The sequence below is a fragment of the Acuticoccus mangrovi genome, assembly GCF_016411865.1.
GTDB lineage: Bacteria > Pseudomonadota > Alphaproteobacteria > Rhizobiales > Amorphaceae > Acuticoccus > Acuticoccus mangrovi.
In genome coordinates this window covers 1-113,278 of the sequence record NZ_JAEKJA010000001.1, presented here as the reverse complement: position 1 = coordinate 113,278, position 113,278 = coordinate 1, and the positions used below count along the sequence as shown (strand labels likewise).

The 113,278-nt window shown below is 69.9% G+C and carries 100 protein-coding genes and 1 pseudogene; 53 read left to right on the top strand and 48 right to left on the bottom strand.

Going from position 1 to position 113,278, the window contains the following annotated elements; genetic code table 11:
* The first annotated feature begins 11 nt into the window (after window positions 1-11).
* The 7 genes from JCR33_RS00505 (at window position 12) to JCR33_RS00475 (ending at window position 8,883) form a co-directional block, all read left to right on the top strand.
* Complete coding sequence (locus JCR33_RS00505; protein ID WP_198880050.1) at window positions 12-494, top strand: TRAP transporter small permease; 483 nt, start codon at window positions 12-14, stop codon at window positions 492-494.
* Window positions 495-498: 4 nt separating this feature from the next.
* Window positions 499-1,758 (top strand): TRAP transporter large permease, encoded by a 1,260-nt coding sequence (locus JCR33_RS00500; RefSeq protein ID WP_198880049.1) that lies wholly within the window; start codon window positions 499-501, stop codon window positions 1,756-1,758.
* Window positions 1,759-1,784: 26 nt separating this feature from the next.
* Window positions 1,785-3,194 (top strand): aminotransferase-like domain-containing protein, encoded by a 1,410-nt coding sequence (locus JCR33_RS00495; RefSeq protein ID WP_198880048.1) that lies wholly within the window; start codon window positions 1,785-1,787, stop codon window positions 3,192-3,194.
* Window positions 3,195-3,305: 111 nt separating this feature from the next.
* Window positions 3,306-4,424 carry a pyridoxal phosphate-dependent aminotransferase gene (locus tag JCR33_RS00490; RefSeq protein ID WP_198880047.1) on the top strand — a complete coding sequence of 373 codons (1,119 nt, stop codon included), beginning with the start codon at window positions 3,306-3,308 and terminating at the stop codon, window positions 4,422-4,424.
* Between the two features lie 15 nt (window positions 4,425-4,439).
* Entirely contained in the window at window positions 4,440-6,551 is a 2,112-nt protein-coding gene (locus JCR33_RS00485) for a hydantoinase/oxoprolinase family protein (protein WP_198880046.1), read from the top strand.
* Window positions 6,548-8,203 carry a hydantoinase B/oxoprolinase family protein gene (locus JCR33_RS00480; RefSeq protein ID WP_198880045.1) on the top strand — a complete coding sequence of 552 codons (1,656 nt, stop codon included), beginning with the start codon at window positions 6,548-6,550 and terminating at the stop codon, window positions 8,201-8,203. The genes JCR33_RS00485 and JCR33_RS00480 overlap by 4 nt, the downstream gene beginning before the upstream one ends.
* Complete coding sequence (locus tag JCR33_RS00475; protein WP_198880044.1) at window positions 8,200-8,883, top strand: maleate cis-trans isomerase family protein; 684 nt, start codon at window positions 8,200-8,202, stop codon at window positions 8,881-8,883. The genes JCR33_RS00480 and JCR33_RS00475 overlap by 4 nt, the downstream gene beginning before the upstream one ends.
* A gap of 13 nt (window positions 8,884-8,896) precedes the next feature.
* Here the strand turns inward: JCR33_RS00475 and JCR33_RS00470 are convergent, their stop codons facing one another.
* Window positions 8,897-9,868: a helix-turn-helix domain-containing GNAT family N-acetyltransferase gene (locus tag JCR33_RS00470; RefSeq protein WP_198880043.1), complete on the bottom strand. Its 972-nt coding sequence runs from the start codon at window positions 9,866-9,868 to the stop codon at window positions 8,897-8,899.
* Between the two features lie 63 nt (window positions 9,869-9,931).
* Here JCR33_RS00470 and JCR33_RS00465 point away from each other — a divergent pair, with 63 nt between their 5' ends.
* The 7 genes from JCR33_RS00465 (at window position 9,932) to JCR33_RS00435 (ending at window position 17,614) form a co-directional block, all read left to right on the top strand.
* Window positions 9,932-10,693: an SDR family NAD(P)-dependent oxidoreductase gene (locus JCR33_RS00465; protein WP_332461085.1), complete on the top strand. Its 762-nt coding sequence runs from the start codon at window positions 9,932-9,934 to the stop codon at window positions 10,691-10,693.
* A 180-nt stretch (window positions 10,694-10,873) separates the two neighbouring features.
* Window positions 10,874-12,820 carry a methyl-accepting chemotaxis protein gene (locus tag JCR33_RS00460; protein ID WP_198880041.1) on the top strand — a complete coding sequence of 649 codons (1,947 nt, stop codon included), beginning with the start codon at window positions 10,874-10,876 and terminating at the stop codon, window positions 12,818-12,820.
* Between the two features lie 156 nt (window positions 12,821-12,976).
* Complete coding sequence (locus JCR33_RS00455) at window positions 12,977-13,519, top strand: flavin reductase family protein (protein ID WP_198880040.1); 543 nt, start codon at window positions 12,977-12,979, stop codon at window positions 13,517-13,519.
* A 284-nt stretch (window positions 13,520-13,803) separates the two neighbouring features.
* Window positions 13,804-14,775, top strand: coding sequence for a tripartite tricarboxylate transporter substrate binding protein (locus JCR33_RS00450; protein WP_198880039.1), 972 nt, complete (start codon window positions 13,804-13,806; stop codon window positions 14,773-14,775).
* A gap of 45 nt (window positions 14,776-14,820) precedes the next feature.
* Window positions 14,821-15,303, top strand: coding sequence for a tripartite tricarboxylate transporter TctB family protein (locus JCR33_RS00445; RefSeq protein ID WP_198880038.1), 483 nt, complete (start codon window positions 14,821-14,823; stop codon window positions 15,301-15,303).
* Between the two features lie 27 nt (window positions 15,304-15,330).
* Window positions 15,331-16,848, top strand: a complete 1,518-nt coding sequence (locus JCR33_RS00440; protein WP_198880037.1) for a tripartite tricarboxylate transporter permease — start codon at window positions 15,331-15,333, stop codon at window positions 16,846-16,848.
* Between the two features lie 4 nt (window positions 16,849-16,852).
* Window positions 16,853-17,614 carry an HpcH/HpaI aldolase family protein gene (locus JCR33_RS00435; protein WP_198880036.1) on the top strand — a complete coding sequence of 254 codons (762 nt, stop codon included), beginning with the start codon at window positions 16,853-16,855 and terminating at the stop codon, window positions 17,612-17,614.
* A gap of 53 nt (window positions 17,615-17,667) precedes the next feature.
* On the opposite strand, the gene JCR33_RS00430 is transcribed toward JCR33_RS00435, so the two are convergent.
* Both JCR33_RS00430 and JCR33_RS00425 read right to left on the bottom strand, forming a co-directional pair.
* Entirely contained in the window at window positions 17,668-19,164 is a 1,497-nt protein-coding gene (locus JCR33_RS00430) for a CoA-acylating methylmalonate-semialdehyde dehydrogenase (RefSeq protein ID WP_198880035.1), read from the bottom strand.
* A gap of 82 nt (window positions 19,165-19,246) precedes the next feature.
* Complete coding sequence (locus JCR33_RS00425; RefSeq protein ID WP_198880034.1) at window positions 19,247-19,936, bottom strand: isochorismatase family protein; 690 nt, start codon at window positions 19,934-19,936, stop codon at window positions 19,247-19,249.
* A 179-nt stretch (window positions 19,937-20,115) separates the two neighbouring features.
* Here JCR33_RS00425 and JCR33_RS00420 point away from each other — a divergent pair, with 179 nt between their 5' ends.
* On the top strand, window positions 20,116-21,360 hold the full coding sequence (locus tag JCR33_RS00420; RefSeq protein ID WP_198880033.1) for a Zn-dependent hydrolase: 1,245 nt from the start codon (window positions 20,116-20,118) through the stop codon (window positions 21,358-21,360).
* A gap of 132 nt (window positions 21,361-21,492) precedes the next feature.
* Complete coding sequence (locus JCR33_RS00415) at window positions 21,493-22,863, top strand: amidase (protein WP_198880032.1); 1,371 nt, start codon at window positions 21,493-21,495, stop codon at window positions 22,861-22,863.
* 16 nt (window positions 22,864-22,879) lie between these two features.
* Here JCR33_RS00415 and JCR33_RS00410 read toward each other — a convergent pair whose 3' ends face one another.
* Both JCR33_RS00410 and JCR33_RS00405 read right to left on the bottom strand, forming a co-directional pair.
* Window positions 22,880-23,413 (bottom strand): AAA family ATPase, encoded by a 534-nt coding sequence (locus JCR33_RS00410; RefSeq protein WP_211109980.1) that lies wholly within the window; start codon window positions 23,411-23,413, stop codon window positions 22,880-22,882.
* Window positions 23,414-23,522: 109 nt separating this feature from the next.
* Complete coding sequence (locus tag JCR33_RS00405) at window positions 23,523-24,494, bottom strand: OmpA family protein (RefSeq protein WP_198880031.1); 972 nt, start codon at window positions 24,492-24,494, stop codon at window positions 23,523-23,525.
* Here JCR33_RS00405 and JCR33_RS00400 point away from each other — a divergent pair.
* Complete coding sequence (locus JCR33_RS00400; protein WP_198880030.1) at window positions 24,474-25,889, top strand: hypothetical protein; 1,416 nt, start codon at window positions 24,474-24,476, stop codon at window positions 25,887-25,889. The two genes, JCR33_RS00405 and JCR33_RS00400, sit on opposite strands and share 21 nt — an antisense overlap.
* Before the next feature lie 77 nt (window positions 25,890-25,966).
* Here the strand turns inward: JCR33_RS00400 and lpdA are convergent, their stop codons facing one another.
* The 4 genes from lpdA to JCR33_RS00380 all read right to left on the bottom strand — a co-directional run bounded on the left by lpdA (window position 25,967) and on the right by JCR33_RS00380 (window position 30,709).
* Window positions 25,967-27,385 (bottom strand): dihydrolipoyl dehydrogenase, encoded by a 1,419-nt coding sequence (gene lpdA / locus JCR33_RS00395; protein WP_198880029.1) that lies wholly within the window; start codon window positions 27,383-27,385, stop codon window positions 25,967-25,969.
* Between the two features lie 29 nt (window positions 27,386-27,414).
* Window positions 27,415-29,526, bottom strand: a complete 2,112-nt coding sequence (gene glyS / locus JCR33_RS00390; protein ID WP_198880028.1) for a glycine--tRNA ligase subunit beta — start codon at window positions 29,524-29,526, stop codon at window positions 27,415-27,417.
* A gap of 98 nt (window positions 29,527-29,624) precedes the next feature.
* Window positions 29,625-30,287 (bottom strand): trypsin-like serine peptidase, encoded by a 663-nt coding sequence (locus tag JCR33_RS00385; protein ID WP_198880027.1) that lies wholly within the window; start codon window positions 30,285-30,287, stop codon window positions 29,625-29,627.
* Window positions 30,288-30,373: 86 nt separating this feature from the next.
* A complete protein-coding gene (locus JCR33_RS00380; protein WP_198880026.1) occupies window positions 30,374-30,709 on the bottom strand; it encodes a hypothetical protein in 336 nt (111 codons plus the stop codon).
* Between the two features lie 183 nt (window positions 30,710-30,892).
* Here JCR33_RS00380 and JCR33_RS00375 point away from each other — a divergent pair, with 183 nt between their 5' ends.
* Window positions 30,893-31,996 (top strand): glycosyltransferase family 4 protein, encoded by a 1,104-nt coding sequence (locus JCR33_RS00375; protein ID WP_198880025.1) that lies wholly within the window; start codon window positions 30,893-30,895, stop codon window positions 31,994-31,996.
* A 77-nt stretch (window positions 31,997-32,073) separates the two neighbouring features.
* On the opposite strand, the gene JCR33_RS00370 is transcribed toward JCR33_RS00375, so the two are convergent.
* Window positions 32,074-33,444, bottom strand: coding sequence for a pyruvate dehydrogenase complex dihydrolipoamide acetyltransferase (locus JCR33_RS00370; protein WP_198880024.1), 1,371 nt, complete (start codon window positions 33,442-33,444; stop codon window positions 32,074-32,076).
* 185 nt (window positions 33,445-33,629) lie between these two features.
* Here JCR33_RS00370 and JCR33_RS00365 point away from each other — a divergent pair, with 185 nt between their 5' ends.
* The 4 genes from JCR33_RS00365 to JCR33_RS00350 all read left to right on the top strand — a co-directional run bounded on the left by JCR33_RS00365 (window position 33,630) and on the right by JCR33_RS00350 (window position 36,663).
* On the top strand, window positions 33,630-34,838 hold the full coding sequence (locus tag JCR33_RS00365; RefSeq protein WP_198880023.1) for a glycosyltransferase: 1,209 nt from the start codon (window positions 33,630-33,632) through the stop codon (window positions 34,836-34,838).
* 227 nt (window positions 34,839-35,065) lie between these two features.
* Window positions 35,066-35,377, top strand: a complete 312-nt coding sequence (locus tag JCR33_RS00360) for a hypothetical protein (RefSeq protein ID WP_198880022.1) — start codon at window positions 35,066-35,068, stop codon at window positions 35,375-35,377.
* 103 nt (window positions 35,378-35,480) lie between these two features.
* Window positions 35,481-36,230 carry an SDR family oxidoreductase gene (locus tag JCR33_RS00355; RefSeq protein WP_198880021.1) on the top strand — a complete coding sequence of 250 codons (750 nt, stop codon included), beginning with the start codon at window positions 35,481-35,483 and terminating at the stop codon, window positions 36,228-36,230.
* A 73-nt stretch (window positions 36,231-36,303) separates the two neighbouring features.
* A complete protein-coding gene (locus JCR33_RS00350; protein WP_198880020.1) occupies window positions 36,304-36,663 on the top strand; it encodes a lysozyme inhibitor LprI family protein in 360 nt (119 codons plus the stop codon).
* A 45-nt stretch (window positions 36,664-36,708) separates the two neighbouring features.
* On the opposite strand, the gene JCR33_RS00345 is transcribed toward JCR33_RS00350, so the two are convergent.
* The 3 genes from JCR33_RS00345 to JCR33_RS00335 are packed head-to-tail and all read right to left on the bottom strand — an operon-like array spanning window position 36,709 to window position 39,151.
* The gene (locus JCR33_RS00345; protein ID WP_198880019.1) at window positions 36,709-37,101 is read right to left on the bottom strand and encodes a hypothetical protein; all 393 of its coding nucleotides are present in this window, start codon (window positions 37,099-37,101) and stop codon (window positions 36,709-36,711) included.
* On the bottom strand, window positions 37,091-38,659 hold the full coding sequence (locus JCR33_RS00340; RefSeq protein WP_198880018.1) for an FAD-dependent oxidoreductase: 1,569 nt from the start codon (window positions 38,657-38,659) through the stop codon (window positions 37,091-37,093). The genes JCR33_RS00345 and JCR33_RS00340 overlap by 11 nt, the downstream gene beginning before the upstream one ends.
* Window positions 38,660-38,719: 60 nt before the next feature.
* Window positions 38,720-39,151, bottom strand: coding sequence for a c-type cytochrome (locus JCR33_RS00335; protein ID WP_198880017.1), 432 nt, complete (start codon window positions 39,149-39,151; stop codon window positions 38,720-38,722).
* Between the two features lie 203 nt (window positions 39,152-39,354).
* Between JCR33_RS00335 and JCR33_RS00330 the strand changes: the two genes are divergently transcribed.
* Window positions 39,355-40,698, top strand: coding sequence for an O-antigen ligase family protein (locus JCR33_RS00330; RefSeq protein WP_198880016.1), 1,344 nt, complete (start codon window positions 39,355-39,357; stop codon window positions 40,696-40,698).
* 108 nt (window positions 40,699-40,806) lie between these two features.
* Here the strand turns inward: JCR33_RS00330 and JCR33_RS00325 are convergent, their stop codons facing one another.
* The 3 genes from JCR33_RS00325 to JCR33_RS00315 are packed head-to-tail and all read right to left on the bottom strand — an operon-like array spanning window position 40,807 to window position 42,765.
* Complete coding sequence (locus tag JCR33_RS00325) at window positions 40,807-41,133, bottom strand: hypothetical protein (protein ID WP_198880015.1); 327 nt, start codon at window positions 41,131-41,133, stop codon at window positions 40,807-40,809.
* A gap of 40 nt (window positions 41,134-41,173) precedes the next feature.
* Window positions 41,174-41,818: a L,D-transpeptidase gene (locus JCR33_RS00320; RefSeq protein ID WP_198880535.1), complete on the bottom strand. Its 645-nt coding sequence runs from the start codon at window positions 41,816-41,818 to the stop codon at window positions 41,174-41,176.
* Between the two features lie 5 nt (window positions 41,819-41,823).
* A complete protein-coding gene (locus tag JCR33_RS00315; protein ID WP_198880014.1) occupies window positions 41,824-42,765 on the bottom strand; it encodes an ABC transporter substrate-binding protein in 942 nt (313 codons plus the stop codon).
* Between the two features lie 208 nt (window positions 42,766-42,973).
* Here JCR33_RS00315 and JCR33_RS00310 point away from each other — a divergent pair, with 208 nt between their 5' ends.
* The 3 genes from JCR33_RS00310 to JCR33_RS00300 all read left to right on the top strand — a co-directional run bounded on the left by JCR33_RS00310 (window position 42,974) and on the right by JCR33_RS00300 (window position 47,293).
* Complete coding sequence (locus tag JCR33_RS00310; RefSeq protein WP_198880013.1) at window positions 42,974-44,233, top strand: putative DNA modification/repair radical SAM protein; 1,260 nt, start codon at window positions 42,974-42,976, stop codon at window positions 44,231-44,233.
* The gene (locus JCR33_RS00305; protein ID WP_198880012.1) at window positions 44,230-45,714 is read left to right on the top strand and encodes a UdgX family uracil-DNA binding protein; all 1,485 of its coding nucleotides are present in this window, start codon (window positions 44,230-44,232) and stop codon (window positions 45,712-45,714) included. Before JCR33_RS00310 ends, JCR33_RS00305 begins: the two co-directional genes overlap by 4 nt.
* Before the next feature lie 364 nt (window positions 45,715-46,078).
* Window positions 46,079-47,293: a DUF2865 domain-containing protein gene (locus JCR33_RS00300; protein WP_198880011.1), complete on the top strand. Its 1,215-nt coding sequence runs from the start codon at window positions 46,079-46,081 to the stop codon at window positions 47,291-47,293.
* A 46-nt stretch (window positions 47,294-47,339) separates the two neighbouring features.
* Here the strand turns inward: JCR33_RS00300 and JCR33_RS00295 are convergent, their stop codons facing one another.
* From JCR33_RS00295 to JCR33_RS00270, 6 genes are all read right to left on the bottom strand, one after another.
* Complete coding sequence (locus JCR33_RS00295) at window positions 47,340-48,707, bottom strand: glutamate--tRNA ligase (protein WP_198880010.1); 1,368 nt, start codon at window positions 48,705-48,707, stop codon at window positions 47,340-47,342.
* Entirely contained in the window at window positions 48,700-50,349 is a 1,650-nt protein-coding gene (locus JCR33_RS00290; protein WP_198880009.1) for an NAD+ synthase, read from the bottom strand. Before JCR33_RS00290 ends, JCR33_RS00295 begins: the two co-directional genes overlap by 8 nt.
* Window positions 50,350-50,490: 141 nt before the next feature.
* Complete coding sequence (locus tag JCR33_RS00285) at window positions 50,491-51,858, bottom strand: class II 3-deoxy-7-phosphoheptulonate synthase (RefSeq protein WP_198880008.1); 1,368 nt, start codon at window positions 51,856-51,858, stop codon at window positions 50,491-50,493.
* Window positions 51,859-51,873: 15 nt separating this feature from the next.
* Window positions 51,874-52,446 (bottom strand): gamma-glutamylcyclotransferase family protein, encoded by a 573-nt coding sequence (locus JCR33_RS00280; protein ID WP_198880007.1) that lies wholly within the window; start codon window positions 52,444-52,446, stop codon window positions 51,874-51,876.
* Complete coding sequence (gor, locus tag JCR33_RS00275) at window positions 52,443-53,828, bottom strand: glutathione-disulfide reductase (protein WP_332461084.1); 1,386 nt, start codon at window positions 53,826-53,828, stop codon at window positions 52,443-52,445. Before gor ends, JCR33_RS00280 begins: the two co-directional genes overlap by 4 nt.
* Before the next feature lie 194 nt (window positions 53,829-54,022).
* Window positions 54,023-54,553 carry a DUF2059 domain-containing protein gene (locus JCR33_RS00270; protein WP_198880005.1) on the bottom strand — a complete coding sequence of 177 codons (531 nt, stop codon included), beginning with the start codon at window positions 54,551-54,553 and terminating at the stop codon, window positions 54,023-54,025.
* A 159-nt stretch (window positions 54,554-54,712) separates the two neighbouring features.
* On the opposite strand from JCR33_RS00270, the gene JCR33_RS00265 reads away from it, so the two are divergent.
* Complete coding sequence (locus tag JCR33_RS00265) at window positions 54,713-55,393, top strand: HAD-IA family hydrolase (protein WP_198880004.1); 681 nt, start codon at window positions 54,713-54,715, stop codon at window positions 55,391-55,393.
* 25 nt (window positions 55,394-55,418) lie between these two features.
* On the opposite strand, the gene JCR33_RS00260 is transcribed toward JCR33_RS00265, so the two are convergent.
* Genes JCR33_RS00260 through JCR33_RS00245 form a run of 4 tightly spaced genes read right to left on the bottom strand, consistent with a single transcriptional unit; the run spans window position 55,419 to window position 60,047 of the window.
* Window positions 55,419-58,058 (bottom strand): ATP-binding protein, encoded by a 2,640-nt coding sequence (locus tag JCR33_RS00260; RefSeq protein WP_198880003.1) that lies wholly within the window; start codon window positions 58,056-58,058, stop codon window positions 55,419-55,421.
* The gene (locus JCR33_RS00255; protein ID WP_198880002.1) at window positions 58,055-58,291 is read right to left on the bottom strand and encodes a hypothetical protein; all 237 of its coding nucleotides are present in this window, start codon (window positions 58,289-58,291) and stop codon (window positions 58,055-58,057) included. The genes JCR33_RS00260 and JCR33_RS00255 overlap by 4 nt, the downstream gene beginning before the upstream one ends.
* Window positions 58,288-58,644 carry a response regulator transcription factor gene (locus tag JCR33_RS00250; RefSeq protein ID WP_198880001.1) on the bottom strand — a complete coding sequence of 119 codons (357 nt, stop codon included), beginning with the start codon at window positions 58,642-58,644 and terminating at the stop codon, window positions 58,288-58,290. The genes JCR33_RS00255 and JCR33_RS00250 overlap by 4 nt, the downstream gene beginning before the upstream one ends.
* Window positions 58,645-58,646: 2 nt before the next feature.
* Window positions 58,647-60,047, bottom strand: coding sequence for an XRE family transcriptional regulator (locus JCR33_RS00245; RefSeq protein WP_198880000.1), 1,401 nt, complete (start codon window positions 60,045-60,047; stop codon window positions 58,647-58,649).
* Window positions 60,048-60,471: 424 nt separating this feature from the next.
* Between JCR33_RS00245 and JCR33_RS00240 the strand changes: the two genes are divergently transcribed.
* The 6 genes from JCR33_RS00240 to JCR33_RS00215 all read left to right on the top strand — a co-directional run bounded on the left by JCR33_RS00240 (window position 60,472) and on the right by JCR33_RS00215 (window position 67,095).
* Entirely contained in the window at window positions 60,472-61,827 is a 1,356-nt protein-coding gene (locus tag JCR33_RS00240; protein WP_198879999.1) for an ABC transporter substrate-binding protein, read from the top strand.
* 311 nt (window positions 61,828-62,138) lie between these two features.
* A complete protein-coding gene (locus tag JCR33_RS00235) occupies window positions 62,139-63,155 on the top strand; it encodes a branched-chain amino acid ABC transporter permease (RefSeq protein WP_198879998.1) in 1,017 nt (338 codons plus the stop codon).
* Between the two features lie 139 nt (window positions 63,156-63,294).
* Window positions 63,295-64,422, top strand: coding sequence for a branched-chain amino acid ABC transporter permease (locus tag JCR33_RS00230; RefSeq protein ID WP_198880534.1), 1,128 nt, complete (start codon window positions 63,295-63,297; stop codon window positions 64,420-64,422).
* Entirely contained in the window at window positions 64,419-65,180 is a 762-nt protein-coding gene (locus JCR33_RS00225; RefSeq protein ID WP_211109978.1) for an ABC transporter ATP-binding protein, read from the top strand. Before JCR33_RS00230 ends, JCR33_RS00225 begins: the two co-directional genes overlap by 4 nt.
* Window positions 65,180-65,944 carry an ABC transporter ATP-binding protein gene (locus JCR33_RS00220; protein WP_198879997.1) on the top strand — a complete coding sequence of 255 codons (765 nt, stop codon included), beginning with the start codon at window positions 65,180-65,182 and terminating at the stop codon, window positions 65,942-65,944. The genes JCR33_RS00225 and JCR33_RS00220 overlap by 1 nt, the downstream gene beginning before the upstream one ends.
* 95 nt (window positions 65,945-66,039) lie before the next feature.
* A complete protein-coding gene (locus JCR33_RS00215) occupies window positions 66,040-67,095 on the top strand; it encodes a dipeptidase (RefSeq protein WP_198879996.1) in 1,056 nt (351 codons plus the stop codon).
* Between the two features lie 45 nt (window positions 67,096-67,140).
* Here the strand turns inward: JCR33_RS00215 and JCR33_RS00210 are convergent, their stop codons facing one another.
* From JCR33_RS00210 to JCR33_RS00195, 4 genes are read right to left on the bottom strand one after another with little or no spacing between them, the layout of a single operon-like run.
* A complete protein-coding gene (locus tag JCR33_RS00210; RefSeq protein WP_211109977.1) occupies window positions 67,141-67,728 on the bottom strand; it encodes an ABC-type transport auxiliary lipoprotein family protein in 588 nt (195 codons plus the stop codon).
* Window positions 67,725-72,587, bottom strand: coding sequence for an MlaD family protein (locus JCR33_RS00205; RefSeq protein ID WP_198879994.1), 4,863 nt, complete (start codon window positions 72,585-72,587; stop codon window positions 67,725-67,727). The genes JCR33_RS00210 and JCR33_RS00205 overlap by 4 nt, the downstream gene beginning before the upstream one ends.
* Before the next feature lie 3 nt (window positions 72,588-72,590).
* Window positions 72,591-73,472 (bottom strand): ABC transporter ATP-binding protein, encoded by an 882-nt coding sequence (locus JCR33_RS00200; protein ID WP_198879993.1) that lies wholly within the window; start codon window positions 73,470-73,472, stop codon window positions 72,591-72,593.
* Entirely contained in the window at window positions 73,469-74,578 is a 1,110-nt protein-coding gene (locus JCR33_RS00195) for an ABC transporter permease (protein ID WP_332461083.1), read from the bottom strand. Before JCR33_RS00195 ends, JCR33_RS00200 begins: the two co-directional genes overlap by 4 nt.
* Window positions 74,579-74,740: 162 nt before the next feature.
* Here JCR33_RS00195 and dgcN point away from each other — a divergent pair, with 162 nt between their 5' ends.
* Together dgcN and dgcA are read left to right on the top strand one after the other, a co-directional pair.
* On the top strand, window positions 74,741-75,751 hold the full coding sequence (gene dgcN, locus JCR33_RS00190; RefSeq protein WP_198879991.1) for an N-acetyltransferase DgcN: 1,011 nt from the start codon (window positions 74,741-74,743) through the stop codon (window positions 75,749-75,751).
* Window positions 75,748-76,725 (top strand): N-acetyl-D-Glu racemase DgcA, encoded by a 978-nt coding sequence (dgcA, locus tag JCR33_RS00185; protein WP_198879990.1) that lies wholly within the window; start codon window positions 75,748-75,750, stop codon window positions 76,723-76,725. Before dgcN ends, dgcA begins: the two co-directional genes overlap by 4 nt.
* A 146-nt stretch (window positions 76,726-76,871) precedes the next feature.
* Here the strand turns inward: dgcA and JCR33_RS00180 are convergent, their stop codons facing one another.
* Complete coding sequence (locus tag JCR33_RS00180; RefSeq protein WP_198879989.1) at window positions 76,872-77,693, bottom strand: SAM-dependent methyltransferase; 822 nt, start codon at window positions 77,691-77,693, stop codon at window positions 76,872-76,874.
* Between the two features lie 78 nt (window positions 77,694-77,771).
* Between JCR33_RS00180 and JCR33_RS00175 the strand changes: the two genes are divergently transcribed.
* The 4 genes from JCR33_RS00175 (at window position 77,772) to JCR33_RS00160 (ending at window position 80,376) form a co-directional block, all read left to right on the top strand.
* Window positions 77,772-78,596: a ComF family protein gene (locus JCR33_RS00175; RefSeq protein ID WP_198879988.1), complete on the top strand. Its 825-nt coding sequence runs from the start codon at window positions 77,772-77,774 to the stop codon at window positions 78,594-78,596.
* Between the two features lie 192 nt (window positions 78,597-78,788).
* A complete protein-coding gene (grxC, locus tag JCR33_RS00170) occupies window positions 78,789-79,049 on the top strand; it encodes a glutaredoxin 3 (protein WP_198879987.1) in 261 nt (86 codons plus the stop codon).
* Between the two features lie 2 nt (window positions 79,050-79,051).
* Complete coding sequence (locus JCR33_RS00165; RefSeq protein ID WP_198880532.1) at window positions 79,052-79,894, top strand: carbon-nitrogen hydrolase family protein; 843 nt, start codon at window positions 79,052-79,054, stop codon at window positions 79,892-79,894.
* A complete protein-coding gene (locus tag JCR33_RS00160) occupies window positions 79,891-80,376 on the top strand; it encodes a DUF1178 family protein (RefSeq protein WP_198879986.1) in 486 nt (161 codons plus the stop codon). The genes JCR33_RS00165 and JCR33_RS00160 overlap by 4 nt, the downstream gene beginning before the upstream one ends.
* Before the next feature lie 63 nt (window positions 80,377-80,439).
* On the opposite strand, the gene JCR33_RS00155 is transcribed toward JCR33_RS00160, so the two are convergent.
* Entirely contained in the window at window positions 80,440-81,312 is an 873-nt protein-coding gene (locus tag JCR33_RS00155) for an EipB family protein (protein WP_198879985.1), read from the bottom strand.
* 193 nt (window positions 81,313-81,505) lie between these two features.
* Here JCR33_RS00155 and JCR33_RS00150 point away from each other — a divergent pair, with 193 nt between their 5' ends.
* The 5 genes from JCR33_RS00150 (at window position 81,506) to JCR33_RS00130 (ending at window position 85,219) form a co-directional block, all read left to right on the top strand.
* Window positions 81,506-81,976: a RidA family protein gene (locus JCR33_RS00150; RefSeq protein WP_198879984.1), complete on the top strand. Its 471-nt coding sequence runs from the start codon at window positions 81,506-81,508 to the stop codon at window positions 81,974-81,976.
* A gap of 20 nt (window positions 81,977-81,996) precedes the next feature.
* Window positions 81,997-82,704 carry a glycerophosphodiester phosphodiesterase family protein gene (locus tag JCR33_RS00145; RefSeq protein WP_198879983.1) on the top strand — a complete coding sequence of 236 codons (708 nt, stop codon included), beginning with the start codon at window positions 81,997-81,999 and terminating at the stop codon, window positions 82,702-82,704.
* A 142-nt stretch (window positions 82,705-82,846) separates the two neighbouring features.
* Window positions 82,847-84,037: a GNAT family N-acetyltransferase gene (locus tag JCR33_RS00140; RefSeq protein ID WP_198879982.1), complete on the top strand. Its 1,191-nt coding sequence runs from the start codon at window positions 82,847-82,849 to the stop codon at window positions 84,035-84,037.
* 15 nt (window positions 84,038-84,052) lie between these two features.
* On the top strand, window positions 84,053-84,772 hold the full coding sequence (locus tag JCR33_RS00135; RefSeq protein ID WP_198879981.1) for a hypothetical protein: 720 nt from the start codon (window positions 84,053-84,055) through the stop codon (window positions 84,770-84,772).
* Window positions 84,773-84,790: 18 nt separating this feature from the next.
* Window positions 84,791-85,219 carry an HIT family protein gene (locus tag JCR33_RS00130; protein ID WP_198879980.1) on the top strand — a complete coding sequence of 143 codons (429 nt, stop codon included), beginning with the start codon at window positions 84,791-84,793 and terminating at the stop codon, window positions 85,217-85,219.
* Here the strand turns inward: JCR33_RS00130 and JCR33_RS00125 are convergent.
* From JCR33_RS00125 to JCR33_RS00065, 13 genes are all read right to left on the bottom strand, one after another.
* Window positions 85,206-85,565: an AzlD domain-containing protein gene (locus tag JCR33_RS00125; protein WP_232372051.1), complete on the bottom strand. Its 360-nt coding sequence runs from the start codon at window positions 85,563-85,565 to the stop codon at window positions 85,206-85,208. The two genes, JCR33_RS00130 and JCR33_RS00125, sit on opposite strands and share 14 nt — an antisense overlap.
* Window positions 85,562-86,296 (bottom strand): AzlC family ABC transporter permease, encoded by a 735-nt coding sequence (locus JCR33_RS00120; protein WP_198879979.1) that lies wholly within the window; start codon window positions 86,294-86,296, stop codon window positions 85,562-85,564. Before JCR33_RS00120 ends, JCR33_RS00125 begins: the two co-directional genes overlap by 4 nt.
* A 105-nt stretch (window positions 86,297-86,401) precedes the next feature.
* Entirely contained in the window at window positions 86,402-87,841 is a 1,440-nt protein-coding gene (locus JCR33_RS00115) for a calcium-binding protein (protein WP_198879978.1), read from the bottom strand.
* A 116-nt stretch (window positions 87,842-87,957) separates the two neighbouring features.
* Entirely contained in the window at window positions 87,958-88,674 is a 717-nt protein-coding gene (locus tag JCR33_RS00110) for an amino acid ABC transporter ATP-binding protein (RefSeq protein ID WP_198880530.1), read from the bottom strand.
* Between the two features lie 32 nt (window positions 88,675-88,706).
* Window positions 88,707-89,537, bottom strand: coding sequence for an ABC transporter permease (locus JCR33_RS00105; protein WP_198879977.1), 831 nt, complete (start codon window positions 89,535-89,537; stop codon window positions 88,707-88,709).
* Window positions 89,534-90,232 (bottom strand): ABC transporter permease, encoded by a 699-nt coding sequence (locus JCR33_RS00100; protein WP_198879976.1) that lies wholly within the window; start codon window positions 90,230-90,232, stop codon window positions 89,534-89,536. The genes JCR33_RS00105 and JCR33_RS00100 overlap by 4 nt, the downstream gene beginning before the upstream one ends.
* A gap of 122 nt (window positions 90,233-90,354) precedes the next feature.
* Window positions 90,355-91,185 (bottom strand): transporter substrate-binding domain-containing protein, encoded by an 831-nt coding sequence (locus JCR33_RS00095; protein ID WP_198879975.1) that lies wholly within the window; start codon window positions 91,183-91,185, stop codon window positions 90,355-90,357.
* Window positions 91,186-91,228: 43 nt separating this feature from the next.
* Window positions 91,229-92,542, bottom strand: coding sequence for an NtaA/DmoA family FMN-dependent monooxygenase (locus JCR33_RS00090; protein WP_198879974.1), 1,314 nt, complete (start codon window positions 92,540-92,542; stop codon window positions 91,229-91,231).
* Between the two features lie 374 nt (window positions 92,543-92,916).
* Entirely contained in the window at window positions 92,917-93,429 is a 513-nt protein-coding gene (locus JCR33_RS00085; protein WP_198879973.1) for a flavin reductase family protein, read from the bottom strand.
* Complete coding sequence (locus JCR33_RS00080) at window positions 93,426-94,472, bottom strand: MsnO8 family LLM class oxidoreductase (protein ID WP_198879972.1); 1,047 nt, start codon at window positions 94,470-94,472, stop codon at window positions 93,426-93,428. The genes JCR33_RS00085 and JCR33_RS00080 overlap by 4 nt, the downstream gene beginning before the upstream one ends.
* Window positions 94,473-94,500: 28 nt before the next feature.
* The gene (locus tag JCR33_RS00075; protein ID WP_198879971.1) at window positions 94,501-95,043 is read right to left on the bottom strand and encodes a flavin reductase; all 543 of its coding nucleotides are present in this window, start codon (window positions 95,041-95,043) and stop codon (window positions 94,501-94,503) included.
* 52 nt (window positions 95,044-95,095) lie between these two features.
* Window positions 95,096-96,400 carry an NtaA/DmoA family FMN-dependent monooxygenase gene (locus JCR33_RS00070; protein WP_198879970.1) on the bottom strand — a complete coding sequence of 435 codons (1,305 nt, stop codon included), beginning with the start codon at window positions 96,398-96,400 and terminating at the stop codon, window positions 95,096-95,098.
* 85 nt (window positions 96,401-96,485) lie between these two features.
* Entirely contained in the window at window positions 96,486-97,796 is a 1,311-nt protein-coding gene (locus JCR33_RS00065) for an NtaA/DmoA family FMN-dependent monooxygenase (RefSeq protein WP_211109976.1), read from the bottom strand.
* A gap of 295 nt (window positions 97,797-98,091) precedes the next feature.
* On the opposite strand from JCR33_RS00065, the gene JCR33_RS00060 reads away from it, so the two are divergent.
* Entirely contained in the window at window positions 98,092-99,120 is a 1,029-nt protein-coding gene (locus tag JCR33_RS00060) for a LysR family transcriptional regulator (RefSeq protein WP_198879969.1), read from the top strand.
* A 13-nt stretch (window positions 99,121-99,133) separates the two neighbouring features.
* Here JCR33_RS00060 and JCR33_RS00055 read toward each other — a convergent pair whose 3' ends face one another.
* The gene (locus JCR33_RS00055) at window positions 99,134-102,505 is read right to left on the bottom strand and encodes a molybdopterin-dependent oxidoreductase (RefSeq protein ID WP_198879968.1); all 3,372 of its coding nucleotides are present in this window, start codon (window positions 102,503-102,505) and stop codon (window positions 99,134-99,136) included.
* A 151-nt stretch (window positions 102,506-102,656) separates the two neighbouring features.
* Between JCR33_RS00055 and JCR33_RS00050 the strand changes: the two genes are divergently transcribed.
* From JCR33_RS00050 to JCR33_RS00040, 3 genes are read left to right on the top strand one after another with little or no spacing between them, the layout of a single operon-like run.
* The gene (locus JCR33_RS00050; protein WP_198879967.1) at window positions 102,657-103,739 is read left to right on the top strand and encodes an Ldh family oxidoreductase; all 1,083 of its coding nucleotides are present in this window, start codon (window positions 102,657-102,659) and stop codon (window positions 103,737-103,739) included.
* Complete coding sequence (locus tag JCR33_RS00045; protein WP_198879966.1) at window positions 103,736-104,407, top strand: pyridoxamine 5'-phosphate oxidase family protein; 672 nt, start codon at window positions 103,736-103,738, stop codon at window positions 104,405-104,407. Before JCR33_RS00050 ends, JCR33_RS00045 begins: the two co-directional genes overlap by 4 nt.
* Complete coding sequence (locus JCR33_RS00040; protein WP_198879965.1) at window positions 104,404-105,066, top strand: helix-turn-helix domain-containing protein; 663 nt, start codon at window positions 104,404-104,406, stop codon at window positions 105,064-105,066. Before JCR33_RS00045 ends, JCR33_RS00040 begins: the two co-directional genes overlap by 4 nt.
* Window positions 105,067-105,073: 7 nt before the next feature.
* Here JCR33_RS00040 and JCR33_RS00035 read toward each other — a convergent pair whose 3' ends face one another.
* Both JCR33_RS00035 and JCR33_RS00030 read right to left on the bottom strand, forming a co-directional pair.
* Window positions 105,074-106,372, bottom strand: coding sequence for an NAD(P)/FAD-dependent oxidoreductase (locus tag JCR33_RS00035; RefSeq protein ID WP_198879964.1), 1,299 nt, complete (start codon window positions 106,370-106,372; stop codon window positions 105,074-105,076).
* Window positions 106,373-106,491: 119 nt separating this feature from the next.
* Window positions 106,492-109,389, bottom strand: a complete 2,898-nt coding sequence (locus JCR33_RS00030; RefSeq protein WP_198879963.1) for a hybrid sensor histidine kinase/response regulator — start codon at window positions 109,387-109,389, stop codon at window positions 106,492-106,494.
* Window positions 109,390-109,623: 234 nt separating this feature from the next.
* Here JCR33_RS00030 and JCR33_RS00025 point away from each other — a divergent pair, with 234 nt between their 5' ends.
* From JCR33_RS00025 to JCR33_RS00005, 5 genes and pseudogenes are all read left to right on the top strand, one after another.
* Window positions 109,624-110,160, top strand: coding sequence for a c-type cytochrome (locus JCR33_RS00025; protein WP_198879962.1), 537 nt, complete (start codon window positions 109,624-109,626; stop codon window positions 110,158-110,160).
* A gap of 42 nt (window positions 110,161-110,202) precedes the next feature.
* On the top strand, window positions 110,203-111,114 hold the full coding sequence (locus tag JCR33_RS00020) for a c-type cytochrome (RefSeq protein ID WP_211109975.1): 912 nt from the start codon (window positions 110,203-110,205) through the stop codon (window positions 111,112-111,114).
* Window positions 111,115-111,498: 384 nt separating this feature from the next.
* A complete protein-coding gene (locus JCR33_RS00015) occupies window positions 111,499-112,188 on the top strand; it encodes a L,D-transpeptidase (protein WP_232372080.1) in 690 nt (229 codons plus the stop codon).
* Between the two features lie 343 nt (window positions 112,189-112,531).
* Window positions 112,532-113,026, top strand: a complete 495-nt coding sequence (locus JCR33_RS00010) for an invasion associated locus B family protein (protein ID WP_198879961.1) — start codon at window positions 112,532-112,534, stop codon at window positions 113,024-113,026.
* A gap of 3 nt (window positions 113,027-113,029) precedes the next feature.
* Window positions 113,030-113,278: pseudogene (locus JCR33_RS00005) on the top strand (23S rRNA (adenine(2503)-C(2))-methyltransferase RlmN); the annotation flags it as partial.

The following is a 113,278-nucleotide window of genomic DNA, read 5'->3' as shown; positions in this document are numbered from 1 at the left end:
TCTGGGATGCCTTGGAGGAACAGGCCGGCGGCCTGTTCCTCTTCGTTGCCGTCGCGCTGGTGTTCGCCCAGATCGTCCTGCGCGTGGTGTTCAATATCGGGATCAGCGGCGTCTACGAGCTCGCCACCTTCTCGGCGACGTTCAGCGTGCTGCTGACGGCGAGCCTCGGGGTGAAGCGCAACACCCATGTGCGCGTCGACATCCTGCGTAATCTCCTGAGCCGGCGCGGCGCCCTCGTCCTCGAAACCGTGGTGCAGGTGCTGATGCTCACCGTGTCGCTCGCGCTTCTTTATTCCGGCTGGCTGCTCGTCGACGAAAGCCTCCTCTTCGGCGACCACACCACCGGAACGATCGAGATTCCCATGTGGGCCCCGCAACTCATCATGCCGATCGCCGGCGCCCTCCTCACTCTGCGCACACTCCAGCGGATCCTCTCGCTGATCCGCACGCCGGACGCCGTGCTGCAATCGCCGACGCCGGGCGCGGTGGACTGAGCCGATGTGGTTGAGCCTCGGCCTCTTCGCCGGCGGCGCCCTGCTCGGCGCGCCGATCGCCTTCGCCCTCGTCCTCGCCGGCTTCGGCTACATGCTCGTCGCGGGCGACTATCCGAGCAGCGTCTCCGCCTACCTCTTCGCCACGCTCAATTCGAGCACGCTGCTGTCGATCCCCTTCTTCATCCTGGCGGCGGAGATCCTGAACCAGAGCGGGGCCACGCGCAGCCTGGTCAAGATGATCGACGCCTGGATCGGCCACAACAGCGGCGGCCTGCCGGTGGTCGCGGTGGTGGCGGTCGCCTTCTTCTCGGCGATCTGCGGGTCCTCGGCCGCGACGGCCGCCGCGATCGGCTCCATCATGATCCCGGAGATGATCGAGCGCGGCTACGGCCGGCGCTTCTCGATCGGTCTTATCGCCGCCGCGGGCGGGATCGGCATCCTCATCCCGCCGTCGATCCCGCTCATCGTCTACGGCATGGTCGCGGAGACCTCGATCGCCGCCCTCTTCAGCGCCGCCACGCTGCCGGGCATCGCCCTCGCCGCCATTTTGTGCGCCATCGCCTACGTCGTGGGCCGGCGCACCGAAACCGCCCGCTCGCCCCGGCGCTCGTGGGCGGAGCGGGTCACAGCGACGCGCCGGTCGCTCGGCATCCTCTTCCTGCCCGTCATCATTCTGGGCGGCATCTACAGCGGCATCTTCACCCCGACGGAGAGCGCGGCGATCGCCTGCATCTACGCCCTCCTCCTCGCCGTCACCGTGCACCGGGTGTCGCTGACGGCGTTGCCGCGGATGCTGACGACGGCGGCGGCCACCGCCTCGATGGTCATGCTGATCCTCGCCGCCGCCAACCTCTTCAGCTACGGCCTCACCGCCGAGCGCGTGCCCCACGCCGTGTTCGAGTGGCTGATGGCGCTGGAGCTGGATCGCTGGCAGCTCCTCCTCGGGCTGATGCTCTTCTTCGTCCTCGCCGGCATGTTCCTGGAGGTGATCTCGATCATCCTCATCACCATGCCGATCCTGCTGCCGGTGCTCGCCGCGTCGGGGATCGACCCGATCTACTTCGCCGTGCTCCTGGTGGTGAACATGGAGCTCGCCGTCATCACCCCGCCGATCGGGCTCAACCTCTTCGTCATCAGCGCGGTGAGCGGGGTGCCGGTGACGGAGGTGATCCGCGGCGCGGTTCCCTTCGTGGCGGTAATCGTGGTGTTCCTGCTGGCGCTCATGTACCTGCCGGGCGTGGAAAGACTGGTATTGAGCTGGTGAACGCGCGCACGCACCGGAGGGAGCTCTTGGCGACGACGCAGACCGACGCGAACGGGACGGACATGGCGTGGCTCGACAGCGTGGCGACGCGGCCGGGCGCGAAATATGTCGCCATCGTCGACTCGCTGGCCGAGGCGATCCTCGCCGGGCGCCTGCCGATGGGCGAGCGGCTGCCGGCCCACCGCGAGCTCGCCCAGAAGCTCGGCGTGACCGTCGCCACCGTGACCAAGGCCTTCGCCGAGCTCGCACGTCAGGGCTACGTCGTCACCCGGCGCGGCTCCGGCACCTATGTGACGCGTCCCGCGGTGGTCGCCGCGGGCGCGCAGGCGACGGCGAGCGGACCCGTCGACCTCGCGGTGAACCGCCCCCCTTCCACCATCGCCGCCCCTTTCCTGAAGGAGGCGCTGCAGGAGGTGGCCGAGGGCGACATGGTGGACGTCTTCGGCTACGAGGCCGTGGGCGGCGCCGCCGCGGCGCGGGCGACGGGCTGCGCCTGGCTCGCCGAGCGCGGCATCGAGGCGGCGCCCGACAGCGTGTTCCTCACCGCCGGCGGCAATCAGGGACTGATGGCGGCGCTGAGCGCGCTGTGCCGGCCGGGCGAGCGCGTCGTCACCGAGGCGGTGAACTACACGGGCATCCGCCGCATGGCCCATCTCCTCGGCATCGAGCTCATGCCGGTGGTGACCGATGGCAAGGGCATGGTGCCCGAAGCCCTCGAGGCGGCCGCAGCGGCGTCCGGCGCCCGCGTCGTGCTCGCTACCCCGGTCACCCACAATCCGACCGGCGTCTCGATGGACGGAGCGCGCCGATCCGCCATCGCCGAGGTCGTGACGCGCGCCGATCTCCTGATGGTCGAGGACGACATCTACGGCCACCTCGCCGCGGCGGACGCGGACACCTTCTACGCGCGGCTGCCGAGCCGGACGCTGCACGTCACGAGCCTATCGAAGAGCATCAGCTCGGGCCTGCGCGTCGGCTGGCTCGCGGTGCCGGACGCGCTCGCGAGCGCGGTGCGCGACGCCCTCTACGGTACCGAGTGGACCGCGCCGGCGCTGCCCGCGGCCGTCGCCGGGCGGCTGATCGCCGCCGGCGCCCACCGCGAGATCATCGCTCGCCATCGCGAGGAGGCCGAGTGGCGCAGGACACTTGCGCTCAATCTCTTCGGCGACCTGATCGACCCGATGGACTCGCCCTCCTACCACGTGTGGCTGCGGCTCGATCCGACCGAGCGGGCGGATGCGATCCACACCGAGCTGCTGCGCGAGGGCATCGCGGTGTCGCCGGCCCATCACTTCGTGATCGGCGAGGCCGTGCCGCCGAACGCGCTGCGCCTGTCGCTCGGCGCGGTAAAGGAGCGGGCCGAGCTCCGCACCGCGCTGGAGCGCGTCGCCCGGCGCCTCGCCGGCGCGCGAACCGCCATCGGCGCCATTGCGTAGGACAATCAAACAAAATTGACCTAGTATTATTTACATAATTGTACGATCACATTATCCCATTGCTCGCGTCCGGAATTGGTGGACGGCGACCCTCGTAGCGGAGACGGATCCATGGCAAGCGTCAGCAACCCCATCCTGGTGACGGGCGAACCCTATACGCCCGGACTGACGCGCGAGGCGGTCTGCGAAACCTACGGCGTGCTGGTCGACGAGATCGCCAAGCTCGGCTCGGCGGAAAACCCGCTCGGCCCGTCGCCCAAGGCGCTGATCGCGATCGCCGCCGCGATGGGCCTCACCGAGCAGTATCCGAGCTGGACGGCCGAGCCGCTGCGCAAGGCGATCGCCGCCCGCTACGACGTCGCGCCCGACGAGGTCGTCTGCGGCACGGGCGAGACCGAGGTGATCTCGTTCATCATCCGCGCCTACGCGGGGGTGGGCGACAAGATCCTGATGTACCGCCCCTGCTTCCCGATCTACCACCTCTTCGCCGAGAACGAGGGGCGCGTGCCGGTCTATGTCGACATGGGCCGGGAGATGGACTTCCGCGTCGACGCCTACGTCGAGGCGCTGAAGAGCGAGCCCATCCGCATCGCCTTCCTCACCAACCCGCACAGCCCCTCCGGCAAGCTGATGGCGGAGGCCGATATCCGCCGCATCTGCGAGGCCGCCGGCGACGCCCTCGTCGTGATGGACGAGGCCTATATCCACTTCACCGAGACCGAGGGCAGCCTCCACCTCGTGAAGGAGTTCCCCAACCTCATCGTGCTGCGCACCTTCTCCAAGGCGTTCGGCCTCGCCGGGCTGCGGGCGGGCTTCGGCATCGCGGCGCCGGAGATCATCCGGCCGCTCTGGAACATCAAGCCCACCTGGAACATGGGCCACATGCAGATGGCCGGCGCCGCCGCCGCCCTCACCGATCACGAGCACATCCGCCGCACCGTCGACCTCATCGTGGAGATGCGCGGCTACATCGCCCAGCGCATGTCCGGTCTCACGGCGTTCCGCATGGTGCCCGGCTCGCGCTCCAACTTCTTCCTCATCGAGGTGATGGACGACCGGCTCGACTCCACCATCGTCTTCGAGAAACTGCTGGAGCGGGGCGTGATCATCAAGGACGGCTCGGTGTCCTTCCGCGGCCTCGACAAGCGCTTCCTGCGCTCCGACGTCGGCAGCAAAGTCAACATGGACCGCCTCGCCGACGCGCTCGCCGCCATCGAGCAAAGCCTCTAGGCGGGCAAGGTGCCCATGGCCGACCGCCCCAACGGATCGAGAGCGCTGCCGTCCATCGCCGTCGGGATCGACGTGGGCGGCACCTTCACCGACGCGATCGTCGCCGACCTTGCGACGGGCGCCTGCCTCGACGCCTTCAAGCTGCCCTCGACACCGCAGGATCCGGCGATCGCGGTGCTGCACGCCGTCGACCGCATCAAGGAGAGCCACCCGCTCGACGGCGTCATCATCTGCCACGGCACGACGGTCGGCACCAACGCGCTCATCGAGCGGCGCGGGGTGCGCACCGCCCTCGTCGCGACGGAAGGCTTCACCGACGTCATCGAGCTGCGCCGCCAGGCGCGGCCGGAGCTCTACACCTTCGACGTGCGGATCTCCGAGCCGCTGGTCGCCCCGGGCGACCGCTTCGGCCTCGCCGCCCGCACCGACGCCGAGGGGCGCGAGATCGCCCCGCTCCCCGACCTCGGCCCGCTCGTCGAGAAGCTGCGTGCGGCGGGCTTCGAAGCCGTCGCCGTCTGCCTCCTCCACGCCTACGCCGCGCCCGAGCACGAGCACGCCGTCGGGGCCGCCCTCGATGCCGCGCTGCCCGAGGCGTTCGTCTCCCTCTCCAGCGACGTCGCGCCGGAGATCGGCGAGTTCGAGCGCACCTCCACCACCGTGGTGAACGCCTATATCGGCCCGCGCGTGCGCGGCTATCTGGAGCGCCTCCACAAGGGTCTCGCGGAGCGCGGTGCCGGCGGGCTCGCGATCGTGAAGTCGAGCGGCGGGCTGACGACGCCGCAGAACGCCGCCCGCTATCCGGCCCACCTCGTGGAGTCGGGCCCCGCCGCCGGCCTCACCGCCAGCGCCCGCTTCGGCGCCACCATCGGCGAGCCCAACGTCCTCGCCTTCGACATGGGCGGCACCACCGCCAAGGCCGGAGTGGTGGTGGACGGCGAGCCGCGCATCATCACCGAATTCTACGCCGACAGCCTCGTCGAAGGCCGCCGCACAGGGGGATACCCCATCCTGTCGCCCGTCATCGACGTGGTGGAGATCGGCGCCGGCGGCGGCTCCATCGCCTATCTCGACGAGGCCGGCGTCCTCAAGGTCGGCCCGGAGAGCGCCGGCGCCTCGCCCGGCCCTGCATGCTACGGTAAGGGCGGCACGCGCCCCACCGTCACGGACGCGCACGCCGTCATCGGCACGCTGCGGCCGGGCCCGCTCGCGCAGGCCGGCATCACGCTGCGGCCCGACCTCGCGCGCATCGCCATCGACACCCACCTCGCCCGCCCCCTCGGCTGGGACGTCGCCCAGGCGGCCCACGCGATCCTCGAGATCGCCACCGCCAACATGGCGGAGATGGTGCGCCTCGCCACCGTGCGCCGCGGGCTCGACGTGCGCGACTTCACCATGGTGCCTTCCGGCGGCGCCGGCCCCCTCCATGCGAGCGCGATCGCCCGCGAGGTGGGGATCGAGCGGATCGCGGTGCCGCCGCTGCCGGGCATGTTCAGCGCCCTCGGCGCCACCCTCGCCCCGGTCCGCCACGACGTGAGCCGCTCCCTCGTCACCACCCTCGCCACGCTGACGGCCGACGCCCTCGCCGCCGCCTTCGTGCCGCTCATCGAGAAGATGGACGCCCTCTTCGCCGCCGAGACGATCCCGCTGCGGCCAGCCACCACGGCCCGCCTCGCCGACATCCGCTTCCGCGGCCAGCTCTTCGAGCTGTCGATCCCGCTCGGGGCGGGCGGCGAGCCCGTCCCGGAGCCGGCGGCGATCGATCGGGCCTTCCGCGACGCCTATGTCGCCGAGTACGGCTTCGATCTGCCGGGGTCCGAGGTCGAGCTCGTCAGTCTGCGTCTCGTCGCCACCGCCGAGCGCGAGGGTGGAGCGACCACCGCGACCCTCGCCCCCGACGCGGCGAGCCTCGTCGAGGACGGCGCCGTCCTCGGACGGGACGGAGCGGCGATCCCCACCCGCTTTCTCGACGCCGCCGCGCTCGGCGCCGGCCACACCCTCGCCGGACCCGCCGTCGTCGCCGTCGGCGGCGCCACGGTGTGGATCGACGGTCCGGCCGAGATCACCCGCGGGGCGGACGGCGGGGTGCGCATCGCCCTCACCCCCCGCGCCGATCAGGAGGCCGCATGAGCGAGGACATCCTGCCGCCCGACGCTCTGATGCGCCGCGATCCCGTCACGTTCGAGATCGTCCGCAACAGCCTCTACGCGATCTGCGAGGAGATGCGCGACGTCCTGATGCGCACCTCCTTCTCGCCGCTCCTCAGCCTCTCGGCGGACCTTTCCTGCGCGATCCTCGACGCGTGCGGCGAGGTGGCCGCGCAGGGCAACGACATCCCCGTCCATCTCGGCGCGATGCCCTTCACCGGCCGCGCCGTGCTCGAGGCCTTCCCCCGCGAGACCTGGCGCGAGGGCGACGGGGTGCTCCTCAACGACCCCTATCTCGGCGGCACTCACCTGCCCGACATGTCGCTCTTGTTGCCGGTCTTCGTCGACGGCGCGCTGATCGGCTTCACGGCGACGCGGGTGCACTGGCCGGACGTCGGCGGCATTGCCGCCGGCTCCTCCTCGATCGCCGACGAGATCATCAAGGAGGGGCTGCGCATCCCGCCGCTGAAGCTCATCGAGGGCGGCACGGTGCGGCAGGACGTGTTGAACCTGATCCTCGCCAACGTGCGAGTGCCGGGCGACCGGCTCGGCGACTTCCGCGCCCAACATGCGGCGAACCTGCGCGGCGTGCAGCGCCTCGCCGGGCTCGGCCGACGCTACGGGCGGGCGGTCACCGAGGCGGTGCTGTCGGAATCGCAGGCCCACTCCCACCTCAAGGTCCGCCATCGCCTCGCCGCCCTCCCCGACGCCACCGTCGAGGCGGCCGAAACGCTCGACGGCGACGGCTTCGGCACCACCGACACCACCGTGCGGGTGCGCATCGAAAAGCGCGGCGCCGACTTCCGCGTGGACTTTTCCGCCACGTCGCCGGCGGTGCGCGGTCCGATCAACGCGCCCCTCCCCGTCACCGCCTCGTCCGTCTACTACGTGCTGATGGGGCTCGCCGGCGGCGACATCCTGCCCAACTCGGGCGCCTACGCCGCGGCCGAGGTGACGGCGCCGGAAGGCAGCCTCGTGAACGCCGCCTATCCGCGGCCGGTGGTGGCGGCGAACACGGAGACGTCGAACCGCATCGTCGACACGCTGCTCGCCGCGCTCGCCAAGGCCTACCCCGACCGGGTGCCCGCCGGCAGCTATGGCTCGGCCTGCGTCTACACCCTCGGCGGAGACGATCCCCGCAGCGGCCGCCGCTTCGTGCACTACGAGACGATCGGCGGCGGCATGGGGGCGCGCCGCGGGGCGGCCGGGGTCGCCGGCATGCGCGTCCACATGGGCAACACCATGAACCTGCCGATCGAGGCGATGGAAGCTCAGCTTCCCTTGCGCTTCCACGCCTACGAGGTGGTGCGCGAGGCGGGCGGCGCGGGCCGCTGGCGCGGCGGCGGCGGGGTGCGCAAGGTGGTGGAGATGCTCGCCGACGGGGTCGCCGCCTCGGTGCTCGGCGAGCGCACCGCGAGCGCGGCCGCAGGCGTTGCCGGCGGCCGCCCCGGTGGTCTCGCCCGTTTCGTCGTCCATCGGCGGGGCGTCGCCTCCGAAACGCTCGGCGCCAAGAGCGGCCCCCATTCGCTGTCGCGCGGCGATCGCCTCGAAATGGTGACCGCCGGCGGTGGCGGCTGGGGCGAGCCGACGTCCGAAACCGCCGCCGCCCCCACCCACCAAGGAGACGCGCCATGAGCGCACCGACCCGCCCGCACCGCATCGGCCTCATCGTTCCCTCGTCGAACACGGTGATGGAGAACGACCTCCACCGCTCGCTGCCGAAGGAGCGCTTCACCGTCCATACGAGCCGCATGTATCTCGTCACCACCACGCGCGAGGCGGAGATCGAGATGATCGAGGCCTACGCCCCCAAGGCGGCGGAGGACGTGGGCACCGCCGATCTCGACCTCTTGGTGTTCGGCTGCACCTCCGCCGGCTCGCTGTTCGGCCTCGACTACGACCGCAAGGTCTGCGCCGGGCTCGGCGAGCGGGCGAAGGCGCCGGTGCTCGGCACGATCTCGGCCGTCAGCGAGGCGCTCGACCGCCGGGCCTTCGCGCGGATCGCGGTCATCACCCCCTATATCGACGACCTCACCCAGGCGGTGGCGGACGCCGCGACGGCGCCGGGGCGCGAGGTGGTCGCCGCCCACGGCATGGGCATTCACGTGAACGTCGCCCTCGCCGACCCGACCCCGGAGGACATCCTCGCCTTCGCCAAGGACCGCCTCGCCGGCGAGATGTTCGACGGCATCTTCGTCTCCTGCACCAACTTCCGCTCTCTCGAGGCGGTCCCGGCGCTCGAAGCGGCCTTCGGCGTGCCGGTGGTGACCAGCAACCGCGCCGTGCTCGAGGCGATCGAAGCCCGCTTCGCCTGAGGCTTAGCCGCTTCTATCGGCCACTTGGGCGCGGGGGCGTCGGTCGGCGGAACTCCTGTTCCATCACCTCCGCCCCCCACTGCCGGCCGGGCCGCTCCTCCACCAGCTCGAACCCGGCGCGCTCGTAGAGGCGCCGGGCGACGTCGAGGCTGCGGAAGGTCCATAGCCGCGTCAGCGGCATGCCCTCGCCGTCGACGAAGCGCAACGCGGCGTCGATGAGGGCCTTGCCGATCCCCCGCCCCCGCCCCCGCAACCGCTCCGCCATGATGAACCAGCGCAGATGGGCGGCGCCCCCGCCGAGGTCTTCGCCGTCGATCGCGATGGTGCCGACCGCCCGCCCGTCGATCGAGGCGACCCAGAAGCCGTTCGGCCCACCCTCGAGCCGTGAGAAGAACTCCGCCATCTCCGCCGCGAGTTTCGTCTCGAACGGCAGGCCGAAGCCGACCGTGCGCGCATAATATTCGGCGTGGAGCTCTACCGTCGTGCCGATGATCCCGGGTCGGTAGCCTTGCGTGACCGTCGCCGTCGGCGCGCCGGCGGCCGCGTCCGCCGGACGGCCGAGCGCCGCCGCGTAGGTTTCGAGGCCGCCCGCGATCGTCGCCACCTCCTTCGCCGACAGCGGTGCGATCGCCGCGGCGACCTGGTCGACGGCGTAGTCGGTGATGCCGGCGAGGCAGCCATGGCCGCGATCGGTCAGCGCGAGACGCTTGACGCGCGTGTCGCCCGCGTCGCGCCGTTCGGTGAGATAGCCGTCGGCCACCAGCGTTCTGAGAAGACGGCTGATGGTCGACTTTTCGAGGCGCAGCGCCTCGGCGAGCGCCCGCGCGTTCGCCGCCCGCCCGGACCCGATCTCGATCACCGCGTGGACGGCCGACGGCGACAGGTCGGCCCCGGCGAGCGTCGCCTCCATGAAGCCCAGCTCGCGGACCAGCCGACGCGAGGCGTCGCGGATTCGTTCGATCGTCGACAGGTCCGTTGCGGGCATCGTAGGCCGAGCATATAGTTGCTTTATACAACTATATGCCCGATGCGAGAGGTCGATACAAGCGTGGTGGCTCCACAGGAATTTTCCGGCAAGATCGCCCTCGTCACCGGTGGGGCGACGGGGATCGGCAGGGCCGCCTCGCTCGCCCTCGCGGCGCGCGGCGCGACGGTGACGATCGCCGGGCGGCGCACCGAGGCGGGCAAGGCCGTCGTCGAGGAGATCCGCGCGCTCGGCGGCACGGCCGAGTTCCGCCGCACCGACGTCACCGACCTCGGCGCCCTGGAGGCGCTGCACCGCGGCATCGTCGCCGACCACGGCCGGCTCGACATCGCGTTCGACAACGCCGGCTACCAGGAGCCCCGCGCCCCGCTGCCGCAGCAGAGCGACGCCGTCTTCGATCGCGTCTTCGACACCAACTTGCGGGCGGTGTTCCACTGTCTCCGGCTGCAGATCCCGCTGATGGCCGCGGCGGGCGGCGGCGCCATCGTCGTCAACGCCTCGGTGAGCGGGCTCAGGAACCCCAATCCGGGGCTCTCGCTCTATTCCGCGTCCAAGGCGGCGGTGATCTCGCTCGCGAAATCTGCGGCGATGGAGGCGGCGGAAACGGGCGTGCGCATCAACATCGTCGCGCCGGGCCGCGTTGCCACCGAGATGATGCTGGGCTCGAAGATCATGGACATGGAGGCCGTCGCGGCCGGGCTGCCGATCCGCCGCCTCGGCCGGCCCGAGGAGGTGGCGGAGGCCGTCGCCTGGCTCGCCTCCGACGCGGCGTCCTTCGTCGTCGGCCATGTCCTGTGCACCGACGGTGGCTTCATGACGCTGTGACGGGCGGCTGACCCCACCCGCCGCTACCGCGCACTCTCCTCCGGTTTCCGAATCCCCGCACGACCGATCTTGCGGCGCACTGACCCCGGTCCCAACCCTGTTCCGGGGAGCCGAGCGGTTCAGCCCCATCACAGCCGCTCGTGCCATCAGGTCTGTGTTTGGAGAGTGGAGACATCCGGAATGCTTGCGCAACTGCGGATCGGTACGAAGGTCATGCTCATCGCGCTGGTGGCCTTCGTGGGCTTCGCCATCATGCTCGCCGTGATGGTATTCACCGACGCGATGCAGGATCGCGTGCGGGCGAAGCGAGAGGCGGCCATCGAGGATCGTGCGCTCGCCCAGGCGATCAGCGACGACTTCCTCCACGCCCGCCGCGACGAGAAGGACTTCCTGCTTCTCAAGAACATCGACTATGTCGAGAAGCACGCCGCCCTCGCCGAGCGCATCAACCAGAGGATCGACGCCCTCGCCGCTCGTGCGGGCACCGACACCGCTCGCCTCGGCGAGCTCAGCCGGGCGTTCGACCTCTACAAGGCGCGCTTCGCCGACGTCGTGAGCGACACCGTGGCGATGGGGCTCGATCCCGAGGACGGCCTTCTCGGCCGCCTGCGCCAGGCCGTCCACACCGTGGAACAGGCGCTGAAAGCCCACGACCTGCCGCGCCTTTCGGTGTCGATGCTGATGATGCGCCGGCACGAGAAGGACTTCCTCGCCCGCAAGGACCCGAAATACGTCAAGCGCCTCAACGACGAGCGCGACGCGTTCGAAACGCTTCTGCGCGCCTCGCCGATCGCGGCGGAGGACGCCGACCGCCTCGCCGCCCTCTCGCGCAGCTATGCCGCCGCCTTCAACGAGCTCGCGACGCTTCAGCAGGGGCTCAGCGCCAAGCTCGAGACGCTGAACGAGGCCTACGCCGCCACCGAGCCGATCCTTGCCGACATCGTGCGTGCCAGCGAAGCGCGCGAGGCCGAAGCGCGCGCGGAGCTGACGACGATCGACGGGCAGAGCAGCAAGATCCTCTTCGCGAGCGTCCTCCTCATCGCGGTGGGGACGACAGGGATCGCGTTTCTGGTCGGGCGGAAGATCGCCCGCCCCATAACCCACCTCGCCGAGGCGATGACGCGCCTTTCCACCGGGGACCGCACCGCGACCGTCACCGTCGTCGGCCGCGACGAGGTCGCCGACATGGGTCGGGCCTTCCAGATCTTCCGCGCCAATCTCGCGGAGGCGGAGGCCCACGCGCTGGAAGAGCGCGAGGCGGAGCGCCAGCGCAGCGCGCGCGCCGAAGCGATCGCCTCGATGACGCGCGTCTTCGGCGACAACGCCGCCGTCATCGTCGGCGCGGTGTCGAACGCGGCCTCCGGCATGCAGCACACCGCCCAGTCCATGGCCGACGCGGCGGAAGACGCCACGGAGCAGACGTCCGCGGTGTCGACCGCATCCTCGATCACCTCCGCCAACGTCCAGACCGTGGCGAGCGCGACGGAGGAGCTGTCCGCCTCGATCGAGGAAATCACCCGCCAGATCACCGAGACGAGCCGGATCTCCCAGGAGGCCGTGGAGCGGGCCCGCCATTCGGGGCGCCTCGTCACCACCCTCTCGGAGTCGGCCGAGAAGATCGGCGCCGTGGTCAGCCTCATCAGCGACATCGCGAGCCGGACGAACCTTCTCGCCCTCAACGCGACCATCGAGGCCGCGCGCGCCGGGGACGCCGGCAAGGGCTTCGCCGTGGTGGCCGCGGAGGTGAAGCAGCTCGCCGACAAGACCGCCAAGGCGACCGAAGAGATCTCCGTCCAGATCGCCGACATCCAAGGCGCCACCGGCGAGACCGTCGGCACCATCGACGAGGTGAGCGGGGTGATCGACCGCATCGCCAAGGTGGTGGCGACCATCTCCGCCGCGGTGGACCAGCAAGGCTCCGCCACGCGCGAGATCGCCCGCAGCATTCAGGACGTCGCCGTGCGCACCGAAGAGGCGGTGTCGGGCATCACCTCGGTGAGCCAGATTTCCGCGAACACGGGAATGGCCGCCGGGCAGCTCCTCGAGGCCGCCAACGACCTCGCCCGGCAGGCGACGACGATGCACGACGAAGTCGACGGCTTCCTCACACGCCTGAACGCCGCCTGACGGCCGCGAGGACGAGCCGCCGGGCCACCGCGCGCCCGGCCTCCGAGGCGCCGCCACCCGGCGGCCCACCGTATGTGGGTCGTGGCCCAAAGGTCTGCACAAGCCCCGCCCCGTTGGCTTATGGTCGGCCTCATCCAACGACGGACGGAGGCGCGCATGGAACCCCTCGATCTCGGCAGAGCCTTCACCTTGATCGAGCCCGGACCCGTCGTCCTCGTCACGACCCACAACGGCCGCAGGGACAACGTGATGACGATCACGTGGACGATGGCGATGAGCTTCTCCGCCGATTTCGCCATCACTACGGGCCTCTGGAATTACTCCTATGCCGCGCTGCGCGACACGCGGGAGTGCGTTCTTTCCATTCCGACGGTGGACATGATCGACACCGCCGTGGGCATCGGAACCTGCTCCGGCGAGGACGTCGACAAGTTCGAGAAGTTCGCCCTCACCCGAGTGGCGGGCAAGCATGTCCGCGCCCCGCTGATCGGTGAATGCCTCGCCAACATCGAGTGCCGCGTGGCGGATATCATCGAGCGGCACAGCATCGTGGTGCTCGAAGGCCTCGCCGCCTATCACGACCCCGCCCGCGCGGAAAAGCGCCTGCTCCACGCCGTCGGCGACGGCACCTTCATCGTCGACGGGGACACGATCGACCGGCGCGAGATGATGCGCTCCAAGCTCCCGAGCGGAATCTGAGCGGCTCCGCCGAAGGCGCCTGCGACCTAAGGCGTGCCGACCCGCTCGTTGGCGATATCGGCGCCGCATAAGAACGGACAAGTAAACGCTCACGCGACTCGCGCACACCGGCGACGAGCCGGGCTTTCGCCGCACATAGTCCGCCGATTGTCCCGTATCGTCCGCCATCGATACCGCACTGCAGCAAATAGTGCGGCGATCGTCGGCCAACCAATCGGTGAATTGCCTCGCTCGAAGGCGTCCGCTATCCCTTCCTGAAACAATAATAGATGGGAGGAACTATCATGCGGTCACTCGTCAGCTTGGTTGCGGCGGCCGTCGCTCTCGCGGCGACCCCGGCGCTCGCCCAGGATTGCGACTGGACCCCCGAACGCGCCGTGACCTACGTGGTGCCCTGGGGCGCCGGCGGCGGCACCGACGCCAACTCGCGCATGCTCGCCAGCCTGCTCGAAAAGAAGTTCGGCGTGCCCTTCAACGTGGTGAACCGCACCGGCGGCAACGGCGTGACCGGCCACTCCGCCATCGCCCACGCCGCGCCCGACGGCTACACCGTCGGCGCCGTGACGGTGGAGATCAACACCATGCACCATGTCGGCCTCACCGACATGACGCGGGAGGATATCACGCCCATCGCGCTGGTGGACATCGTGCCCGCCTCCGTGCTCGTGAAGGCCGATTCCGAATACGAGACGCTGGAGGACCTGTTGGCCGCGGCGAAGGCCAATCCCGGCTCGCTGACCGCCTCGGGCACCTCGCAGGGCGGCATCTGGCACCTTGCCCTCGCCGGCCTCCTCAACGCGGAGGGGATGGACCCCGCGGCGATCCGCTGGATCCCCTCGAAGGGCGCCGCGCCGGCGATGCAGGAGTTGATGGCGGGCGGCGTCGACGTCGCCACGCCCGCCCTTTCGGAAGGTAAGGCGCTGGTGGAGCAGGGCGAACTGAAGGCGCTCGCCTACATGCACACCGACCGCATGAAGGCGCTGCCCGATGTGCCGACCACCGCCGAGGTCCTCGATTCGGGCTGGACGCTGGCGGCGTGGATCACGATCTCCGGCCCCGGCGGCCTGCCGGACGACATCACCTGCTCCTACGAGAAGGCGGTGCTCGAGATCGTCGACACGCCCGAGTGGGCCGAGTTCAAGGCGAGCCGCGGCGCGGACGTCGTGAAGATGGGCTCCGACGAGCTCGCCGCCTACATGGAAAAGAGCGACGCGGCCCTCGGCTCGACGATCCAGGCGATCGGCCTCGCGAAGTAGGACGGCGGCGGGAGGCGCTCCGCCTCCCGCCTCCCCTTCGATACGATGCAGATAGACGATCGCCTCCTCGGCCTTCTCCTCGTCGCCTTCGGCGTGGCGGTATTCCTCGTCGCGCAGACCTTCCCGATGATGGCGGGCCTCGCCTACGGGCCGGACTTCTTCCCCTCCATCGCCGCGGTGGGGATGATCGTGTGCGGCGCGCTCATCGCCGTTTCGGGCGTAGTGCGGGCGAGGGCCGTGACCCCGCCCGCCGCCGCGGCCCCGCCGCCGGCCGCCCGCTTCGGCGCGGGGCTCGCGCGGCCGGCGATCCTGTGCCTCGTCGTGATCGCCTTCGCCGTCCTCCTCGGGCCACTCGGCTTTCACATCGCCGCGCTCCTCGCGGTCGGGGCGGCCGCCCTCACCTTCGGCGCCCATCCCCTGACCGCCGCGACCCTTGCGGTGGTCGCCTCCATCGCCGTCCACGCCGTGTTCTACTCGCTTCTGAGAGTGCCGCTGCCGTGGGGCGTCCTGACGCCCTACGCCTGGTAGCCCTCCGCGCCCGGGATCCCTGCGACCATGCCCACCGACGCTCTCGCGGCCGTCTTCACCGCCGACAATCTCACCGTCATCGTCATCGCCACGCTCTACGGCACCTTCGTCGGGGCGATGCCCGGGCTGACGGCGACGATGGCCGTGGCGCTGCTGGTGCCCTTCACCTACTTCATGGACCCGGTGCCGGCGATCTCGGCGATCACCGCGACCACCACCACGGCGATCTTCGCCGGCGACATCGCGGGCGCGCTGCTCCGAATGCCCGGCACGCCGGCTTCCGCGGCCTATGTGGACGATTCCTTTCGCCTCTCGCAGGAGGGGTCGGCGCGCAAGATCCTCTTTGTCTCGCTGCTGACGGCGGCGATCGGCGGGATCGTCGGCGTCGCAATCCTGGCGCTCGCCGCCCCGCAGCTCGCCCGCTTCGCCATCGGCTTCTCGAGCTTCGAGAATTTCTGGCTGGCGACGCTCGGCATCACCTGCGCCATCCTCGCCGGCTCCGGCACCGTGGCGAAGAACTTCGCCTCCCTCTTCCTCGGCCTGTTCGTCGCCTCCATCGGCATCGACGTCGCCGTCGGCCATCCCCGCTTCACCTTCGGCAACGTCGAGCTCTACGACGGCGTCTCGTTCATTCCGGCGATGATCGGCCTCTTCGCGATGTCGGAGGTGCTGCGCAACGCGCGGGCCGGCGCCAACGTGGAGCGGCTCACGCTGTCGCTCGAAAGCGTCGCCGCGGCGCTGTCGGGCGCCGTCGGTGCGATCGGCCGGCTGAAGCGGGTGATCGCCCAGTCGAGCATCCTAGGCACGCTCATCGGGGCGCTGCCGGGGGCGGGCGCCGACATTGCCGCCTGGATCGCCTACGCCCTCGCCAAGCGCGGTTCCAAGACGCCCGAGCGCTTCGGCAAAGGCTCCATCGAGGGGATCGCCGCCGGCGGCTCGGCCAACAATGCCGGCGTCGCCGGGGCGTGGACGCCGGCGCTGGTGTTCGGCATCCCCGGCGATTCGGTGACGGCGATCGCCATCGGCGTCCTCTTCATGAAGGGGCTGACGCCGGGGCCGCAGATCTTCACCAACGATCCGACGCTCGTCGGTGCCCTCTTCGGCTCCTTCTTCGTCGCCAACATCGTGATGGTGTTCACCGGCGGCCTCGCGATCCTCGCGGCGACGATGATCCTCAAGGTCCCACGCACCGTGCTGATGCCGATGGTGCTCCTCTCCTCGCTGGTGGGCGCCTACGCCATCACCGGCTCCACCCTCGCCATCTGGATCGTGCTCGTCCTCGGCATCGCCGGCTTCTTCATGGAGGAGAACGGCATTCCGATGGCGCCGGCGATCCTCGGCATCGTCCTCGGGCGCGTGCTCGAGGACAACTTCATGGTGTCCATGATGAAATCCCAAGGCGATCTCGTCGCCTTCTTCGAGCGGCCGGTGGCGGCCGTGCTCGGCGCCCTCACCCTCTTCCTGTGGGCCTTGCTCTTGATTCGGGCGGGTCTACAGCTCACACGCGGCCGTACGTCCGCCCATCTCACCCCTGAGGAAACCTGACACTATGGCGCCCAATCCCATCAAAGCCGCCCTGAAGCGTGGCGAGACCGTCGTCGGGATGTGGAGTTCGACCGGCTCTCCGGAAATCGCCGAGGCGGCGGTGCGGCTCGGCTGGAAGACGATCGTTCTCGACAACGAGCACGGCGTCGCCGATCTCGACACGGCGGTCGCCATCCATCGGGCGGTGCTGTCGGCAGGGGGCGACGTGCTGTTGCGCGTTCCGGCGGCCGATCCCACGCTGCTGAAGCTCGTCCTCGACCGGGGCTTCCGGTCGATCATGGCGCCCATGGTCGACACCGTGGAGGAGGCCCGCGTGTTCGCCGAGGCCTGCCGCTATCCTCCGCTCGGCAAGCGCGGCTATGCGGCACCGATCATCCGCGCGTCCGGTTACGGCACCGAGCCCGACTATGTGAAGACCGCGCACGAGGAGCTTCTTCTGATCGCCCAGATCGAGCACACCGCGGCGGTGGAGAACATCGCCGCGATCGCGGCGGTCGATGGGATCGACGGGCTGTTCCTCGGCCCCAACGACCTCGCCGGCTCGCTCGGCCTCCTGGAGCAGCTCGGCGACGAGCGGGTGCTCGCGATGTGCGAGCGGGTGGAGAAGGACGTGCTCGCGACCGGCAAGTGGCTCGGTTCGATCGTCCGCCCCGGCCGCACGCCCCGCGAGCTGCACGAGCACGGCGTGCGCCTCATCGCCGGCCCGTCCGACATCGGCCTCTTCCTCGCCGCCGCCAAGGCCGCCCTAGACGAATTCGCCCTCTGAGCACCGCTCACGACATCCGCCACCGGCGCGCGTGCCGGTGGCGGGGGTCGTTCCTAGCGCATCACCGGCATGACGAACTCGGCGCCTTCCTTGACGCCGCCGGGCCAGCGGGAGGTCACCGTCTTGGTGCGGGTGTAGAAGCGGATGGAGTCGGGGCCGTGCTGGTTGAGGTCGCCGAAGCCGGAGCGCTTCCAGCCGCCGAAGGTGTGATAGGCGAGCGGCACCGGGATCGGCACGTTGACGCCGACCATGCCCACTTCCACGCGGTTGACGAAGTCGCGCGCGGTGTCGCCGTCCCGGGTGAAGATCGCGACGCCGTTGCCGTATTCGTGCTCTGTCGGCAGACGCACGGCCTCTTCGTAATCCTTGGCGCGGACCACCGACAGGACGGGGCCGAAGATCTCGTCCTTGTAGATCGCCATGTCGGCCGTCACGTGGTCGAACAGGCACGCCCCCATGTAGAAGCCGTTCTCGTAGCCCTGCAGGGTGAAGCCGCGGCCGTCGACCACCAGCTCGGCGCCGTCCTCCACGCCGCGATCGACGTAGGAGCGCACCCGGTCTACCGCGGCGCGGGTCACGAGGGGGCCGAAGTCGGCGTCCGGATCGTCGGAGGGTCCGATGCGCAGCGCCTCCACCTTGGGCTTCAGCACCTCCATCAGAGCGTCGGCGGCCTTGTCGCCCACCGGCACCGCCACCGAAACCGCCATGCAGCGCTCGCCCGCCGAGCCGTAGCCGGCGCCGATGAGCGCGTTCGCGGCCTGCTCCATGTCGGCATCGGGCATCACGATCATGTGGTTCTTGGCGCCGCCGAAGCACTGGACGCGCTTCCCGTGGGCCGCGCCCGTCGCGTAGACATATTGGGCGATGTCGGACGAGCCGACGAAGCCCACCGCCATCACCGCCGGATCGGTGAGGAGGGTGTCGACCGCCACCTTGTCGCCCTGCACCACGTTGAGGATGCCGGCGGGAAGGCCCGCCTCGATCATCAGCTCGGCGAGGCGGACCGGGACGGACGGGTCGCGCTCGGAGGGCTTCAGCACGAAGGCGTTGCCGCAGGCGATCGCCGGGGCGAACTTCCACATCGGGATCATCGCCGGGAAGTTGAACGGCGTGATGCCGGCGACGACACCGAGGGGCTGGCGCATCGAGTACATGTCGATGCTGGGTCCGGCGTCGGTGGAGAACTCGCCCTTCATGAGGTGCGGAATGCCGATCGCGAACTCGGCGACCTCGAGCCCGCGCTGCACGTCGCCCTTGGCATCGGGCACGGTCTTGCCGTGCTCGGCGGCGAGGAGCTCGGCGAGCTCGTTCATGTTCTGGTTGAGGAGGTCGACGAAGCGCATCATCACGCGCGCCCGCCGCTGCGGGTTGACGGCCGCCCAGGCCGGCTGCGCCTCGGCGGCGTTGCGGATCGCCGCCCGCACCTCGTCGGCAGAGGCGAGTGCGACCTTCGCCTGGACCTCGCCGGTCGCAGGGCGGAACACGTCCGCCGTCCGCCCCGAGGCGCCCGCCACATGGCGCCCGCCCACGAAATGACCCACCTCACGCATCGCTATCGCTCCAGAACCCTTGGCATTGTTCCCACCTCTACAGGGGAAAGGCGGGCGAGCGGAAGGGGGCGGCGCGAGAACCTCAGTCGTTGCGGCGCATGTGGTCGAGCACCTCCTCGACGGGCATCACGTCGCCAAACTTCGCGTCGATATCGAAAAGGTTCCACTCCACCGCGCCGGCGATGCGGTCGCCCACCGCCTCGCGCGGGCAGATGGTGCGGAAGCCGTTGGCGATGCCGTCCTCCAGCGTGTGGCGCACGCAGGCCGACGCGGTGACGCCGGTGACGACGATGGTGTCCACCTTCTGCGCCGTCAGCCAGGAGGCGAGATTGGTGCCGTGGAAGCCGGACGCCATCTTCTTGGTGATGACGAGCTCGCCCTCGCGCGGGGCGATGCGGGAATCGATCTCGGCCGCCTCCGAGCCCACCCGCAGCTCGCTGAGCGGGATCTTGGCGCCCCACGCGGCGGTGTCCGCCCCCGGCCCCTCGGGAACCTGATAGGCGGTGGTCGTGTAGACGATGGGAAGCCCCTTGGCGCGGAAGGCTTCGAGAAGGCTCTGGTTGGCGGCGATCACCTCGTCCATGCCGGCGCAGGAGAAGGCGTGGCCCGGCCGCGTCCAACCGTTGGCGAGGTCGATGAGGACGAGCGCCGGCCGCTCGCCGAAGCCGATGCGGCGCTGAAAGCCCCGCCCGGCGTAAACCTCGCGGTTGGCGCGGAACACCACCTCCAGCGCCGCCTTCAATTCCTCGTCGGAAACCCGTTCCGTACCCATTCGTCCCATCCTCCATGCGCCATCGCGCCGTATGGTTGCTTTCCAGCGGCGGGCGCGGCAACTATCGGGCCACTTCGCACCCGCCGCGCCGGTCCGATCCTTGCACGCCATTTCCGGCACGCCACTCCCGGCTCGCCACGCCTAACTCGCCACCGCGGACGAGCCCTGCCGAGGACGTTATGAGCACCAACCTGAAGATCAATCCAGAGCGCCTGTGGTCGACCTTGATGGAGACCGCCCAATACGGGGCGACCCCGAAGGGGGGCGTGCGCCGCCTGACCCTGTCCGACGAGGACAAGATGGTGCGCGACTGGTTCAAGACGACGTGCGAGGCGGCGGGGCTCGCCGTTTCCGTCGACGCCATCGGCAACATGTTCGCCACCCGCCCCGGCACCGATCCGAGCGCGCCGGCGATCGCCTTCGGCTCGCACCTCGATACCCAGCCTGCCGGCGGCAAGTTCGACGGCATCCTCGGCGTGCTCGCGGGGCTCGAGGCGATGCGCACCCTCAACGAGGCCGGCTACGAGACGACCCATCCCCTCACCCTCGTCAACTGGACCAACGAGGAAGGCGCCCGCTTCGCCCCGGCGATGATGTGCTCGGGCGTCTATGCCGGCGACCTCGACATGGCGACGATGCTCGCGGGGACGGACCGGGACGGCAAGTCGTTCGGCGAGGAGCTGGAGCGGATCGGCTACAAGGGGCCGGAGACGGTGGGCGAGCGCCGCTTCAAGGCGTTCGTGGAGCTTCACATCGAGCAGGGGCCGATCCTCGAGGCCGAGGAGAAGACCATCGGCGTCGTCACCGGCGGCCAGGGCATCGTGTGGCTCGACGGGGTGATCACCGGGCGCGACAGCCACGCCGGCACCACGCCGATGCCCATGCGGCGCGACGCGATGAACGCGCTCGCCGAGGTGGCGCTCGCGATCGAAGCGGTGGCGCTGGAGTTCGGACCCGCCGGCGTCGGCACCCTCGGCGAGGCGCTGGTGCTGCCGGGCTCGCGCAACACCATTCCCGGCACCACCACGTTCAAGGCCGACTTCCGCCACCCCGATGCCGAGGCGCTCACGGCGATGGAAGCCGCCTTCACGGCGCGCTGCCGCGAGATCGCCGACGGGCGCAAGGTGGAGATCGACGTCACGCGCATCTGGCGAAAGGACCCGATCGCCTTCAACTCCACCATCGTGGAGGCGGTGGAGGCCGCCGCGGCCGCGAACGCGCTGCCCGCCCGGCGGATGATCTCCGGCGCCGGCCACGACGCCTTCTATATTTCGGGAACCTGCCCCACGGGGATGATCTTCGTGCCCTGCTGGGAGGGGGTGAGCCACAACGAGGAGGAGAGCGCCACCGAGGCCGACTGCGGCGCCGGCGCCCAGGTCCTCCTCGACGCCCTGCTGCGCCTCGACGCCAACCCGCCGAGCTGAACGCCGCGCCGCCGACATCGATCCGCGGGACGGCGCGTGCGAGCCGGTGCGTGGGAGGCGGTGCGAGGCGGCTTCCATGGGTGGCGCTCTCGCTCTAGAGGAAGGGGGTAGCCTCACGGGAAAGGTGCCAGCGTGACCGAACTCTCCCCCGAACGTGCCGCCGATCTTGCCGCCGCGCCGCTTGCGCGCGCCTATCTCGCGGGCGATGCCGATCCCGTCGCGGTGACCGAGGTGTTCCTGGAGCGCATCGCCGCGGCCGAGGGGTCCGCCGTCTATCTGGCGGTGACCGCCGATCGGGCGCGGCGCGAGGCCGCCGCCGCCAAGGCGCGCTACGCCGCCGGAACGCCCGCCTCCCCCATCGACGGCGTGCCGGTCGCCTGGAAGGACCTCTTCGACATAAAGGGCGTCGTGACGACGGGCGGCTCGGCCGTGTTCCGCCACGCCGCCCCCGCCGAGGCCGACGCTCCCGCCGTCGCCCGGCTGACGGCGGCGGGCGCCGTGGCGCTCGGCAAGGTGAACCTCACCGAGTTCGCCTATTCCGGCCTCGGCCTCAACCCGCACTACGGCACGCCGGTGAACCCGCACGATCCGGAGACGCCGCGGGCACCGGGGGGCTCGTCGTCCGGTTCCGCGGTGGCCGTCGCGACGGGGCTCGCGACCGTCGCGATCGGCTCCGACACCGGCGGGTCGATCCGCGTGCCCGCCGCCTTCAATGGCATCGTCGGCCTCAAGGTCTCGGAAGGGCGGGTGCCGACCGAGGGCGTGATCCCCCTCTCCCCCTCCCTCGACACCGTCGGCCCCCTCGCCCGCACGGTGGAGGACTGCGTGCTCGTCGACGCCGCCCTGAGGGGGGCGATGCCCACGGCGCGGCGGGGCGACGTCAAGGGCATGGAGCTCGTGGTGTGCGAGTCGGTGATGCTCGACGGCTGCGAGGACGCCGTCGTCGCCGCCTTCGACGGGGCGCTGACGCGGCTCGAGCGCGCCGGCGCGAAGATCACCCGCCGCACCATCCCGGAAGTCGAGGAGGTCGCGCGCCTCACCGCCGAATGCGGCACGATCGTGTCGGTGGAGGCCTACGACTACCACCGCGAGCGGATCGAGGGCCCCGAGGTGGAGGAGATGGACGGGCGCGTCGTGGCGCGCATCCTGCGGGGCAAGGCGATGACGGGACTCGAGCACCTGACGCTCACCCGCGCCCGCGCCGCGCTCCCGGGCGCCATCGCCAAGCGGCTCGACGGAGCCTTCATGGTGTGCCCGTCGGTCGCCCACGTGGCGCCCGAGATCGCCCCGCTCGACGCCGATTGGGAGCTCTTCAACGCCGTCAACATGAAGACGCTGCGCAACACCTCGATCGGCAATTTCCTCAATATGCCCGGCGTGTCGCTGCCGGCGGCCACCACCTCCCCGATGCCGGTGGGCTTCCTCCTCGCCGGCCCCGGCGGCAGCGACGAACAGGTGATGTCGGCCGCCCTCGCGGTGGAGCGCATCCTGCGGGGCGACTGAGAGGGCGAGGCCCCGATCAAGCGGCGGCCCGCGCCGCCGCCACGATGCGTGACGCCGCGTCCTGCGCACTCGTCGTCGCGCTGTCGACGACGAGCCGCGCGCGGCTCCAGGGCTCGTAGGTCCGTTCCAGCACGTCGCGCCAGGTCGGCAGCGTGAGCCCGTCGACGTCCGACGCCCGGCCCTCGACGCGCCGGCGGTGCACGCTCGGGTCCGAGCAGATCACCTCCACCTCGACGAGGCCGGCCCGCTTGGCTCGGGCAACCGCAGCCCAGGCGTCGCGCGTGAGGGCGATCGGGTTGACGCTGTCGGCGACGACCATCGCCGTGCCGACGAGATTGTCCGCCGCCACGGCGTATCCGACGCAATAGCCGGCATCCTCGGCCGGATCGATGCCGAGCACCGACCGCTTCAACGCGGCCTCGATCGTATCGATGCGCAGATGAACGCCCGCGACGGAGGTCGCGACCCGGCGCGCGATGGTGGTCTTGCCCGTACCCGGGAGGCCGGACATCACGACGAGGCAGGGGCGGACCGCGCCGCCCTCAGCCACGGCGCCCGCACGGCGACAACTCGCACACCTCAGGACCCCGCGCCTCTCCCTCGTCGCCGCGGCGGCGGACGCCGTCCGATCCGCCGCCGTCGGCTCTTGCGGAGCGAGCCTACTCCACGATCTGGCTCTCGTCGAAGCCCGCGATCTGATCCTCGGTGGACAGGAGCGGGGTCAGGCGGCGAACCGTGACGCGGCGGTTCTCCTGGCTCGCACCCGAGGTTTGCACCTTGAGATACTGCTCGCCGAAGCCTTGGGAGACGAGGTTCTCGGGCGGGATCTCGAAATACTCGGTGAGGAGGGTCGCCACCGATTCGGCGCGGCGGTCGCTGAGCTCCAGGTTGGCGATGTCGGAACCCACCGCGTCGGTGTGGCCCTCGATGAGGAACACCTCCTGCGGGTCGTCGGCCACCGCCTCCTCGATGGCGACGCCGATGGTCTCGAGAGCCGCCACCTGGTCGACCGGCACCTCGGCCGAGCCCGTCGCGAAGGTGACGGTGTCGATGTCGACGCGCGGCATCAGATCCCGCACATTCTCGTTGTAGAGGATCTGGTTGAGCGTGTAGCTGCGGTCGACCTCCTGCACCGGATCGGCGACCACCGTGCGGTAGACGCGGTCCACCGATGCGCGCGAGGGCTCCACGATGTACTCGTCGCGCGGCATCCCCACCCGCACCGGCGGCAGGTCGACGTAGAGATCACGGTCGCCCTCCCACCAGGTCGGCAGATTGTTGAAGAGGGTGACGGTGCGTCCATCGGGATATTCCCGATAGCGGCGGATCGGCACACCCGACGCGTCGACGATGGTGACGACGCGCACGTTGCCGTCGCGGACGATGGTGGTTTCGCGCCAGCCATTGTCGAGCTCGTAGGTGTCGTAGGCGTTGGCGCGCCACCAGAAGCGCTGCGGCGCGGGGTTGACGACGAAGGGACGGCGCGGCGTGCCGTAGATGACGCGGTCGCGGCGGCGGTCGATCACGTCGCGATCGCCGAAGAAGCGCAGATCGGCGGCGTCGCGGCGGCGGTGCACGGTCTCGCGGCGCTCCCACTCGCGCACCCGCTCGTGGCGCTGACGCTGGCGCATCTCCTCCTGCTCGCGGGCCCGATCGTCGCGGCGGATCTGCTGGCGCAGCTCGCGGCGGCGCTCGCGCATCGCATCGGCGCGCTGCTCCGCCCGGCGGTTTTCCCGGCGCAGATCCTCGGCGCGCTCGCGCTGGATCTCGCGGCGACGGTCGAGGCGGCGGTCGCGCCGCATCTCGTCTCGGCGCTCCTCCTGGCGCGCATCGCGACGCTCGTCGCGCCGGTCGTCGTCACGGGCGTCGCGGCGATCGTCCCGACGCTCATCGTCGCGCGTGGTCCGCTGCTCGTCTTCGCGGCGGCGGCGCTCTTCGTCCCGCTGACGCTCTTCGGCCTGCTGGCGCTGGCGCATCTCGCGAAGCTCGCGATCGCGTTGGGCCTGGCGCTGCTGCCGCCGCTCCTGCTCGGTGAGTTTGGGGTCGGGCTGGACGTCGAGACGCTCGCGCCGCCGCTCCTCCAGCGCTCGCTCGGTGCGGCTCCTGTCGCCATCGGCCTGCTGCTGCTGGCGCCGACGCTGCTCATCCACCTGACGTTGCTGCTGCCGCTGCCGCTGCTCGTCCGCCTGTTGCTGCTGCTGGCGCTGACGCTGCTGGTCCGCCTGATTCTGCTGCTGGCGCTGCCGCTGCTGGTCCGCCTGCTGCTGCTGCTGGCGCTGCCGCTGTTCGTCCGCCTGTTGCTGCTGCTGGCGCTGACGCTGCTGATCCGCCTGATTCTGCTGCTGGCGTTGGCGCTGCTGGTCCGCCTGCTGCTGCTGTTGGCGCTGGCGCTGCTGCTCCGCCTGATTCTGCTGCTGGCGCTGGCGCTGCTGGTCCGCCTGCTGCTGCTGGTGGCGCTGCCGCTGCTGTTCCGCCTGATTCTGCTGCTGGCGCTGGCGCTGCTGGTCCGCCTGCTGCTGCTGCTGGCGCTGCCGCTGGTCGTCCGCCTGTTGCTGCTGCTGGCGCTGACGCTGCTGATCCGCCGGATTCTGCTGCTGGCGTGGGCGCTGCTGGTCCGCCTGCTGCTGCTGTTGGCGCTGGCGCTGCTGATCCGCCTGATTCTGCTGCTGGCGCTGGCGCTGCTGGTCAGCCTGCTGCTGCTGTTGGCGCTGGCGCTGCTGATCCGCCTGGCGTTGCTGCTGCTGGTTCGGCTGGCGTTGCTTCGGCTCGTTGGCCTGTCGCGACTGCTGGCGATCGCGCTGGCGTTGCTCGCGGATCTGCTGGCGTTCCCGCTCCCGCTGCTCGCGGATGCGGCGACGCTCGTCGTCCTGGTTCTGGACCACGATCACCTGCCGCTCAACCGTCGTCCCGTCAAGCCGCGGCAGGGCCGTGGCGGCCGTTGGAAGGCTCACGGCCACGGCCACCATGGTTGCCGCCGCTCGCTTAGTCATCTGTCGCATCATATCCGTCCCTGGTGGGTCGTTTGATGCGTCAATGCCCGGACGGCACTGTACGTTCACTGAACAGTGTGTTCAGTTTTGCGCCACATTTCGGCGAAGGGTGCTCAGGTGTGGATCACCCGGCCGTAGGCGTCGAGCACGGACTCGTGCATCATCTCCGACAGCGTGGGGTGCGGGAACACCGTGTGCATCAGCTCTTCCTCGGTGGTCTCGAGGTTCATCGCCACCACGAAGCCCTGGATGAGCTCGGTCACCTCGGCGCCCGCCATGTGGGCCCCCAGGAGCTGACCGGTCTCGGCGTCGAAGATGGTCTTCACGATGCCTTCCGGCTCGCCGAGGGCGATGGCCTTGCCGTTGCCGATGAAGGGGAAGCGACCGACCTTGATCTTGCGGCCGCCTTCCTTGGCCTTCGCCTCGGTGAGGCCCACGGAGGCAACCTGCGGCTGGCAGTAGGTGCAGCCCGGGATCATCAGCTTGTCGAGCGGATGGGGGTGGAGGCCGGCGATCGCCTCCACGCACACGACGCCCTCGTGCTCGGCCTTGTGGGCGAGCATCGGCGGACCGGCGACGTCGCCGATGGCGAAGATACCCGGCACGCTGGTGCGGCCATAGCCGTCGGCGACGATGCAGCCGCGGTCGGTCTTCACGCCGAGCTTTTCGAGCCCGAGATTGTCGATGTTGCCGACCACCCCGACGGCGGAGATGATCTTGTCGACCTCGCGCGTCTCGCTCTTGCCGCCCTTCTCGATGGTGGCCTTCTGGGTCTTGCCCTTGTCCACCTTCGTCACCTTGGCGCCGGTGATGATCTCGATGCCCTGCTTCTCCAGGCGCTTCCTCACGTGGGCGGCGATCTCGGCGTCCTCCACGGGAAGGATCTGGTCCAGCACCTCCACCACGGTGACCTTGGCGCCCATCGAGTCGTAGAAGCTCGCGAACTCGATACCGATGGCGCCGGAGCCGACAACGAGCAGCGACTTCGGCATCTCCTTGGGCACCATCGCCTCGAAATAGGTCCAGATCGCGTCCTTGTCGGGTTCGAGGCCCGGCAGCGCGCGCGGCCGGGCGCCGGTCGCGACGATGATGTTCTTCGCCGTGTAGGTGCCGCCGCCCTTGGCCCCCTTCGGCGCGTCCGGCGCCTCCGTCACGGTGAGCTTGCCCGGAGCCTCGAGGGTGGCGGTGCCCCAGAGGACGTCGATCTTGTTCTTCTTCATCAGGAAGGCGACGCCGTTGCTGAGCTGGCTCGCGACGCCGCGCGAGCGCGTCACCACCTTGCCGATGTCGAAGGAGACGTCCTTGGCCGAGAGGCCGAAATCCTTGGCGTGCTGCATGTGGCCGAAGATCTCGGCCGAGCGCAGCAGCGCCTTCGTCGGGATGCAGCCCCAGTTGAGGCAGATGCCGCCGAGATGCTTGCGCTCCACCACCGCCGTCTTGAAGCCGAGCTGGGCCGAGCGGATCGCGGTCACGTAGCCGCCGGGGCCTGCGCCGATGATGATGACGTCGTAGTCGGCGCCGTTCTGAGCCATGGTCAGTCCTCGATCATTTTGGCGGTAGGTTAACCTGAGATGGCAGAAAAGTCCGCCACCTCGCGGGTGACGTCGCTCAGCGCCTTGAGGAGACGCAGGCGATTGAGGCGGAGCGCCGGCTCCTCGGCGTTGACGAGCACCTTGTCGAAGAAGGCGTCGACGGGCGCGCGCAGGGCCGCGAGGGCGGCCATCGCACTCGCATAGTCCTCCGCGGCGACGGCGTCGGTCACCGCGGCGCGGGCCGCGGCGACGGCCTTCACGAGGGCGATCTCCTCGGCCTCGACGAGCGCCGCCTCCTCCACCTCGCCCGTCACCGGGCCGTCCTTCTTCTCCTCGGCGCGCAGGATGTTGGTGGCGCGGCGGTAGCCGGCCATCAGGTTGGCGCCGTCGTCGGTGGCGAGGAAGGCGGTCAGCGCCTCGATGCGGTTGACGATGTCGACGAGGTCGATGACGGCGAGCACCGGAATGATCGCCCGCACCGTGTCGGCGGAGACGCCCGCCTCGCGCTGTTGCACCACGAAGCGGTCGAGGAGGAAATCGGCGATGGCGTCGGTGTCGGCGGTCTCCGCCACCGCGCTGCCGGCCCAGGGGGCGGCCGCGCGGGGAAGCATCGCCTCCGCCCCGCCCTTCAGCTTGAGCCGCGCGCCGTGGGTGAGGATCAGGCGGATGATGCCGAGCGCGGCGCGGCGCAGGCCGAAGGCGTCGCCGGAGCCGGTGGGCTTCTCGCCCGCAGCCCAGAGCGACACGAGGGAATCGAGCTTGTCGGCGAGCGCCACGGCCACCGACACGGCGCCCTGCGGCACCTCGTCGGCGGGGCCGAGCGGCTGGTAGTGCTCCTCGATGGCGGCGGCGACCTCGGCGTCAAGGCCCTCCACCTCGGCGTAGCGGCGGCCCATGTAACCCTGGAGCTCCGGGAACTCGCCCACCATGCCGGTGACGAGATCGGCCTTCGCGAGGCGCGCCGCCGTCTCCGCCGTGTCGGGGTCGGCGCCGACGGCGGGCGCGAGGTGGCGGGCGAGCGAGGCAATGCGCTCCACCCGCTCGGCCTGGCTGCCGAGCTTTTCGTGGAAGGTCACGCTGGCGAGCTTCTTCGCATGCTCGGCGAGGGTGAGCTTGAGGTCCTGCTCCCAGAAGAAGCGGGCGTCGGCGAGGCGGGCGCGTACCACGCGCTCGTTGCCCGCGACGATCGCCTTGCCGCCGTCGCTCGCCTCGATGTTGGCGGTGAGCACGAAGGCGTTGGCGAGCCGGCCGGTCGCCGCCTCGCGGGTAACGAAGCACTTCTGGTTTTCGCGGATGGTGAGGCGAATCACCTCCTCCGGCAGGCTGAGCGCGCTTTCCTCGAAGCGCCCGACGAGCACCACCGGCCATTCGACGAGGCCGGCGACCTCCTCCAGCAGCCCTTCGTCCTCCACGAGCTCCAGGCCGAGCGCGAACACCTTGTCGCGCGCGTCGTGGATGATCTGGTCGCGCCGGCGGTCGAGGTCGACGATCACCTTCGCCTTCTCGAGCGAGGTCTTGTAGTCGTCGAGCCGGCGGATGCGGATGGACCCAGGCGCGTGGAAGCGGTGGCCGACGGTGGTGTCGCCCACCGGCACGCCCGGCAGCTTCACGGGGACGATCTCGGGGTCTTCGTTCTCCGCGCCGAAGGTGGCGACGATGGAGGAGAGCGGGCGCACCCAGCGCAGCGAACCGGGGTCGATGGAGGTCTCCCCCCAGCGCATCGAGACCGGCCAGGGGAAGCGGCGCACCGTCTCCTCGATGGCTTCGGCGGCGATCTCGATGGTGGGGCGGCCGGGCACCACGGTGCGGGCCACGTAGAGGTCGCCCTTCTTGGGGTCCGACAGGATCTCCGCCTCGTCGACGGAGGTAAGGCCCGCGGAGCGGAGGAAGCCTTCCACCGCCTTCTCCGGCGCGCCGACGCGGGGGCCGCGGCGCTCCTCGCGGCGATCGGCGGAGCGGGCGGGCAGGCCCGTGACCGCGAGCACCAGGCGTCGCGGCGTCACGCTCGCCCAGACGCCCTCATAGGTGAGGCCGGCGTCGACGAGGTGGTTGGTGATGAGGCGCTGCAGGTCGCCCGCCGCACGGCGTTGCATGCGGGCGGGGATTTCCTCGCTGCGGAGTTCCAGGAAGAGTTCGGGCATCGTCCGGCCGTTTGGGTGCACGTCGGGGCGAGGTAGCACCGGCAGGGGACGGGTGAAAGCCCTCTTGCGCGGGCATCACCTCTGCGCGGGGGGCAAGATCAGCGGCAGGCCTCGGCAATGTCCTGCGGCAGCGGGGCGGCGAGCGAGGAGGCTCGGGCGGTCGCCACCATGACGGCGATGGCACGACCGTCGGCATCACGCACCGGTCCGCCCGACGCGCCGTGGGTGGCGGGGCAGTCGAGAAGGAGGTCGCCGTCGACCCGGGCGAGGACGGTGCAGACGTGCGTCGTCGGCACGTGGACGCGCGGCGCGCCGTAGCCCGTCACGCTGACCTCGGCATTGCGCTTGGGGACCGGGCCGACGGGGAGAACGGCGGGCGCATCCTCGCCGAGGCAGAGCACGGCGACGTCGTCGCCGAGATCGCGGCCTTCGATGGGCGAGACGTGCGCCACCCATGCCATGCGGGCATAGCCGAAGAGAAGATCGGTCGCGGCGGGGTCGACGTCGGCGAGGCAGTGGGCGGCGGTGACCACCACGCGGGGCGCGACGGCGAAGGCGGTGCAGTGGCGCCGGCGCGCGTAGCCGGCATGATTCGCCCGGGCGATGGCGGGCTCTGGCTTCGCCTCCCCGGCCCGCGCCGTGCCGCCAGTCAGGACGGCGAGCGCGACGAGGCCCGCCGAAAGGGCCGCGACGCAGCGGGTCGGCGCGCCGAAGGCACACGCCGCGCCGCCCGCACGCTCGGCTCTTCCGTCTCTATCCACGGCCCTTCCCTGGTTGGCCTCCGTCGGCGGCTCGCCCCGCGATGGCGCCAGGGGCACCGCCCTTCCCAAGCGTCCGGCGGCGGGCGTCAGTCGAAGGGGATCATCGGTTGGTAGCAGACGCTGTGCATCACGCACTTGGGATTGTCGCGCGAGGGCGCGTACTCGGGCTTGATGCCCTGCCAGCGGTCGCAATAGCCGACATTCGCCACGAAGCGGCGGTAGGTGTAGGTGCCCGTGGTCATCACCACCTGGCCCTCCCGGCGGACGAGGGCGTTGGCCTCGGCACACGTCATCGTCCGCGTGTCGGGCCGGGCGGCCGCGGGCGCCGCCGTCGCGGTCAGGGCGCCGACCGTCACGGCCACGGCGAGGCCGGCGAGCGCCCCGCGGCGTCGGCCTCTCGGCAAAGGATCCAATCGGCTCATCCTCTTCTCTCCCTCCCCCGACGCAGCGATGCGCGCTTGCGGCGGACCGTCACTTGACGGGACGGCCAGGTTCAGCATTCTGCCGCCTCCATGCTACGCCCCGTCCTCTTCCTCGATATCAGTCGTCTGGTACGCCGATATGAGCATTTCGGTGGACCGACGGGCATTGATCGCATCGAATTGATGTATGCGCGATGGCTGACGCGTCAGCGCGCCTTCGTGCCGCGCGCGGCCACGCGCAGCGGGCGCGGGCTCGTGATGCTGCCGCGCCGCGCCCTCGACCAGGTGGTGACGACCCTCGAGACGCGCTGGTCGGACACTGCGCCGCGCCAGTTCGGCCGCCTCGGCACCTCGCGCCTCGCCTATGCCGCCGATCGGGTGGAGCAGCGCGTGCGACGCCTCGCCCTGACCGCGCTCGGCCGGCCGCTCGATGCCGGCGGCGCGCCCAGCGTAACGCTGAATGTCGGCCACGACGGGCTCGACGAGCCGGAGCGCTTCGCCCGCCTGCCCGGCCGCTTCGTCGCGATGATCAACGATCTCATCCCGATCACCCACCCCGAATACGAGACGGAGCGGGCGACGCGCCTCCATCAGCGCCGCATCGCCACGCTGGTGGAGCACGCCGATCACGTGTTCACCATCTCGGAGACGACGCGGGCGGAGCTCCTCGACTATGTGAGCGGCGCGCCCTTCACCACCTCGGTGCTCCACCTCGGCCCCGCCCTCACCCCGCCGACGCAGCCGACGCGCTTCGCCCATCCGACCTTCGTTCATCTGTCGAGCATCGACCGGCGCAAGAATCTCGCCTTCCTGCTCCACGTCTGGCGCGAACTCGCCGAGCACGACGGCGCCCCCCACCTCCTCGTCATCGGCCGGCGCGGCAGCGACCAGACGGCGCTCGACCTCATCGATCGCAGCCCCAAGCTGCACGGTCTGGTGCGCGCGACGGGCGGGCTCGGCGACGATATGGTCGCCGGTTATCTCGCCGGGGCGCGGGCGCTGGTGACGCCGTCCTTCGTGGAGGGTTATGGGCTGCCGATCGTGGAGGCGCACGCGATGGGAGTGCCGGTGATCGCCTCCGACATCCCCGCCCACCGCGAGATCGGCGGCATCTCGACGATCTTCGTCGGTCCCACCGACGGGCCGGGTTGGCGCCACGCCATCATGGCGCTCGCCGAGAACGACGCGATCCGCGCGACGCGCGTTGCGCAGATCGCGCCGCCCGCGGACTGGGAGACCCACTTCACGAAGCTGACGATGCAGCTCGAGGAGATCGCCGCGCGCTGAGCCCGCACGGCGATGACCTGGCGCCCTGAACGGGCACCACCCAAGCAGCGGGCAGCGCCCGAGAGAGGCGGAGCGCCTTAGACGAGGAGGCGCATCGGGCTCTCGATGAGCCCCTTGAAGGCCTGCAGCACTTCGGCGCCGAGCGCCCCGTCGACGACGCGGTGGTCGACGGACAGCGTCACCGTCATCACCGTGGCGATGGCGAGCGCACCGTCCTTCACCACCGGGCGCTGCGAGCCCTCGCCCACCGCGAGGATCGAGCCGTGCGGCGGGTTGATGACGGCGGCGAAGTCGCGAATGCCGAACATGCCGAGATTGGAGACCGCGGTGGAGCCGCCCTGATATTCCTGCGGCTGAAGCTTCTTGTCGCGGGCGCGCTTGGCGAGGTCCTTCATTTCGTTGGAGATGACGGAGAGCGGCTTCATGTCGGCCTTGCGCACCACCGGGGTGATGAGGCCGTCGGGAATGGCGACGGCGACGCCCACGTCGACGCTGTCGTGGATCAGGCGGGCGGTGGAGGTGTAGGTGGCGTTGGCCATCGGCACCTGCTTCAGGGAGAGCGCCATCGCCTTGATGACGAAGTCGTTGACCGAGACCTTGTAGGCGGGCTTGCCCTCCTTGTCGGTCGGAGCGGCGGCGTTGATGTCGGCCCGCAGCTTGAGGAGGGCGTCGAGCTCGGTGTCGACCGACAGGTAGAAGTGGGGGACGGTCTGCTTCGATTCGGTGAGGCGACGCGCGATCGTCTTGCGCATGCCGTCGTGCGGGATCTCCTTGTAGGTCCCCGCCTCGAACATCGCGCGGATCTGATCGTCGCTCATGCCGAGCGCGGGAGCGGCTGCGGCGGGGGCGGCCGCCTTGGGGGCGGTGGCGGGCGCTTCGGCCGCGGCGGGGGCGGCCGCTTTGCCGGTGCCGGCGGCCTTCGCCTCCTCGATGTCGCGCTGGACGATGCGGCCGTGCGGGCCGGACCCGGTGACGGCGGAGAGGTCGATGCCGTCCTTCTCGGCGAGGCGGCGGGCGAGCGGCGAGGCGAAGATGCGCTCGCCACCGGACGTCGGCGCGGGCGCCGCGGCGGGGGCCGGCGCTGCGGCGCCGTTGCCGGTGCGCGTCGCGTCGGCGGCGCCGCCCGGGGCCGTCTCCACCGCTTCGGCCTTCGGCGCGGGCGCGGGCTTCGGTGCCGGCGCGGCGTCGAGATCGGCAGCGCTCTCGCCCTCGCCGAGGAGCATCGCGATGGGCTCGTTCACCGGCACGTCGGCCGTGCCTTCGGCAACGAGGATCTTGCCGACGACGCCTTCGTCGACCGCCTCCACCTCCATCGTCGCCTTGTCGGTTTCGATCTCGGCCACGACGTCGCCGGAGGAAATGGTATCGCCTTCCTTCACGAGCCACTTGGCCAGCGTGCCGGCCTCCATGGTGGGCGATAGCGCCGGCATCAGGATGGGGGTGGGCATGAAGGTCCTCACAACGTTATCTCGTGGCGCATGGCCTACGCTGATGAGGCCGCGCGCCCGTCGGAATGTCCGCGAAGGCGGCATGGATTGCAAGATGGTGCGGCAGCGGTGTTGTGTTTCCAGCACGGCCCTGCCATGCGCGGGGGTCGCATCGCCCTCTCGCCCCCACCGGAGCGCCGCGCCCCATGAAGATCCTGTTTCTGCACAACAATTTTCCGGGCCAATACCGGCGCATCGCGGCCCATCTGCGGTCCATGCCGGAGGTGGAGATGCGCGCCGGCACGCTCGCATCGAATAAGCAGGACTATGGCGTTCGCCGCGTCGACTACGCGCTCCACCGCGAAGTGACGAAGGACATTCACCCGACCCTCGTCGCCACCGAGCGCGCCGTGCTCACCGCCCAGGCCGCCTTCAAGGCGCTCTATGCGCTGAAGAGCGAGGGCTGGGCGCCCGACCTCGTGTGCTCCCACTCCGGCTGGGGCCCCTCCCTCTTCGTCAAGGAGCTCTGGCCACAGGCGAAGCTTCTGGCGCTCTTCGAATGGTACTATCGCGCCCGCGGCAGCGACGCGGACTTTCTGGAGCCGATCAACCACGACAGCGCCGTCCGCGCACACATGAAGAACATCCCGATCCTGCTCGACCTTGCGGAGATGGACTGGGGCACCTCACCGACCCGGTGGCAGTTCAGCCAGTTCCCCGAGCACCTGCGCCACAACATGTCGGTGCTGCACGAGGGGGTGGATTGCGACTTCTTCTCCCCCGGCGAGGCGAGCGTGGAGGCCGACGGGCGCACCTTCACCGCCGCCGACGAGGTCATCACCTACGTGGCGCGGGGGATGGAGCCCTATCGCGGCTTTCCTCAGTTCATGGCGGCGGTGGCCGAGCTGCAGCAGCGGCGGCCGGACCTCCACGTCCTGATCGCCGGGCAGGACCGCACCGCCTACGGCAAGCGGCGCGGCGATGGGAAGACCCATCGCGAGCACGCCCTCGCCTCGCTCGACCTCGACGAGAGCCGCATCCACTTCCTCGGCCTCGTCCCGCTCACGACGCTGCGGGCGATGTTCCGCATCACCCGGGCGCACGTCTATCTGACGGTACCGTTCGTGCTGTCGTGGTCGATGCTGGAGGCGATGGCGACGGGTGCGCTGATCGTCGGCTCGCGCACGGCGCCGGTGGAGGAGCTGATCACCGACGGCGAGAACGGCGTGCTGACGGACTTCTTCGACGTGCGCGAGATCGTGGATCGCCTCGAGGAGGTCTTACGCGGCGCGCTCGACGACGCCAGCCTGAGGCAAGCAGCACGAGGCACGATCGTCGACCAGTACGCTCTCGACCGCATCCTTCCCCGCCAGTGGGAGCTGATGCAGCGGGTGGCGCGCGGCGAGCGGCCCTAAGAGCCGTCGCTCGAAAACGCAGGGAGGCTGCCGCTGGCGGATGGCTCGCCGGCGGAGCATCGCGATGGACAACCTCCCGCCCCCGCCCCACGGCGCGCCGGGCTCGGCACACTAATCCCCGTCGCCGACGCATTCCGTACCATGATCAAGCAAGGACGATGACGTACACCCCCGCTCCGGGCGGCGCTCGCGACGAGTAGACCGCCGGCGACAAAAGGAAAACCGCCATGCGGAAGACCGCTCTACTCGCCCTCTTTGCCACCGTTGCTGTCGCCTCCCCGTTCGACGTGGCCAATGCGGCCCAGACCTTGTGCAAGGATCGCAAGGAGATCGTCGACCTTCTGTCGCGGCGCTTCGGCGAGACGCAGCGCTCGTTCGGACTGCAGAACGACCGCAAGGTCTTGGAGCTCTACGCCTCGGAGAACGGCACGTGGACGGCGCTGGTGACGCTGCCGTCGGGGCGCTCCTGCGTGGTGGCCGCCGGCGAAGCTTGGCACGAGGTCGAGGGAGAGCCGGCGCCGGTGGGCGAGCCCGCCTGACCGCCCACCGCGGCACCCCCTCCTCCTTCTCCGCATCAGGCGTTGATTTGCGGTGGTGATCGGCCTACCCACGGCCGAAACACCAATAAGAGGAGGAGCGGCCGTGGGGGTTGAAGGCAAGATCATCCTGGTCACGGGAGCGAGCCAGGGCATCGGCAAGGCGTGCGTCGTCACCCTCGCCAAGAAAGGCGCCAAGGTGGTGGCGGCCGCCCGCCGGCTCGACAAGCTGGAGGCCGTGGCCAGCGAAGCCGGCGGCGACGTGACCCCCATCGCCTGCGACGCCAGCGATCCGGCGAGCGTCGAGGCGATGTTCGCCGCTATCGCCGCGCGCCACGGCCGGCTCGACGTGGTGTTCAACAACGCCGGCAACAACATGCCGGGCACCGATTTCGGCGACATCGCCTTCGAGGACTGGCGCCGGGTGATCGGGCTCAATCTCGACGGCTGCTTCCTCGTCGCCCGTGGCGCCTACAAGATGATGCGCGATCAGTCGCCGAAGGGCGGGCGGATCATCAACAACGGCTCCATCTCCGCCTATGCGCCGCGCCCGGGGTCGGCCGCCTACACCGCCTCCAAGCATGCGATCACCGGCCTCACCAAGACGATCAGCCTCGACGGCCGCAAGCACGACATCGCCTGCTGCCAAATCGACATCGGCAACGCGCGGACCGAGATGGCTGCCCGCATGGCCGACGGCGTGCCGCAGGCCGACGGGTCGATCCGCCCGGAGCCGCTGATGGACGTTCAGGTGGTCGCCGACTCGATCCTTTTCATGTCGGCGATGGATCTGTCGGCGAACGCCCAGTTCCTGACGGTGATGGCGACGAAGATGCCCTTCGTGGGGCGCGGCTGATCGGGCGGGCCATCGCGTCATCGAGGCCGCACGATCGAGGCCGCTCCACCCGCGACACGCCCGGAGAGGACCCATGTACATCGACAGCCGGCTACGCGCCGCAACCCTCGCCCTCGCTATGGCAGGCGTCGGCACCTCGCCGGCGATGGCGCAGAGCTTCGATTGCGCCAAGGCTTCGGCGGCGGACGAGGTGGCCGTCTGCCGCAGCGGCCGCCTCTGCGCGCTCGACGACGAGATGGCGAGCCTCTACGAGGACGTGCTCGCCCACGCGCTGATGGGCGTCTCGGGTGAAACGCGGGATGGCCAGCGCGAATTCCTCGAAAAACGGGCGGCCTGCGGTGCGGACGACCCCTGCCTCACCGCGCTCTACGAGGCGCGCATCGCCGAGCTCAAGAAGACCCGCGAGGCGCTGGGCGACAGCCCCGCCCACTGACGTCCTCTTTGGCCGAGCCGCGGCCGGCGGCGGCTCGACCGCGCCTCAGACCAGCGTGGCGAGGGCGCAGAGGCGCGCCTCGGTGCCCGAAAGCACCCACCCCTCCACCGCGACGGTGTCGCGGCGCTCGAAGTCCTCGCGCTTGGCGACGGCGAGGCGGGCGGCGAGCGCGTCCGGCGACAACCGCATCACCGCATCCGACGAGAGCGCCGTGCGGGCTTCGATCTCCGCCATCAGCGCCGAGAGGTCGGCGCCGCCCCGGTCGGCGAGATAGGCGCGGCCGATGCGACCGGCGGCCCGCCGTGAGCCCGCGAGACGGGCGAGGCGCCGCTCGGGCGAAGCCGGAGCCGCCGCCACGCGGCCGGTGAGGAGCGAGGCCCCCGCCGCGAGCCAGCCGAGCGCCGCCCGGCGGGTGGGACCTTTGCGCTTAGCCGTCACGGGCGACCTCCTCCTTGAGATGATCGGCGAGCCGGGCCGCGAGCGCGACCAGCGTCAGCGTCGGATTGGGCCACCCCGCGCTCGGATAGAGCGAGGAGCCGGCGATGTAGACGTTGGGGGCCTCGTGCATACGGCAGTCGGTGTCGACCACCGACGCCTTGGGGTCGGTTCCCATGCGCGTGGTGCCCATGTGGTGGAAGCCGCCATAGGCGCCGTCGAGAATCGCGTCCTCGTCCTCCAGCATGTCGTAGCGAAAGCGGCCGAAGTCCGAACGGCCGATCTCGTGGGCGATGACGCGATGGGCGAGCTTGATACCGTCCTCGTCGGCACGGGTCAGACGCCAGTCCATCGCCGCGATGTGCTGACCGAGCGCGTTGCGCGTGCTCGACAGGGTGATGCGGCTCGCGGGGTTCGGAATCTGCTCCACGTAGTTCGCGAGGATGAACGCGCCGACGTCGGGCGGCGGCTCCCCGTTCACCAGCGCATCCCAGATCGCGCCGGGCTCCTGCATCACGTCCCACACGTCGCCGAAGCCGAAATTGAAGTCGCGCACGTGCTTCAGCGCCAGCCGCAGCTCCGAGTAGCGCCGCAGCTCGGCCCGGAAGCGCGGTACCTCGAGCGCCCGCGTCGCCTCCGGCGACAGCGTGAGGTGGGCGCGGATGCGCACATCGTCGCCCGTCGGATCGTCGAGGCGCTGCTCGTCGAAATAGACGTCGAAGCCGGGCTTGAAGTTCTTCGGGACGACGACGCCGTTGGCGTAGGCGACGTGCTCCATGAAATAGCGGCCGACGAGGCCGGAGCCATTGCCGAAGCCCGCCGCCTGCTGGCCGTTGCTGTCGAGGAGGAGGCGCGCGTTCTCGATACCGCCGGTGGCGAGCACGAAGCGGGTCGCGCGCACGGTGAAGCTGTTGCCGGCGAGCGTCGCCACGGTGACGTGGGTCGCCGCGTCGCCGGTGTCGCCGCGGTAGAACGAGGTCACCGTCGCGTAGAGGTAGACGAAGACGTTGGGGGCGGCGTTGAGATCGGCGGCGTAGGCGAGGCCGAAACGCTGGCGGTGATAGCGCGAGATCGAGGTGCGCACCGGTCCGCCGTCGGTGAAGTCCATGACCGCGAACGGCGTGTTCTTGAGAACCTCGGCGGGCTCGTACTCGTACTCGCCGAGGCCGATCACCTTGTGGGCGGCGCGGTAGTAGGGTTCGAGATCGGCATAGTCGACGGGCCACTCCGCGTCCCCCATCCACGGCCGCGGGCCGAACACGATGGGATCGAGCGGGGCGCACTGGCCGCCCCAGTGGTTGGTCGAGCCGCCGAGATAACGCAGCCGCGACGCGCCCCCCGGATACGGGCGGCCGATGACGTCGATGTCGCCCAAGGCGGCGACGGCCGCGTCGTAGTTTAGGCCGCCGGTCTCCAGCATGACGACCTTCTGGGGGCCGTTGGCGAGCGCCCGCGCGATGGTGATGCCGGCCGCGCCGGTGCCGATGATGCAGACGTCGGCATCGATGGTGGTGCCGGTCTCAATGGTGCGCGCATCGGCGAAACGATCGAACGGACCCATCAGTCGGCAAGGCCTCCCCTGTCATGTGGCCGGCGCCGTGGTGGCGCCTCGCCGCGGCCCTCAAGGCTGCGAGATATGCTCCAGATAGGCAACGAGTTCAGCCCGCTGGGTATCGTCGGCAAGGCCGAAATAACCCATGTTCGTGCCCGGAAGATAGGTCGTGGGCGATTTCAGGAAGGCGTCGAGCGTCTCCTTGCTCCAGACGATGTCGGAATTCGCCATCGCGGTGGAGTAGACGAAGTCCTTCCAGGTGCCGGCCTTGCGGCCGACGACGCCGGTGAGATCGGGGGCGACGGCCGCGGCGGCGGTCTGATCGTGGCAGACGGCGCACTGATCCTTGTAGATCGCCTCGCCGGCCGTCACCTCGGGGGAGACGGTCTTCTCCTCTTCGCCGCTGCACGCCGCGACGAGCACGGCGGCGCCGAGCGCCGCCCCGCGCACCAGCCATCCCGCCACCCGGCGCATCCCGGCGCCGCCTTCGAGCTCGACCATCGTCCCTCGCCCTCCCTCGTTCTGCCGCGGCCGCGACGGCGGAGCAGCGTCAACACACTTGCGCAATTCAGCCCGTGCGAGCAGCCTGATCCGGCCGGCTCGCGCGTGGTCCGCGTCACCCAAGATCAGAGGGTTAAGGCGACCCGCGGAAGGGAGCAACAATTGAGAAGGATTCAAAACACTCCGGCGATGCGGTTTTGCCTATGACCAGTCAGGACAATTGGCTCGACTATCTGTCGGCGCGCGACGTCGTCGCCCAGTCGAGCCAGGAGGCGCTGGTCGACGCTCTGGTGCGCTGGCTCGCCCGCATCGTGCTGACGGTGGCGATGGTCTACCTGATGGTGGGCTTCGGGCCGCTCGTGAAGAGCGACGGTCAGTCGGCCGAGGGCGGTGCGCTGCGGCAGGTGTTCTTCATGCTCCTCGCCTGCCTGTCGCTGCCGCTGATTCTCGTGGCGTGGCGGCGCGCCCTCGCGATCCTCGCGCGCTGCTGGGCGCTGCTCCTCGTCTATGCGGGGATGATCTCCACCGTGTTCTGGTCCGCCTTCCCCGGCATCACGGTGCGTCGCTTCATCGTCTACGTGATCGTGCTGATGATCGGGCTCGGCGTCGCGTCGGTGCTGCGCTCGCCGCGGCAATATTTTCCCCCGGTCATCGCCGCCTTCGCCTTCGTGCTCTTCGCGAACTTCCTCTATACGGCGGCGGTGCCCGGCAAGGCGTGGTCCGACATCGGCCTTCAGGCGATGCACACCTCCAAGAACGTGGCCGGCATGGTGACGCAGGGCATGGCGATCACCTTCGCGAGCGCCCTCCTCGCCGTGCGCAATCCGTTGGGCTTCTGGAGCCTCGTGGGCCTCACCGTCCTGTCGCTGGTGTTTCTCGCCCTCACCCTGTCGAAGACGGCGTTGGCGCTCGTCCTCCTGTGCGTGGTGGTGCTGCTGCCGATCTATATGCTGATCTGGACGAGCCGCGTGCTCGCGATGCTCGCGGTGGCGGGGCTCGCCCTCATCGCCGGGCTCGTGGTGTTCAGCACCGGCACCTTCAATCTGTCGGGGCCGGACTGGGCGGAGATCCTGACGGGCGACCCGACCTTCACCGCGCGCGACCAGCTCTGGGGCGCCGGGGTGCAGCACATCGGCAAGCACCCCTGGTTCGGCTACGGCTGGGGGGCGCAGTGGTCGATGCTTCCGGTCTACCATCCGCTGTGGAACTATATCGGCTTCTGGACGGGGATCGAGGCGCGCTATCTGAGCCTGCGCCAGTTCCATAACGGCTACCTCGACATCATGGTCAACGGCGGCGTCTATTTCGCCGTCATCGTGGCGATCTACGGCATCGACCTGGTGCGCAAGATCGTGTCGGCCATCGTCCGCCGCTCGCCGGACCGCTGGCAGTTCGCCGGCAGCGCCTGGCTCGCGGTCTATTTCGTGTCGGTGCTCGTGTCGAACATGATGGAATCGTCGCTGTTCTATCCCGACATGTTCCTCGGCCAGTTCCTCGTCTTCCTCACCCTCGCCCACACCTCTTGGCAAATGGGCGAACGTGACTAGGCTGCCGACGCGCGGTGCGTGGCACACGATGAACGAGGGGTGGCAGAGGCGCGGCGCCGCTCCGGCATGTCGCGCCTCTGGGTCCGGGTGTTGCGAGGAAGTGGCGCCTCAGGCCTTTTCGACGGACTGGACGGTGCCGTTGTCGTCGACCACGCAGGTGGCGCTGCCGGCGCTGCCCATCGTGAGGCTCACCGAATAGACCCCCGAGCCGGTCTGGCTGGAGGAAACCGGCAGCACCTCGTTGGCCGGCGCGCCGAAGCGGGTCGCGGCCTCCGAGGCGCACAGGAGCTGAAGGTCGGCCGGCGCGGTCACCACGCTCGAGCGCACCGTGCTGCTCGGCGTCGCGGACCCGCCGGAGCCCCCGCCCACGCAGCCCGCCGCCGCCATTGCCATCGCCACGGCGAGAGCCCCGCCCGTCATCCGCATCACGCCCATTGCGCGCTCCTTCTTCAAACGCCCCTGTAGAGCGCGGCCTTCAAACGCCCTTGTAGAGCGCGGCGCCCTGCATCAGGACAATCACCTTCGCGCCCACCTCGACCCGGTTGAAGAGGTCGATCACATCGTCGTTGTTCATGCGGATGCAGCCCGACGAGATGTCGAGGCCGATCGACCACGGCTCAGTGGTGCCGTGGATGCGGTAGATCGTGTCGCGGTTGCCCTCGTAGAGATAGAAGGCGCGGGCACCGAGCGGGTTATCCGGGCCGCCGGGCATGCCGTTGGCATACTTTGCGGAGTTCGGATCGCGCGCCACCATCTCCGCCGGCGGCGTCCAGGTCGGCCATTCGGCCTTGCGGCCCACGCGCACGATGCCGGCCCAGCCGAAGCCGTCGCGGCCGACGCCGATGCCGTAGCGGATCGCCTGGAAGTTCGGCAGCACCAGGTAGAGGAAGTGCCGGTTGCCGTCGATGATGATGGTGCCCGGCTTCTCGGCGGTGCGGAACTTGACCACCTGGCGGCGGAAGTCGGCCGGCACGCCGCCGTGGGCGCGATAGTAGTCGATCGCACGCTTGGGATCGTAGCTCACCCAGGCCCGGGTCGACGGATCGAAGATCTGCGTGGCGTGGGCGATCCCGGCACTGAGTGCCACAACCCCGAGGGCCGCCGCCGCGCGCGACAACATCCGCTTCATTTCACCCACTCCTCAATCCGCTCCTTGTTGTCCGCAAGCCATGCGTCGGCCACCGCGTCCGGCGCGCGACCTTCCACATGCACCGCATAGCTCATCATCGCCGCGTCGTCTTCGGTCAGGGCGATATGCTGGAGGAAGGCGACGATGGCGGGCTGATCGTCGGCGAGCGCGCGAGCGTAGCCGATGTGAAAGTGCGACGGCTCCCAAGCGCTCGCCGCCGTCGAGTGGGCGAGCCAGGCCGGGTCGTCCTCGGCCTGCACGATGGTCCAGGTGGCCGGATCGTGGGGCGGCTCCTCGAGCCGCACGATGTCGTGCAGGGCGAACACGTAGTGCGGCGAATAGCAGTAGAAGACGACGGGCTGACCGAGCGCCGCCGCGGCATCGATCGAGGCCATCGCCATGTCCTCGGGCATGTTGAGGAGCATCATCGTATCGGCATAGCCGTAGCTCTTCGCCCGCACCCGCTCGATCCGCGCCGACGACCAGCTCGCAGGACCGATCCACATCTCGCCCTTGCCGTCCTCGTCGGTGTCGAAATAGGCGGCCATCTCGGGCTTGGCGAGGTCGCCGACCGACTTGATGCCGGTGGCCTCGACCGTGTCGCGCGTGGTGCAGAGCCCCTGCATGGCGGTCACGCCGTAGTCGGCGACCACCACGCTCTTCGCGTAATCGTCGACGAAGCTCTGCAGGTTGGGGAGCCAGATCTCGGGGTGGATGTCCACCTCGCCCCGGTCGATGGCGCCGAGGAGCTCCATGCTGCCGATCGGGCGCAGTCGCACCGCGACGCCGTAGTGCTCCTCGAGCACCTTGCCGATGATGCTGGCGGTCACCTCCGCCGACGGCCAGGCCGGCACGCCCACCACCACCGTCGCCGCGAGCGCCGGACCCGCCGCGAGGGCACACGCTCCGGTCAGAATCGATCGGACCCAGGCCGACATCGTGATTCGCCTCCCCCTCACCTTTGCGCACGACCCAAGCACGGAGCGGGGAACGTTGGAAGCACGTTTCCGACCCGTAGGGTTGCAAGCTCGCCCCTTGCACAACGGCTGTGGCCGAACGTCAACACGCGAATGCGGCCCTTTACCGGGGACGCCGCGCGACCCTATATGGAACAAAGACGAAACATTGGATTAAGGCAGGAAGGGCGTGGCGACCAGTCGAGCGAAAAGCCTCCAGCAGAGGCTGGCGATCCTCGCCGATGCGGCGAAATATGACGCCTCCTGCGCGTCGTCGGGAACCCAGGCGCGAGATGCCCGCAAGGGTGGCATCGGCTCCACCGAAGGGTCGGGCATCTGCCACGCCTATGCCCCCGACGGGCGCTGCATCTCGCTGCTGAAGGTGCTGCTCACCAACGCCTGCATGTTCGATTGCGCGTATTGCGTGAACCGCGTGTCGTCCGGCGTGGAGCGGGCGGCCTTCACCCCGGAGGAGGTGGTGAGCCTCACCCTCTCCTTCTATCGGCGTAACTATATCGAGGGACTGTTCCTGTCCTCCGGGATCGTGCGGTCGGCCGATCACACCATGGAGCAACTCGTGCGGGTGGCGCGCACGCTGCGCGAGGGTCATCAGTTCCACGGCTACATCCATCTGAAGACGATCCCCGAGGCCGCGCCCGAATTGATCGAGGCGGCCGGGCGCTACGCCGACAGGCTGTCGATCAACATCGAGCTGCCCACCGATGCGGGCCTCGCCGCTCTCGCGCCGGAAAAGTCCGCCGGCACCATCAAGCGGCAGATGGCGGAGGTGCGGACGGCGATCGACGCGGCGGCCGAGCGGCCGCGCCGCCTGCCGCCGCGCGCCGCGCCGGCGCCGCGGTTCGCCCCCGCCGGGCAGTCGACGCAGATGATCGTCGGCGCCGACGGGGCGAGCGACGTGGCGATCCTGTCGCGCAGTCGCACCCTCTACACCGCCTATCGGCTGCGGCGCGTCTACTACAGCGCCTTCAGCCCGATCCCCGCGGCCTCCACGGCCCTACCCCTCACCCCGCCCCCGCTCCAGCGCGAGCATCGGCTCTACCAGGCCGACTGGCTCACCCGCTTCTATGGCTTCGAGGTCGGCGACATCGCCGCGGCGGCGACGGCCGAGGGCATGCTCGACCTCGACATCGACCCCAAGCTCGCCTGGGCGCTGCGGCACCGGGCGGAGTTTCCCGTCGATCTCAACCGGGCGCCGCGCGAGCGGCTGCTGCGGGTGCCGGGCCTCGGGGTGAAGGCGGTGGACGCGATCGTGTCGACCCGGCGCCACCACCGTCTGCGGCCGGAGGATCTCGCCAAGATCACCCCCACCGCCCGGCGCGCCCTCGCCTTCGTGGCGGCGGAGGGCTGGTCGCCGAAGGGGCTCGACGGGGAGCGCCTCGCCCATCTCGTCCGCAAGCCTCACCGTCAGCTCGACCTCTTCGCGGCATGAACCGATACGGGCACATCGTACGCCTGGAGCACCCGGCGGACTTCGAGACCTTCCGCCGGATGGCCCGGCGCCTCGTCGCGGCCGGCATATCCTCCCATCGGGTGCTGTGGACGACCCGCGACGACGCTCAAGGCGTCCTCGCGACGATGGTGCCGGCGCAGACGCTGCCCGAGCCGAGCGCCACCGACGCGCCCCGCGCCCCGCGCCGTTTCGTGGAGCTTGCCCGGCTCGTCGCCTGCCACAGCGCCGCCGACCGCTACATCCTCCTCCACCGCCTGCTGGAGCGCTTTCAGAAGGAGCCGAGGCTCCTGTCGATCGCCACCGACGCCGACGTCGCCCGGGCGACGACGCTCGCCCAGAACGTGCGTCGGTGCGCCCACAAGATGAAGGCGTTCGTTCGCTTCCGCACCACCCGCGATCGGGACGGTGCGGAGCGCTTCGTCGCCTGGTTCGAGCCGGAGCACCACGTTCTCGACCTCGTGGCCGATTTCTTCGTCGGGCGCTTCGCCGCGATGCGGTGGTCGATCGTCACGCCGGAGCGCTCCGCTCACTGGGACGGCGCCACGCTCATCGTGGCCGGCGGCGCGAGCCGCGAGATCGCCCCCGACGGCGACATCCACGAGGATCTTTGGCGCACTTATTTCGGAGCGATTTTCAATCCGGCGCGTTTGAACGTCAGGGCGATGACATCCGAGATGCCCAAACGCTACTGGACGAACCTGCCGGAGGCCGCCCTGATCCAGCCCCTGATCCGCCAAGCGACGGCCCGAGCCGGCGCGATGATGGCCGCGCCCGCCACCGCCCCGGCGCGCTCCACCCGCCCCGCCCGTGCCCGCCGGGAGGCCGAGAGCCGCAGCCGCTCCCTCGCCGCCAACATCAACTCGCTCGACGATATCGCCGAGGCCGCGGCCGGCTGCACGCGCTGCCCGCTCTATCGCGACGCCACCCAGGTGGTGATGGGCGAAGGGCGGCCGGGCGCCGCCATCATGTTCGTGGGCGAGCAGCCCGGCGATCAAGAGGATCTCGCCGGCCGGCCCTTCGTGGGCCCCGCCGGACGACTATTGAACCGCGCGCTCCAGGACGCCGGCATCGAGCGGGCCGACACCTTCGTCACCAACGCGGTGAAGCACTTCAAGTTCGAGGTGCGCGGCAAGCGGCGGATCCACAAGTCGCCCAACGCCGGCGAGATCGAGCATTGCCGGGTCTGGCTCGACCACGAGCGGCGGCTGGTGCGGCCGAAGGTCACGGTGGCGCTCGGGGCGAGCGCGGCGCGGACGCTCGCCGGCCATCCCCTCGCCGTCGGGCGCAACCGTGGCACGCCGCTCACCTGGGCCGACGGTTCAGCGGGATTTCTGACCGTCCACCCTTCGGCACTGCTGCGCCTCGCCGACGCGGAGGCAAAGCGGGCCGAATACCGGCATTTTGTGGATGACCTCGCGGCTGTGCGGACAATGATCGCCACTGTGACGCCGAAACACTAGCGCGGTGGCCCATCGTTGCGGCAAGCGAGGCGTGTTAACGTTTTCGGAAGAAATGCGATCCCTCTGCGTTGTCCATTTTGTTGAGTGCGCTTACGTCTCGGGAGCCGTCCAGTGCTCCCTTCTGCCATGAACGTTCAGTGGGTGACCCACGATGAGAGCTTTTATTGTTCTGATTTTCATCGGATTGATGGGCGGCAGCGCGTGGGCGCAGTCGTGTGGCGCGTTGCGCGCCGAGCTGGCCCAGGCACGTTCGGGCGGTGGTGGAGCCGAACTCGCGCGGCTGCGCCGTCAGGCTGATGCTTATGGTTGCAATGCGTCCGCAGGATGGGGCCGCCATCGCGCGTGCGCCGGCATCGAGGCGCGCATGCGCAACGCCGGCGGCGGCAACCCGCGCCGGATTCGCGAGCTTCAGCGCCAGGTCGCCCGTGCGTGCGACGACACCCGCACCGCATCCCGTCAGCAGCAGCGCCGCCGGACGGTGGCCCCGCCCGCGAGCGGCGTGATCATCCACGGCACCCGTCCCGACAATCAGCTCAACGACGAGGCGCGCCGCGGCGGCTTCAACATCTTCTCCAACATCTTCGGGCGCCGCCACCCGAACGAGGTGGAGACGGTGAGCGTCGATCCGCGGGAGGCGGTGTCGTCGGGTTCGGTGGAACGGGTCGACATCGACGAGCAGCGGCTGCGCCGCGCCGCGCCGTCCGACGATTCCGACGGCTCGGGCCGGGCGCTGCGCATCGGCAACGCGCGCACGGTGTGCGTGCGCCTGTGCGACGGCTTCTACTTCCCGATCAACAGCCAGTCGCATAGCTCGAACTTCAACGAAGAGCTCGCGATGTGCGTCGGCCGCTGTCCCGGCGCCGACGTGTCGCTCTATGCGCACGACCGCGATTCTCCGGTCGAGACGATGCGCTCCACGCTGACGAGCGAGCGCTATGTGCGCCTACCCACCGCCTTCCTCTACCGCAAGAAGCGCGTCGCCGATTGCGGCTGCCAGACCCAGTCGGTGATCGCCTCGGACATGACCGCCGACAAGGCGCTCGGCTTCGTGGGGCTCTCCGACGAGATGGCCGCCTCCAAAGCCGCCGAGCGGGCGGCGACCACCAGCGGCGGCTACGTGCGCTACAAGGCGGTCTACGACGCGACGGGCAAGCCGCTCGCTCCCTCGCTGACGCTGCGCACCCCGCCCTCCACCCGCGACGACGTGCAGGACGACGAGGTGCAGACGGCGGCGCTCGAGACCTCCGAGACCACGAAGCTGGACGATCTGCCGAGCGCCAAGCCGCTGCCGCAGGGCGGCGAAGCGATCGAGACGGTGGCGGCGGCGAGCACCCCGCCGCTCAGGGTGCGCGAGGTCGGGCCGCAATTCTTCTCGCGCGGCTACGGGCTCGACGAGCCGCGGCCGAGCCACGCCCCGCTGGTGCGCCCGACCTATACGTCACCGGCGATCACCATCGTCCCGCTCACCAATCTCGCCAAGCCGAGCGCGCCGAGGGCCGCGCACGACCCGGCCAAGATCAGGTTGGGCGACGAGTCCCGCACCTCGCAGCTCGAGACCGTCGACCAGACCGGCGGCTGATTCGCCGCCGTCCGGCCTGCGCGCGGCGGCACCGCGCGGGTCTTCCTCAGTCGGCGGCCCGCGCCGCGGCGATTGCGCCATCGAGCCGGCGCACGACCTCGGCACGGTCGAGGAGCAGCAGGAAGGCGGCCATCTCCGGGCCGCTCGCCTCCCCCGTCAGCGCCCGCCGCAGCGGCATGAAGAGGGTCTTGCCCTTGGCGCCCGTCGCCGCCTTCACGGCGCCGGTCCAGGTGCGAAACGTCGCCTCGTCCCACGGCTCGGGCGGCAGCGCGGCGCGCGCGGCCTCGAGCACCGGCGCGTCCGCCAGGGTCACGCCGATCCCCGCGGGGTCCGGCGCCTCCCGCCAGATCGCGACCCAGTGGCCCACATCGGCACGCCGGCCGAGATTGGGCCGCACCGTCTCCCAGAAGCGACGATCGGCGACGCCGTAGGTGGCGCCGAGCCACGCCTCGACCGCCTCGAACGGGGTGGCGTGGAGGAGAGCGGCGTTGAGGCGGTCGAGGTCGGCGGGGTCGAAGGTCGCCGGCCCCCGCGACACCGCTCCGAGGGGTTTCATCGCGGCGAGATCGGCAAGGCTCGCGACCGGTGCGACGGGCAGCGAGGTGCCGACGAGGCTCGCGAGCGAAGCCACCGCCATCGCCTCGTATCCCTCCTCCCGCAGCCGGGAGAGGGAGAGCGGGTTGTGCCGCTTCGACAGCGGCTCCCCGTCGGCGCGGATCAGAAGATTGTGGTGGCCGAGCCGTGGCGGCACCGCCCCCAACGCCTCGAAAATCGCGATCTGCACCCCGGAGTTCGTGACGTGGTCCTCGCCGCGCACCACCGAGGTGATGGCGAACTCCGCGTCGTCCACCACCGAGGTCAGCGTGTAGAGATAGGTGCCGTCGGCGCGCACCAGCACCGGGTCGGAGAGGGATTGGAGGTTCACCGTCTGCGGACCGCGGCAGAGATCGTCCCAGGAGCGCGAGCCGTCGGGCAGGCGAAAGCGCCAGTGGGGACGGCGCCCCTCCGCCTCGAGGCGCTGCCGCTCCTGCGCCGTCAGCGCCAGGGCGGCGCGATCGTAGATCGGCGGCAGACCGCGGGCGCGCTGGCGCATGCGCTTGCGCTCCAGCTCCTCCGGCGTCTCGTAGCAGGGGTAGAGCCGTCCCGCCTCGCGCAAGGCGTCGGCCGCCGCGTCGTACTGCGCGAGGCGGGCCGACTGATGGGCGACACGATCGGGCCGGATGCCCAGCCAATCGAGATCGGCGGCGATCGCCTCGGCATATTCGGGACGCGAGCGCTCGGTGTCGGTGTCGTCGTAGCGCAGCACCAGCGTGCCGCCGTCCATGGCGAGAAAGGCGTTGTAGAGCGCCGTCCGTGCATTGCCGAGATGGAGATATCCGGTGGGCGACGGCGCGAAGCGGACGACCTCAGACATCGCGGAAGCGGTTGACGATGGGATAGCGCCGGTCGCGGCCGAACGCCTTGGGCGAGAATTTCACCCCCGGCGCCGCCTGGCGCCGCTTGTACTCGGCAATATGAAGAAGATGCTCCACCCGCCGCACGGTCGCCTCGTCGAAGCCCTCGGCGACGATGTCGGACACGCTCGCCTGATCCTCGATGAGACGGCGCAGGATGCCGTCGAGCGTCGCGTAGGGCGGCAAGGAATCCTCGTCCTTCTGGTTCTCGCGCAGCTCCGCCGTCGGCGGCTTGTCGATGATGCGCTCGGGGATCACCACCCCGTCGGGCCCCAGCGCCCCCTCCGGCTTGGCGCCGTTACGCCAGCGGCAGAGGGCGAAGACCTCGGTCTTATAAAGGTCCTTGATGGGATTGTAGCCGCCGTTCATGTCGCCGTAGAGGGTCGCGTAGCCCACCGACACCTCCGACTTGTTGCCGGTGGTGACGACCATTCCGCCGAACTTGTTGGAGACGGCCATCAGCGTGGTGCCGCGCACGCGGCTTTGGATGTTCTCCTCGGTGACGTCGGGCGCGCGGCCGTTGAAGACGGGGGCGAGCTGCTCGGAGAAGCCCTCCACCGCCGGCGCGATCGGCACGATGTCGTAGCGCACACCGAGCCGCTCGGCGACGTCGGCCGCGTCGGAGAGGCTCTCGTTCGAGGTGTAGCGGTAGGGCATCATGATGCAGTGGACGCGCTCGGCCCCCAGCGCATCCACCGCGAGCGCCGCGCAGATCGCCGAATCGATCCCCCCCGACAAGCCGATGACGACGCTCGGAAAGCGGTTCTTGTTGACGTAGTCGCGCAGGCCGAGCATCGCCGCCGTCCACTCCGCCTCGTGGAGCTCGGGAAGCTGCGCCATCGGACCGGGCTCGGGAACCCACCCGTCGCCCTCACGCACGAAGCTGACGGTGGCCGACGCCGGCTTGAAGGCGGGAAGCTGCGCCGTCAGGCTGCGGTCGGCCGCGAGCACGAAGGAGGCGCCGTCGAAGATCAGCTCGTCCTGCCCGCCGATCTGGTTGAGGTAGACGAGCGGCAGCCCGCTTTCCACCACCCGCGCCACCGCCACCTGCATGCGGGTGTCCTGCTTGGTGCGGGTGTAGGGCGAGCCGTTCGGCACGAGCAGCATCTCCGCCCCGGTCTCGGCGAGGCACTCCACCACGTCGGGCGTCCAGATGTCCTCGCAGACGGGCAGGCCCACCCGCACCCCGTCGATGTCGACGGGGCCCGGCATCGGGCCGGGCGTGAAGACGCGCTTCTCGTCGAACTCGTCGTAGTTCGGCAGGTCCACCTTGTGGCGCGTCGCGACGACCTTGCCGCCCTTCAGGACGGCGACGGCGTTGGTCAGTACCCCGTCCTCCAGCCACGGCGTGCCGATGGCGATGGCGGGACCGTCCGGGAAGGCAGCGGCGAGACGCTTCACCTCGGCCATGGCACGCTCGGTGAAGGAGCGCTTGGTAACGAGATCCTCCGGCGGATAGCCGGTGATGAAGAGCTCAGTGAAGAGCACGAGGTCGACGTCGCCCGCCGCGCGCACGGCGGCCTCGGCCATCTCGCGGTTGCCGGCGAGGTCGCCCATGGTGGGGTTCAGCTGCTCGAGACGGATCGTGAAGCGGTCGCGCATGGGCCCTTGGCGGTGAGAGATACCCGATTGTCGGTTTCCGGGACACTGGCCGCCGCATGCGTCGGCGTCAACGCCCGCGCGCGCATGACGGGCGTTCCGACGGTGACCGGACGGGGCGGCGCGCGGCCGCCCCGGCGAGGATCAGGCCGCTTCGCGGGACGTGCGGTCGCGCTTTTCGGCCTGCAGGTTCTCCGCGAGCAGGAAAGCGAGCTCGATCGCCTGCTCGGCGTTGAGCCGCGGGTCGCAGTGGGTGTGGTAGCGGTCCGACAGGGTGTCGGCCGTCACCGCGCGGGCACCGCCGGTGCACTCGGTCACGTCCGTGCCGGTCATCTCCACGTGGATGCCGCCGGCATGGGTGCCCTCGGCACGGTGGACGGCGAAGAAGGACTGCACCTCCTTCAGCACCCGGTCGAACGGGCGCGTCTTGTAGCCGGCGAGCGACACCGTGTTGCCGTGCATCGGGTCGCACGACCACACCACCTTCCTGCCTTCCCGCTCCACCGCGCGGATCAGCGTCGGCAGATGGTCGAGCACCTTGTCGGCCCCGAAGCGGCAGATCAGCGTCAGCCGGCCCGCCTCGTTCTTGGGGTTCAGGATGTCGATCAGCTCCAGCAGGCCGTCCGTCGACAGCGAGGGGCCGCACTTGAGGCCGAGCGGATTGTGCACGCCACGGCAATATTCGACGTGCGCATGGTCGGGCTGGCGGGTGCGATCGCCGATCCAGATCATGTGGCCCGACGTCGAATAGTAGTCGCCGGTGAGCGAATCGATGCGGGTGAACGCCTCCTCGTAGCCGAGAAGCAGGGCTTCGTGACTCGTGTAGAGATCGGTCGAGCGCAGCTGCGGCGTCGTCGACGGCTCCACGCCGCAGGCGCGCATGAAGGCGAGGCTCTCGGAGATACGATCGGCCAAGCTACGGTATCGATGGCCCTGCGGCGAGTCCTGCACGAATCCCAACATCCAATTGTGGACGTTGTCGAGGTTGGCGTAGCCGCCCTGGGCGAAGGCGCGCAGGAGGTTGAGCGTCGCCGCGGACTGGCGGAACGCCATCTCCATCCGCTCCGGGTTGGGCGTGCGGCCCTCCGGGGTGAAGGCGATGTCGTTGACGATGTCGCCGCGGTAGGAGGGAAGCTCGATGCCGTCCTTCACCTCGACGTCCGAGGAGCGCGGCTTGGCGAACTGTCCCGCGATGCGGCCGACCTTCGTCACCGGCTGGGCGGCGCCATAGGTCAGCACCACCGCCATCTGCAGAAAGACGCGGAAGAAGTCGCGGATCGCGTCCGGACGATGCTCGGCAAACGCTTCGGCGCAGTCGCCGCCCTGGAGCAGGAAACCGTTGCCCTCCGATACCCGCGCGAGCTCCTTCTTCAGGGCACGCGCCTCGCCGGCAAACACCAGCGGCGGATAGGAGGCAAGGCGTTCCTCGACGGCACGCACCGCATCCTTGTCGGGATAGTCGGGCATCTGCTTAGCCGGCTTGCTGCGCCAGCTTGACGGGCTCCAGGTCATGGCACTCACCAACGCTTAAGGAAGAGCGCCGTCTTCTGCTTTCCGAACGCGCGCGTCAACTCCATTAAGCATGCGATCGACCAGTTTTCGCTCGTCGTTGCTCAATTGTTGCGCACGCGGATAGCGGGGCGTCGCGCGGTCGTCGATGATCGGCACGTGCCAGCCATCGGTGGTTGCCATAAAACGCGCCACTCCCGCCTCCCCGAACTCCTTGAGGAAGCCCTGCAGGGTGCAGTCCACGTACGTCAGGTGGATGGGGTGGGCGGCGTCGCCGAAATGGTCGAAGCCCGCCGACGCGCGCCAGATGGTGATCGTCTCGCCCTCGTGGACGAGGTCGAGCGGATCGTAGCGGTGCTCGCGTGCGGCGATGGTGGGCCAGGTGGCATCGTCGAAGGTGACGACGACGCCGTCGATCTCGGCGTCGGGATCCTCCACCACCGAGAGGGCGCAGACCCCGCCGAGCGGCGTCGCGCTCGACGCCCGCCAGGCCCGCCGCCAGCCCTTCACGCTGGCGCGCTGCACGGCCTGGTAGGGCGGCAGCGTGGCGATGTTGACGAGCGAGCCGTAGCCGAAGACCGAGAAGCTCAAGCGGCCTCGCGACGCAGCTGGGCGGTGGGCGTGCGCATCGTCACGAGCTCTTCCGCGGCGGTGGGATGGACGGCGACGGTGGCGTCGAAGTCGGCCTTGGTGGCGCCCATCTTCACGGCGATGCCGAGGAGCTGGATCATCTCCCCGACGCCGTGCCCCATCAGATGGACGCCGAGCACCAGGTCGGTCTCGGCATCGACCAGCACCTTCATGAACATCTTCTCGTCGCGCCCCGACAGGGTGTGCAGCATCGGACGGAAGGTGGAGGTGTAGACGTCGATCGCCGAGTAGATGGTGGTCGCCTCCTCCTGGGTGAGGCCGACGGTGCCGAGCTCGGGCTGGGAGAAGACCGCCGTCGGCACCAGCGAGTGGTCGACGTGCGTCGGCTTGTCGCCGAACACGGTGTCGGCAAAGGCGTGGCCCTCGCGGATCGCCACGGGGGTGAGGTTCACCCGGTTGGTGACGTCGCCGATGGCGTAGATCGAGGGCACGTTGGTGCGGCTCTCGTGGTCGACGATGACGGCGCCCTGCTGGTCGAGCGCGACGCCGGCCGCTTGGAGGCCGAGCCCTTCGGTCGCCGGCCGGCGGCCCGTGGCGAAGAGGATGGTGTCGGCGCCGAGCGTCGTCCCGTTGGAGAGGCTGGCGGTGAGACCGCCCTCACCCTTCTCGATCCCGGTGAAGATGGCGTTGAAGACGAACTTCACGCCCTTCTTCTCCATCTCCTGCCGCAGCCGCGTGCGCAGATCCTCGTCGAAGCCGCGCAGGATCTCGTGGCCGCGATAGACGAGCGTCGTGTCGACGCCGAGGCCGTTGAGGATGCCGGCGAACTCCACGGCGATATAGCCGCCGCCCGCCACCACCGCCCGCTGCGGCTTCTCCTTCAGATAGAAGATCTCGTTGGAGGTGATGACGTGCTCGATGCCCGGCAGCTCCATGTCGAGCCACGGCTGGCCGCCGGTGGCAACAAGGATCACCCGCGCCGTCACCTTGCGCTTTTCGGCGGTGAGGAAGACCGCGTGCGGCCCGGCGACGAGCGCCGTCGACATGATGAGATCGACGCCGGCATTGGTGATGTTGCGGATGTAGATGGCGTTGAGCCGGTCGATCTCGTGATCCTTGGCGGCGATGAAGCTCGGCCAGTCGAAGCTCGCCTTCGGTACCGTCCAGCCGTAGCCGGCGGCATCCTCGAAAGCCTCGGAGAACTGCGAGGCGTATACCATCAGCTTCTTGGGCACGCAGCCGCGGATGACGCAGGTGCCACCCACCCGGTGCTCCTCGGCGATCGCGACCTTCGCACCGTTCTGGGCCGCGATGCGCGCGGCGCGCACGCCTCCAGAACCCGCTCCGATCACAAAGAGATCGTAGTCGTAGTCTTCGCTCACGCGGCGCCTCCTTGCGCGATGCCCCAAAGGGGCACGACAGCCGGACATCGATCGGACCGCGTCTCAGCCGGAACGGTCCGACGCCTCGTCGGCAAGATGCCGAAGGCCCTCGCCGAGCGCGAGGGCCATGTTGCGATGTGGCGAGCCGGCGCCCCGTTGTCCAATCGCATCAGATCTGCCTCAGACGGGCAGCCTCAGAGGGCGTGACCCTTCTCGCGCAGCTTGGCACGCGTTTCCTCGACCATGGCGGCGGCGAGGTTCTGCTCCCACTGGCGGCCGGCGCCGAGCGCGAGAGCGGTGATCACGGGGGTCGCCTCCACGAACTTCGCGCCGACGTCGGTCTGGAAGAACGCCTTCAGCTCGGCGAGCTCGGCTTCGCTGAAGCGACGCGCCCAGATGAGCTGGAGCGTCCGCTGCAGCTCGACGCGGCGGGCCGCGAAGCTCAGCGCCACATCGAGCACGGTCTCCTCGATCTCGCGGGTGAGCGCCGGATTGGAGCGGATGAAGATCGTCTTGGTCTGGTCGGCGATGCGGGGAAGGATGTCGTCGAAGGCCTGATCGGAGCGGGTCAGATCGATGACATCCTGGGCGAGGGCAAGGTGGGATGGGCTGAAGTCCTCGTCCGCGGAAGCGGCCGCCGGCGCGCCACCGGCGGTCTGCGCGAGGGCGGGTGCGGCCAGTACGAGGCTGGCGGCGAACGCGGCGATGAGAGCTCTGATACGCATTGGTGATCCCATGACAGGCGGACTGCGATGGTTGGGCTTGAAGCAACTCGCGCCCCAACATGCAAGCCTGCCGGTGGCGGCATAGCGGCTCGCCGGGTGGCGGTTCCCCATCGACTTGCATTATGGCTGGCCCGGACACCGGACAAGGAGACGACGGCGATGGGCGGTTTGGCGGTATTCGATCTCGACGGTACGCTGGTGGATACCGCGCCCGACCTCATCGACACCGCCAACGTCGTGCTCGGCCGCGTCGGAGTGCCGGCGGCGCCGGACGACAAGGTGCGCCCGGCGATCAGCTTCGGCGCGCGGGCGATGATCGGCGCCGTCCTCGCCGCGGGCGGGGCGACGCTGAGCGAGGCCGAGATCGACGGTCTCCACGCCGACTTCCTCACCGAATATACGAGCCGCATCGCCCGGCTGAGCCGACCCTTTCCCGAGATCCTCGACGCGCTCGACCGGCTGGAGCAGGCCGACGTCACCCTCGCGGTGTGCACCAACAAGCTCGAGGGGCTCGCGAGCGAGCTTCTCGATTCGCTCGGCCTCCTCTCCCGCTTCGTGACGGTGGCCGGGCGCGACACGTTCGCCTACTCCAAGCCCGACCCGCGGCATCTCCTCCTGACCATCGAGCGGGCGGGCGGGGCTTCGGCGCAGACGGTGTTCGTCGGCGACAGCGCCGTCGACCGGGAGACGGCGCGGGCGGCGGGCGTACCCATGGTGGGGCTCACCTATGGCTATACCGACGTGCCAATGGCCGAGCTTCAGCCAGAGCGGGCGCTCGGCCGGGGCGAGGACATCGGCGAGGCGATCCTTTCCCTCCTCGCCCCCCGCGCAGCCGCCTGAGAGCGCCGCCCCGGGAGCGCCGGCCTCAGGCCGCGATGGCCGCGTCGCGCGGCAGCCGGGCGGCGAACGTGGTGCCCTGCGGACCGGTGTCCTCGAGGACGAGATCGCCGCCGAGCCCGGCCATGATCTGACGCGAGATCGCGAGGCCGAGACCCGCGCCGTTGCGGTTGTCCTGGTCGAAGCTGCCGGCGAACTTCGTGAAGAGGCGCGGGCGGATCGCCTCGGAGATGCCGCGGCCGCCGTCGCGCACGCGGATCGTGGCGAGCCCCTCCTCCACCGCGACCTCGACCACCACCTCGTCCGCGCCGCCGGAGAACTTCACGGCGTTGGAAATGAGGTTCACGACCACCTGTTTCAGCCGGTCGGCGTCGGCGTGGGCGGGCACCGGCGCGCCGGCTTCGAGGCGCAGCCGCACGCCGGAGCGCTCGGCAAACCCCTCCATCGCCATCACCGAGGCGCGCGCCACGGCGGTCACGTCGATCGGCTCGGGATGCATCGGCGCCATGCCCGCTTCGAGCCGGCCGAGGTCGAGGATGTCGTCGAGCAGGCGCGTCAGGCGCTCCGCCTCGCTCGATATGATGGCGATGAAGCGGGCCTGGCGGACGGCGTCGTGCGGCCCTTCGGCGAGCAGCTCGGCGAAGGAGCGGATGGCGGTGAGCGGGGTGCGCATCTCATGGCTGACGCGGGAGAGGAAGTCGTCCTTCTCGGTGAGGAGGTCGGTGAGGGCGGCGTTGGCCGACCGGAGCTCGGCGGCGGTGCGCTCGAGCTCCACCGAGCGCACCCCGAGGGCGCGGGCGGCGGCCATCGCGTCCTGCGTCTCGCGCAGGAGCGTGATCGCGGCGTCGACGCTGAGCGGCTCGCCGGTGGCGACGCGGGCGACGAGGGTGTGCGCCGAGGCCGCCCCCACGGCGTAGCCGATCTCGCGCTCGACGTGGGCGACGAAGGCCGAATCGGCGGGCTGCTCGTCCACCGCGAACCCCTTCTCCTGGAAGATCGCGTGGGCGCGCACGGGGCCGAGGATGCGCTGGGCGAGGCGGTAGAGGTCGCGCCTCTGGGCGGAGCGGCGCAATGTCGGCTCCGGCCCGCCGCGGTGAAGGGCGTCGACGAAGAGGGTGGCCTGCAGCTCGTCGATCACCTCGCCCTTCGTGGCGAGGGAGACCACCGCGTAGAGGAAGAGGTTGACGGCGAGGGAGAGGCTCGCGCCGAAGACGAGAGGGTCGACGCCGTCCGCCCCGGCGAGCGCTTCCGGCAGGAGCACATGGCGCAACATCGCGACGATGCCGGTCGCCACCCCGAAGCTCGGCAGGAGCAGCGTGAAGAGCCAGACGACCGCCCCCGCACCGAGCCCGGCGGTGGCGCCGAAGCGGTTGGCGTTGCGCCAGAAGATGCCGCCGATGAGGGCGGGCGCGAACTGCGCGACCCCGGCGAAGGCGATGAGGCCGATCGAGGCGAGGCCCGCGTCCCCGCCGCTCGCCCGGCTGTAGAGATAGCCGAGGCCGAGCACGGTGGCGATGGCGACGCGCCGGGTGAAGAGCACCGCCGAGGTGAGCCCCGTGGGCGAGCGCCCCGGCCGGTCGGCGAGCTCGGGGGCGACGAGGTGGTTGGAGATCATCACCGCGAGCGCCAGCGAGGCGACGATGACCATCGAGGTCGCCGCCGACAGGCCGCCGATGAAGGCGGCGATCGCGAGGACGTCGGAGCCGTGGGCGAGTGGCAGCGACAGGACGAAGAGATCGGGCTCGGCCCCGGCCGGCAGCCCGGTGAGGCCGGCGGCGGCGATCGGCAGGACGCCGAGCGTCATCAGGAAGAGGTAGAGGGGGAAGAGCCAGGAGGCGACGGCGACGTGGCTCTCGCTGCGGTTCTCCACCACAGCCACCTGAAACTGGCGTGGCAGGCAGACGATGGCGGCCGCCGAGAGGGCGTTGAGGACGAGCCAGCGCATCTCCCCGTCCGGCCGCATCGAGCCGACCGCGGCGAGCGCCCGGTGCCAGTCCTCGAACGCCGCCCCCGGCGTCGCCCCCCGCGGCAGCAGCAGGACGGCGAAGAGGCTGATGGCGAGCAGCGCCGCCATCTTGACGATCGATTCGAAGGCGATCGCCGCGACGATGCCGGGCTGGCTCTCGTCGGCATTGAGGCGGCGCGTGCCGAACATGCAGACGAAGAACACCATGGCGACGGCCACCCAGAAGGCGGTGTCGGCGCCATCCCCCGCCTCCCCCACCAGCGCCGTGAAGGAGAGGCTGACCGCGAGGAGCTGGAGGGCGATGTAGGGGGTGATGGAGGCGATCGCGATGAAGGTGACGAGCACCGCCACCGGCCGGCTCTTGCCGTAGCGGGCGGACAGGAAGTCGGCGATGGAGGTGACGCGCTGGGCCTTCGCGACGCGCACCAGCTTCGGCAGGAAGAGCCACCACGCCATCAGCGCGAGCGTCGGGCCGATATAGATCGTCACGAACTCGAGGCCGGAGCGGACCGCCGTTCCCACCGCGCCATAGAAGGTCCACGACGTGCAGTAGACGGCGAGCGACAGGGTGTAGACCACCGGCGACATGAGGAAGCGGGCGCGGCCGGCGGCGGCGAGGCGGTCGGTGAGGAAGGCGATGATGAAGAGAAGCGCCAGATAGCCGCCGCCGACGGTGAGGACGTGGCCGGCGCCGAGCATCATCGTCCCTCGCGCCGCGACCGGGCGAGCCAGCGGGTGAGGAGGATCCCCACGAACCACGCGAGGAACACGTAGACGACGACGGCCGGCACCCCCGACACGCTGAAGTCGCGGTCGGCGAGCGCCATCGCGGGCGGCGTGAAGAGCACCGGGCCCGCGATGGCGAGGAGGGTGCGCCCGTCGCTGCGGGCGCGGCTCGCCGGCGGGGTGGGCTCGCCGGGCTCTTCGGCGTTCATGCTTCGGCGAGGAGCGCCCGCACGGTGTCCATGAGGGCGCGGTTGGAGAAGGGCTTGGTAACGAAGGCGTCGACGCCGAGCGCGTTCATCCGCTCCCGGTCGGCGGCCTGTCCCTTGGCGGTGAGGACGCAGGTCTTCGGCGGATGCTCCATCTCGCGCACGGCGGCGGCGATCTCGAAGCCGGAGCGGCCCGGCAGCATCACGTCGAGGATCAGGAGGTCCGTCCCCTCGAGCGCGGCGATCGCGCTGTCCCCGTCGGTGACGACGATCGGCGAGAAGCCCTCCCGTTCCAGGAGAAACACCAGCGCCTCGGCGATGTGCGGCTCGTCTTCGACGATGAGGACGCGGGCCATCGTCACGCCCCTGCGCTGCCGTGGGCGCGCTGGGCGCAGTCGGACCGCTTGCAGGACAGGCACTCGTAGCCCGCCCGGGTGACCACGCTGTCGCGGCCGGAGGCGAAGGCGTCGCCGTAGACCACCTCGTCGAGCCGGCTCGCCTCCATGCCCAGCATGACGGCGAAGCGCACGGGAGGCTGGGCCTGTCGGCGCATGGTCTTCTCGAGCGCCCGGGCGATGAGGAGGAAGCGCTCGCCGTCGAGGTCGACGAGCTGGGCGAGGGTGCGGCCCGGCAGCGCGAAGGTCTCGTAGATGACCCACAAGGGACACGCGCCGAAGAGGGGAAGGCGCAGCTCCGGCGTCGACAGGCGCTTCGAGACGGTCCCGGCCGGGTCGACGCGCAGAAACGCGAACGGCACGCCCTCCGCCCCCGGCCGGCGCAGCGTCGCGAGGCGATGGGCGACCTGCTCGAAGGTCGCCTGAAAGGTGAGGCCGAGGGCGTCGACATCGTAGCGGGTGGCCCAGGCGGCTTCCAGAAACGCCCCGTAGGGCATCAGGAAGGCGCCCGCCGCGTAGCGCCAGAGCGCGCCGCGGGCGCGCCGCTCGGCCCCCTCGGTGCGGAAGGTGTTGCCGCCGATCTCGTCGGCGATCACCTCCGGCAGGTGGCGCGCCACGATCTCGCGCGCCACCGCGAAGCGCTGGCTCGGAGTGAGGCCGTCGGGCACCTTCTCCTCGATGCGGCCGGCCTCCTGCTCGATCACCTCGAAGAAGTTGTTGTGGTCCTGAAGGAAGGCGTCGACCTCGCGCACGTCGGCGCCGGCGGCGTCGACGGCGGTGCCGGACTGGAGCGCCTCGATCATGTCGCGGGCGACGTCCGTGAGGCGGGCGCTCTCCGACACCAGGGTGCCGGTGAAGCGGCGCCGCACGGTGTCGTCCATCGTATCGAAATCGCTCAGGATCTCGGCAGCGGAGCGGATCGAGGTGATGCGCGAGAGGATGTCGTGGGCGAACGAGGTCCACTGCGGGTCGCGGGCGAAGCGGTCGGCGAGGCGGAAGGCGCGGGCCTCGGCGGTGAGGGAGCGGGCGTGGAGCTCCAGCACCGTGCGCGCCCAGGCCGGGGAAAAGGCGACGAGCTCGGCGGCGTTGCCCGGCGGCCCCTCGTCGAAGGAGCGGGAGACCTCGTCGAGATCGGCGGCGAGGCGGTCGTCGCTGACGGCGGTGAAGGCCTCCGCCGGCACGCCGAGCCGCTCGGCGATGCGGCGCAGCAGGCGCCCGCCGATCTGGCGCTTGTCGCTCTCGATGAGGGAGAGATAGGCCGGCGACACGCCGACGGCGGAGGCGAGGTCACGCTGCGTCACCCCCGCGGTGCGCCGCTGGTTGCGGATGCGATCGCCGATCGGGACGCGCTGCGCCGTCGCCATGAAGACCCTGTTTCCCCGCCGCGACTGTTGTGATGGTTTTACTGTCGTCGCCGCGATAGCCTCGCAACTTTACAGAAGTTTGCAAGGGCAAAGGCCGACGCTCGCAATCGTCTGCACAAGGACGACGGTCGCCCTCCCTGGAACATCCGGCGGCCGGCCGACGATCACGCCGGCCCTGCCGCGTGAAATGCCTCCCCACTCGACGCCAAACCTTTGAAAAAGCGCCCGAACGCCCGGTCGTCCAAGGGTCGAGCCGACCGAAGGGTGTGATCCGGTTTACAGCGAAATGCGTCGGAAAGAGGCAACTTTACAAAAGTTTGACAGCTCCCGGCGTCACACTTGTGACCGTCGTGCGGCGTGATCTAGTGGTCGAAGCACCTAGTCGGAGCCGCTGAACGAGCTCCGTCAGCCAGGGAGGACTACTATGGACACGTTCAAGCGCCCGTCCCGCCGAGGCTTCCTGCGCGGCACCGCGCTCGCCGGAGCGACGCTCGCCACGCCCACCTTCTTCACGCGGGGGGCGTGGGCGCAGGAGAAATTCTGCAACGCCCCGCAGGGCGCGAACGTGGTGCTGGGCTTCAACGTCCCGCAGACGGGCCCCTACGCCGACGAGGGAGCCGACGAGCTGCGCGCCTACCAGCTCGCCGTGAAGCACCTCAACGGCGAGGGCGACGGCGGCATGATGAACACGCTCAAGCCGTCCTCGCTGACCGGCAAGGGCATTCTGGGCAAGAAGGTCACCTTCGTCACCGGTGACACGCAGACGAAGTCCGACGCCGCCCGCGCGTCCGCCCGCCGCATGATCGAGAAGGACGGGGCGATCATGTTCTCCGGCGGCTCGTCGTCGGGCGTCGCGATCGCCCAGCAGTCGCTGGCGCAGGAGATCGGCGTCGTCTTCATGTGCGGCCTCACCCACTCCAACGACACCACCGGCAAGGACAAGCGGCGCTACGGCTTCCGCCACTTCTTCAACGCCTACATGTCCGGCGAGGCGCTCGGCCCGGTGCTTGCCGACGTGCTCGGCACCGACCGCCGCGCCTACCACCTCACCGCCGACTACACCTGGGGCTGGACGCAGGAAGAATCCATCAAGAACGCCACCGAGGCGCTCGGCTGGGAGACCGCGCAGACCGTCCGCACCCCGCTCGGCGCGGGCGACTTCTCGCAGTACCTCACCCCGGTGCTGAACTCGGGCGCCGACGTCCTCATCCTGAACCACTACGGCAACGACATGGTGAACTCGCTCACCCAGGCCGTGCAGTTCGGCATGCGCGACAAGCAGGTGAACGGCAAGCAGTTCGAGGTGGTGGTGCCGCTCTACTCGGAGCTGATGGCCGAGGGCGCGGGCGAAGCGGTGAAGGGCATCTTCGGCACCTCCAACTGGGACTGGAAGCTGACCGATCCGGGCAGCCAGGCGTTCGCCAAGTCGTTCGGCCAGGAATATGGCCGTCCGCCCTCCCAGGCCGCCCACACCTGCTACGTGCAGACGCTGCTCTACGCCAACGCTTGCGAGGTCGCCGGCACCTTCTACCCACCCGAGGTGATCAAGGCGCTGGAGGGCTTCGAGTTCGACGGCATGGGCAACGGTCCGACGCTCTACCGCGCCGACGACCACCAGTGCTTCAAGGACGTGCTCGTGGTGCGCGGCAACATGGACCCGTCCTCGCAGTTCGACCTTCTCGAAGTCTACAAGGTCGTGCCGCGCGACCAGGTGACCTACGACGCCTCGATCTTCGGCGGCGAGCTCGGCCCCTACGAAGTGGCCGGCTGCGCGGCCTGACGAACGCGCTCAGGCGCCGGCTCCGGCCGGCGCCGCGAGGGAGGAAGAGCCCCTAGAGGCGTGCCCGGACCACAAGAAGCGCAACCGCCGGGCACGCTTCCAAACCTCAGTTCATGCCGGAGACGCGCGCCCCGGCATCCGTGCGGCGGGCGCGGGACGCCCCCAAGCGAACCCGACGACAGGCGCGACAGAGGGCCCCTTCGGGCCCGACGCGCACCGACACCGATGCCCGCAGCCGCCCGCGCTGCGGCACGCGATGGCGTGCGGCCCGCCGCCCGCCACCTTCTCGGCCGCGACCCATGGGGAGTGCGATGGACGCCATACTTCTTCAGGTCTTGAACGGGCTCGACAAGGGCGGCGCCTACGCGCTCATCGCCCTCGGCCTGACGCTGACATTCGGCACGCTCGGCGTGGTGAACTTCGCCCACGGGGCGCTGTTCATGCTGGGTGCCTTCTGCACCGTCGCGCTGCAGTCGCTGCTGACGATGTCGACGCGCGTGCGCGACGAATCGATCACCTTCTTCGAGGCCTACAAGGAGGTCCCCTACCTCGTCACCTGGTTCGGCGACACCGGCGCCGGCATCATCGACTGGGTGGTGCCGATCTCGGTCCTCGTCACGATCCCGGTGATGCTGCTGATCGGGGTGATCTTCGAGCGCGGCCTGATCCGCTTCTTCTATAAGCGCCCGCACGCCGAGCAGATCCTCGTGACCTTCGGCCTCGCCGTGGTGCTGCAGGAGCTGATCAAGCTGTGGTTCGGCGCCAACCCGATCCCCGTCTCCGCCCCCGAGGTGGTGCGCGGCTCGGCCGACATCAGCGACATCCTCGGGATCGGTGGCAATCTCTCCTACCCGTGGTGGCGCCTCATCTACCTCGCCTCCTCGATGCTGATCATCGGCGTAGTGTTCGCCTTCCTGAACCTCACGACCTACGGCATGGTGGTGCGCGCCGGCATGGCCGACCGCGAGACGGTGCAGTTCCTCGGCATCAACATCGAGCGACGCTTCACCGTGGTGTTCGGCATCGCCGCCGTGGTCGCCGGCCTCGCCGGCGCGCTCTACACACCGATCCTCACGCCCAACTACCACATCGGCATGGAATTCCTCGTCCTGTCCTTCGTGGTGGTCGTGGTGGGCGGCATGGGATCACTGCCGGGCGCCGTCGCCGCGGGCTTCCTCCTCGGCATCCTGCAGTCCTTCGCCTCGCTCAACGAGGTGAAGAGCATCCTGCCCGGCATCGACCAGATCATCATCTACCTCGTCGCCGTGGTGGTGCTGCTTGCGCGGCCCCGCGGACTGCTCGGCCGCAAAGGCGTGATGGAGACCTAATCCAATGGACACCACTCCGCAGAACAACACGCCCCAAACCACCGCGCCCCAGACCACGGCGCCGGCCGAGCCGCAGCGCTCGGCCCACTACCACCACTCCACTGATCTGCCGACGCAGCTGCCGCCGCGTGGTCCCGACATGCGGCCCCTGTGGCCGCCCAAGGTGGACATCCTGATGACGGTGCTCTTCGCCGTCGCCGTGTTCACCATGCCGATCTGGCTGCAGCCCTTCGGCGCCGCCTATCCGGACCTGATGCAGCGCTTCGCGATCTTCGGGATCTTCGCGATCGGCTTCAACATCCTGTTCGGGCTGACGGGCTACCTCTCCTTCGGGCACGCCGCCTTCCTCGGCGTCGGGTCCTACGCGGCGGTGTGGTCGTTCAAGCTCCTGTCGCTCAACATCGTGCCGGCGATCCTATTGTCGATCGGCATCGCCGGTCTCTTCGCGCTCGCCATCGGCTATGTGAGCCTGCGCCGCTCGGGCATCTACTTCGCCATCCTGACGCTCGCCTTCGCGCAGATGTGCTACAACCTCGCCTACTCGGTGCTCACCCCGATCACCAACGGCGAGACCGGGCTGCGCGTGCTGCGCGACGATCCGCGGGTGCTCGACGCCCTCGTCACCGGCACCTCGGAGGTGGCGGTTCCGCGGGCGAGCTTCTTCGGCATCGAGATGAGCGGCATGACGGGCTTCTGGACCTGCGCGGTGTGCTTGCTGATCGCCTTCTACATCGCGCTGCGCATCACCCGCTCGCCCTTCGGCATGATGCTGCGCGGCATCAAGTCCAACCAAACGCGGATGAACTATATCGGCTTCAACACGCGGCCTTATACGCTCGTCGCCTTCGTGGTGTCGGGGATGTATGCGGGCCTCGCCGGCGCCCTTCTCGCGGTGGTCGACCCGCTCGCGGGCGCGGAGCGGATGCAGTGGACGGCCTCGGGCGAGGTGGTGCTGATGACCATCCTCGGCGGCGCCGGCACCCTCCTCGGCCCCTTCCTCGGCGCGGTGCTGATCAAATATTTCGAGAACATCTTCTCCGCGCTCAGCGACAGCACCCTCTTCCAGGCCTTCTCCTTCCTGCCCGACACGGCGCGCGAGGTGGTGGTCACCATCGTGTCGCCCTTCGTCGGCGAGGGCTGGCACCTCACCCTCGGCGTGCTGTTCATGCTCGTCGTCATCTTCCTGCCGGGCGGCCTCACCGAAGGCTTCCGGCGCATCGCCCGCGCGCTGCGCGGCGGCTCCGGCAAGAAGGAGAGCTCACAATGATGGGCAATGCCGTCCTCAGCGTCGCCGACGTCCAGAAGAATTTCGCGGGCCTGCGCGCCCTCTCCGACATCGACCTGCAGATCGAGGAGGGCAAGACCCACGCGATCATCGGGCCGAACGGGGCGGGCAAGTCTACCCTCCTCAACGTCTGCGTGGGTCGGCTCGCCCCCGACCAGGGCGCGGTGGTCTTCCACGGCCAGGTGATCACCGGCAAGAAGCCGCACGAGATCAACCAGCTCGGCATCGCCCGCGTGTTCCAGACGCCGGAGATCTTCCCCGACCTCACCTTGCTGCAGAACGTGATGGCGCCGGCCTATGCGAGGCGTGACGGGCCGATCCGCCTCAACCTCCTCACCCGGCTCGACGACGACAAGGACGTGCGTCTCGAAGCCGAGCACATCCTGGAGGACGTCGGGCTCGCGGCGAAGCGGCACGACGAGGCCTCGGCCCTGTCACGCGGCGACAAGCGGCGCCTGGAGCTCGCCATGTGCCTGGTGCAGCACCCGAAGCTGCTGCTCCTCGACGAGCCCACCGCCGGCATGAGCCGCCTCGACACCAACCGCACCATCGACCTGCTGAAGCGCATCAAGGAGCGCGGCATGACGAAGGTGATCATCGAGCACGACATGCACGTGGTGTTCTCGCTCGCCGACAAGGTGAGCGTTCTCGCCCAGGGCCGCATCATCGCCGAAGGCACGCCCGACGAGGTGCGCGCCGATCCCAAGGTGCAGGAAGCCTATCTCGGAGGAGCCCACTGATGGCCGCCGTCGACACCACCGTCGCCCCCGCCGCGCGGCCCGCGCCCGCCGCCGGCACCGTCCCCTTCTTCACCTGCGAGGACGTACACGCCTATTACGGCGAGAGCTACATCGTCCAAGGCGTCTCCTTCACGGTGTCGGAGGGCGAGGTGGTCGCCCTCCTCGGCCGCAACGGCGCGGGCAAGACGTCGACGCTGCGCACCATCGCCCGCGCCGACAATCCGCAGCTCAAGAAGGGTGCCATCCGCCTCGGTAACCACGACCTCCACAAGATGGCGGCCTATGACGCCGCCCGCGTCGGGGTGCAGCTCGTGCCGGAGGATCGCCGCATCATCCCGGGCCTCTCGGTGGAGGAAAACCTGCGTCTCAGCCAGATCGCCGAGCCCAAGGGGTGGGAGATCGAGCAGATCTACGCGCACTTCCCGCGCCTTGCCGAGCGGCGCAAGCAGGAGGCGGTGACGATGTCGGGCGGCGAGCAGCAGATGCTCGCCGTCGCCCGCGCCCTCGCCCGCGAGATCAAGCTCCTGCTCCTCGACGAGCCCTATGAAGGGCTCGCCCCGGTGATCGTGCACGAGATCGAAGCGATCGTGGGCGAGATCAAGGCCGCCGGCATCACCACCATCATGGTGGAGCAGAACGCCATCGCCGCCCTCCACCTCGCGGACCGCGCGATCATCATGGACATGGGCGAGATCGTGTTCACCGGCACCGCCCAGGAGGTGCTCGACGACAAGGCGCTGCGCGAAGAATATCTCGCGGTCTGACACGGGCCGCCACCCGGGCGATCGGCCCTGTCGGCGGCGGGTGATCCGTGTGATGATGGTGCAGTGCGAAACCACCGCATCGAAGGACTGACGCCTTGGCCGCGCCCACGACCCCGCCGATCTTCGATGGTCACAACGACGTCCTCTCCAAGCTCGCCGCCACCCATCCTTGCGATGCGGTGGCGAGCTTCCGCGCCAACGCCCATCAGGCGATCGACCTGAGGCGGGCGCGGCTCGGCGGCTTCGCGGGCGGCTTCTTCGCCGTGTGGGTGCCCTCCCCCTCCCTCTCGCTCGACCAGCCGACGAGCGGCGCCGAGTTCAACATTCCGCTGCCGCCCGAGGTGCGCCAGGTCGACGCTCTGCCGGCGGCGATGAAGCAGGTGGCGATCCTCCTCGACCTCGAGCGCGCCGGCTGCCTCGCCATCGCGACGAGCGTCGCCGCCATCGAGGAGGCGATGACGGTGGGCCGCCTCGCCGCCGCCCTCCACATCGAGGGCGCGGAGGCGATCGATGCCGACCTCGACGTGCTCGACGTGCTCCACGCCGCCGGCCTGCGCTCGCTGGGGCCGGTGTGGAGCCGGCCCAACCGCTTCGGCCACGGCGTGCCCTTCCGCTTCCCCTCAACCCCCGACACCGGGCCGGGGCTGACGGGGGACGGCAAGCGCCTCGTCGACCGCTGCAACGCGCTCGGCATCATGGTCGACCTCTCCCACATCACCGAGCAGGGCTTCTGGGACGTCGCGGCACGCACCACCAAGCCCCTCGTCGCCACCCACTCCAACGCCCACGCCCTCTGCCCCACGGCGCGCAACCTCACCGACCGGCAGCTCGACGCCATCGCCGAGAGCCACGGCATGGTGGGGGTGAACTTCGCCACCGCCTTCCTGCGCGAGGACGGACGCATGGCGGCGGACGTGCCGATGGAAACGATCCTCGCCCACTTCGACCACCTGATCGGCCGGCTCGGCGAGGACGGGGTGGGCCTCGGCTCCGACTATGACGGCGCGCTGGTGCCGCGCGAATTGACGGGGGTGGAGGGTCTCACGACGCTGCGCCAGGCGATGCTCGATCACGGCTATGGCGAAGAGCTGATGGAAAAGCTCTGCTATCGCAACTGGCTGCGCGTGCTGCGCAAGACCTGGGGCGGATGAGGCGCCGCCACGACGGGCCGCCCGGCCCTGCTCCGGCCAAGAACGTCAGATGACCGTGAGGGTCCAGTTGACGACGTCGGTCGCGAGCGCCGCGGCGGCGGTGTTGAGGCCGGTGGCGGCGGCTTCCGCGCTGTCGCCCGCCATCGGCGCGGTGGTCTCGAAGATGCGGTCGGCGACGACGCGGCCGTTGGTGTCGTTGAGCACCTTGACCGAGACCTCCACCCGCGCCTGATCGGAGCCGAAGGTTTCGGCCTGGAAGGCGCGGATCTCGGTGACGATCTGGTAGTTGATGAGGAGGCTCTGGCCGGGCAGCCCCACCGCCTTCACCCGCCCGGTGTTCTGGAAGGTGTCGAGGAGGAGGCGCTGCAGCACCTTGGGCACCTGATCCTCGAAGGCGACGGCGGGATAGTAGGAAATCGTGATCGGGGTGGGCTTAACCGCGATCTTCTCGCTCGACAGGGCCGAGAGGGCCCGCGGCTCCGGCACCAGGAGCTGGGCGGACGTTCCCCGGCTGACGCTCGGCGTGGTCGCCGTCAGCGCGTAGATCGCCTCGACCTTGTTTCCCCCGCCGACACACCCGGCGACGGGGAGAACAAGAAGTAGAAGAGCTGAAGTACGAAGCCAACTCATCATCGACGTTGCGGCGTATACCGCGGCCCATCGGACCCGCCAAAGATCACGCGGCTGGGATCACGGTTGAAACTCGACACGGCACTCTCGATGGTTCCCAAAGTACTCCGTCCTTGGTTGATCAGCGCCCGCAAATCGTCAAGACCGCTCTGGCTGAACCGCGACAACCCGTTGGCGATTTGACCGGCGCGTGGCGCAAATGCAGCAGCGACGTCGCCGATGGAGGTGGCGGCGGAGTCGACCCCGGCCACGAGGCTCTGCACCGGTCCGTTGAAGAGATCGCTGGCGTGGTCCACCACACCGTCGATCTTCTGCGACGCCACCTCGAGATTGACCGAGATGCGACGCGCCCGGTCGATGATCTCCTTGATGGCGCCGTCGCCCTCGCCGTTCGAGCCGAGCTCGTCGGCGAAGTCGCGGGCCGCGGCCACGGCGCTGTCGATGGCGCTGCCGATCTCGCCGGCGCGCGAGCCGACCGTCGAGGCCACGGTCCGCACGTCGCTGATGATCTGGTTCACCGCGGTGACGTCGACGGAGCCGACCGCCTCGCGGATCGCCGTCAGCGTGGCGTTGGCGCTCGTGAGGACCGTGTCGATCTGCGGTGCCGCGGCGACGAGCTGGTGGCTGACATTCGACACATTGTCGATGATGCCGCTGATCTCGTCGGTGCGGTTGGCGATCGCCTCGGTCACCGCGTTGACGCGGCGGGCGACGTCCCCGGCCGTCGCCACCACCGTGTCGATGTCGCCGCGCGCCTCGTAAAGGGTCGCCGACACGTCACGCACGTTGCCGATGATGGTGGAGATCGCCTCCGGGTCGATCGCCTGCATGGCGCTCGACACGTTGTCGAGGCCGGGCTCGATCCGCGACAGCAGCGTCGGGAGCTGGGCGGCGAAGGCGCGCGCGTCGGCAAGGGCGGCGCGGGCGTCGGCGAGGCCGTCGGTCAAGGTGCCGAGCTCGCCCCTCACCTGTGCGGCGATCGCCTCCACGTCGTGCGCCGTCGTCTCCACCGAGGAGATGATGGTGGACACCCGCGGCGCCTCGGCCGCCAAGGTGGACGACAGGCGGCCCACGTCGGTGACGATGGTGGAGATCGCCTCCGGATCGATCGCCTGCAGCACCTCCGAGAGGTTCTGCAGGCCCGGACGGACCGTGTCGGCAAAGCCCGGCAGCTGGTCGGCGAAGGACTGGGCCGACGTCACCGTCGCCTCCACGCGGTCGATGATGGCGCCGATCTGCGGGGTGCGCTGGGCGAAGGAAGAGGTGATCGTCTCCACCCGCGCCATGGCGCTGTCGGTGCGCGTCAGGATCGAGGACACGGTCTCCCGCTCGGCCGCCAGCATGTCGGTGAAGGCCGAGACGTCGCTGACGATCTTGTTCACCGCCTCCTGATCGATCGAGGCGAGGACGTCGGCGACGTTCTGCAGCCCCGGCCGTAGCGTGTCGGCGAAGCCTGGCAGCTGATCGGCCGCCGACTGGATGGAGGTGAGGGCCGCGCTCGCCCGATCGATCATCGCGTTGATCTCGGGCATGCGTCCCGAGATGTCGGTGGTGATCGTCTCCACGTGGCCGAGCGAGACGTTGGCGGAGCGGATCAGCTCGGCGAGGGGCTCACGCTGGGCGGCGAGGCCGTCCATGAAGGTCTGGGCGCTCGTCGTGATGGAGCGCACCGCCTCCGGATCGATCGCCGACAGGACGCTGGCCGCATTGTCGATGCCGGGCCGCAGGGTGTCGATGATCCCCGGCAGCGCATCGCTCGCCACGCGGGCGTTGGAGACGGTGGCGCGGGCGTCGTCGATCATGCCGCCGATCGCCTCGCGACGGGTCGACAGCTCGTCGGTGATGCCGCGCGTGCTCGCGGCGATGGCGCGGGCGTCGCTGGCGGTGGCGTCGACGTTGGCGACGATCGTCTCGAACTTCGGCGCCTGCGCCCCGATCGCCTCGGCGACGCGGCGGACCTCGTCGACGATGGCGGTGATCGCGGTCGGGTCGATTGCCTCGAGCGCCGCCGACACGTTGGCGATGGCGGGCTGCAGCTCGTCGGCGATCGCCGGCAGGCGGTCCGCGACCGTGCGCACGCTGTGCGTCGTCGCAGCGGCGTCGTTCAGGATCGATTCCACCATCGGCAGCCGCTCGGCGAGCGAGGCGGCGATCTGGTCGGCGTGGCCGATCGTGCTCGTGAGACCGGTGGTGATCGTCTGGATGTTCGCCGATTCGGCCGACAGCGCGTCCGCGAAGGTGCGTGCGTCGTTCACGATCGCCGTGATCGCCGCGGGGTCGATCGCCTGGAGCGCCGCCGAGACGTTGGAGATCGCGGGCTGCAGCTCGTCGGCGATCGCCGGCAGGCGGTCCGCGACCGTGCGCACGCTGTGCGTCGTCGCAGCGGCGTCGTTCAGGATCGACTCCACCAGCGGCAGCCGCTCGGCGAGCGAGGCGGCGATCTGGTCGGCGTGGCCGATCGTGCTCGTGAGCCCGGTGGTGATCGTCTGGATGTTCGCCGATTCGGCCGACAGCGCATCCGCGAAGGTCCGCGCATCGTTCACGATCGCCGTGATCGCCGCGGGGTCGATCGCCTGGAGCGCCGCCGAGACGTTGGAAATCGCGGGCTGCCGCTCGTCGGCGATCGCCGGCAGGCGGTCCGCGACCGTGCGCACGCTGTGCGTCGTCGCAGCGGCATCGTTCAGGATCGACTCCACCAGCGGCAGCCGCTCGGCGAGCGAGGCGGCGATCTGGTCGGCGTGGCCGATCGTGCGCGTGAGCCCGGTGGTGATCGTCTGGATGTTCGCCGATTCGGCCGACAGCGCATCCGCGAAGGTCCGCGCATCGTTCACGATCGCCGTGATCGCCGCGGGGTCGATCGCCTGGAGCGCCGCCGAGACGTTGGAAATCGCGGGCTGCAGCTCGTCGGCGATCGCCGGCAGGCGGTCCGCGACCGGGCGCACGCGGTGCGTCGTCGCGGCGGCGTCGTTCAGGATCGACTCCCCCAGCGGCAGCCGCTCGGCGAGCGAGGCGGCGATCTGGTCGGCGTGGCCGATCGTGCGCGTGAGCCCGGTGGTGATCGTCTGGATGTTCGCCGATTCGGCCGCCCGCGCATCCGCGAAGGTCCGCGCATCGTTCACGATCGCCGAGATCGCCGCGGGGTCGATCGCCTGGAGCGCCGCCGAGACGTTGGAAATCGCGGGCTGCAGCTCGTCGGCGATCGCCGGCAGGCGGTCCGCGACCGTGCGCACGCTGTGCGTCGTCGCGGCGGCGTCGTTCAGGATCGACTCCACCAGCGGCAGCCGCTCGGCGAGCGAGGCGGCGATCTGGTCGGCGTGGCCGATCGTGCTCGCGAGCCCCGTGGTGATGGTTTCGACATTGCCCGACTGGGCCGCGAGAGCGTCGGCGAAGGTGGTGAGGCTCGTGACGACCTTGTTGATCGCGTCGGCGTCGACCGCCTTCACCGCGGCGTCGGCGTTGCTGAGGAGGCTCTCGGCCGAGCTGATCAGACCGGGCGCGGAGTCGGATGCGCTCCGCAGATTCTCCACGAGCTTCGCCGCGTCGTCGAGCGTCGCGCTGATGAGCTCGTCGCGGCTCGAGATGAGCGTTGCGACGCTGTCGATGCCCTCGGCCGCCTGGGTCGCGGACGTGATGAGGGTGCGGAACGCGTCCGTCTCGCTGGCGAGCGAGGCGGTGACCTTCTGCACGTTGTCGACGATGGCGGTGACGCTCTCCGGCGACACGGCGGCGATCAGCTTGCCGGCATTCTCGATGGCGGGCTTCGCGGCGGCGAGGGCGTCCTTCGCTTCGGCGACGACGGCGCTCGCATCGTCGATCGACTGGCCGAGCTTGTCCTGGCGGCTCGCGAGCGTCCCGGTGACCGACTTGACGTCGCCGGCGATGGTGGAGACGTCGTCGACGAAGGTGCCGATCTCGGTGGCCCGGTCGGAGAACACCTTGGTGGTGCTCGCGACGTTGGTGACGATCTCGCTCACCGCCTGCGCGTCGATCGCATCGACGATGTTGCGCACGGCGCCGACGGCCTCGCCGATGGTGCTCGCGGCGTCGTCGAGGCGGGTCACGAGGCCGTTGACGGTGCCGACGATGGTGTCGGCCTTCTCGCCGATGCCGGGCAGTGCCGCGGTGAACGTCTCGACGTTGGTGACGATGGTCTCGACCCGCTGCGGCTCGATGGCGGAGAGGAGGTTGTTGGCGGTCTCCACCACGCTCGCGATGTGGGGGGCGGCGCCGGCCAGGGCGCGGCTCGCGTCGGCGACGTCGCTGACGAGGCCCGAGATCTGCGGCGCGGTCTGAGCGAGGGCGTTGGCGAAGGTGCGCGCGTCGGCCACCACCGCGTTCACGTTGTTGCGGTTGGTGCTGAGGATGCCGTTGACGTCCTCGAGCGTGGTGTTGAGACGCGCGAGCACCGACTGCGCGGTGTCGAGAACGTTGGTGAAGGCGGAGGTGTCGGCGTTGATCGTCGGGATCTTGCCGTCTTCCTCCTCCTCGGCGAACAGGGAGGGCGCGCTCTCGCTGCCGCCGGTGAGGGAGATGTAGGCGACGCCCGTCAGCCCCTGGAAGCCGAGCTTGGCGACGGTGTCGGTCTTGATCGGCGCGTTGGGGTTGATGCGGGCGATGGCGATGACGTTGTCGCCGCCCGAGGGCTCGAAGTGGAGGTTCACCACCTCGCCCACGCGGATGCCGTTGAACAGCACCGAGCCGCCGTTGGACAGGCCCGTGATGGGCTCGGGGAAGACGATGCGCACCGTTTCGGTGGCCCCGGGCTGGGACGAGCGGTACAGCCACCAGACCGCGCCCAGCAGCCCGGCGATCACGATCAAGACGAACGCGCCGATCGCTACGTAGTTTGCCCGCGTTTCCATGGCTCAGTCCAACTCGTTGGGCGGCGCGGACGCGCCGCTCGGGGCCGAAGGTGTACTCTGGGTGGCGTTCTGCTCCCCGCTCGGAATGAAGCGGCGGCCGCGTTCACCGCGGAAATATTCCTGCACCCAAGGATGATCGAAATCTAAAAGGTTGCTCACCGTATCCGTGGCGATCACCTTTTTGTCGGCGAGGACGGCAACGCGGTCACACACGGTGTGGAGGCTGTCGAGGTCGTGGGTGACCATGTAGACGGTGAGGCCGAGGGTATCGCGCAGCCGGGCGATGAGATCGTCGAAGCTCGCCGCGCCGATCGGATCGAGGCCGGAGGTGGGCTCGTCGACGAAGAGGAGCTCCGGATCGATGGACAGGGCGCGGGCGAGGCCGGCGCGCTTGATCATGCCGCCGGAGAGCTCGGAGGGCATCTTGTCGGCGGCGCTGCGCGGCAGACCGACCATGTCGAGCTTCAGAAGGGCGAGCTCGTCCATCAGCTTGCGGTTGACGGAGTAGTTCTCGCGCATCGGCACCTGGATGTTCTCGCGGACCGTGAGCGAGGAGAACAGGGCGCCCATCTGGAAGAGCACGCCGTAGCGCCGGTTGAGGCGCTGGCGCGCGACGGGGTCGAGCTCGTCGACGTCCTGGCCGAACAGGCGGATGGTGCCTTCCTGCTTCGACACCAGGTCGAGGATGGTGCGCATCAGCACCGACTTGCCGGTGCCCGAGCCGCCCACGAAGCCGAGAATCTCGCCGGTGCGCACCTCGAGATCGAGGTGCTTGAAGACGTTGAAGTTGCCGAACGAGACGGTGACGTCGTGCACCTCGATGATGTTTTCCGGCGTCCCCGACTTGGGCGGCGGGCGGCGGGCGGGTTCGGACACGTCGTTCATATGCCGAGCGCCGCGAAGAACATGGCGAAGAGCCCGTCGACGACGATCACGAGGAAGATCGCCTTCACCACCGCCTGCGTCGTGTGGAGGCCGAGAGACTCGGAGCTGCCGCCGACCTTCATGCCCTCGTTGCAGGCGACGAGGCCGATGATCAGCGCCATGAACGGCGCCTTGCCGACCCCGATATAGAACTCCATCGGTGTCACCGCCTCGTTGAGGCGCTGCATGAAGATGTCGGGCGTGATGCCGAGATAGAGCCAGGAGATCAGTCCCGCCCCGAAGAGAGCGGCGATGTCGGAGAGGAAGGCGAGGATCGGCATCGCCACCATCAGCGCCATGAGGCGCGGCACCACGAGCACCTCCACCGGATCGAGGCCGAGGACGTGGAGGGCATCCACTTCTTCGCGCATGCGCATGGCGCCGATCTCGGCGGTGAAGGCGGAACCGGAGCGGCCGGCGACGAGGATCGCGGCGAGCAGCACCCCGATCTCGCGCAGGATCAGGATGCCGGAGAGGTCCACCACGTAGAGCGTGGCGCCGAAGCTCATGAGGTAGAAGCCGGCCTGCTGGGCGATGATGAGGCCGACGAGGAAGCTCATCAGCATCACGATGGGCACGGCACCGCGGCAGGCGCGGTCGAAGTTCGACAGGATCGAGTTGCCGCGCAGCCGGTGATAGTGGGTGAAGGCCGTGGTGAGCCGCAGACCGAAGACGCCGAGCATCGAGAGCAGCGCGAGCGCGTCGTGCCCCATGCGCACGGTGCCCTCGCCCATGTCGGTGAGGAAGCGCACGATCCAATAGGGCCGCCGCGGCCAGTCGTCGGGCCCCGGAATATGGAGCTCGATCTCCTCGAGGAGGAACAGCACGCGCTCGTCGGCGCCGCGCAGCTTGACCGAGCGGCCGGCGAACTCCGCCTTGCCGCGCTCGCGGTAGATGACCCAGGCCCCGGCGGTGTCGATGTCGACGACGCCGCTCAGATCGAACACGAGCTTGGACGCCGAGAGGTCGACCGCCGCCATCGCCGCCTCGGCCTGGCGGCTGTTGCGGATGGTCCACGCGCCAGTCGCCACGACGATGACGGTGTCGCCATCGCGCTCGACTTTCACTCCCGGGCGTGTCGTTGGGGCGTGCGCGTCCATCGCCTCTTCAAATTCCATGTGTATGATAGGTGTTAGCGGCTATCGCGAACCGCGTCACCCGTGTGGACCCGTCTCCGGGAGAGGTGCCACATGAGTGCTGCATGAAATCCTCACCACAGAGACCACGCCATGGAACTCAAGCGCCCCTACCTCCTGTTTCTCGGCGACGTGCCGGATGCCCTCGCGGCCAAAACCGCTCTCGGCATCGTCGATTGGCGCCGGGACTGGTGCGTGGGCCAATGGCGCCTACCCGGTTGCGGAGCCGACGCCAAGCTGCCGGAGATGACTGCCGCCGAAGCCGCCGCCGCCGGCGCCAAGACGATGATCGTGGGCGTCGTCAACGCGGGCGGCAAGCTGCCTGAGCACTGGGTGCAGTCGATCGTCGACGCCATGGAGGCGGGGATGGACATCGCCGCCGGCCTCCACAAGCGACTGATCGACGTGCCGGAGATCGCCGCGGCGGCCGAACGCCTCGGCCGCGAAGTGTTCGACGTGCGCCGCACCGCCCAGGCCTTCGAGACCGGCAAGGGCGTGAAGCGGCCGGGCAAGCGCCTCCTCACCGTCGGAACGGACTGCTCCATCGGCAAGAAGTACACCGCGCTCGCGATGGAGGCGGGTATGCGTGCCCGCGGCCTCGACGCCACCTTCTGCGCCACCGGGCAGACCGGCGTGTTCATCTCCGGCCGCGGCGTGGCGATCGACGCGGTGATCGCCGACTTCATTTCCGGCGCCGCCGAGTGGCTCACCCCGGCGACCGAGGAGAATGCCTGGCAGGTCGTGGAGGGTCAGGGATCGCTGTTCCACCCCTCCTTCGCCGGCGTGTCGCTCGGCCTTCTGCACGGCTCCCAGCCCGACGCCTTCATCGTGTGCCACGAGCCGACGCGCACCACGATGCGCAACGTGCCGACCCCCATGCCGACGATCCAGCAGGTGATCGACATGACGGTCGCGCTCGGCCGGCTGACCAATCCCGACATCCGCCCGGTGGGGATCGCGGTGAACACCGCCGCCCTCGACGAGATCGCCGCCGGCAAGTTCCTCGAAGAGACCGCTGCCGCGCACGGCCTGCCGGCCACCGACCCGGTGCGCTTCGGCGTCGACCCGCTCGTCGACCACCTCGCCGCCGAGTTCTCTCTATGATTCGCCTCACCGTCACCGCCGAGGTCTTCCCGATCGCCGGCGCCTTCCGCATCTCGCGGGAGTCGCGCACGGAGGCGAAGGTGATCGTCGCGACGATCACCGACGGCACCCACACCGGCCGCGGCGAGGCCGTCCCCTACCCCCGCTACGGCGAGACGATGGAGGGGGTCATCGCCGAGGTGGAGGCCGAGGCGAACGCCATCGCCGAGGGCCTCGACCGGGAGGGGCTGCGCGCCACGATGAAGGCGGGCGCGGCGCGCAACGCCATCGACTGCGCGCTGTGGGACTTCGAGGCCAAGCGCTCCGGCGAGAGCGTCGCGGCGAAGCTCGGCCTCACCCTCTCCCCGCTAACGACGGCCTACACGCTGTCGCTCGGCGAGCCGGAGGAGATGGCCGAGGCGGCGCGCAACGCCGCCCGCCCCCTCCTCAAGGTGAAGCTCGGCGGCGGGCGGGCCGACGAGGCGCGCATCGCCGCCGTGCGCGAGGCCGCGCCGGAGGCGACGCTGATCGTCGACGCCAACGAAGGGTGGAGCGAGAACAACCTTCTCATCAACATGTCGGCCTGCGCCAAGGCGGGCGTGGCGCTGATCGAGCAGCCGCTTCCGGCCTCGCGTGACGGGGTGCTCGCCAACATCTCCCACCCGGTGCCGATCTGCGCCGACGAGAGCGTCCACACGAGCGGCGACCTCGAGCGCCTCACCGCGCGCTACGACGCGGTGAACGTGAAGCTCGACAAGGCGGGCGGCCTCACCGAGGCGCTGGCGATGGTGAAGGCGGCGAAGGCGCTCGACCTCAAAGTGATGCTCGGCTGCATGGTCGGCACGTCGCTATCGATGGCGCCGGCGATCTACGCCGCCCAGGAGGCCGACTTCGTGGACGTCGACGGTCCCCTCCTCCTCGCCGAGGACCGCACGCCGGGCCTCCACTACGAGGGCTCCATCGTCCACCCGCCGATCCCCGAGCTCTGGGGCTGAGCCGCAGGCCCCGCCGCGGGCGAGCGACCACGCGCGAGCCGAGAGCTGGAGCGCATTCCGGAATAGTGGAGCCGGTTTTCCGCTCGGAACGCGCGCAGACAACGATGCTGGAGTCGGTTCGGCGAACGCGAGTTCATTGAACCGGCTCAGCCGCGCTCCAGCTTCTTGAGCGCGGCCTCCAGCGAGTGGGTGGCCGACCCGCGCTTCGCCGGCTTCTGCTGGCTCGGGTCCGGCGCCCAGCCCGACAGGAAGGCGAAGGCGAAAGTGGCGCGCAGCCGCCCGTCGGGGTCGCCATAGCGGGCGCGATAGACGGCCTCGGCCCGCTCAAACAGACGGCGCGGGGCCGGCCGACGCGCCGCGAGGATCCCCTTCAAGCCCATCGCGCCGATGTCGCGCAGGAGGTGGGCGAGGTTGTCGTAACGCACCGTCAGACGCATCTCGTCGGCGACCGGCAGGGCGAAGCCGGCGCGGCTGAGGCCGTTACCCCAACGCCGTACGTCGGCGAAGGGAGCGACCCGCATCGCCGCCCCGTCGGAGAGTTCCGCCTCGGCGACGAGGAGCGCGTCGGCGAGCTCGTCGAGCGTCCCGGCCGACGGTACCGCCCCGAGGAAGAGACCGTCGGCCGCCAAGGTGCCGCGCAACTCGCCGAGCATCGTCACCGGGTCGTCGGCGACGTGGATCTCGTTGATCGAGATCGCCAGCGCAAAGGCGCGGCGGAAGGGAAGGCGCACGTCGGCGACCACGTCCGGCGCGTCGGCGAGGGCGGGGCCCGCATAGGTGAAGTCGACCGCGGCCTCGGCCCACACCTCGCGGATCGCCGGCGTGAGCGGGCCGGTGACCAGCCCCGTCGCGAAGCGCCGGTTGACGAGGGCGAGGCGCTCCACGATCTCGCGCGCGGCGAAGGTGTGAAGGAAGTCGGCCTCGGCAAGACGCGGACGGCTGGCAAGGCGGGTGCGGTCGAACATCATCCGCTAAATCTAGCGTCGCGCCAGCCCAACCCCAATACGCCCTTTGATTGTATTTCATGACGTGTCTACAATGCCCGGATGAGCCAGACCGATCCGCATCCGACGTCGCGTCCCCCCGCCCGCCCCGACGCTCCCCTCGCCTGGGGCGTGATCCTCGCCGCCCGCGCCGAACTCGCGCAGATGGGCCGCCACGCGCTCGACGCGGTGGTGCCCCCCGTATGCGCGGTCTGCCGCCGCCCGCTCAGCGAGCCGCGAAGTCTCTGCGGCGAGTGCTGGCGGGGGCTCGAGATCATCACTCCGCCGATCTGCGACATCACCGGCACCCCCCTCGCCTTCGATGCCGGGCCCGGCGCCCGCTCGCCGGAGCTGCGCTGGAACCACCCGCTCTACGACCGGGCCCGCGCCGCGGTGGTGTTCGGGCCGACGAGCCAACGGCTGATCCACGAGCTGAAATATCACGACGTGCCGGGGATCGCCGATCTGATGGCCCGCCTGATGGCCCCCGCCATCCGCGATCTCGCCGGCGAGGCCGACGTGATGATCCCGGTGCCCCTCCACCGCCGCCGCCTCGCCGTGCGCCGGTTCAACCAGTCGGTGATGATCGCCGACCGCCTCGCCCCGCTGGTCGGGCTGCCGGTCGACCGGCGCGCGGTGCGCCGTGTGCGCCACACCCGCCACCAGGTGGGCCTCAGCCGCGATCAGCGGGCGAACAACCTCGCCAAGGCCTTCAAGGTGGCGGACCCCGGCGCCGTCAAGGGACGCCGCATCCTCCTGGTGGACGACGTGCTCACCACGGGCGCCACGGTCGACTCCTTGGCGGTGACGCTGCAGGCGGCAGGTGCCCAATCGGTGAACGTCGCAGTCTTCGCCCGCGTGGTCGGCGAGAACCGCGAGCCGCAATAGATGGCGCACCAACGAGCGCGAGGCCGGACGGAACCGCGCATCGACGGGACGGCACGCGGCGGGGATTTGCCGGCGCGCCACGCTCGGCCGGCCAAGCGATTGCCGCCACAGCCGGTTTCCCACTTCGCAGTTGCCGAAGTGGGGCTTGGCACCATATGTGCAAGATCGCCAATCGTGCGGAGGTTTGAGACTATGGCGAACGTCGACATCTATACGCGGGACTTTTGCGGCTATTGCACCCGCGCCATCCGCCTCTTGGAGCAGAAGGGCGTCGACTTCACCGAGCACAACGCCTCGAAGGACCCCAAGTTTCGCGACGAGATGATCGCCCGTTCCGGCCGCCGCACGTTCCCGCAGGTGTTCATCGGCGACCTTCATGTCGGCGGATCGGACGAGCTGATGGCGTTCGAACGGTCCGGCAAGCTCGACGCCGCGCTCGAGGGTACGCTGTGACCATGCGCGTCGCGGCACTTCAGATGCGCTCGACCGCGACGCCGTCCGAAAACGCCGACCAAGCCGTCGCCCTCGCCCGTGCCGCCATCGCTGACGGGGCGGTCTACGTGCAGACGCCGGAGGTCACCAACCTCGTCCAGCGGAAGAAGGCGCTCGCCGAACCGCACGTGACGACGGAAGAGCGCGAGCCCACCATCCTCGCCCTGCGCGCCCTCGCGGCCGATGCGGGCGTCCACATCCACATCGGCTCGGTGGTGGTGCGCGACGGCGACATGTGGCGCAACCGCGCCTTCCTCATCGGTCCCGACGGCGAGATCGTCGCCCGCTACGACAAGATCCACATGTTCGACGTGGACCTGCCGAACGGCGAGCGCTTCCGCGAGAGCAGCACCTATCAGCCCGGCGAGAGCGCCGTGCTCGCCGAGGTGGGCGACCTGCGGCTCGGCATCACCATCTGCTTCGACGTCCGCTTTCCCCGCCTCTACGAGGAGCTCGCCCTCGCCGGCGCCACGGCCTTCGCGATCCCGGCCGCCTTCGCCGACGTGACCGGGCGGGCCCACTGGCACACCCTGGTGCGCACCCGCGCCATCGAGAACGGCGCCTTCGTGATCTCCGCCACCCAGGAGGGCACCCACGAGGACGGACGCACCACCTACGGCCATTCGATGATCGTCGACCCCTGGGGCCGCGTCCTCGCCGAGGCGGAGGCGACGCCCTCCTTCATCGCCGCCGACCTCGACCTCTCGCTGGTCGACACGGTGCGTCAGCAGGTTCCCGTGCTCACCGCCCGCCGCCCCTTCGCCGTCACGCGGACCGAAGCCCCGGCCCGCCGGAGCGCCTCATGATCCATTACAGCGTGAAGTGCGCTGCCGGGCACGCGTTCGACGGATGGTTCGCCTCCTCCGCCGCCTTCGAGCGGCAAGCGACCGAGGGGCTCCTCTCCTGCCCCATCTGCGGCTCCACAGAGGTGGAGCGCGCGCTGATGGCACCCAGCATCAACACCGGTGGCGCCAGCGTGGCGAACGACGATGCGGCGCCCGAGGCCACCGCACCGGCCGCCAAGTCGCCGCCGCAGCAGCAGGAGGTGGCGCTGATGGACCCGCGCGCGGAGGCGTTGCGGGAGGCGGTCACCGCGATCCGCAAGGCGGTGATGGAAACGAGCGTCGACGTCGGCCGGGCCTTCCCCGAGGAGGCCCGCAAGATGCACTACGGCGAGACCGAGCGGCGCGGCATCTATGGCCAGGCCGATCTCGCCGAGGCGCGCGCCCTCGTCGACGAGGGGATCGACGTGCTGCCACTGCCGACGCTCCCGGCCGACAGCAACTGAGCCCGTCCGCGCGGGCGGCCGAGCGCGGCGCCGGTCGCCGTCGCGCTCACGGGCGGCTTTCCCTCAGCAGTCCGGGGCCTCGCGAAGCTCCAGCTCGCTGAGCCGGCCGGTGAGCGCGAAGGCGCCGTAGTCGAACATCACGTCGTAGCTGATGCCGTTCTCGAGCAGGGTGAAGGTCAGCTCGTAGTCGGGCACCTTCTCCCCCGTCCCGCCGTCGGCGGCGAAGTAGCTGATCACGAGACGCCACGCCTTCATCGCCTCGGCATTCTCGATCACCGAGAGCTTGGCACGCTCCTCTTCGCTCGCGCCGGGCAGGTCGGTGCGCTCCGGCCCGATCACCGTGGTGCTGTCGTAGAGGGTGTCGGCGTTGTCGCCGCCGTCGAAGATCGGGGCCTCGAGCACGCGCTCGCCGGCCGCCGCCGAATCGAGGATCAGCTGGGTGTGGGCGGTGGGAAAGAGCGCACGGCCGAGCTCCAACGTCGCCTGCTTCGGCGCCGTCAGCGTCACTTCGACGCCGCCCGCCTTCGCCTCGGCCGATCCCTTCACCTCCGAGGCGAGGTTGTCGTCGATATAGGTCTGGTTGAGGAAGGTGAACTCGGCCGGATCCATCGCCTCGAAGGTGGAGGAGCGCAGGTCGGTGACGCGGCTGTTGCCCTCCCGGTCCATCACGCGGGTGACGAAGCGCGAGTTCACCACGTAGCCCTCGCAGCGGGCGCCGGAGAGCTCGAACACGAGCCGGCCCTTCGCCGAAATCATGCTGGCGCTCGCTTCGGCGCGGCTGAGCGTCACGTCGTAGACGGCGCGGTGGGGCACCAGAGCGCCCGCCGCCTGCGCCGCGCCCGCCACTCCGACGGAGGCCGCCACGGCGCCGAGGAGCGCGGGAGCGACGCGCCGGCGCAGCAGCCGCCTCGTGCGTGCGCTGAGTGTGAGAGCCATGGGCATCCTCCTTCGGGGGGCAGCGGCGGAACGAGCCGCCCGGGTTGCCGGTCGCGCGCGGTCACCCCGTGCCCACACGCCGCACGGTGACGGTTTCTATGGTGCCGACGGGTGTCGTCAAGTCGGCCGGGTGGCCGCTTGCGCCCGTCCGGCAACCTACCTATTGCTCGGCGGGAACGAAAAGGAGCCTTCCATGACCAACAGCATCGAGGACGCGCTGACGCGCCTCGGCTACACCCTGCCCCAGCCGACCGCCCCGCAAGGCTCCTATGTGCCCGTCGTGCAGACCGGATCGCTGCTCTTCGTGTCCGGCCAGCTGCCGATGGGGCCGAACGGGCTCGAGTGCGTCGGCCGCTGTGGCGAGACCGTCAGCGTGGCCGATGCGCAGGCCGCCGCACGCCTGTGCGCCCTTCATATTCTCGCGCACGTGAAAAACGCGCTCGGCGGCGACCTCTCCCGCCTCGTGCGCATTGTGAAGGTCAACGGGTTCGTGAATTCCACCCCCGACTTCGGCGACCATCCCGCCGTCATCAACGGCGCCTCGAACCTCTTCGCCGAGGTGATGGGCGACAGCGGCCGCCACGCCCGTGCGGCGGTGGGCGTCGCCAACCTGCCCTTCGGTGCCGCCGTCGAGGTCGAGGGCGTGGTGGAGATCGCGCTATAACCGGGCTCGTTCCGGACTGGTTGACGGCGCGCCCCATCGCCCATCGCGGACTGCACGGCGAGGGGCTCGCCGAGAACACCCTCACCGCCGTCGAAGCGGCGATCGAGGCGGGCTACGGGGTGGAGGTCGACCTCCGCCTCACCGCCGACGGCGGCCTCGTGATGATCCACGACGCCATGCTGGAGCGCACCACCTTCCGCGCCGGCCGCGTCCTCGACCATACGCTCGACGAGCTGCGCGCGGTCGCCGTGCGCGGGTGTGACGAGACGCTGTCTTCGGTGACGGATCTTCTGGCGCTCACGAGCGGTCGCGCGGCGCTCTTCATCGAGCTGAAGGCGCCGCCCGGGGAGGCGGCGAAGGCGGCGATGACGGCGGCGATCGGCCGCGCTCTCGCCGGCTATGGCGGGGCGGCGGCGGTGATGACCTTCGACGTCGACCTCCTCGCGATGCTGCGCGCGGCGCTCCCCGACACACCGCTCGGCATTCTCGCCGGCGGCGAGGCGAAGGCCGCCTCGCTGGTGAACCGCTTCGGCCGCGACATGCTGTTGCACCTGCCGCGCACACGCGCCGACTTCGTCGCCTACTTCGCGACGGCGCTGCCCCATCCGGGACCCTGGCTCGCGCGCCGCAAGCGCCCGGTTCTCGCCTGGACGGTGCGCTCGCGCGCGGAGGCGCGGCGCGTCGCCCCCTACGCCGACCAGATCATCTTCGAGGGGTTTGCCGCCTGATTGCGGCACACGACGTGCAGCACCCTCGGCAGGGCGCAGCGCCGCGCCCCCCGCGACACCCGCTGCCACGGCCCTTATGTTGCTGGAGGATCGCGCCCCGCCGCCACGGCGGCCGGCCCCTCCACCCTTGAAGGAGCGCGCGATGGATACGCTCACGATCGAAGCGACCGGCGACCTTTCCGAGGTCGGTCGATCGAATTGGGACGGGCTCGCCAACCCCGGCTGGTGCCTCGGCCCCGGCGGACGGCTCGAAGGCGGCGGCCCGGCGCCCTTCAACCCGTTCGTCTCCTACGACTTTCTTTCCGCGCTCGAGGATGCGGGCTGCGTCGGCGGGCGCAGCGGCTGGTTCCCGCGCCACCTCGTGGTGCGCGACGGCGGCACCCCGATCGCCGCCGCCCCGACCTACCTGAAGAGCCACAGCCAGGGCGAGTACGTCTTCGACCACGGCTGGGCGGACGCGTTCGCCCGGGCCGGCGGCCGCTACTATCCGAAGCTCCAGACCGCGGTACCCTTCACCCCCGCCCAGGGGCCGCGCCTCCTCGTGGGCGACCGCGACCAGACGGGCCGGCGCGACATCCTCGCCCGGGCGCTCGTCGCCCTCGCCGAGCAGACCGACGCCTCGTCGGTCCACGTCACCTTCGCCGAGGACGCCGACATCGCCGCCCTCGAGGCGGCCCACTATCTGATCCGCCACGACACCCAGTTCCACTTCACCAATCGCGGCTACGCGACGCCGGAGGACTTCCTCGCCGCCCTCGCCTCGCGCAAGCGCAAGCAGGTGCGGCGCGAGCGGCGCGACGCTCTCGCCAACGACATCACCATCCGCTGGATCACCGGCGACGACATCACCGAAGCCCATTGGGACGCCTTCTTCGAGTTCTATTCCGACACCGGGTCGCGCAAGTGGGGGCGGCCCTACCTCAATCGCACCTTCTTCTCGCTGCTCGGCGAGCGGCTCGCCCATCGCGTCGTGCTGATCTTCGCCGAGCGGGCGGGACGGCCGGTGGCGGGTGCCCTGAACCTTGCCGGCTCGCACACCCTCTTCGGCCGCTATTGGGGATGCACCGAGGATCACCCCTTCCTCCACTTCGAGGTGTGCTACTACCAGGCCATCGACTTCGCGATCGCCCACGGGCTGGAGCGGGTGGAGGCCGGTGCTCAGGGCGACCATAAGCTCGCCAGAGGCTACGAGGCCTGCGCCACGCGCTCGGCGCACTATCTGCGCCATTCCGGCCTGCGGGAGGCGGTGAAGGACTATCTCGACCGGGAGCGGCGCGCCGTGACGCATCAGAACGACGTGCTCAACACCTATACGCCCTATCGCAAAGGCTGAGCCTGCCCGCCGACCATGTACTTCTCCATTCACATCCCGAAGACGGCCGGCACCCGGTTCCGCCAGATCCTCGCCCACCGCTACGGCACCGGGCTGGCGCTCTATTATGGTCCCGACAACGCGCGCACCCATTCCCTCGCCCGGCGCAAGCCGCACGAGTTCGACAAGGAGATGGTGCGCGACCTCGAAGCCGCCGGCGTGCGGGTGCTGCACGGCCACTTCAAGGCGCGCAACATCGTGCCGATCGTCGACGACCCGTCGCAGATGTGGGTGTGGCTGCGCGAGCCGGTAGAGCACGTCGTCTCGCACTACCACTTCGTCCGCCGGCAGGAGCTCGCCGGCAACAAGATGAACGACGCCGTGCACGCCGGCGATCTCTCGGTGGTCGAGTTCGCCATGCTCGATCGGGTGCGCACCTTCCAGCGCTACTATTGCGAGGGCGCCCCGCTGTCGGACTACGGCTTCGTCGGCATCAGCGAGCTCTTCCCCCTCGCCTTGCCGCTCCTCGGGCTGCACGACACGGCGACCGGCGGCAACGTGAACTCGGAAAAGCCGATGGCCGACCCGGAGATCCGCCGCGCCATCGCCGCGATCCTCACCGACGAGTTCGCCCTCTATTCGGAGGGCATGGAGATCCTCATGCGCCGCCTGCCGACGCGCAACCGGCGGGCCGGTCTCCTCACCCGCTCCGCGCGCCGCGTGCTCGACATCGCCCGTCCCCGATCGATCCCCTGAGACAACGGAAAGAGTGCCATGACGGCCTACGATCCCGACAACATCTTCGCCAAGATCCTGCGCGGCGAGCTGCCGTCCGAGACCGTCTACGAGGACGAGAAGACCCGCGTGATCATGGACATCATGCCCCGCGTGCCGGGCCATTGCCTGGTGCTGCCGAAAGCCGCCTCGCGCAACATCCTCGACATCGACCCGAGCGACCTCACCGCCTGCGTGCACACCGTGCAGCGCATGGCGAAGGCGGTCAAAGCGGCCTTCGCGGCCGACGGGGTGACGGTCCAGCACTTCGTGGAGAGCGCCGGCGGCCAGATGGTGTTCCACACCCATTGGCACGTGCTGCCGCGCCACGAGGGGGTGCCGCTGCGCCCCCATTCGGGCGAGATGGCCCCGGCCGAAGAGGTGAAGGCGAATGCGCAGAGGCTGCGCGCCGCCGTCAGCGCAGCGTGAACCAGGAGGCGAGCAACGCCACCTCGGCGCCGAACACCCCGAGGGCAAGGCGCCGGCCGCCGAGCAGATAGACCACGAAGCCCACGGCGGCCGCCCCCACCCGCGCCAAGGCGGGCACGGTGGCGAGCGGCCCGTTCTCAGTCAGGATCAGCTTGGCGATGACGCCCGCCACCAGCGCCGTCGCCACCGCCTTCACCCAGATGAAGAGCTCGGACTGATCGTCGAGGCGACCAGCGAACAGCACGCCGAGCCAGCGCCAGATCTGCGTCGGCAGCGCCGCTGCGACGAGGATCGTGAGATAGGTCCCGAGCCCCATGAGGGAGAAGACGGTGTCGTCCGCCATCATACCGATCTCCGTGCCGAGATGATGCGCTGCACGATGTAGGCGAAGGTGCCGCCGACGAGACCGGCGACGAGGAGATCGGCGCCTGGAACGACGGTGGCGCAGAGCGGCCCGAGCACCAGTCCGGTGCCGAGAGCGATCTTGTCGGCGCTCGCCCGTGCCGAGCCCCACAGCGCCATGATGAAGTAGTTCGGCGTGAGGAAGATGAGCGCGGCGGCGACCACGGCGGGGAACTCGCCGAGCATCGTGTGGGCGATGCCGACCACCGCCATGTTGGAGAAGGTCAACCCCATGGCGAAGCCGGCGAAGAAGGGAATGCGCGCCCGCCGATAGAGGCGCGGCAGCTTCGCCATGGCGAACACCCAGGCCGTGATGGCGACGAACCAGGAGAGGAAGTAGAGCTGCCAGCGCGGCGTGTTGGGCGCGCGCACCACGGGCGACCAGGACATCACCATCGGCATGAAGCGCACCCCGGACAGCGCCACCGCCAGCATGATGGTGGCGAGCGAGGCGCCCGAGCCCACGAAGCCGACGAACACCACCTGGCTCGGCAGCGCCCAGATGGCGACGTTCAGGAACATCGACTGCCAGACGTCGAAGCCGGCCTCGCGCGCGAGGGCGGCGAAGCCGACCTGCGCCGTCATCAGAACGAGCGCGGGAAGCGAGAAGAGATGGGTCGTGCCCCTGAGAAACCAGGTGAGGCTCGATGTACCATCGTCGGCGGGTTCGGTCATATGGGATGGGATTAGCTCATCGGGCGAAGCGCGCAAAGCCGCAAGCGGGAAGGCGCATGTCTCTCGCAGGAGACCCGCAGGCAACGCATAGCTTGCGCATGCACGTCAGACGAGGACGTTGCCCTCGTCGAGATCCTCCGGGCGCACGCCGGCGAGGGTCACGCTGTCCGCCGCCGTCGGACTGAGGATCGCAAAGCCTTCCGCAGAGGTCTTGACGAGGAGGTCGGCGAGATGGGCGAGGCCGGAGTGGCGGGTGAGATCGACCACGTCCGTGGCGGGGTCGAAGTCGCCGATCCAGTCGTGCCCGTCGCCGGGGCCGAACACGAAGAGGTCCGCGCCGCCGCCGCCGAACATCGCGTCGTCGCCGCTGCCGCCGAAGAGCGTGTCGGCACCCGCGCCGCCGCGGATCTCGTCGGCGCCGGCACCGCCGACGAGAAGGTCGGCGCCCGCCCCGCCGGCGACGGTGTCGCTGCCGGTGCCCGCCTTCACGACGTCGCCGCCACCGCCGCCCGCGACGCGGTCGTCCCCCGAGCCCGCGACGAGCCGGTCGTCTCCACCGCCGCCGGCGATCACGTCGCGCCCGGCCGCGCCCACCACCACGTCGTCGCCGGAGCCGGCCTTGGTGCGGTCGTCGCCGCGCCCGCTGCGCACGAAATCGTCGCCGCGTGCGGCGAGGATCACGTCGTCGCCGGCGGTGCCGATCAGGCGGTCCGGCCCGCCGCTGCCGACGAGACGGGCACCGTCGACCGCGGTGCCGCGGCCGCCGTCGCCATCCTCGATGTCGGCGCGCGCGACCGTGCGGTCGGCGAACACGAAATAGTCGATCCCCGTGGTCCGATCGACGCCGTCGATGCCGGAGCCGCCGCTATGGGCGATGCGCACGCTGCCGTCGGCCGCGGCGTCGATCCGATACTCGTCGAAGTCGCCGCGGTAGACGGCGCCGTCGTAGCCCGCGCCGCCGTCGATGCGGTCGTTGCCGCCGCGCCCGACGAAGCGATCGTCCCCGGCGCCGCCCGTCAGCACGTTGTCGCCGCCCAGCGAGACGGAGTAGCGGGCCGGCACGTCGTAGTCGTTGAGGAGCGCCAGATATTCGAGCATCGACGTGCCGTAGGGATCGTCCGCGGCGATCTGGCCGCCCGATTCCAGAAAGGCCCGCATCCCTTCGAAGCCGACGAGCCAGGTGGCGCCGAGAATGCCGGAGACCGTCAGACGGTGCCCGTTGAGGGTCTGCCCGGCATAGATGTCGAAGCCGTATTGGGAGAGGATCTGCCAGTTCCAGTCGGTATATTCGCGCGCCGCGGCGTCCTGCACGCCCTGGCTCGCGAGAAAGTCGGCGGTGGAGTTGATGCCGTTGCGGCCGGTCCAGGCGCCGACGAAGTCGATCGCCGCGGTGCCGTCGCCGCGATAGTAGCCGATCTCCTGAAGCGACGGCTCGCTCATCTGGTAGCGCCCGAGAAAGCCGAGCGAGCTGACGAGGCCGTAGTCGTCGCTCGACTCGCGCTGGGCGAGCGCATCGAAATAGTCCTCGAACGATCCGCGCGTCATCCCGCCTCATCCGCCGCCAGCCGTCCGACGAGGGATAGCATCTCCCCCGCCCGCCGATGAAGCGGCGCTGCCACACAGCCCCGTGAAGTCGCCCGCGAGCCGCGCAGGCGGCAAGCTCAGTGCAAGATGCGCGACAGGAAGGACTGGAGGCGCGGCGAGCTCGGGGTGTCGAAGAAGGCGTCGGCGGTGTTCACCTCGACGATCTCGCCCTTGTCCATGAACACGCAGCGGTTGGCGACGCGGCGGGCGAAGCCCATCTCGTGCGTCACGCACACCATGGTCATGCCTTCGGCGGCGAGCATCTCCATCACGCCGAGCACCTCGTTGATGACCTCCGGGTCGAGCGCGGAGGTGGGCTCGTCGAACAGCATGATGGGCGGCTCCATGCACAGCGCCCGGGCGATCGCCACGCGCTGCTGCTGGCCGCCGGAGAGCTGGCTCGGATATTTGTGGGCGTGCTCCTCGACCTGGACGTGGGCGAGGAAGCGGCGTGCCAGCGTCTCGTTGACCTTCTTGGAGAGGGCGCGGTTGAGGCGCGGGGCGAGCATGCAATTCTCCAGCACCGTGAGATGCGGGAAGAGATTGAAGTGCTGGAAGACCATGCCGCATTCGAGGCGCACGTCGCGCGTCGCCGAGGCCGAGCCGTCGACGTTGATGCCGTTCACCACGATGCTGCCGGCATCGTGCGGCTCGAGGCTGTTGATGCAGCGGATCAGCGTGGACTTGCCCGAGCCCGACGGTCCGCACACCACGATCTTCTCGCCCCGATGCACCGTGAGATCGATGCCGGCGAGGGCCTTGAAGGTGCCGTAGAACTTCTCGACCCCGCTCATGCTGATGGCGACGGGACGGCTCTCGGTGGCGCTCAAAGGGCGACCCTCCGCGTCTCGCGGACCGACGCGGTCTCCTCGCTCGACGTCGGCATCGGCCGCGGGCCGAGCGTCGCCTCCGGGAGCGGCCGCGTCTCGGCGAGGCTCGCCGCCTCGTGCCGCGGCGGCTCCGTCGCCTGGTGGCGGTTGAGGTAGGTCTCGAGCCGTCGGAAGCCGAAGCGCATCACGTTGATGAGCACCCAGTAGAAGAAGCCCGCCGTCAGCATCGGCGTGAACGGGTCATAGGTCATCTCGAAGAGCTCGTTGGCGACCGCCGTGAGGTCCACCACCGTGATGACGCTCACCACCGCCGTGCCCTTGGTGAACATGATGACTTCGTTCTGGTAGGCTTTGAGGCCGTAGCGGACGGCGAGCGGCATCTGGATGTAGCGGAAGGTGTCGCGCGGCGAGTTGCCGAGCGCCGCCGACGCCTCGACGAGCCCCGAGGGCACCGCGCGCAGGCTGCCGCGCACCACGTCGACCAGGAAGGCGATGTGGTTGAGCGACAGGCCGATGATGGCGCAGGCGTAGGCGTCGCCGAACACCACCCACAGCGGCCCGTCGCGGATCGCCGAGATCTGCCCGAAGCCGTAGTAGACGAGGTAGAGCAGGATGAGGAGCGGCGAGCCGCGGAAGAACATGACGAAGATCGCCGCCGGCCAGGAGAAGATGCGCTTCTTCGACATCCGCGCCAGCGCCAGCGGCACCGACACCACGGCGCCGATGATCAGCACCGACACGGTGAGGAAGACGGTGGTCAGCAGCCCGTCGAACATGACGGGCAGGCTCTTCCAGGCGAGTGCGAAGTCGATCGGCAGGCCGCTCATGCGTTGCCCCTCGCGTGCCCGCGGCCGAAGCGCTGCTCCAGGCGGTCGGCGAGCGGCATCGTCGCCGCGTTGATGATCACGAAGAACAGCGCCGCGGCGATGAAGAAGATGAACGGCTCCTTGGTGGCGCCCGCCGCGATCTTGGAAGTGGCGACGAGGTCGTTGAGGCCGGCGAGGGACACGAGCGGCGTATCCTTCAGGACGATCAGCCAGATGTTGACGAGGCCCGGCAGCGCGAGACGGATCACCTGGGGCAGGATCACGTAGACCCAGCGCACCACCGGCGGCAGGGCGAGCGCGGCGCAGGCCTCGAACTGGCCCTTCGGCATGTTGCGCACCGCGCCGTGGACGAGCTCGGCGACGTAGGCGGCGTAGACGATGGTGAGCGCCGCCATGCCCGCCTGGAAGGGCGTCACGTCGATATAGCGCGACATGCCGAAGATGCCGGTGAGGATGGCGCTGCCGCCATAGTAGAGCAGGAAGATGACGAGGAGCGAGGGCACGCCCATCATCGCCGAGGCGTAGACTCGCCAGATCGCCTGGATGACGACGTTCTTCGACAGCGTGACGATGCCGATGACGATGCCGAGGACCAGCGCCAGGACGAAGCTCGCCAAGAAGAGCTGCAGCGTGATGAGGGCGCCATGGCCGAGCTGGCCCATGTAGCCCCAGAATTGTTCGGGGGTGAGGTTCATCGCGGGTCAGGCTCCGTGCGCAGGGTGGGCGGGGCGCGTGTGGCGCGTCTCCTCGCGTCGTCTCCCATTGTCGTTGGCCCGAAGGCGACGGGCCGGCATGCGGCCGACCCGTTCCGTAGTGGCTAGAGGCAAGGCTCCTCGGCGGTCAGGATCGGGGCCGAGAGATACTTCTTGCGCAGCTCGGTGAAGGTGCAGTCGGCGAGCGTCGCGTCGATGGTGGCGTTCACCTTCTCGATCAGCGCCTCGCCCTCGGGGTCACCCTTGCGCACGGCCCAGCTGTAGCCGCGCTTGGCGGGCGGAATGTCCGGATCGCCGATCCAGTGGTCGCCGCCGGTCAGCTTGTAGGGCTCGCCCTCCGGCTTGTCGATCAGCTCGATGGTCCAGTTGATCTTGGAATCGAACACCATGTCGATGCGGCCGGCGAGCAGGTCGAGCTTCATCTGGTCCGGGTTGTCGTAGTAGACGCGCTCGAACACGTCGCCCCAATGCTTGTCGACGTAGGGGATCGACGCGGCACCGCGCTGCAGGCCGAGCTTGATGCCTTTCCCCTCGAGACCTTCCTTGGTGTACTCGTAGTCCGTGTCCTTCTTCGCCACGAAGGTCATCGGGTTGTAGACGATCGGCCGCCCGTAGGTGAGCTTGGCGAGCCGCTCAGGGGTCGGGGCGAGCTGGGTGGTGATCATGTCGAACTTGCCCTGCAGGATCGACGGGATCAGCGCCTTGAAGTCCATCACGATGATTTCGCAATCCACGTCCATGCGCTTGCAGACCTCGCGGGCGAGGTCCGGCTCGAAGCCGGAGGGATTGCCGTCCGAATCGATCATCGAGAACGGCGGGTAGACGCCCTCATTGCCGAGGCGCAGCGTTTCGGCCGAGGCGCCGGTCGCGAGCACGCCGCCGGCGACGACCGCGAGCGCGGTGCCGAGCGCATGGAGGGAGAAAAGCTTCGTCATCGAGGATCTCCGGTGGGACGATACGGATGCCATGGGGGATCGGTCAGAACTCAAGGAGGTTGTCCCTGAGGTGGGCGTGGGAATAGGCCTTGCGGGTCAGCCCGCGCTGCTGCAGCTCCGGCACCAGTCCGTCGATGATGGAGGCGACGGACCGGCGCGAGAGGTCGCCGAGCTCGAGGAGGAAGCCGTCGCCGCCGACTTCGTCCATGATCTCTTCCATCTGGGCGGCGCAGGATTCCGGCGTTCCGACCACGTCGACGGTGTAGCCCGACGAGGAGTGGTCGATGATCGCCTCGCGCAGCGTCTTGCCTTCCGAGCCCTTGAGGAACTGGTTGAGGCTCGACTGGTGGCCGTTGGTGGTGAAGGAGCCGACCGGCGCGTCGAGATCGCAATCGGAGAAGTCGATGTTGGTCGACCAGCCGAGGCGGGCGAGGCGCAGATCGAGGTTGGCGGCGGCGGTCTCGCGACGGCGCTCGGCCTTGTCGCGCGCCTCGGTCTCCGTCTCCCCGACGACGGGCGAGAGGAGATAGAGGATCTTCACCGTGTCGGGATCGAGGCCGGCGGCGACACGCTCGGCGCGCACGTCGTCGCGATAGGCCTTCATGGCGGCAACGCCCTTCGGGGCGGCGACCACCGTGTCGGCGTGGCGGGCGGCGAAGGCCTTGCCGCTCTTGGAGCCGCCGGCCTGGGCGATCACCGGCTGGCCCTGCGGCAGCGGGCCGGAGTTGAGCGGCCCGCGCGAGGAATAATAGTCGCCCTCGAAGTCGATGGTGTGGACCTTCTCGTGGTCGATGAGGACGCCCGACTTGCGGTCGGCGACGATCGCTCCCGGCTCCCACGAGCCCCACAGACCCTTGCAGATCTGCACATATTCCTCGGCCATGACGTAGCGGTCGTCATGGTTGGGCAGGCGCGGCATGCCGAAATTCTGGGCGGAGAGGTCCGATGAACCCGTGACCATGTTCCAGCCGCCGCGGCCGGCGGAAATCTGATCGAGCGTGCCGACGATGCGGGCGGTGAGGTAGGGATGATAGGCGAACGTGGAGAGCGTCGGCACGATGCCGAGGTGCTTGGTGTGCGCCGCCATCAGCGTGGCCACCACCGACGGCTCCTGCCGCGGGGTGCACATGCCGTTCTTCAGGAAGATCTCTCGCGAGTCCTTCCAGTTCTGGCCGATGTAGATCGAATCTTCGATGAGGATATAGTCGAAGCAGGCGCGTTCCATCGACTTGACGAGGTCGATGAAGAGCGACGGATACATCCAATCTTCGGAAATGTTGCCAGTCCAGGGGGCACCCCAGGCCTGGATGCTCGAGCCTTGCAGAAACCAGGCGAGGTGAAACGGTCGCGCAGCCACGAAGATAACGTCTCCTGATGTCCCGCGTCGGCGAACGCGCGGGATCGGAGCCCGCCTCGCCCGCTTGCGACGCCATAGTCCACTCTAGGCAGGCCGCGGAGACGCCGCCCATTCGGAAGAAGCGAAGGACGGTTCAGAATAAACGCATGAATTTATGCCGCGTTGCGCGGCATTTCGCCAACGAAATGGTCGTTTGATATAAATAATCACAAGCCGCACATCAAATATGCAGCACCCACAGGTCTACTCTATACCTGTGTGATGGCACAGGTAACATCCTTCGACAAAGAATCCATGACGTAACGCAAAGACGGGCCGAGCCGTGCTCCAGGCCCGTCGCGGGGCGCGCGCGGCGCCCCGTCCGGCGTCGCGGCCTATTCGGGCGCGGCGACGCCCTTCACGGTCTTGCCGCGGAAGAACACGAGAGGATCGCCGTCGCCGCGCGAGGAGACGCCCTTCACGGTGCCGACGACGATCGAGATGTCGCCGCGGGTGATCACCTCGTCGACGGCGCAGTCGAACACGCCGAGGGCGTTCTTGTAGACCGGCGCGCCGGTCGCGAGCGTCGTCCATTCGCCCTCGAGGAAACGGTCGGCGCCGGAGAGGCCCGCCTTGCCGGAGAAGGCATCGGCCACGTGGCCGGCTTCGGCGTCGAGGAAGTTCACGGCGAAGTGGCCGCTCTCGAGGACGCCCTTGAGCGCGCTCGTCTTCTTGTCGATGGAGACGAGCATCGTCGGCGGCGAGGCGGTCACGTGCGCGGCGGAAAGGCCGAGGAAGCCGGTCGGGCCCTCCTCGCTGTCGGCCGTGACGACGGTCATGCCGATGGCGCGAGCGCCGAGGGTGCGCCAGAAGGTGCCTGGATCGATCTCGGCGGGTGTGTCGGTCATTCGACGAACTCCATGGTGTCCTGCGAAAAACGGGAGCGAGCGGTGGCCAGCCCCACGGCCTCGGCGATGAGGCCGAGGGAGCGGCGGCGATCGGCGAGCCCCGCCGTGGGGCACGCGATCATCATCTCGTCCGCGTCGTAGCGGCGGGCGAGCGCCGTGAGGTCGGCGGCCACGCCCTCCCCCGTACCGTGGATGAGGGTGGTGCGCCAGCGCGCCAACTCCGCCGCATCGCCGTCGCCGACGGGTTTGCCGCTGTTCGCACAGGGAAGGATCGCGCCCCGCCCACCCGCCGCCCGCCAGCGCGCATAGGGGAGCAGGTGGCGGTGGACGTCGAGCCGTGTCGGCGCGGCGAGCGCGAAGGCGGCGACGGCGAGATAGGGCCGCCCCTCCCCCGACCAGGCCGCGCGATAGGCGGCGATCGCCGCGTCGGCGCCGACGCCGTCATGGAAGAAGTGGGCGAACACGTAGGGCAGACCGAGCCGGCCGGCGACGCGCCCGCTCGCGGCCGTGCTGCCCAGCACCCAGATGTCTGGCGGCGGAACGGCGGCGCGGCTCGCCGCGATGCCCTCGAACGGATGCCCCTCCTCGAACGGGCGGATGCCGAGAAAGCCGAGAACGTCCGCGATGCTCTCGTCGAAGGCGGGGCCGCCGAGAGCATTGAGCGGATCGTCGAGCATCGCCGGACGCAGCGCATAGGCGGTCTGGCGGTCGGCACCCGGCCCGCGTGCCAGCCCGAGATCGATGCGGCCCGGCGCCAGCGCCGAGAGCACGCCCGCCGCCTCCGCCACCTTCAGCGGCGCATAGTGCGGCAACAGCACCGCCCCGGTGCCGACGCGGATGCGCCGCGTCGACATCGCGATCGCGGCGGCGAGCACCTCCGGCGCCGTGCCGGCGAGCCCGGGCGCGTTGTGGTGCTCCGACACCCAGAAGCGGTGATAGCCATAGGCGTCGGCCGCGTTGGCGAGCGCCACCGTGTCGCGGATCGCCTCGCCGGCGTCCCGCCCCTCCACCACCATCGACTGATCGAGCACCGAGAGGCGCATCGGCCCTCCCTTGCCGGTTCGGAACGTCTCAGACGACGTGATGGAAGCGTCGGCCGAAATAGACGAGGCCGCCGGCATGCTCGTTGTCACGAACGGCGACCACCTCGCAGATCATCACGTCGTGGGTGCCGACCTCGACGAGCTGGGTGACGCGGCAGTCGAACGCGACGATGGCGTCCTCCAGCACCGGGGCACCGGTCGCGAGCGTCGTCCAGTTGGCGGCGGCGAAGCGCTTCACCATGTCCTTGTTGCCGCCGGAGCCGGCGAACACCATCGACAGCTCTTCATGCGGCTTCGACACGGTGTTCACGCACAGGACGCGGGACGACAGAATCGACTTGTGGGCCTGGGTCGTGCGGTTGATGCACACGAGGAGGGTCGGCGGCTCGTCGGTCACGCTCGTGACGGCGGAGGCGGTGAAGCCGCACCAGCCGTCCTCGCCCACGCTCGTGATGATGTTCACCGCGGCCGCGAGCCGCGACATCGAGTGGCGGAATGCGGCCTTCTCGACCGGGGGCCAGGTGCCGGCCACCTCGGGATCGGAACTCGCATAGGTCGTGCAGGTGCTCATCGCTTTCCTCGTCGGTGCGTACGCGGCGACGTGCGGCCCTCGCCGCCCGTCGTCAGAACTCGCGCAACGTCTCTCGTAGAGTGGACTTCGTATATTGAGTCCGGGTCAACCCACGGCGTTGCAAAGCTGGAACCAACCCCTCGCAGATTTCAAGGATGTACTGACGACTGAGGTTGGTTGTGAAGGGGCGCGTGATGAGGAAGCCGTCGCCGCCGACCTCCTCCATGATCTCACCCATGCGGTCGGCGACCTGGTCGGGGGTACCGACGAGACCGTCGAGGCCGCGGTTCACCTGCTCCATCACGATCTCGCGCAGCGTTTTGCCGGAGCCCCATTGGGCGAAGGCGTCGAGCGAGCCCTGTTCGCCGTTGGTGGTGAGGTGAGGCAGCTCCTTGTCGAGATCGAACTGGGCGAAGTCGATGTCGGTGATGGCGCTGATGGCGGCGAGGGTCTTGTCGATGTAGCCGGGGTGGTTGCGGATGCGGTCGAGCTTTTCCTGCGCCTCGTCCATGGTGTGGCCGAGAACCGGGGCCACCACGAAGAGGACCTTGATGTCATCGGGATTGCGGCCGGACTTCTCGGCGCGGGCGCGCACGTCGTCGCGATAGGCCTTGATGCCGGCGACGCCGGACGAGGGGGCGATGATGGAATCGGCCGTCTCGGCGGCGAACTGGCGGCCACGCGGCGAGCCGCCTGCCTGCACGAAGGCCGGCCGCCCCTGCACCGGCGGCACGCAGTTGAGCGGTCCGCGGCACTTGAAGAACCGGCCGACGAAGTTGATCGGGCGGACCTTCGAGGCGTCGGCATAGGTGTCGTTCTCGCGGTCGAGCACCACGGCGTCCTGGTCCCAGCTCGCCCAGAGTTGGCGGCAGAGTTCCACGTACTCGTCGGCCATGTCGTAGCGGTCCTGCCGCGGGGGCAGCTCGTCCATGCCGAAATTCTGCGCCGCGAGGTTCTCGCCGCTCGTCACGATGTTCCAGCCGAAGCGGCCGCCGCAGATATTGTCGAGCGTCGCCGACAGGCGGGCCAGCATGAACGGCGGATAGGCCATCGTCGACATGGTGGCGACGACGCCGAGGTGGCGGGTGTGGTTGCCGATGATGGCGGCGACCGGGGCGGGATCGTTCTTCGGCCCCATGATGGCGTACTTCAGGTAGGTCTCCATCGTGCCCTTGTAGGCTTCGGAGACCATCAGCGTGTCTTCGAGCATGATGTAGTCGAAGCACGCCCGCTCCATGGCCTTCGCCATGTCGATGAAGAAGCCCCCGTCCCAGGGATCGCCACCGGCGGCGAAGGTCTGGTTCCACTCGTCGAGGGCGAAGTTCATGAACCAGCCGAGATGGAAGCGCTTGGGCATCCGTCGTCCTTCAAGAGTGGCGGCCGAGGCCGCGGGTCGTATGGCGGCCTCGGGGCCACGAGTGGATCGGCCGTGGGGCCGGGTGTCAGAACGCCTTGAGGTTCTCGCGCAAGGTCGGCTCGGCGTAGGAGGTCCGGGTCAGGCCGCGGCGCTGCAGCGCGGGAACGAGCCCTTCGCAGACCTGGAGGATGTACTCCCGGCTCACCTTCTGGAACGGCGAGGAGATGAGGAAGCCGTCGCCGCCGACCTCGTCCATCACCTCGCCCATCCGGTCGGCGACCTGGTCGGGGGTGCCGACGAAGCCGTCGAGACCGCGCGTCGCCCGGTCCTTGCAGAGCTGGCGCAGGGTCTTGCCGGAGCCCCATTGGGCGAACGCGTCGAGCGAGCCCTGTTCGCCGTTGGTGGTGAGGTGGGGCAGCTCCTCATCGAGGTCGAACTGGGAGAAGTCGATGTCGGTGATCGAGCTGACCGAGGCGAGCGTCTTCACCTGATATTCGATCGAGGCGGTATAGGCCTCGAAACGCCGCTTGGCGCTCGCCTCCGTCTCGGCGAGGACGGGGCTCGCGATGAAGAACACCTTCACTTCGTCCGGGTCGCGACCGAACTTTTCGGCGCGCTCGCGGATGTCGTCGCGGTAGGCCTTCATCGCCTTCACGCTGGAGGCGACGGCGATGATGGAATCGGCGGTCTGCGCCGCGAACTGGCGGCCGCGGGGCGAGCCACCGGCCTGCACGAAGGCCGGGCGCTGCGGATTGCCCTGCTTCGGCGGCACGCAGTTCAGCGGACCACGGCACTTATAGTAGCGGCCCTTGAAGTGGATCGGGTGGACCTTGGTGTAGTCCACGTAAGTGTCCGTCGCGTGATCCTTGACGATGGCACCGGGCTCCCAGCTCATCCAGAGCTGGCGGCAGAGCTCCACATACTCGTCGGCCATGTCGTAGCGGTCCTGCCGGGGAGGCAGCTCGTCCATGCCGAAATTCTGCGCCGCGAGATTTTCGCCGCTCGTCACGATGTTCCAGCCGAAGCGGCCGCCGCAGATGTTGTCGAGCGTGGCGCAGAGACGGGCGAGCATGTAAGGCGGGTAGGCCATGGTGGAGAAGGTCGCCACCACGCCCATCTTGGAGGTGTGGTTGCCGAGGAGCGCGGCGAGCGGCGCCGGATCCCCCTTCGGACCCATGAGCGCGTACTTCAAGTACGCGTCCATGCTGCCGCCGTAGGAATCGGAGATCATCAGCGTGTCTTCGAGCATGATGTAGTCGAAGCACGCCCGCTCCATGGCCTTCGCCATGTCGATGTAGAACTCGCCGTTCCACGGCGTGCCGCCGGCGGAGAACGGACCGTTCCACTCATCGACCGCGAAGTTGACGAACCAGGCAAGATGGAAGGGACGCGTCATTCTCCGCCGATCGCTGATGGGTTGCCGGAGCGCGACGCTAGGCGCACCGCAGCATTGTTGACCATCGGCAATTATAGAAGCTCGGATCAGCGACCCACAGACGCAATTCTATGCATTACGCCAAAGATTTAATCGCACAGCGCCGCGGCGCGCGCGTGACCGTCGCCGCCGCGTGGGCTAGTCTGTCATTTGTGCAGTGCGTGGCGGCTGCGGACGCGGGCACATCCTGCAGCGAGCCGGGCACATTCCTTGCATCTATGCTTGTCGCCCGACACGGCGGACCGGTCATTGCGTCATGTCAAATCTCAGTCAAGTCTATGACATCGATCTGAAGCTGCTGCGCTGCTTCTGCACCATCGTCGAGGAAGGCAGCTTCAAGGCCGCCCAGGCCACGCTCAATCTGTCGCAGTCGATGCTGAGCGAGTATTTGAAGTCGCTGGAGACGCGGCTCGGGGTGCGGTTGTGCCAGCGCGGCCCCAAGGGCTTTAAGCTGTTGCCCGAGGGCGAGGTGGTGTACGAGGCCGCGCGCGACCTCTTCGCCTCGGTGGAGGTTTACCGCCAGCGCGCGGCGAGCCTCGGCGACGGTCAGGGCCACGAGCTCGTGATCGGCATCCAGGACCAGATCGTCGACAACCCCCGCGCCCACGTGGACGAGGCGATCTCCCGCTTTTCCGACTACTACCCCAACTGCCGCTTCCGCGTTGAGATCATGCTGGGCTTCCAGATGACGGGGCGCGTCGCCGACGGCCTTCTCCACGTCGGCATCGGCATTCAGAACGAGCAGTTCCCCCAGCTCGCCGCCGAGCGCCTGTTCGACGAGGAGGCGGCGATCTACGCCGGCCGCAGCCACCCGCTGTTCGCCGTGCCGGACGCGGAGCTGACGCGCGAGGCGATCGAGAACGCCGTCTACTGCAACCGCGGCCATCACGAATATGTCCACCCGGAGAAGACGCGCAACGCGGCGACGCGGGGCGACATCGGCCTCGGCGCCCACGCCCAGACGACGCTGGTCCTCTCGGGCCGCAACATCGGCTATCTGCCCGACCACGTGGCCGCCCCCTACGTGGCGCAGGGGCGCCTACGGGCTTTGCGGCCCGACCTCACGCGCATGGTGAGCCCCGTGGTGGCGATGACCGGGGCGAGCGTGAAGGACTTCAAGTTCGCCCAGCGCTTCGTCGACAGCCTCGTCGACGTCCACACCGAGGCGCGGGTGATGTCGGCCGCGAGGGCACCGGTGCCGGAGCGCGCCGAGACGCCGACCGCGCCGACGCCGCCCTATCGGCGGCGCAGCAGCCCCGCCAAGCGCCGCACCGCCGCCTCCTGAGCGATCCGCCCCGTCAGTCGGCGAGGCGCACGTCGCTGATCGGCACCACCTGACAGGTCAGGATCTCGGCCACGCCGTCGACCACCCCGCTCGTCGCATCGAACACCTTGCCCGACAGGAGCGTCTTGGCGCAGCTCTCGCACTGGCCGGTGCGGCAGCCGGCGCTGATCGGCGCGCCCTGCCGCTCGGCGGCGTCGAGGAGGGTGCGATCGTCGGGCGTCCAGGCGAATTGGTGGGCGCCGAGGGTGATCGCGAACGGCCGGTCGGGTCGCACCGCCGGGCGCATCGCGGGTGCCGTGAACGCCTCCCACTCGATCCGCGACGGCCGCACGCCGAGCCGCTCCAGATCGCCGGCGACGGCGCGGATCATCTCGCTCGCGCCGCAGAGATAGAAGCGACAGGCGGGGTCGGTGACGAAGTCCTCGAGACCCGCGAGGCTCAGCCGACCGCAGGCGACGCCTTCCGGCGGCGAGGTCTCGCGCGAATAGTAGGTGTGGACGCGCAGCCGCGCGTTGGACACGGCGGCGGCTGCGATCTCGGCGGCGAAGGCGTGCTCGGCCGCCCCCGCCACACCGTAGACGAGGGCGACGGGCGGGCCCTCCGGCGCGAGGCGCTTCAGGAACGGAACGAACGGCGTGATGCCGACACCGTTCGCAATCAGCACCGTCGGCCCCTCCCCCGCCCCGAGCAGGAAGCGCCCCTTGGGGGCCGTCGCATGGAGGACGCTGCCCGCCGCCACCGCCCGGTGGAGATGGTTCGACATCTCACCCGCCGGCACCGACAGGCCGGCGGGCGCCGCCATCGCCTTCACCGAGATGGTCAGGCCGCCCTCGCCGCCCGAGATCGAATAGGCCCGCTTCAGCGCCGTCCCCTCCCGGTCGAGGACGACCTCGAGGTGCTGGCCGGGGAGATAGTCGGGGATCGGCTCACCGTCTTCCGGCGCGAGGGTGATGGTGCGGATCGTCGGCGTTTCGGCGTGGACGGCGACGACGCGGAAGGGGCGCGTGCCGGCGAAGGCGCGCGCCGGGGCGTTGCCCACCCTGTCGCGGGTGATCGTCGCGGGGACGCCGCGCAGCGCCACCGAGCCACTGAGCGGGTCGGTGAGATGGCCGTCGACGAGGGCGTTGTAGTTCGACGTCCCCTCCCCCTTCACCGGCAGCGCGGCGAGGCCGAGACGCACATTCTCCTGCCACCAGCCATAGTCGGCGACGAGCGTCGTCGGGTCGGCCTGCGCGTCGAGCCGGGCGCGGAAGCGCGCCTGGCCGGCGGCCGTCTCCACCAGCACCCAGTCGTCGACGTCGATGGCGTGGCGATCGGCAAGGTCGGGGTGGAGGCGCACCCGCGGCTCCGGCGAGCGCCGCCGCAGCGAGGGAATGTCGCGGTGCTGGCTGTGGCAGTAGAGCCCGTCCTTGGCGGTGGTGAGGGTGAGGCCGGCCGGCGACGCATCCCCCGCGGGTAGCGGCGGATAGCCGTGGCGGGCGAGCGTGACCGAGTGGATCTCGACGAGCCCGGTCGGGGTGGCGAAGCCCGCCGCGCGCCCGTCAGTCTCCGCGGCATATTTCTCGTAGCGCTGCTCGAGCGGCACGGCGATGCCCTCCGGGCTCGCCCGCAACGCCGTGAGGGTGATGCCGGAGGGGGCGAGGATGTGCGCCCACCCCGCCTCCACTCTGCCGCCGAAGAAGTCGTCGGCGTGACCGAGGCGGGTCGCGAGGTCGAACACGATGTCGGTGTCGGAGCGCGCCTCGCCGCGCGGCGGCACCATGCGCGGGCGCAGCTGCACGAGGCCCTGCGCCGCGGCGTCGAGCTCGAAGCCGAGCTTCAGCGCCTCGTGCTCCCACGGCAGCGTGGCGGGCAGCACGATGTCGGCATAGCGCGCCGTCGGCGTCATGCGGTGGTCGACGTGGACATGGAAGTCCAGCGCTTCGAGGGCGGCGGCGCTGCGCTCGGGATTGGGCTGGCTCGCCATCATGTTGCCGCCGAAGGCGACGAGGGCGCGCACGCGGTAGGGATCGCCCTCGATGGCGGCGCGGCTGAAGTCGGCGGCGTTGACGTAGCCCTGGCGGGCGGGGCCGATGGGTCGCTCGGCGAGGCCGAGCGCCTTCGCCTGCTGCTCCGGCGGCAGGATGTCGTGGCTTGCGACGCCGTTGCGCGGCACCGCCGGCACGACCACCCCCGTCCCCGGCCGATCCACCGCGCCCGACAGCGCCTCGAGGATCGAGATGGCACGCTCGGTCTGCGTCGCGGCCTGATGCTGGCCGACGCCCGTCCAGGCGTAGAGGCCAACGGCGGTGCCGGCATCGAAGATCTCCGCGAGCGCTTCGATGGTCGCCTCGGCAAGGCCCGTCTCGGCGGCGGTGCGGGCGAGACCATAGGGCGCCACGGCCTCGCGCAGCGTCGCGAAGACCGGCCGCGCCGCGATGGTGCGACCGTCGACCGTCACCGTCATCGTGCCGGAGAGGGCGAGGCGATCGGCCTCGACCGGCATCAGTCGCGTCGCCGGGTCGTAGAGCGCGGCGACGCCCGCGCCTTGGTCCCACACGAGGTGGCGCGGCGTGCCGTCGGCGGCGCGCGTCTCAATCAGCGCACCCGTCTCATCGACGAGGAGCGCGGCGTTGGTCCAGCGCCGCACGAAGGCCTCGTCGTACCGGCCGCGCTCCAGCACGGCGCGGATCAGCCCGAGCGCCAGCGCGAGGTCGCTGCCGGGCCGCAGCCGCGCCCAGACGTCGGCGCTGCGGGCGTAGCCGGTGGGCTGCGGGTCGACCACCACGAGGCGGGCGCCACGCCGCTGCGCCGCCGCGAGCCGGCTTGCGAGCGCGAGCCAGGTGTTGGACGGGTTGAAGCCCCAGAGCACCGCCACGTCGCAGTGGGCGAAGTCGGGGGCCGGCCGCGCCATGCCGAACGTGAAGGCATGGGCGAAGTCCTTGTGCCAGTTGCAGATCTCGGTGGCATAGACGGTGTTTGGACTGCCGAAGACGCGGATGAAGCGCTCGATCCAGTCGATGGAATCGGAGATGCCCGTGCCGCTCGGCGTGGTCACCTCGAAGGCGACGGCCTCGGCCCCGCTCTCGGCCCGCACCGCGGCGAGCCGCTCCGCCACCGTCGCGAGCGCATCGTCCCACGAGATCTCTTCAAAGCCCGGATCCTCCGCCCCCTTGGGCGCGGTGCGGCGCAGCGGCTTCAAGAGCCGCGTCGGCTCCGACAGCATCTCCGGCGCGGCCCGCCCCTTGGGGCACAGGGCGTGCCCGGTCGGATGCTGCGTGTCGGGCTCGACCCGCACGAGGCGGTCGCCCTCCGTCACGTAGACGGCGCCGCAGCGCGAGCGGCAGAGATTGCAGAAGCCGCGCTTTCGCACCGTCACCATCGGCTCGGCGATCTGCTGGTCCATGGCCCATCCTCCGAAATCCCACACCGCATCGTGCAGCATCGATGCCAGCAGGCTGATGCAACGCTAGCCAGCGGCTGCTCGCAAATCGAACTTGCATCAGATGCAAGAAGCGACGCAAGCTCCCCGGCACACAGGCGCAATGGAGACCTCGATGACCGACAGCGTCCGCATGAGCTTGGCGCAAGTGCATGACACAGCCCGCCGCCTCCTCCTCGCCCAAGGCTTCTCCGAGCCGCACGCCGAGGCGATCGCCAACACCGTGACCGCCGCCGAGCGCGACGAGTGCCGCCATCACGGCCTCTTCCGCATAGCCTTCTATGTGAACGCGCTGAAGGCGGGACAAGCCTCCGGCGAGGCCGAGCCGACCCTCACCGACCTCGCCCCGGCCATCGTGCGCGTCGACGGGCACAACGGCTTTTCGCCGCTTCCGCTGGAGCGCGGCCACGCGCCGCTCGTGGAGCGGGCCCGCGCGCAGGGGATCGCGGCGCTCGCCGTCAACAACGCGCTCAACGTCGCGGCGCTGTGGCCGGAGGTGGAGCGGCTCGCCGACGACGGGCTCGTCGCCTTCGCCTTCGTGTCGGCGATCCCCTACGTCGCCCCCTATGGCGGCATCAAGCCGGTATTCGGCACCAACCCCATGGCCTTCGCCTGGCCCCGCCCCGGCCGCCATCCGCTCGTCTTCGACCAGGCCTCCTCGATGAGCGCCCGCGGCGAGATCCAGATCCGTATGCGCGACGGCAAGCCGCTGGAGCCCGGCTGGGCGATCGACGCCGACGGCAACCCTACCACCGACGGCAAGGCGGCGCTCGCCGGCGCCCAGCTTCCCTTCGGCGGCGCCAAGGGCTCGGCCATCGCGATGATGGTGGAGCTCCTCGCCGGTCCGCTCATCGGCGACGTCCTGTCGGTGGAGGCGGGCGAGCGCGACGTGGCGAAGACCGGCGCCCCCTGCGGCGGCGAGCTCGTGATCGCCATCGATCCGACGAAGGCGATGCCCAACGGCGATCTCGCCCGCCAGGCCGAGCATGCCGAGCGCCTGTTCTCGATGATCCTGGAGCAGGAGGGCACGCGCCTGCCGTCGGACCGGCGCTACCGGGCGCGCGAGCGCACCACAAAAGAGGGCGTCGACGTGCCCGCCTCGCTCCATGCGAGCCTGATGGAGCTGCTCGCCGGCCGCTACAGCGGCGCTCGGGCCGACTACGAGGGCGACCCCGAAACCGGAAAGTCCGCCGCATGAGCACCGAGGCCTACACCCCCACACCGCGCACCAAGCTGCGCCTGCGCCCCGACCGCGGCCACTACGACCGCGAGCTGGTGCACGCGATCATCGACGAGGCGCTGATCGCCCATGTGGGCGCCGTGGTGAACGGCGAGCCGCGCGTTCTGCCCACCGCCATCGTGCGCATCGGCGAGGACGTCTACATCCACGGCAGCCAGGCGAACGGCGTTCTCGGCGCGCTGAAGGACGGCGCGCCGGCCACCATCACGGTGACGCTGATCGATTCCATCGTCGCCGGCCGCTCCGGCTTCGGCTTCAGCCTCGACTATCGCTCGGTGATGATCTTCTCCCACGGCGAGGCGGTGACCGACCCCGAGGAGAAGCGCGGCCTCGTCCAGGCCTTCGTCAACGACTTGATGCCCGGCCACACCGTGCGCCCGCCGAAGCCGAAGGAGCTCGCCGCCACCCTCTTCCTGCGCTTCCCCATCGAGGAGGTGTCGGCGAAGGTGCGCGACGTCGGCGTGCTCGACGTGGAAGAGGACTACGGGCTCGACCTCTGGGCCGGAAAGATACCGGTGAGCCTCGCCTTCGGCGCGCCGGAGGATTGCCCCCGGCTCGCCGAGGGGATAGCGACGCCCGACTACGCTCAGAACTACGCCAGACCGCCGATGAAACGCTCCACATGACCGATCGACAATCCGACAGCGCCCTCGACACCGCGCGCAAGCTCGGCGCGCGGCTGCGGGCCGCCCGCATCGCCGCCAATCTGAGGCTCGCCGACGTGGCGGCACGGGCCGGTCTTTCGGAGAGCTCGCTGTCGCGCATCGAGCGGGGCCACACGGCGCTGTCGATCACCCACCTGGTGCAGCTCTGCGAGATCCTCTCGGTGGGCGTCGACGAGCTGTTCGACGATCGGGCGCTTCCGGCGCGCACGTCGGTGGCCGTGCACCGGGCCGAGGATGCGGCCGCGCGCCGCCCGCTCGCGGGAAGCGGCTATAGCTGGGTCCCGCTCGCCGGCGGCGCGCCGTTCGACGCCTTCCAGGTGTTCCGCCTCACCTTCCCGACCGAGGAGAAGATGAAGGTGATGGTCTCCCATCCCGGCCAGGAATATTGCCAGGTCCTGTCGGGCACGGTGCATTATCACGTCGCCGGGGAGACGCATCTCCTGCGGCCGGGCGACGGGATCATGATCGATTCGGAGCTACCGCACCGGGCCGAGTCGGTGGGCGACCGACCCGCCGAGATCATCATGATGGTGGCCCGGCCCAACGCCGGAGCGATGACCGAGTGGTGGAACGCGGCCGCCCTCGCCCCGAGCGTCCAAGGCTCCGAGGGCGAGGCCTGATCCCGTCCTAGTCCGACCCGCGGGCGATGCGGTCGCGCAGCCGATAGGTCTCCCCCACGAGGGGCACGAACCAGGGATTGCCGTTGTAGAAGGGGATCGTCGGAAACACGGTGCCGTCGAACGCACCGAGCGGGGCCGACGGGCGCTCCAGGATCTTCTTGGCGACGAGATGGCCGAGATAGCTCATCATCGCGACGCCGCCGCCGTTGCAGCAGAGGGCGTAGTGGATGCCGTCCTTGCTGCCCATGTGCGGCAGCCAGTCCCGCGCGAAGGCGACGTTGCCGGTCCAGGCATGGGTGACCTTCACGTCGGCGAGCTGCGGAAAACGGCGCGACATCATCGCATGGAGACCGACGGCCGCCTCGCGCGGGGTGGTGAAGCGGAAGCTCGCGCGCCCGCCATAGACCATACGACGCCGATTGGGCGACAGGCGGTAGTAGGACAGCACCTTCGCCGAGTCGGACACCGCTCGGCGCTTGGGGATCAGCGCCGCCGCCACATCCTCCGGAAGGACCTCGGTGGCGATGATGTAGCTCGCCACCGGCACCACGCGGCGCTGCAGGTCCGGCGTCGCCGCTCCGGTGTAGCCGTTGGTGGTGATCACCACCTCGGCGCACTCGACCTTGCCCGCCGACGTCGTCACCTCGTAGCCCGACGCGGTGGGGGTGATGGCGGTGACGCGCACCGGGCTCGCCACCTTCGCCCCCGCGGCGAGCGCGGCGGCGAGGACGCCGGCGTGATAGCGCGCCGGCTGAACCAACCCGCCCGGCTCGAAACGCACGCCACCGTGATAGAATTTGGTCCCGACCTCCTCCTCCTGCCGCTCGCGCGGCACGGCTTCGGCATCCAGGAAGCCCTCGCGCACGGCCCACTCGGCCTTGCGCGCGAGGGTCTCGTAGTGGCTCGGCGCGAAGGCGGCGAGAAACTTTCCGACGGGCTCGTAGACCCCCTTCATGCCGAGCCGCGCGATGAGGTCGCGAGTATGGTTGAAGGCGTCCATGCTCGTCGCGACGCGCGCCCGCAAGGCCCCCTGGTCCTTGGCGCTCGGATCGATCATCGACCACGCCCCGGTGAGGTGACCGCCGTTGCGGGTAGAACCGCCGTAGCCCGGCATCTCGGCATCGACCACCGCGACGGAGGTCCCCGCCTCGGCCAAGGTGAGGGCGGCACCGAGGCCGGCGTAGCCTGCACCGACCACGAGCACGTCGCAGCGATCGGGGAGTGCATCAGGGGTGGTCGGCTCGGGTTTCGCCATATTCCACCACAGCGGCTCCTCGGTGAAGCTCTCGGCAAAGATATCGGCCATCGTGAGTCTCCCTATCGCCAGTCGACGACGTGCATGCAGTCTTCTCGCCAGATGGACGCTTCCCGTGAATCTATCTTGACACGCGGGGGGCGTCGGGGCGGGCGAGCCGTGCGCCGGCGTCAGGGTTTGGCGGGGTCGTCCGAGCGGTCGGGAGGAGGGCTCGCGCGCTCGATCAGCCGTGCCGCGGCGGCGGTGACGTCGCCCGGATCGGCGCCCTTCGGCACGATGTCGTCGAAGATCTCGGGGCGCTCCACCGCCGTCGGCCAGTCTGTGCGGCCGGTGTGGAGGAGGATCGGCAGGCCCGGGCGCATCCGACGTGCAGCCTCGGCCACCTCGACGCCGGAGCGGCCGGGCATCGCGAGGTCGGTCACGAGAAGGTCCCACGCGTCCCGGTCGTCGGCGAGGGCTGCGAGAGCGTCGACGGCATTCTGGCACACAGCGGCCTCGGCGCCGGCGGCCTCGAGGGTCGCGGCGACAACCTCGCCGGCGACGGGATCATCGTCGAGCACCAGGACGAGGCGCCCGGCGAGGCTCGCGCCATTGGGCGGCGCAAGCGGCGCGCGGGGCTCGGGCTGCCGCGGAGAGGGCGTCCCGTCGGGATCGACGACAGGTAGGCAGACGGAGAAGGTCGCCCCCTCCCCCACCGACGAGGCGAGGTGGACGAACCCGCCGACGGCCCGCACGATGCCCGCCACCACGGCGAGGCCGAGCCCCGTCCCGCCCGCCCCCTTGGTGGAGTAGTAGGGCCGAAACACGTCGCCGAAGTGCCGCTGATCGATGCCGCGGCCGTTGTCGGTGACGCACACGCAGCCGTAGGGGCGGTCGCAGAAATGTGTTCCGACGACGACGCCGCAGTCGTCGATCCCGCTGTGCCCGCCGCGCGGCAGCTGGCGCACCGCCAAATGGATCTCTCCGCCCGGCTGGTCGACGGCGTCGCGGGCGTTGAAGGCGAGGTTGAGGATCACCTGCAGCACTTCGGTGGGATCGGCGAGGACGGTCACCGCCTCCTCCGTCCTCCGCGCGCGGACGGCGATGGTCTTGTCGAGGCCGGTGCGCACGAGCTCCATCGCCTCCGCGACGACGGCGCCGAGCTCGGCCGTGCCGCGCGTCGGGGCGCGCTTGCCGAAATTGAGGAGGCGGGAGATGAGGTCCGACATCGAGCGCCCGGCCTGGGCGATGCGATCGGCATGGCGGCGCTCGGCCGAGCCCGGCGGCACCGCCTCGGCGATGAGGCCGGCCGAGCCGGTGACCACGGAGGCGACGTTGTTGAGATCGTGGGCGAGGCCCGCGGCGATGACGCCGATCGCCTCCTGCCGCTGGGCACGGGCGAGCTGGGTGAGGAGATGCGCCCGCTCCATCTCCGCCCGGCGCCGTTCGGTGATGTCGCGACCGATGCAGATCAGCCGGTCGCCGTCGAGGCGGGTGATGGCGAGCTCCTGCTCCACCGTCCGCCCGTCGGCGCGCCGGCCGACCACCTCGCCACGCCACACGCCGCGGGCCTCGAGGGCCGGTGCCGCACGCGCGAGGAGATCCTCGGCGTTCTCCTCGGCAAAGAGGGTGCGCCACGACGTCCCCACCACGTCGACAGCGTCGGCGATGGCGTAGAGGCTGCGGAAGGCGGGGTTCACGTAGACGAAGGCGCCGATCTCGTCGAGCACGGCGATGGCGTCCTGGGCCGCGTCGACGGCGGCGATGCGCTCGGCGAGGAGGCGCTCGTGCTGCTTCTCGCGAGTGATGTCCACGACGATGGCGAGCGCGCCGCCGTCGGGCGTGACACCGCCGCTGATCCGGGCGACCCGCCCGTCGCAAAGGACGGCTTCGGCGGGCGCGGCACCGGTGCGCATCGCGGCGAGGCGACGCGCGGCGAGCGCCTCGCCGGCGGCCGGGTCGAGGCCGGTGAAGCGGCCGTGCCGTGCCATCGCTTCGCGGTAGGGCTCGCCCGGCTGCCAGTCGGTCCCGCCGGTCGGATAGGCGCGGCGGAAGGGCTCGTTGGCGAAGACGATGCGATCGTGCTCGTCGAGCAGCAGGAAGCCGGCGGGAATGCTCGAAAGGGCGATGGCGAGGCGATCGCGGGCGGTGTCCCGCTCGGCCTCCACGGCGTGGCGCTGCGAGCCGTCGACCTGAGTCGCGACGAGATAGCGGGTGGCGCCGGTCTCGTCGGGGATGGGGTAGAGGGTGAGGTCGTTGTAGAAGAGCTCGCCCGACCGCTTGCGGTTGAGGAGGGTGAAGGTGCCGCTGCCGCCTGCGGCGACGACGTCGCGCAGCCGCGCCCGCTCGTGCGCATCACCTCCCTCGGCGGCGAGGAAGCGGCAGTTGCGGCCGAGCACCTCGGCCCGGCCATAGCCCGTCATCCGCTCGAAGGCGGGGTTCACATAGATGAGGCGCCGGTCGGGATCCTGCGCATCGGCGATCACCACGGAGACCGACGAGCCGTCGATGACGGCGGCGAGCAGCGTGTTGCGCTCGCAAGCGGTCCGGTTGGCGATCGCCTGACCGGCGAGGCTTGCGGCGCGCGCGAGGAAAGCTTCGCTCGTCATCCCGAAGGCGCCCACGGTGACGCTGGTAGAGACGAGCAGCGCCGTCTCGCCGCCATGGAGGCGGAGGGGGGCGGAGAGCCAGGACCGCGGCGCGGCGCCTCCCGAGGGCGTGCCGGCGCGACCCGCCCACCACGCGGCACCGGCGAGATCGTCGACGCGGCAGACGCCGCCGAGGAGATGGCGCGCCCCGCCGATCAGCTTGTCGAGCGGCCGCGACCCGGCGCACTCGGTCACGATGAGATCGTCCGCGGCGGGGCGCATGAGGCAGGCGCCGCCCGCCCCGGTGCCCCTCAGCGCGGCATGGAGCAGCGCGGCGACGGCGGCCGCCGTCGACGCCGCCGCGTTGATCGCCTCCACCGCGTCGAGAAGCAGACCGAGGTCGCGCGCCCGACCGCCTCCCCCGTCCGCGGAGGCGTCGTGGTCGAACCTCGTCTGCGGCGTGTCGAAAGCGTCGGCGTGCGCCAGCGCGTCCCGGGGCATGGGCGCCTCCCAGATCGGAGCATCATCCAAGGTTGTGAGGCGAGGACGGCGGGTCAATGGCGCGTGGCGGAGCCGCGACGCGGAACGCAAGCCCCGGTGCAGCGTTGAGGCACGGCGCGCCGCCTGGATGCGATGACGGATAAGTGACCACGCCTCGCGTTGTCCCTGTCACATCCCGCTGGTCACATCAGCAACGCGCGATTGTGCATGAAGCACAACATGGGAGGACGAACGATGCGGAGACTTCTGGGGGCCGTCGCCATATCCGGCCTGATCGCGATGGGCGGCACCGTCGCTCTCGCCGCGATGTCGCCGGAGGAGGCGGTCAAGGCGCGGCAAGACCTGATGGACACCCTGCGCGACGCGAGCCGGACGCTGCGGCCGATGATGAACGGCGAGGCGCCCTACGACGCCGACGCCGTCCGGCGCGAGGCGGCGGTCATCCGCGACCACGCCGGCAGCGCGATCACCGACCTCTTCCCGGAAGGCAGCCTCGTGGGCGACAGCGAGGCGTTGCCCGCGATCTGGGAGAACTTCGCCGCCTTCACCAAAGCGGCCGAGGATCTGAAGGCCGCCGCCGGCGCGCTGGTCGAGGCCGCCGACAACACCGGCGATACGGCGAGCGCGGCCCCGTCGATGGGCTCGCTGATGGGTGGCGCGCCCGAGGCACCGGCAGGCGACGTCGCACTGGCGGACCAGCCCGCGACGGAGGTCTACAAGGCCGTGGGCGGGGCCTGCCGCGCCTGCCACACCGACTTTCGGCAGGACTAGGCCCATGCGAGGGGTGCGAGGGGTGCGGCACGGAGGGGCGGCGTGAGGCCGCTCGGGCGGATCGTGCTCGGCCTCGCGGTGGCGGGCGCCGTCGGCGCCGCCGCCGTGGTGGCCGCGCTGACATGGGTGCCGCTGCGGCGCGGCGCCCCGGTGGCGGCGGCCGAGCCGGGCAATCCGCAGCGCGGCGCCTATCTCGCCCGAACGGCGGGCTGCATCGCCTGCCACACCGACCTCGCGGGAGGCGGCAAGCCGCTCGCCGGCGGCCCGCCGCTCGACACGGCGTTCGGCACCTTCCGCGGCCCCAATCTCACGACCGATGCCGACGCCGGCATCGGCGACTGGTCGCTCGACGACTTCGCCACCGCCGTGCGCCGCGGCGTGTCGCCGTCGGGCGCGCCGCTCTACCCGGTGTTCCCCTACACCTTCTATGCCGGCCTCACCGACCAGGACGTCGCCGATCTCTATGCCGCCTTCCGGACGGTGGCACCGGTGGCGACGTCCGCCCCCGCCCACGACATCCCCTTCCCGTTCAGCTGGCGTCCGGCGCTGAAGCTGTGGCGGCTCCTCAACATGCCCGATCCGCAGGTGACCGGTGGCGGCGACGGCACGGGGTCCGACCGGGGGCGCTATCTGGTGGAGAACGTCGTTCACTGCGGCGCCTGCCATACGCCGCGCGGGCCGCTCGGCGGGCGCATCGAGGCGCGGCGTCTCGAGGGCGGCGACGATCTTCCCGGCGGCGGCAGCGCGCCGCCCATCACCGCCGCGGCGCTCGCCGCCGACGGATGGACCGAGCCCGCCCTCGCCGCATCGCTCCAGACGGGCATCGGCATCGACGGCGACGCCTTCGGCGGGGCGATGGGCGAGTTCGTCAGCGACACGACGCGCTTCCTCACCGAGGACGACCGCCTCGCCATCGCCGCCTACCTCCTCGGCGACGCGGCGGCTGCACGATGAGCGGCGGAGGCGCACGGCGCGGTGATGGTCGAACCAAACGCCGCTCGCCGCGTTCGCCTTCCGGGGTCGGGCGTGACGTGATCGCGCGACAGCGCGGCAGCCTGTCAGGCGGCAGGCCGGCCGAGGCTTTCGGATCACACAATTACGCCCCGACTTCGGCTATGTATGGGCGTGTCAATGTTTTTTTGACGCGAACGAGCGGGATCAACAGGCGATCGGGCGCCCGGGCGGGACCGGCATGCGGATGCCGGCCACGGGCGCGCACGAGCGACGTTCTAGCGTAGTACGACAGAGGTTGAGCGTTATGGTGAGGAGTAGGTGGGGTATGCCCCATTCCGTCGCGGTGCCGGGCGGTCAGATGCGACGATCGGGATCGGTGCCGTGCTGAACCGCCGCGCATTCGTCGCCGGCGGCGGTGCCGCCCTCGCCCTCGCCGGCTGTCAGGCCAATCCCAATCACCAGATCGTGATGGGGACCGCGCCGGTCGCCCCCGTTCGCTCCGCGATCCCCGACTACTACCGCCAGATGTACGGGCCGGTCACCGACGAGCCCTATCCGATTCCCGCGGTGGACCTGCGCCAGATCGACCCGCGTTTCTTCCGCCGCGAGGTGGACGATCCCACCGGCGAGCGTCCCGGCACCATCGTCGTCGATACCGGGGCCTTCTTCCTCTACTGGACGATGCCCGGCGGCAAGGCGATGCGCTACGGCGTGGGTCTCGGCCGCGAGGGCTTCAGCTGGGACGGCAACGCCACCATCCAACTCAAGCGGGAGTGGCCGACCTGGACGCCGCCGTCGGAGATGATCGACCGCGACCCGCAGCTCGAAAAATATCGCGACGGCATGGAGCCGGGGATCCAGAACCCGCTCGGCGCCCGCGCCCTCTACCTCTTCCAGGGCCGCGCCGACACGCTCTACCGTCTGCACGGCACGCAGGAGGCCTACTCGATCGGCCACGCCGTGTCCTCGGGCTGCGTGCGCCTCCTCAACCAGGACATCATCGACCTCTTTAGCCGCGTGCCCATCGGCACCCGCGTCGTCGTGCGCCCGCCGAGCGCCCCGCTCACCTCCTGACCGAGCGGTTTTCGACCGCCAGGGCCGGCGGATCGACGCACCCGCTGCATCGATCCGCCGCGCTCCGAGCCAGCCTCAGACCAGTTCCACGCAAGCCCGGCGACGCAAGATTGGTCCATCTGCCGCCCGCCGTACTGATTCGCGCGGCATTTGCGCCGCATGCTCGACGTGCGGCATCGTTCACCGTCCCTTCAACCTTCGTGCGGCTTTGTCACGCCTGTGGCCCCCCGCACACGGTCAAGAACGTTTCGTTCATGGCCAATGCGTAAGGGGACAGGACTTGACCCCAGCGCGCTTCACCTGAAATGGGAAGGGCGTGCATCGACGGACTTAGGACATTGCCATGCGGCCACTCGCAGCCCTACTCGCTCTCCTGGTGTCGTTTTCCGCCGCCGCTCAGGGAGCGCCGACGCTGCTGGAGCAATTCAACGACTGGGAAGCCTATCGCTTCGAAGCCAACGGACAAGTGACGTGCTACATTCTGTCCAAGCCGAAGACGCTGTCTCCCAGCAACCGCAATCATGGAGACGTCTTCTTCTTCTTGACCAGCCGCCCGGGTGAGAACGTGACCAACGAGGTCAGCGTGCTCGTCGGCTACCCCTTCGCCCCCGACTCCACCGTGACGGTGGACGTCGACGGCCAGAAGTTCACCCTCTTCACCAAGGAGGATGGGGCTTGGGTGGAATCGACCGCCGAGGAGCAGCAGCTCGTGACGGCGATGCGGGCGGGCCGCTCCATGAGCGTCAGCGGCACTTCGGCACGCGGCACCAACACCTCCTACACCTTCTCCCTGTCGGGTGTGACGGCCGGCTCCAACCGCATCCAGAACTGCAAGTAGACCATGGCCAACCTCACCCTCCTCCGCCGGCGCACGCAGGATGCGATCGCACCCGAGGTGCGTACCGCGCCCGAGCGCACGGAGGGTGAGGGCCAGCTCGTGGGCGCGAGCCGCGAAGAGCTCGCCGGCCATCTCGCCGCCATCGGCGTGCCGCCCGGCCAGATCAGGATGCGCGTCGCCCAGCTCTGGCATTGGCTCTACACCCGCGGCGTCGACGATCTCGCGCAGATGACCAACGTCGCCGCCCCGGTG

Coding starts and splice junctions, on each gene's coding strand:
- JCR33_RS00360 (WP_198880022.1), top strand. CDS start 35,066: ATGCGGAAGACCGCTCTACTCGCCCTCTTTGCCACCGTTGCTGTCGCC.
- JCR33_RS00265 (WP_198880004.1), top strand. CDS start 54,713: ATGGGCGGTTTGGCGGTATTCGATCTCGACGGTACGCTGGTGGATACC.
- JCR33_RS00025 (WP_198879962.1), top strand. CDS start 109,624: ATGCGGAGACTTCTGGGGGCCGTCGCCATATCCGGCCTGATCGCGATG.
- JCR33_RS00485 (WP_198880046.1), top strand. CDS start 4,440: ATGGCCGACCGCCCCAACGGATCGAGAGCGCTGCCGTCCATCGCCGTC.
- JCR33_RS00290 (WP_198880009.1), bottom strand. CDS start 50,349: ATGCGCGACCGCTTCACGATCCGTCTCGAGCAGCTGAACCCCACCATG.
- JCR33_RS00150 (WP_198879984.1), top strand. CDS start 81,506: ATGACCAACAGCATCGAGGACGCGCTGACGCGCCTCGGCTACACCCTG.
- JCR33_RS00300 (WP_198880011.1), top strand. CDS start 46,079: ATGCGCAACGCCGGCGGCGGCAACCCGCGCCGGATTCGCGAGCTTCAG.
- JCR33_RS00245 (WP_198880000.1), bottom strand. CDS start 60,047: ATGGCGACGGCGCAGCGCGTCCCGATCGGCGATCGCATCCGCAACCAG.
- JCR33_RS00205 (WP_198879994.1), bottom strand. CDS start 72,587: ATGGAAACGCGGGCAAACTACGTAGCGATCGGCGCGTTCGTCTTGATC.
- JCR33_RS00250 (WP_198880001.1), bottom strand. CDS start 58,644: ATGGCCCGCGTCCTCATCGTCGAAGACGAGCCGCACATCGCCGAGGCG.
- JCR33_RS00405 (WP_198880031.1), bottom strand. CDS start 24,494: ATGCGCCAGCGTCAGCGCCACGAGCGGGTGCGCGAGTGGGAGCGCCGC.
- JCR33_RS00285 (WP_198880008.1), bottom strand. CDS start 51,858: ATGACCTGGAGCCCGTCAAGCTGGCGCAGCAAGCCGGCTAAGCAGATG.
- JCR33_RS00105 (WP_198879977.1), bottom strand. CDS start 89,537: ATGAGCGGCCTGCCGATCGACTTCGCACTCGCCTGGAAGAGCCTGCCC.
- JCR33_RS00035 (WP_198879964.1), bottom strand. CDS start 106,372: ATGGCCGATATCTTTGCCGAGAGCTTCACCGAGGAGCCGCTGTGGTGG.
- JCR33_RS00050 (WP_198879967.1), top strand. CDS start 102,657: ATGACCGACAGCGTCCGCATGAGCTTGGCGCAAGTGCATGACACAGCC.
- JCR33_RS00065 (WP_211109976.1), bottom strand. CDS start 97,796: ATGACGCGTCCCTTCCATCTTGCCTGGTTCGTCAACTTCGCGGTCGAT.
- JCR33_RS00155 (WP_198879985.1), bottom strand. CDS start 81,312: ATGGCTCTCACACTCAGCGCACGCACGAGGCGGCTGCTGCGCCGGCGC.
- JCR33_RS00010 (WP_198879961.1), top strand. CDS start 112,532: ATGCGGCCACTCGCAGCCCTACTCGCTCTCCTGGTGTCGTTTTCCGCC.
- JCR33_RS00085 (WP_198879973.1), bottom strand. CDS start 93,429: ATGACCGACACACCCGCCGAGATCGATCCAGGCACCTTCTGGCGCACC.
- JCR33_RS00445 (WP_198880038.1), top strand. CDS start 14,821: ATGCAGATAGACGATCGCCTCCTCGGCCTTCTCCTCGTCGCCTTCGGC.
- JCR33_RS00115 (WP_198879978.1), bottom strand. CDS start 87,841: ATGACGCGCGGATCGTTCGAGGACTATTTCGATGCGCTCGCCCAGCGC.
- JCR33_RS00040 (WP_198879965.1), top strand. CDS start 104,404: ATGACCGATCGACAATCCGACAGCGCCCTCGACACCGCGCGCAAGCTC.
- JCR33_RS00325 (WP_198880015.1), bottom strand. CDS start 41,133: ATGGGCGTGATGCGGATGACGGGCGGGGCTCTCGCCGTGGCGATGGCA.
- JCR33_RS00315 (WP_198880014.1), bottom strand. CDS start 42,765: ATGTCGGCCTGGGTCCGATCGATTCTGACCGGAGCGTGTGCCCTCGCG.
- dgcN (WP_198879991.1), top strand. CDS start 74,741: ATGGAACTCAAGCGCCCCTACCTCCTGTTTCTCGGCGACGTGCCGGAT.
- JCR33_RS00200 (WP_198879993.1), bottom strand. CDS start 73,472: ATGAACGACGTGTCCGAACCCGCCCGCCGCCCGCCGCCCAAGTCGGGG.
- JCR33_RS00100 (WP_198879976.1), bottom strand. CDS start 90,232: ATGAACCTCACCCCCGAACAATTCTGGGGCTACATGGGCCAGCTCGGC.
- JCR33_RS00240 (WP_198879999.1), top strand. CDS start 60,472: ATGGACACGTTCAAGCGCCCGTCCCGCCGAGGCTTCCTGCGCGGCACC.
- JCR33_RS00450 (WP_198880039.1), top strand. CDS start 13,804: ATGCGGTCACTCGTCAGCTTGGTTGCGGCGGCCGTCGCTCTCGCGGCG.
- JCR33_RS00220 (WP_198879997.1), top strand. CDS start 65,180: ATGGCCGCCGTCGACACCACCGTCGCCCCCGCCGCGCGGCCCGCGCCC.
- JCR33_RS00475 (WP_198880044.1), top strand. CDS start 8,200: ATGAGCGCACCGACCCGCCCGCACCGCATCGGCCTCATCGTTCCCTCG.
- JCR33_RS00130 (WP_198879980.1), top strand. CDS start 84,791: ATGACGGCCTACGATCCCGACAACATCTTCGCCAAGATCCTGCGCGGC.
- JCR33_RS00230 (WP_198880534.1), top strand. CDS start 63,295: ATGCGGCCCCTGTGGCCGCCCAAGGTGGACATCCTGATGACGGTGCTC.
- JCR33_RS00335 (WP_198880017.1), bottom strand. CDS start 39,151: ATGGTCGAGCTCGAAGGCGGCGCCGGGATGCGCCGGGTGGCGGGATGG.
- JCR33_RS00260 (WP_198880003.1), bottom strand. CDS start 58,058: ATGATGCTCGGCGCCGGCCACGTCCTCACCGTCGGCGGCGGCTATCTG.
- lpdA (WP_198880029.1), bottom strand. CDS start 27,385: ATGGCTCAGAACGGCGCCGACTACGACGTCATCATCATCGGCGCAGGC.
- JCR33_RS00295 (WP_198880010.1), bottom strand. CDS start 48,707: ATGTCTGAGGTCGTCCGCTTCGCGCCGTCGCCCACCGGATATCTCCAT.
- JCR33_RS00425 (WP_198880034.1), bottom strand. CDS start 19,936: ATGGGTACGGAACGGGTTTCCGACGAGGAATTGAAGGCGGCGCTGGAG.
- JCR33_RS00210 (WP_211109977.1), bottom strand. CDS start 67,728: ATGATGAGTTGGCTTCGTACTTCAGCTCTTCTACTTCTTGTTCTCCCC.
- JCR33_RS00030 (WP_198879963.1), bottom strand. CDS start 109,389: ATGCCCCGGGACGCGCTGGCGCACGCCGACGCTTTCGACACGCCGCAG.
- JCR33_RS00330 (WP_198880016.1), top strand. CDS start 39,355: ATGACCAGTCAGGACAATTGGCTCGACTATCTGTCGGCGCGCGACGTC.
- JCR33_RS00350 (WP_198880020.1), top strand. CDS start 36,304: ATGTACATCGACAGCCGGCTACGCGCCGCAACCCTCGCCCTCGCTATG.
- JCR33_RS00160 (WP_198879986.1), top strand. CDS start 79,891: ATGATCCATTACAGCGTGAAGTGCGCTGCCGGGCACGCGTTCGACGGA.
- JCR33_RS00380 (WP_198880026.1), bottom strand. CDS start 30,709: ATGAGCCGATTGGATCCTTTGCCGAGAGGCCGACGCCGCGGGGCGCTC.
- JCR33_RS00460 (WP_198880041.1), top strand. CDS start 10,874: ATGCTTGCGCAACTGCGGATCGGTACGAAGGTCATGCTCATCGCGCTG.
- JCR33_RS00120 (WP_198879979.1), bottom strand. CDS start 86,296: ATGACCGAACCCGCCGACGATGGTACATCGAGCCTCACCTGGTTTCTC.
- JCR33_RS00235 (WP_198879998.1), top strand. CDS start 62,139: ATGGACGCCATACTTCTTCAGGTCTTGAACGGGCTCGACAAGGGCGGC.
- JCR33_RS00110 (WP_198880530.1), bottom strand. CDS start 88,674: ATGAGCGGGGTCGAGAAGTTCTACGGCACCTTCAAGGCCCTCGCCGGC.
- JCR33_RS00480 (WP_198880045.1), top strand. CDS start 6,548: ATGAGCGAGGACATCCTGCCGCCCGACGCTCTGATGCGCCGCGATCCC.
- JCR33_RS00125 (WP_232372051.1), bottom strand. CDS start 85,565: ATGATGGCGGACGACACCGTCTTCTCCCTCATGGGGCTCGGGACCTAT.
- JCR33_RS00340 (WP_198880018.1), bottom strand. CDS start 38,659: ATGGGTCCGTTCGATCGTTTCGCCGATGCGCGCACCATTGAGACCGGC.
- JCR33_RS00140 (WP_198879982.1), top strand. CDS start 82,847: ATGGATACGCTCACGATCGAAGCGACCGGCGACCTTTCCGAGGTCGGT.
- JCR33_RS00440 (WP_198880037.1), top strand. CDS start 15,331: ATGCCCACCGACGCTCTCGCGGCCGTCTTCACCGCCGACAATCTCACC.
- JCR33_RS00045 (WP_198879966.1), top strand. CDS start 103,736: ATGAGCACCGAGGCCTACACCCCCACACCGCGCACCAAGCTGCGCCTG.
- JCR33_RS00095 (WP_198879975.1), bottom strand. CDS start 91,185: ATGACGAAGCTTTTCTCCCTCCATGCGCTCGGCACCGCGCTCGCGGTC.
- JCR33_RS00490 (WP_198880047.1), top strand. CDS start 3,306: ATGGCAAGCGTCAGCAACCCCATCCTGGTGACGGGCGAACCCTATACG.
- JCR33_RS00365 (WP_198880023.1), top strand. CDS start 33,630: ATGAAGATCCTGTTTCTGCACAACAATTTTCCGGGCCAATACCGGCGC.
- JCR33_RS00375 (WP_198880025.1), top strand. CDS start 30,893: ATGTATGCGCGATGGCTGACGCGTCAGCGCGCCTTCGTGCCGCGCGCG.
- JCR33_RS00060 (WP_198879969.1), top strand. CDS start 98,092: ATGTCAAATCTCAGTCAAGTCTATGACATCGATCTGAAGCTGCTGCGC.
- JCR33_RS00080 (WP_198879972.1), bottom strand. CDS start 94,472: ATGCGCCTCTCGGTGCTCGATCAGTCGATGGTGGTGGAGGGGCGGGAC.
- glyS (WP_198880028.1), bottom strand. CDS start 29,526: ATGCCCGAACTCTTCCTGGAACTCCGCAGCGAGGAAATCCCCGCCCGC.
- JCR33_RS00180 (WP_198879989.1), bottom strand. CDS start 77,693: ATGATGTTCGACCGCACCCGCCTTGCCAGCCGTCCGCGTCTTGCCGAG.
- JCR33_RS00455 (WP_198880040.1), top strand. CDS start 12,977: ATGGAACCCCTCGATCTCGGCAGAGCCTTCACCTTGATCGAGCCCGGA.
- JCR33_RS00270 (WP_198880005.1), bottom strand. CDS start 54,553: ATGCGTATCAGAGCTCTCATCGCCGCGTTCGCCGCCAGCCTCGTACTG.
- JCR33_RS00135 (WP_198879981.1), top strand. CDS start 84,053: ATGTACTTCTCCATTCACATCCCGAAGACGGCCGGCACCCGGTTCCGC.
- grxC (WP_198879987.1), top strand. CDS start 78,789: ATGGCGAACGTCGACATCTATACGCGGGACTTTTGCGGCTATTGCACC.
- JCR33_RS00305 (WP_198880012.1), top strand. CDS start 44,230: ATGAACCGATACGGGCACATCGTACGCCTGGAGCACCCGGCGGACTTC.
- JCR33_RS00070 (WP_198879970.1), bottom strand. CDS start 96,400: ATGCCCAAGCGCTTCCATCTCGGCTGGTTCATGAACTTCGCCCTCGAC.
- JCR33_RS00075 (WP_198879971.1), bottom strand. CDS start 95,043: ATGAGCACCTGCACGACCTATGCGAGTTCCGATCCCGAGGTGGCCGGC.
- JCR33_RS00175 (WP_198879988.1), top strand. CDS start 77,772: ATGAGCCAGACCGATCCGCATCCGACGTCGCGTCCCCCCGCCCGCCCC.
- JCR33_RS00225 (WP_211109978.1), top strand. CDS start 64,419: ATGATGGGCAATGCCGTCCTCAGCGTCGCCGACGTCCAGAAGAATTTC.
- JCR33_RS00470 (WP_198880043.1), bottom strand. CDS start 9,868: ATGCCCGCAACGGACCTGTCGACGATCGAACGAATCCGCGACGCCTCG.
- JCR33_RS00420 (WP_198880033.1), top strand. CDS start 20,116: ATGAGCACCAACCTGAAGATCAATCCAGAGCGCCTGTGGTCGACCTTG.
- JCR33_RS00370 (WP_198880024.1), bottom strand. CDS start 33,444: ATGCCCACCCCCATCCTGATGCCGGCGCTATCGCCCACCATGGAGGCC.
- JCR33_RS00165 (WP_198880532.1), top strand. CDS start 79,052: ATGCGCGTCGCGGCACTTCAGATGCGCTCGACCGCGACGCCGTCCGAA.
- JCR33_RS00320 (WP_198880535.1), bottom strand. CDS start 41,818: ATGTTGTCGCGCGCGGCGGCGGCCCTCGGGGTTGTGGCACTCAGTGCC.
- JCR33_RS00435 (WP_198880036.1), top strand. CDS start 16,853: ATGGCGCCCAATCCCATCAAAGCCGCCCTGAAGCGTGGCGAGACCGTC.
- dgcA (WP_198879990.1), top strand. CDS start 75,748: ATGATTCGCCTCACCGTCACCGCCGAGGTCTTCCCGATCGCCGGCGCC.
- JCR33_RS00255 (WP_198880002.1), bottom strand. CDS start 58,291: ATGAACGCCGAAGAGCCCGGCGAGCCCACCCCGCCGGCGAGCCGCGCC.
- JCR33_RS00500 (WP_198880049.1), top strand. CDS start 499: ATGTGGTTGAGCCTCGGCCTCTTCGCCGGCGGCGCCCTGCTCGGCGCG.
- JCR33_RS00055 (WP_198879968.1), bottom strand. CDS start 102,505: ATGGACCAGCAGATCGCCGAGCCGATGGTGACGGTGCGAAAGCGCGGC.
- JCR33_RS00430 (WP_198880035.1), bottom strand. CDS start 19,164: ATGCGTGAGGTGGGTCATTTCGTGGGCGGGCGCCATGTGGCGGGCGCC.